The following is a 115,343-nucleotide window of genomic DNA, read 5'->3' on the forward strand; positions in this document are numbered from 1 at the left end:
AGGTTGTCGCCCACGCATTTGTCGCGCGGTACGCCACCAGTGCCGCAGCGGTCAGCAGAGCGGGACGCAGCCATTCCGGAATCCGCTGCACCAGACTGCGTCGTTCAGAAAACTCATTCACGTCGGCATCGGATGCCAGCAGCACTGTCGCCGCCACGGTCAGGAAGACGGGAACGACCGGGGCCGGCGTCGGGCGAGTGATCCAGTCGATGATCAGCATCACGCCGCCGATCAGCAGTCCCGACGAACTTCGAAACCACAACATGCCGGCAACAACGGCCGGGAAGAAGATCGACCCGGCCGGCAACACGTCCGGTCGAGCACGTTCCGCCACCAGCGTGGCCCACAGCAACAGTACCGTCAGAAGATTTCGTTTCAGCATGGCGGAAGTTCAGAACGCGGCGGGTTTAATGCGACAGTACGGTGCCTGGCAGCAGGATTGGATCGGTCGGGTTTCGGCAGGATCCGATGCGTGATGCGGGAAAGATCGTTACGGCGACCGTGCGAGCTGTTCTTCGCTGAGTTCCGCCTGCAGCACCGAGACACGATCCACCTGAGAAACATCGGTGGCCGGTTTGACGGTGATCGACCATTCGCCGCCGGACAGGAAGTCGGCTCGCGTCACAGTGCCGAAAAAGAGCCGGGGGCCCTTGACGCCTTCAATGTCCGCGGAGAACACGCTGTCACCGGCGGTTACGGATTCGGTGTAGGGAATTCCGGTCACCACGCAGCCCCCGTTGTCGTCACCGGTCAACAGTCCGATGGCACCGAAGTAGACTCCCTGTTCCGACTGGCGAACAACCTGAATTCTCGCTGTGAACTGCGACGACGTGACCGGCTGAATCAGACTGACCCAGCGACCCGTTTTTTCGATGCGGCCCACTACGGTCCGGCCGGACAGCGCCTGATCTCCAGGCCGCAGAGCATCAGATCGCCCTTTGTCGATCAGAATTCCGGAACCATCCAGCACCAGTTCCGATCGTCGCAGTCCCGCGGACTTGCCGACATCGATGAACAGGCCGTTCAGACGATCGGGCATTCCGTTTCCGCTCAGCACTCCCGCGTCAACGGCCCTGTACTGCAGCAGCGACGGGCCCGCAATCACGGCCGCTTCGGCGTTCCTGGAAGATGTCTGCAACTGGTTCCGCAGCCGGGCGTTTTCGATCAGCAGGTGGCGGCGCTGAATTTCGTTTTGCCGAAGTTCGTCCTGCAGCGCTGCGAGTTCTTCATGGGGAACATCGCTGCGGCCGGGCACGGAGGAAATGGCCAGCACGGCGAATCGGCCGGGGCTGATGGCGTCGTGCAGCGTTGTACGGACGCCGGTCAGGTTATTGGTTCGATCCGCAGCGGCGGTCAGCAGCGCCAGCAGGATGACACCGCTGCAGTTCAGCCACAGATTGCGAACGGAGGATTGCATGGGAAACGATCGAGTGCTGGCGAAAGGGTGCCTTCCAAAGCGAATTCGAAATGCGAACGCCGGTCACACCTTCCTTTGTCCGTTGTCCAGACGGTCCCGCCATTGTTCCAGGTGGTCCAGGCAGATCATTGCGCCGCGAGTGACGGTGTTCCGCGGGGATTCGGCGATGCGAACCGGAATGCCCAGGTGCTGATTCAGGTAGCGATCGATTCCTCTTAGCAGGGCGACTCCGCCGGCGAGCACCATGCCGGTGTCGGCCAGATCGGCGACGAGTTCCGGCTGGCATTGTTCAATGGTGCCGCGGATGGCGTCGACGATCTGTTCCAGCGGTTCGTACAGCGCTTCGCGGACTTCTTCGCTGGTGATCATGGCCTTTCGGGGAATGCCGCTGGCGGTGTCCAGTCCGCTGACTTCCTGGCTGAGTTCGTGATCGAGCGGCGCAGCGCTGCCGATGTTCAGTTTCAATTGTTCCGCTGACTGTTCGCCGATGCGCAGGGAGTACCTTCGTCGCAGGTACAGAGCAATCGCGGTGTCCATGGAATCACCGGCAATTCGAATCGAGCGGTTGGCGACGACATCACCCAGACTCATCACGGCAACTTCCGTGGTGCCTCCGCCGATATCACAGATCATGCTGGCCAGCGGTTCCGAAACAGGCAGACCGGCGCCGATTCCGGCGGCTCGCGATTCTTCGATCAGCCAGACCTGACCGGCACCCGCTCGTTCCGCGCTGTTGAAGACTGCTCGCTTTTCCACAGCGGTGATACAGCCGGGAACGGCAATCACCACGCGGGGTTTCATACCGACACTCTGCCGGGCGGCCTTGCGAATGAAGTAGCGAAGCATCGCCTCGGTGAGTTCAAAATCGCTGATGACTCCGTGCCGAACCGGGCGAACAGCGGAGATGCTGTCGGGAGTTCGCCCCAGCATCTGGTGAGCCAGCTTTCCCACAGCGGCACCTTTTCCGGCGACGCGTTTGGTTCCTTTCGGCACCGCGACCACAGACGGTTCGTCCAGACGAATTCCTTCTCCCGGCAGCCCGATGCGGGTCGACGTGGTGCCCAGATCGATGGCAAGATCGGAGCAAAAGGATTGTCGAAGCCAGTTCAGCATCCGTGCCGGGGCCTTCGTGACGGGTTGGAGAAGTGCGAAGGTTTTATCCGGGAAACCGGCAATTGCTGCAAGACGGGGATTGCGGCGCCGGGATTTGAAATCTGAAATCTGAAATCTGAAATCTCGGATGTCGAATCTCAAACGCCAAACGGGCGAGTTCCCTCTTCGAGAACTCGCCCGTTTCGTGGGCCGCGAATCTGGTGTCTCGCGTTTTACGCTGCTCGGCGTTCGGCGGTTTGATGCTGAACGCGGATGTTGGACCCCGGGCCCCCACGCGGCGGGTAGCCGTATTCTCTGAGTTTGCCGGACAGCGTTCGCAGTCCGATCTTCAGGATCTGAGCCGTTCGTTCACGATTGCCGTTGCAGCGGGCAAATGTCGATTCGATCAGCTTGCGTTCCATTTCGCGAAGAGTCATGCCGACGGATTCGACGCCCGCATCTTCGACATCTTCGTTCTTCAGCCACGACCGCAGTGAATCGGCGGTGATGGCTTCGGTGACGGACAGCGTGCAGGCTCGTTCGATCACGTTCTGCAGTTCCCGCACGTTGCCGGGCCACGGGTGCGCTTCGAGCACTCGCAGGGCTTCCGACGTGATTTCCCGCGGCGGGCGTCCTTCCTTCAGCGCAAACTGAGCGATGAAGTGTTCGACCAGCAGGGGAATGTCGTTCTGGCGAACTCGCAGCGGCGGCGACTGCAGCGTGATGCCGCTCAGGTGCTGCAGCAGATCGTCGCGGAACCGTCCTTCCATTGCCAGGCGGTTCAGGTCGCAGTGAGTCGCGGCGATGAAGCGGATATTCGGAGCGTCCTTCGTGTCATTCAGCAGCGCGGTGGCGCGCTGTTCCAGCAGTTGAGCCAGTCGCTTTTGAAACGGCAGAGCCACGGTGTCGACGTTGTCCAGCAGGATGGAACCGCCTTCCGCGAGTTTCAGATAGCCGGGAAAGCCGTCCGGAATTCCGTCACCGAAGAGCTGATGTTCCAGCGTTTCGACCGAATGCAGGCTGCAATCGATTCGCAGGAAGGGCTTGCCGGCCCGGCGGCTGCAGCGGTGCAGTCCTTCGGCAATCAGCGTTGTTCCGCTGCCGGACTCACCTCGCACCAGAACCGTGCGATCATCGGCGGCGGCGATGCGAATGCTTTCCCGCAGCGACTGCATGGCGGGAGTGCTGCCGACCAGATCCATCAGGTTGCGGTTCAGCAACTGGCGTCGCAGCTTTTCATTTTCACGAATCAGTTCGCACTTCTGAATGGCCGTCAGCAGTGCGGCACCGAAGCGAGTTGCGGTGAACGGCCGTTCGATCATTTCGCATTCGAACGTCGGCACCGTTTCGCGTCCCCACCGGGAATCTTCCGAAACCAGGCACAGGATCTGGGCAGCCTTCGAATGGCTTCGAATGGCGGCATTGACTTCCTGCAGCCGCGACACCTGGTCGGCGTCGTCGATGATGCAGATCTGAAATTCCTGCCGGCTGAGGTGAAACAGCATGGCATCCGGACTGTCCGTTTCGCAGACAAACAGGCCGCGTTTGCGAACGTCATCGGCCAGCAACTGCCGTGCTCCTGGGCGAGTGGAAAAGACCAGCACCGATTGTGGTGCCGGAGCCGCTTCAGGCGGAGCTGGCGGAGTCGCTTCTGCAGGCGCTGAGGCGGCCGCGCCGGGGAATTGCAGAATCTGCGGCCCATGATGAGCGCCGGACGGGAACTCGTTCATGACGTCCTCTACTTGTGTCGGGGGCGAAGGGAGAGAGAGGCAGGAATGCGAGTCACGGTGTGATGGCGACACCAGAGACGTGTCAGCACACCGTTCGGCCTCCGGGGAAGGAAGCACGACTTGCAGGGAATTCCGGTTACCGATGCCCGAGAAGACACCGATCAGACGGAACGAAGGGAGAAGGAGAGAGGAATGAGGTGGACTCAGAGTTGAGCCCGGTTTGAGAGACCGAGTGATAATTCCGATTCGGTTTTTGTGTCAACACGGTTTTCGTCGAAATCAACCGAATCGATTCGCAATCGGCAGAAAAACGTCTCGGTACCAGGATGCACCCGGAACCGAACAGGACGCCGCTCCAAAAAATGGAACTCCACCGGCACTTTCTGCTGAACGTTGAGCGGCCGTTCCGGTTGCCGCGCGCCGTGTTCAATGCTCAATTCTGCGGGTTAGCGATCAATGCTGATAGGCGAACGCGCCGGGATCAGAATTGAACTGCTTCATGGTTTCACGCGACGTGAACAGGTACAGACGATCGCGATACCAGAGTGCGTAGTCCAGGCTGCCTTCGTGCTCCTCGCCCTCATTCACCAGCAGCACAGCATCGTTTCCTCCCACGGCCGCCGCGTAACGTGACGGTTCCGCCTGAAATCTGGCGACCGCTTCGGGAGAACTGAAGTAATAGGTCTTCAGCGCGTACATGGCCGTCAGCGTTTCTGAGGCATCCACCAGTTCGCGCTGGTCGCGCAGAGCGACCGGGCAGAATCCCTTGAATCCCGTCAGGTGGCCTCGCCTGGCAAGACGAACTCGCTGAGCTTCGCGGCGTTCCGTCTGCTGACGCTGTTTCAGCAGTTCGGCGTTGACCGTTTTTTGAGTCGGAGCGACAAGCAGCGGATTTCCCGCCGTTCCATCGCCGGATCGTTCCGTATTGCGAATCGCGATCCTGCGGGCCTCCGGCTTCGGTTCCGGCCGCGACGTCGACGCCGGTGCAGCAGAAGGTTGCTTGCTGCCACTGACCGGTGGCAGGGCGATCGATCGAGTCGGTTCGCTGAATTCGTCAGCGTCCGCCGACTTGTCGGCAATCGGATCATCGTCAGATTGCGGATCAGTGTCGGTGGCCGGTGGCAGCGGAGTATTGGACGACGCCGAATTCATGAACGGATTCTGTGAAGCCACACTGTCTGCTGCGAACTCATCCGCTGCGAATCGATCTTCTGCGAACTCATCCGACGCGGGGTCTTCCCGATCAAACTCGTCGGAATCGCTGTCTTCCGCGCCGGAAGTTTTTTCGTCATGGCCACCCGACGGAAACGGCTCGGAGAAATCACTGGCCGTTGCCGACCCTCCGACCGCAGACCTGGCATCGCGGCTGTCAAGGCGCACTCCCGTGAACGGATTCCCCTGAACGGCCGGTTGCGGTTCGCCGTCGTCCGAATCACCGGCCGGTACGTTTCTCGCCGTAGCGAACGAATCGTCGGTGACCTGATCGTCTGACGGCCGGCGATCCTGCTGCAGCTCAGGTGCCGGAAGCCTCGGTTCCTGTTCGATCGTTCGCGAAGCCATGTCCGCCGGGACGTCGTCGATCAGCGAATCGAGATCCAGCAGCATGCCTGCTTCGTCAGCGGTTCCACGATCGGTGAATGGATCGATGAAATCGTCGTCAGCGGACTTGGCAACCGGCTGTGAAACCGATGCGGCACGTGCCTGAGGTCGCTGAGCCGCAGCGGCTGCCGCCCCGCCTGCCGGCTGCCGCACGCCATTCTGCGACTGCGTGTGAGCGACTCCGGCGGCGGCCGGCTGTTGAACCGGGAACTGCTGGCCCTGTTGCCGAGCGCCCTGTTGCTGACCATTCGCGCCGAACTGATCGCCGGGGTACTGATTCGCTGCGGGAGGAACCGGTCGATACTGGTTTCGGGCCTGGTTCTGCTGGGCTCCTGGGTTTCCCGCGGAGTTCTGCGAAAACGAGCCCGTACGTCCGTTCGGCAGAATGCTTCCGTCCGGCATTCGAATTGGCGGCGGTGATCCGGCTTCCAGGCTGGTGTTCATCTCCGGCTGGCTTTTGGATCGGAATCGATTAAAGAACCTGCCCAGCACTCCCGGCTGCTTCGGTGCCTGGGGAGCCTCCGATTTGCGACGGATCAGGTCGGTCCGCGGCGTGGTGGCATAGGGAAGATCCTGCGCCCGCATCGACGGCATCTGCTGGCCGCTTTCCTGAAACAAGCGGTTCAGTTCCTGATTCACCGTCGTTGAAGGTCCGTTCCCCGGCGTCTCCGAGGCCGTTTGGTACTGAGCCTGAGCGACGGCCGAACGGCGATTGCCCGAACGTTCAATAGCGGGCACCGGCTTCAGCGGAACCAGTCCGGTTGCTCGCGATAGCGGAACGTTCGGCTGCTGCTCGGACGCAAACACGCCGCTGGCAAACAGAGAAAGCCCGGGCGCGGCCGAGACGGCAAGTGTCAGCAGACAGCGTTGCAGGATTCGGTGTTTGAGCATGAGTCAGTCCTGAGTGAATGCTGGTGCCAGGTCCATCTGGTGCCTGATTCTGTCAGACGCCTGTCGTTTCCGGGTCAGGTCCCGTCCACCGCGAAATTTGCGGGTGCGGCGACGGGACTGCTCCGGCAGTTCCGGGGTGTCCGCTGTATCGATTGCTGGTTCGATTGTTGAATACGGACGTCTGTTTGTATCGACGGTTCCGAAAAGGCAGGTTGTACCGCACGTGCCGGTTTCGCGTTCGATACGACAGATAACATGCCTGCAACGCGTACAATCAAAACGATCGGCAGACTTGCGGCAAAGTGCCTGTTTTCACACAGTGCCGCGAAACTCCGGGCGGCAAAGGCCGCGGATTCGCCGTTCGCCCGAACGCTTTCCGATCACCACGGTTCGACTCAGGGACAGACTCACAATGACGGAAGAACATCAGCTCACGGCTGGGCAATCAGTGGAAACTCACGCGAATTCCGTCGTCATTCGCGTGGAAACGGCGCAGACTTCGTGGAAATCGGCGGGGAAGAGAATCCTGATTTCCCTGCTGGTCGCGTCGCTGATGCTGAATCTGCTGTTCATCGTGCAGTCCGCTTCGGGCGAGCGTGCCGGGGCAGACGGCGTTCGGGAAACGCATCGGTCGGGCTCAAAGTCCGCGTCGGACAAGCTTGCCATCATCAGCGTCAGCGGCACGATCATGCCGCCCTTCACCGAACGCTGGATCAAACAAATTCGGCACGCCGTCGAAGACGATCGCGTCAAAGGCGTGCTGCTGGAAGTCGACAGCCCGGGCGGACTCGTTGCCGACAGCCATCAGATTTACCACGAACTGCAGAAGCTGGTTGCGAAAAAACCGGTGTATGTGGCGATGAAGCGTCTGGCGGCGTCCGGCGGCTACTACATCTCGATGGGGATCGGCACGCAGGGGCAAATCTTCGTCGAACCCACCACCTGGACCGGTTCCATCGGAGTCATCATTCCGCGATACAACGCCACCAGTCTTGCGGAAAAGATCGGCGTGACGTCAGAACCGCTGGTCACCGGACCGCTGAAGGATTCGCTCAGCCCGTTTCGGGATCTGACGGATCGCGAACAGGCCGTGTGGAAGGACATCATGGACGACGCTTTCCGCCGATTTGTCGGAGTCATTGCGACGAATCGCCCAAAGCTGACCGAAGAACAGGTGCGTGAACTGGCCACCGGACAGATCTACACAGCCGATCAGGCGGTCGCCAACGGGATGGCGGACCATATCGGCTATTCTGACCAGGCTCTCGAATCACTTGCGGAGTCCCTGAACCTGACTTCTTACAATGCGGTGGAATACGAGTCCGGCATTGGTTTCATTGACCTCTTTCTGGGAGCCCGCAGCGAGTCTCCGCCGACCGTAACCGAACAACTGCTGGACGCCGCTGTCCCGCGCCATGTATTACAGCTCATGGAATCCGTGGGTGCCGGTCAGCTCCGGCCGTGATTGACGCGTCCGATCCTGTTCCTCCCCGGCGCAGCATCCGCGCATCTACCTCTCCCAGGCGAAGCCGTCCGGGAAAGGTCGGGCGAGCGGAGCGATGCCCGGGAGAGGGCCGAGTGCGCGTTCAGCGTTTTTCGCACAGACCGCGACCAACGCGCGGTCGTCCCTCCCCCCGACCTTGCTTCGCTCGTTCGACTCCGCCTCTTTGGCATTCGGTCGGGATGGGTACTTGCGCCGGCACTGGCGTTCTTACGCCGCAGTTTGACCGGCGAAGTCTGCCGCTGTTGCCGGGGATCTCGAAAAGTCGGCAGAAACCCGAGCGACTCGCGAATTCCGGGCCTGCGTGGTTTCCTGTACCCGCATTGCTCGTATTGACCCGTTCCGGCGTTCAGCACTAGGGTTCGCCGCAACCGAGCAGCAAAACTGCACGGATCTTGCTGCGCGTGGCGGGACCGCCGCTCGCGGGCGCCCGTGTTTTCGATTTCCTTTCCAGCCCCTGAAATCCGCCGTGACCAGATTGCTTGCCAGCACGATTTCGCTGTCAGCTCTGTTCTTGCTGACAACGGCAAAGGCAGACGACGCTGTCGATTCCGCGCCGCAGACATCGATGCTGGTGCTGATGAACGGTCGTGTCGTCACCGGGCAACTGACGCCGCGAGTCGGCGGGTACGAAGTCACGCAGCCGGGCGGCAGCCTGTTTCTGCCGTCCGATTCCATCCGCTTGTTCGCGACGGACATCGACGACGCCTACGACAAGATGAGAGCGTCGCTGCCGCAATTGACACCGAATGACCACATCGACCTGGCTCGCTGGTGCCTGACCAATCGGCTGCACGCGAAGGCGCAACGCGAACTTCTGGACGCGCTGCACATGGACCCGTATCGCGACGACGCAAAACGAATGCTGCAGGCACTGCGCAGAACTCTGTCGTCGGAATCAAGCGGCGGCAACCTGACCGCTGCGGGCACCTCCGATCCGGGATTTTCGCCGGAAGCGGATACTCGCCCCAGCCGATCTCTGGGCGGGCTGTCCCGTCCCCTGGCACGGGACTTCGTCAGCCGTGTTCAGCCGCTGATGGCAAACAAATGCGGCAACGCCACGTGTCACGGAGGCGGCGTCGAACGTCCCTTCGTGATTCATCCGTTGCGCAATACGTCCAGTCCGCATCAGGCCGAACAGAATCTGGCGGCCGTCCTGAACCAGATCAACTTCGAATCACCACCCGATAGCCCGCTGCTGAAGGATCTTGATGGTCTGCACGGCGGTTTGCGGCAACCGCTGTTCCGCGGACGCCACGGCGCTGTTCAAATTTCACAGCTTCAGGAATGGGTACATGCGGCCGCCGAAGAAATCTCACCCGCATCCGCTTCCATGACCGCGGCTGCATCCGCAAGACACGCCGGCGAAGCGGCTGACACCGATCCGGCGATTCAGCAAACCGCGTTTCAGTTCCCCGACGACTCCGGGAACGGAAACACGCCGTTTTCCGCAACCGCAGATTTCCGAGAGTCTGTTGATGACGGTGACCTGGTGCCGGCGCATGGTGTCGCCGCAGATCCGCACGGACGCTTTCGGTCCATTGCCGAATCAGATTCGCAATTCCTGCTGGAAGCTGAAAACGCAAACCGCTCAGACGCATTCGATCCGAACATCTTCAACCGAAGATTTCATGCGGACCGATTTGAATCGACAACCCGGTCGCGAAAGGACTCGCGATGAAGATCCACCTCTGCCTGATGCTCGTTGTTTCCGTGACTCTTGTCGGCAGCGGATGCTCCCGATGGCGCGGAATGACGCGCCGGGATTACGCCGGAATGCACGATCCGTTTCTGGGATCAGGCGAAGCGCTGGCCGACACCACAGCACCCGGACCGTCGACAGGCGTCGTTAAGCTTGGCGGTCCTGCAGCAACGCAGACTCCGGAAAAGCAGGCCATCATCGCCAGCTACGAAAAACGCCTGGCAGAACGCCAGCGAGCCGAACGTGACGCGACATTCCCCGGCGTCAATCCGCCTTCTGCCGGATCACTGGCTGCGGCGGGTAAAAACGGACCGTCGCTGTCGGACTTCATGAGCAAGCCGGCGAACGAAGAAGGCTTGCCGAAAGTGACGGCGTCACTGCCGTCAGCCGTCGAAGTCGCCAAAGCAACCGCTCCGGAATCTGCTGCGGCCGTTGACCCTGTTGACGAACTGGCGGAGTTCGGAAAGTATCTCGAACAACAGGCCGCAGCCGGCACCGACACCGCAAAGAAGAAGACCGCTGCTTCTGCGGCCAACGTGGCTGCGATCGAAAACGACTTCGCCGAATGGGCGGCGGAGTGGGAAGTCGAACCAAAGAAGACCGCGACTCAGGCCAGTCACATCGATACCGGCGCGCCGTCGCGTGTAACTCAGGCGGCTCGGGAAGTGACACGGGCTATGGAAGAGCTGACTCCCAGACTTCCCGCGCCGAAGATCGCCGACGACGTGGCATCGCCGCTGATCTCCCCATCGTCGCCCGGTTCGTTTCCCGGTTCGTCCGCGAGTTCGTCTGCCTTTCTTTCGGGGCCGACCGGAAACACGGCACCGCCGTTGCCGAAGCCGACAGCGCCCACGCCGTCTCAGCCTGCTCCCGCAGCGACTGCTCAGCCGACACGACCGACGAATCCCGCGTTTGAAAACGAACCAAATCCGTTCGCTGCACTGGATGCCTTCGAACCGAAACCTGCCGGCCTGATTCCTGCTCCCGCCGCTGCCCCGGCGCCGACACCGGCTGCACAACCAAAAACCATCGACGCCACGTTCAACTTCGATTCCGGCTGGCGGCCGTCTCACCTGACTCGACCGTAGGCCGTCGTGCGATGAGATGACTGCGGCGAAGCGGCCACGTCCCGATATCGTTCGCCCGGGCAGCGAGCACGTTGCGTACGCCGGGTCGCCGGACTGCTGCGATCTGTTCTCGCCCGGTACGGTGACGTCATCCCGACAACGGAAATGTCATCCCAGACACCAGCGTTCGATCAGCGTGCTATACAGGTCCGTTCCGCGCTGAAGCTGGTCAAGACTGACCCATTCGTCGTCCGTATGAGCCTGCCGGATGTCGCCGGGACCAAGCACGACCATGCGGCCGATTTCCGTAAAGCGGCCTCCGTCAGTCCCATAGCCCACCGTTCGTGACGAGGAACTTCCTGTGATCGTCAGCAATTCCCGGACGAATTCCGAATCGGGATCCGTGAACAGAGCCTTGCACTGAAACTGAATTTCAAACTCCAGCCCGTGCTGCTTCGCCAGTTGTTCGATCTGCCGGGTCAGGACATCGCCGTCCTGTCGCGGCATCACTCGGAAATACACGGTGCAGACGCTTTGCGGCGCAGTGATGTTCAGCGCGTGAGTGTGGTCGTTGATCCCGATGTTCATGCAGATGTGAGGCGGGTCGAAACGATCGTCGCGCCAGTTTTCATCGCGTTCGGCCGAAAGGCAAAGCTGCCGGAGATCGTTCAGAAACGGGATCATCGCCAGGTTGGCATTCAGGCCTTCACCGGTGCTGGAATGAGCGGCGACGCCCCGCGACACGATCTTCATGCCCTGCCCGCCCTTGTGTCCGTGCACAACTTCCATGCGAGTCGGCTCGCCGATGATTGCCCGCGACCGCGACTCCACGATTTCGCGGAATATGGGACTGCGTTCCGCCACCTGTTCGGCCCCGCCGAGACCGACTTCTTCATCGGCCGTGCTGACGATGTAGAACGGCCGCGTCAACTTCCGGTTCCCGAACTGCGCCGCTGCCGCCAGAGCACATGCCAGTGAGCCCTTCATGTCGCAGGAGCCTCGGCCGTATAAACGATCGTCAGTGACGTGCGGCGTCCACGGACCGGCTTTCGGAAAACTCCACGACCGAACCGGTACGACGTCCGTGTGTGAAAAGTGAGCCCAGCCTTCACCCGCCGGACCCAGCCGTCCGCTGACGCAGGCCTTCTTCACACCAGCCGGGTCCGTGTACTCCAGCCACTCCGTTTCGAACGCCAGAGACTTCAACTGGTCTTCCAGCCAGCGGCTGACTTCGACGTTCGAATCACAACTCACTGTCGGAAACTCGATCAGCGGTTTCAGAAAATCCACAGCAGACATCGCCGAGCACCTTTGAAGGAACGAGGGATCAAAATGCCGGCGAAGTGTAGCGGATTCCCTGCCTCAGTGTCGCAGTCGCGGATCAGGATTGGCGGTCCCCGGATTACTCAGCCTGCGAGTCTGCGGAACCGGAATCGTCCGCCGGGAGTTCCGAAGAACTCTCCCGGCCCGACAACCGGCCCGCGTCCTGCAGTGCCCGGCGAAGCAGGAAGTCGAGCTGCCCGTTTGTGCTGCGCAGTTCGTCCTCCGCCCAGCGACGCAGCGCGTCGAGAACCTTCGGATCAGTTCGCAGCAAAAACGATTCTCGCGCCAAACCTGTCAACCTCCGTTCGGGAACTCACGCCTGACAGACCACTGGTCCGAAACCAGCAAGTCTCCGGAGCGCGATGGTTCCGCATTCCGTTATCTCTTGCGGATTCTTTAGTCCGCAAATCAGGTACCGCATGAGCCGGAACGCGTTAGCGTCCGGTTCCTTGAAAACCGCGGCTAACGCCGTGCGGCTCATTGGGAATTCGGCAACTTATTCATGGCCGCCTCCTTAATAGCCGACCTGCCGAGCGGCTCACTTGTAAACCGCCAATCACATGAACAGAAAAGCGGCGACAAGTCGCCGCACTCCAAAGACATCGCATGATCGAAGATTAGTTGTAAAGAGTTCCGGTGTTGACCACCGGCTGCGTGTGCCGATCGCTGCACAACACAACCAGCAGATTGGAAACCATCGCCGCCTTGCGTTCTTCATCCAGGTCGATCACCCCATCCTTCTTCAGATGCTCCAGAGCCAACTGGACCATCCCGACGGCTCCTTCCACGATTTTCGTTCGAGCCGCGACGATGGCGGATGCCTGCTGGCGCTGCAGCATCGCGGCCGCGATTTCCGGCGAATATGCCAGGTGGCTGATTCTCGCTTCGATGACCTTCACACCCGCTTTGTCCAGCCGTTCCTGAATGTCCGTCTGAAGCTGCTCACAGACTTCAACCGTGTTTCCGCGAAGAGAGATTTCGGTGTCGTGGCTGTCGTAGGGATGCCGGCTGGCCAGCACACGCAGAGCCGCTTCACTCTGAACTTCGACGAAGTTTTCATAGTCGTCGACTTCAAACAGTGCCTCCGCTGTGTCCACAACCTTCCAGACAACCACCGCCGAAATGTCGATCGGATTCCCGTCGCGGTCGTTCACTTTTGACGGCTTGCCCGCCGTTCGTGACTTCGGCTGCACGACCTGCCCTGCCTGGTTCTTGCTCTCCGGAACGGTGCTGGACCCCGTTTCAAAGTTGCGAATTCGCAGCGACAGCTTCTTCTTGGAATAAAACGGGTTCACCCAATAGAACCCGGAATCCGTAACCGAACCGCGGTATTCTCCAAACAGCAGCAGCACCCGCGAATCGTTCGGGGAAACTGCCAGAAATCCGCACAGACCCACGATTGCCGCCGGAATCATGAAAATTCCGGTCAGCAACACCGGAACGGTCGGCGGCCCGCCGCCATCCGGAATCGCGTGAGCAATCACAAACGGTGCTCCAATCACCAGCGCCAGTACCACCAGCAACGGAAACCAGCCAGCCATTGGTTTCACAGGTCTTTCTTTGATCATCGCAGTCACAGCTCCTCAATTGTTAAGCCATTCACGTGATAACGAAATGATATCACATTGATAGTGTCCTGCAACGCAGCAGGGTTTCGGCCGGATCACGGATTTTCGTTCGTTTTCTTTGAAGCCGCCGCGCGGCACTGTCACCGTGCCACCGGCCGGTCGCTGCCGAATCAAGTTGCACAGTCCGATTGCGTCGTCCATACTTTGTTTCCCGCCAGAAATGACTCGCCCGCGCACTCCGGTATTCGCCTTCCTGACCAAACGCCGCAGGCTGCAGGATTCCCGCCATGCCATCACCCCGTTTCCATTTTGATCGACGACGTTTGCTGAAGGTGACGTCGATGGGCGTGATCGGGTCAGCTCTGCCCGCGGCTGCATTGCGGAGTCAGGCAGGAACCACCGCGGAGTCCTCAACGGCGAAGTCGGTGCTGCTGGTGCTGCTCAGCGGCGGACCGAGTCAACTGGATACGCTGGACCCAAAGCCGCAGGCTCCCGAGGAAATCCGGGGCGAATTCCGAGCGATCCATACCACGATCCCCGGAATTTCCGTTTGCGAGCATCTGCCGCGAGTGAGCGCTCAGATGGACAAATGGGCGATCGTCCGAACGCTGGCTCATCGGGAACACAATCATCTGCTGGCGACTCACGTGGCCCTGACGGGGCGGCCCACGCCGATTCCTCGCGGTGGCAGCGATCTTGACCGAGTGGAATCGCGCAACGACTTTCCCAATTTCGCCGCTGCCCTGGATTTTGTGAAGCCACGCGGGGATGGCATTCCCAGCGGCATGTCGCTTCCCAACTATCTGATCGAAGGACCGCTGACGTGGCCGGGGCAGCACGCCGGATTTCTCGGAACCCGACACGATCCGTGGCAGATCAACCATGATCCCAACGACCCGAATTTCCAGGTCGATTCTCTGCACCTGCCGCAGGACATGTCCGGACCGCGACTGCTCTCGCGACGCGGATTGCTGGACCGGCTCAATGAGTGCGACCGACAGCTTTCGGCGGACAGTCGCGCGCGAGCCTTCCTGGAACAGCAGGATGTGGCGTTTTCGCTGCTGACTTCGGCACGGGTGGCTGAGGCGTTTCAGATCCACACCGAAGACGACGCGACACGCGACCGCTATGGCCGCAACAAGTTCGGTCAGTCGCTGCTGCTGTCGCGCCGGCTTGTCGAAGCGGGTGTCCCCATGGTTCAGGCGACAATGGGAATCGTGCAGACGTGGGACACGCACGTCGACAATTGGGGTCGTCTGAAAAATACACTGCTGCCACAGCTCGATCAGGGCCTGGCCGCGCTGATGGACGACCTGTCGTCAAAGGGCCTGCTCGACCAGACCATGGTCATCGTGATGGGAGAATTCGGCCGCACTCCAAAGGTTTCGACATTGCCGGGGCAGACGATTCCCGGTCGCGACCACTGGGCTCACACGTACTCGGGACTATTCGCCGGAGCGGGAATTCGGGGCGGCCAGGTGCTGGGCGAAACGGATTCCATCGCCGCCTATCCGCTCACCCGGTCGTGGACTCCCGCCGACGTCGGCACCACGCTGCTCAGCGCACTCGGCGTGCCGCATGATGCGCAGGTCATCGACCCGCTCGGCCGTCCTCACTATCTGCTGAATGGCGAAGTCATCGCTCCACTGTACACGGCAGCCCCGGTGTAACAGCGCCCTGGTGTTGCAGAGACCTGGCATAGCAGAACCCTGGTCACGGCCGAGCGACCGCTGTCGCGATGGCGCGAATGGGAGCCGGGTGGCCTTCAATCGTGCGAGTCGCGTCGCGGGGGTCAAGAAAATCGGACAGCGACTCGAATGTCATCCAGTCCGTTCGGCGCTGTTCGCGGCTGGACGTTGCTGTCACATCGACGACCTTCACATCGTCGAAGCCGGTTCGCTTCAGCCACAGTTCCAGCATGCGGATTGACGGGATGAACCACACGTTTCTCATCTTTGCATAGCGGCCTTCCGGTACCAGCACCTGCGCGTCCGCGCGGTCAGTGACCAGAGTCTCCAGGACCAGCCTTCCGCCGGGCTTGATTGTTCGGAACAGCGACTGCAGATGGTCGATCGGCGACGTGCGGTGATACAGGACTCCCATTGAAAACGTCACGTCAAAGCAGCGCGGGCACGATTGCAGAGCATCGTCGCTGAGCGGCAGGACATAGTTGGCCACCGGATGATCCGCGTATCGCTTCACGATTTCGTGCTGCATCACATACAACAGAAACGGATCGAAACCGACAACTCGGCGTGCTCCGGCATCCAGCATCCGCCAGCCGTAGTATCCGTTTCCGCAACCGACATCCAGCACACTGCAATTTCGCAGATCGATGTGCCCGGCCAGCCGATCCCACTTTCGGTCGGATCGCCATTCGGAATCGATATGAATCCCGAACAGGTCGAACGGCCCCTTTCGCCACGGACAAAACTGACGCAGAACGGAATGAAGCGTCTCGCGCTGCTCCGCGCTGATGTCGCTGTTGCTGCCGATGGTGACTCGCCCATCGATAACACGCGGGCCGTCGGAAGCAATGTCCGGTAATCCACGAACCGCCGAAGTCCATTCCGCTAAATGTCCGTGAACACCCGGCGACAGGGCTTCCGCGCACCGAGCCCGCAGCAGGTCGCTCCAGCCATCATCACCTTCATCGCGAAGTTCGGCAAACAGCCCATCGAAATCAAACATGCCGGGCAGCGTCCGGATAACTTCTCCGAATGTCCAGTGCCCGCAGCGGAAAATCTCCCGACCCATCCGGCTGGAAGAGAATTGACTCCCGCGAAGCCGCGACGAATCCGTTCGTATCATTCACGTCAGGAAACCGGATGTGTTTCCACGGAAGCGGATGGGAATCGAACCGGTGACCGTAAGTCGCCGCCTGACATCACTTTAGCCAGGTCGGCAGATCGCCGCGACGCCCAATACACCGCGCCGAGCCGGATTCCCCGCCCGAATGCGGACTCGTGGGAACGGTTCGTGGCGACGCTGCGCGACCGGTATCACTTCGGCGCAACCGAACTGCAGTCCGTGGAGGAGGAGGCCCGGATAAGCGGACTGTTCAGCTCTGCAGTCTTGTGACGTCAGGGGCCGTCACAGGACCTGAGACCGCGAGCCCGCCATCGTCAGGGCGATGGCTCGTACCTGTCGGTCGCAACCCGTCAGTTATTTGTCGGCTTTTACGCCCACCGGTAGCATGTCGGGGATCCTGTTCCCGCACCCGGACCTGGGCCGCCCTGCCGTGGATAAGTCGCAACTTTCCGAACGAGACATCTGCAGCAAACTCATCCTGCCGGCGATTCAGGCCGCCGGATGGGATACGCTGACGCAGGTCCGCGAAGAAGTCACCTTCACCAACGGCCGGGTCATGGTGAAGGGAACGATCGTCAGACGCGGTAAAAAGAAACGCGCGGATCTCATCCTGTACTACAGGACGGAAATCCCGGTTGCGATTATTGAGGCGAAAGACAACAACCACTCCGTTGGCGCCGGGATGCCGCAGGCTCTGGGGTATGCCGAGACGCTCGACATCCCTTTCGTCTTCAGCTCCAACGGCGACGCCTTCCTGTTCCACGACCGTACGCCGGGAGCCTCACCAAAGGAGCGCGAGCTGCCGCTCGACCAGTTTCCGAGCCCGGACGAACTGTGGAATTGCTACTGCGTTGCCAAAAACCTGCCAGCCTCAAGCCGACCGGTCGTGCAGCAGGAATTTCATGCCGACGGAAGCGGTAAGTCGCCACGCTATTATCAACTGAATGCCATCAATCGCACGATTGAAGCCGTGGCACGCGGGCAGGATCGCATCCTGCTGGTGATGGCCACCGGCACCGGCAAGACCTACACGGCATTTCAGATCATCTGGCGCCTGTGGAAGTCGCGGGCCAGGAAGCGAATCCTGTTCCTGGCGGACCGCAACATTCTGGTCGACCAGACGAAGACCAACGATTTCAAGCCATTCGGTTCCGCAATGACAAAGATCACGAACCGGACCGCCGACAAGTCGTTCGAAATCTACCTGGCACTGTACCAGGCGATCACCGGGCCGGAGGCTGCACAGAAAGCCTACCGCGAATTCTCACCTGATTTCTTCGACTTGATCGTCATCGATGAATGCCACCGTGGCAGCGCGGCAGCAGATTCGGCGTGGCGCGAGATTCTTGAGTACTTCAGTTCCGCCACTCAGCTCGGTATGACAGCCACCCCAAAGGAAACGAAGTATATTTCCAACATCCACTATTTCGGCGATCCGGTCTACCAGTATTCGCTGAAGCAGGGCATCGAAGACGGGTTTCTGGCACCGTTCAAGGTCGTTCGCATCGACATTGACAAGGATGTCGAAGGCTGGCGACCGACAGCCGGTCAGACGGATCGGCACGGCGAAGTGATCGATGACCGGATCTACAACCAGAAGGATTTTGATCGCACGCTGGTACTGGATGAACGTACGAAACTGGTGGCTCGCAAGGTGACCGAGTTCCTGAAGGGAACGAATCGCTACGCAAAGACGATCGTGTTCTGCGCAGACATCGAGCACGCCGAACGAATGCGGCAGGCGCTGGTCAATGCGAACGCCGATTTGGTGGAGGAGAACTCTCGCTACGTCGTGCGCATCACCGGTGACAGTCCGGAAGGACGGGCGGAACTGGATCACTTCATTGATCCGGAATCCCGGTATCCGGTGATTGCCACCACGTCAAAGCTGATGACAACCGGCGTTGACGCTCAAACCTGCCAGCTCGTTGTGCTGGACCAGCGAATTCAGTCGATGACGGAGTTCAAACAGATCATCGGACGCGGTACCCGTATCAACGAAGAATACGGCAAGCTGTTCTTCACGATCATGGATTTTCGCAAGGCAACGGAACTGTTTGCCGATCCCGCGTTCGACGGCGATCCGGTTCAGATCTACGTGCCGGCCGAAGGGGAGTCGGTCGTTCCGCCTGACGACGATGACGGCGAAGTCGAGGCGGCTTCCGTCGACGAAGACGGGTTTCCGGTGATCGATGGCAACGACGATGGCGAAGCGGGACTCGGCGGCGACACCGTGATAGCTCCCGGTAAGCGCCGGAAGTTCTATGTCGATGACGTCCCGGTTCGGGTTGTCGGCGAGCGAGTGCAGTACATTGGGCCGGACGGCAAGCTGATTGTCGAGTCACTGAAGGACTACAGCCGCAAGGCCGTGCGGAAGGAGTTTGCATCTCTGAATGATTTCCTGACACGATGGACCGAAGCCGACAGAAAGCAGGCGATCGTCGACGAACTGGAACAGCAGGGCGTGTTCGTCGAGGCTCTCGCTGACGAAGTTGGTCGCGACTATGGCCCGTTCGATCTCATCTGCCACGTTGCCTTTGATCAGCCGCCGCTGACGCGGCGTGAGCGGGCCGAGAACGTGAAGAAACGGGACTACTTCACAAAGTACGGCGACGACGCACGCGCCGTCCTGCAGGCCCTGCTGGACAAGTACGCCGACGAGGGCATTGACGACATCGAAAGCATGGAGATTCTCAAAGTGCAGCCTCTATCCAGTTTTGGCACACCGCTGGAGATTGTGAAGCTGTTCGGCAGTAAGCAGGACTATCTGCGAGCACTCAAGGATCTGGAAGCAGCGTTGTACGGGGAAGTCAGTTAACGATGCCCATCTATCGATACACGGCCGAAGGAATTAACCCGGTAGAACCCGCCACATTCTCACAGCTTGGCATCGCAGAACGGGCCGAAACGGGACGTATGCATTCACGTCTGGCTGGGGCACCCGGGGAGAAAGTGTAATGCGACTTCTGCTGGAACATTTCAAACCGTCGAACATTTCATTCGAGCGAGCAATCTGAGCGATTCGGAGCCAAATGTCCCTTTCCACCACGATCAAATCCATTCAGGACATCATGCGCAAGGACGTGGGCGTCGACGGCGACGCTCAGCGGATTGGGCAGATTGTCTGGTTGCTGTTTCTCAAGATCTTTGACGATCGTGAGCACGAATACGAACTGCTTGAAGACAACTACCGATCGCCAATTCCGAAGGAACTCCGCTGGCGGAACTGGGCGGCCGATCCGGAAGGCATGACGGGCGATGAACTGCTCGACTTCTGCAACAACCGGCTGTTCCCCGAACTGAAAGAACTCAAGGTTGCCGCCAACGGGAAGTCGCGCGGTCAGGTTATTCGCAACGTGTTCGAAGACGCCTACCAGTACATGAAATCGGGCACGCTGCTCCGGCAGGTCGTCAACCGAATCAATGACGACATCGACTTCAACGACTCGAAAAAGCGGCACCTGTTCGGCGACATCTACGAGCAGATCCTCAAGGACCTGCAGTCGGCCGGCAACGCCGGCGAATACTACACGCCGCGAGCCGTGACCCAGTTCATGGTGGATATGGTCGACACGCAACTTGGTGAAACGGTCCTTGATCCGGCCTGCGGCACCGGTGGGTTTCTGACCTGCACGATTGAGCACATTCGCAGCCGATACGTCAAATCCGTCGAGGACGAGCAGACGCTCCAGCAGTCCGTGCGGGGCGTCGAAAAGAAGCCGCTGCCGCATCTGCTGTGTACGACCAACATGCTGCTGCACGGCATCGACATTCCGTCCAACATTCTGCACGACAACACGCTGGCCCGCCCGCTCCGCGACTACGGCCCGAAAGATCGAGTCGACGTGATCGTCACCAATCCGCCGTTCGGCGGCATGGAAGAGGACGGGATCGAACAGAACTTCCCGCAGACGTTCCGCACGCGAGAAACGGCCGACCTGTTTCTGGTGCTGATCATGCATCTGCTGAAGGACGGCGGACGCGGGGCCATCGTCCTTCCCGACGGCACGCTCTTCGGCGAAGGCGTCAAGACACGCATCAAGGAAAAGCTGCTGACCGAGTGCGACCTGCACACCGTCGTGCGTCTGCCCAACGGCGTGTTCAATCCGTACACGGGCATCAAAACGAATCTGCTGTTCTTCACCAAAGGCCGACCGACGAAGGACGTGTGGTTCTACGAGCACCCCTATCCGCCGGGCTACAAAAGCTATTCAAAGACCAAACCGATCCGCATCGACGAATTCGAGACGGAAAAGGCCTGGTGGGGAGTCCACAAACCGGGAGGGCGAGGCTCCCGCCGAGCCGGAGACCCCGACCTCTCAAAACGTGAGGAAAACGAATTCGCCTGGAAAGTCTCCGCTGCCGACATCGCCGCCAACGGCTACAACCTCGACATCAAAAACCCGCACAGCTCTGACGACGGTCCCGGCGATCCGGACGAACTGCTGAAGGAATTCCACAATGTCAACGCCGAAGCCGCCAGCGTTCTGGATGCCCTGAAGCAGGAACTCGCATCGGCACTGATTAGTGTTGGGGAGCCCGTGTCGTGAACGAGCAACGACTCCGACAACTGATCGCGCTTCCGGCGGAAACCGAGTGGCTGGAGTTCAAAGCGGCCCGGCAGCAGGAGAACTTCGAGGACGTCGGAAAGTACTTCTCCGCACTCAGCAACGAAGCCAACTTTGCCAGGCAGAAATGTGGCTGGCTGATCTTCGGCGTCACCGACAAACCGCCTCGACAGATTTGCGGAACCCATTACCGGAACGAAGCCCCCGGTCTGGAGCGTCTGAAAGCCGAGATCGCTCAGCACACCAACCATCGGCTGACGTTCTCCGCCCTCCACGAACTGACTGTAGATGGCGAGCGGGTTCTGGCCTTCGAGATTCCCCCGGCGCTGCGTGGTGCTCCGACAACGTGGAAGCAGGTGTCGTACGGTCGCATTCACGAATCGCTCGGCTATCTGGCTGCGAACAAGTTTGACGCGATCCGCCGGCAGGCTGTTGAGGCCGACTGGTCTGCTCAGATCTGCGAAGCCGCGACACTCGACGACCTGCATCCTGCTGCCCTGCTCAGTGCCCGCGAAAAGTTCGAACAGAAGAACCCACAGCTTGCAGACGAGATCGGCGCCGCAGATGACGTGACGTTCCTCAACAAGGCGAAGCTGGCAGTCAGTGGCCGCCTCACCCGCGCCGCACTTGTCCTGCTGGGCAGACCGGAAGCCACGCATCACCTGTCACCGTCCGTCGCGAAGATGACGTGGCTGCTGCGTGACGAGAACGGCAACACGAAAGACTACGCCCACTTCGAGCCGCCGTTCCTGCTGTCCGGCGAGCGTCTGTTCGGAAAAATTCGGAACCTCACGGTGCGCTACCTCCCGCCGGGCACGCTGATTCCCACTGAGATTTCTCAGTACGACCCGTGGGTTATGCGCGAAGCTCTGCACAACTGCATAGCTCACCAGAATTACGAGACCGGCGGTCAGATCTCTGTCATCGAAGACACCGACGCACTGCTGTTCACGAACCCCGGTGAATTTATCCCCGGTTCCGTGGACGACGTTCTACGGCACAACGCTCCGTCTGAGTTTTATCGCAACGCGTGCCTGGCTCAGGCGATGGTGCAGTTCAAGATGATCGATACCGTTGGCAGTGGCATTCGTCGGATGTTCACGGTCCAGAAACAGCGATTCTTCCCGCTGCCGGACTACGACCTCTCCCACCCCAACCGGGTTGAGATGCGGCTGCACGGTCGGATTCTCGACGAGAAATACACGCACGCCCTGATCGCGCGCACGGACCTCGATCTGCTGGACGTCGTGGCTCTGGACCGCGTCCAGAAGAACATCGCGCTGGGCGATTCCGAGTTCAAATCGCTGAAGCGTCAGAAGCTGATCGAAGGCCGCCGTCCGAACATTCACGTCTCCGCTGACGTGGCCGCTGCCACCGACACAGCCGTGGACTACCTGCGGAAACGCGGCATGGATAAGCGGTACTGCCAGGATCGCATCGTCGAGTTGCTGACGATGCAGGACACAGCCACGAAAGACGATTTCCGGAAGCTGCTGCTCGACAAGCTGTCAGATGCCCGTTCGGCACAGCAGAAGGAAGACTTCCTCACGAACCTGCTTCAGGAAATGCGGCGAAACGGCCTTATCGAGCGGGTCGGCCAGAGCACCGCGTCTGCCTGGCGTCTGTGTAAACCGGAGGCTGTTGATGGCGACTGAGACACGTTTTACACGCTCTCGACGCTGCAATGTTGAGACAATGATGGCGCAACATTGCTGCAAGACACAGGTTACGGCTCTTGTAAAACAGGGGCGATCGGCAGAATTTACAGGAGCCGGACGAGACGGAACCGCTTCGGTGAGCAGTCCCCGGCCAGCCAGCCCGGCCGAATGTCTAAAACGGAGTCGATTTGTGGCGAGTAGACTGGGACTTAGACAATTCCGCCATTCGCCGATTGCTGCAACATGTTCTGACACCGACGTTTGCGTCTCGTGTAAATCCGGTCGATTCGCCGCCAGTACACGCCCTGCAGGACGGAGCCCTTGGGAGCTGGAACGCCCGCAGGAGTTCCTCCGGTGCTGGCCTTCGTGCCGCATGACACCGCAGGAGTTCCCCGACGAATTCGGCACGCTGGCCGAGTTGGCGGAGGGAGTGCCGAAGCTGCGTGAGTTGATTCTGAACTCGCCGTGCGCGGAAGCTGAAGCGGGCGGTCGAGCAGGATTTTCAGTGATGCCCCCGTCGCGATGCCGAAACGCAGGCACGACTGATCAAGGAGAAACGTCTGACGAAACGTCTTGGATTTCAGCAAACAGGAGTTGGTCGAGAATCCAGACCGTTCAGAATTGCCAGAAGATCATTCGATTCCAAGCTCGTGGGAAATCGCCGCACTCGGGAACGTAGTACAGATCATTCGCGGCGCACGTTCCCTGCGTCCGCAAAGGGAACGATCAAAGGGGGTACCGTTGCCTGCCTGCGAACTGCGAGTGTTCAGGACGAGATTGAACTGGGATGATCTCATCCTCACATTCCGGAAGACAGAGAAACCTTTGCGAGTCGACCAGTGGGATTACAGGTCGATCGACGACCTGATCATCTCGATGGCACTTGAAGCTATGAGTTGGTCGGGAAACTCGCGGGCGACGTTGACCGTATCCCTGAAAGAGCGTCATTCGGCGGATTCATTGCGGCGATCCGACCGTTCGGACTCGGATCCAAAGTTCCTGCTATGGGCGTTGAGATCGCCAGAGATGCAGGCCGCGTTCCGCTCTCAAGGCAACCCGAGTCAGACCACGAATATCGCCAACATCTCACTGGGCGGAATCTGCGGCCTTTCCGATTGGAATTGTCCGCCATTGTTCCTGTCCCCCCGCTCGGAACAGCATCGGATCGTGGCGAAGGTGGACGAGTTGATGGGTTTGTGCGACCGGCTGGAGGCGGTTCAGCGTGAGCGTCGTGGTGTGCGAGTTCGTCTGAACCGGGCGTCGCTGGAGCGGTTGACGAGTGCGAGCGGTGCGGGAGCCCGCCAGCGAGGCTCCGAACTGTCCGCCGCCTGGCAGCGCGTCTGCGACCACTTCGAGGTGCTCTACGACACCCCCGAAACCCTCCCCGACTTCCGCCAAACCATCCTCCAACTCGCCGTCCAGGGCAAACTCGTCCCACAGAACCCCAACGATGAACCAGCGGAGTCTCAGCTTTCGCGGATCATCGAACATAAGGCACGACTGGTCGCCGACGGGTTGATGAAAGTCGAGAAACCGCTTACGGAAATCGACGAAACCGAAAAGTCGACACGAACGCCGCCGGGATGGTGTTGGGCACGGCTGGGTAATGTCGCAGAACGCATTAACGATGGGAATTACGGGGAGTCGTATCCGAAGAAAGATGAGTTCGTCTCATCCGGCATTCCATTTCACATCCGCGTCCATATCATCCTGACGGCTCCCAGTCGACTTCCGGCAACATGACGATGGTCGCATCCGCCCAGAGAAGCACTCCGAACTGACCAAGGCACAGATCAATTGCAGCCGAGTTCGTCATCTTCCCAAACCGCGGAGCACGTGTTCCGGCAACTCTCGACGGTCCGGCATACCCCCCAAAGAAGGTGTCAATTCTTGTTCCGGACACAATCTCGGACGGCAACATCAACCCGCAAGTGACCCGAATCAGGGTTGTCCACGATCTACTCGACTGCGACGCTGACCCGCCGCGAAGCATTGCAGACGAACTCCTCATTCCGGTCGCAGTTCGGTGAATCGACGGTGATGACAAATGATTCACGCGAAGACGCGACGTCGCGAAGATTCTGTCCCCTTTGCGACTTCGCGCCTTCGCGTGAGCCACAAAACCGAATCGTCTGGAAGGTGGATTCAAAACCTTCTGTCGCGGGTCACCCGTCTGGCATCGACCCTGACCCGCCGCGAATCCACCCGCACCCAACTCCTCACCGCCGCCGTTCACGCGCTGCTCAAAGGTGAAGAAGAATGACTCACACAAAGACACAAAGGCACAAAGTAAGAGCCGAACCCGCTGATCCCTTTGTGTCTTCGTGTCTTCGTGTGAGACTACAAAAGCGAATCGTGTCGAAGGTGACGCATCTTCTGTCGCGGGTCACCCGCCTGGAATCGACCCTGACCCGCCAATCACGGTGCGTCGGGCCTGTTCGGCGGGCAGCAGGGTGAACCCACGGAAGCGGATGGGAATCGAACCCACCAGACGCCATTGCTGACATCTCAACGGTTTTGAAGACCGCGGCGGTCACCAGACTCGCAAACGCTTCCAGGTATGGACAACGGGTATCGGAAACATCTCCGCGTTCCTGCTGGTGTTTTGTCGCTGAAGGTGTGAAGCAATAGACGTCGAGTCCGGAAGCGGTACTTCATCGGGTTGTGGCCGTGTTGAGCGGCGCTTCGTGGATTGTTGGCTTCACAACGGCAGTGCCACCGTGGAGTCTACGTTGAAAGCGAGGTTTCGTAAAAGCAGTCTCTCAAGACCGCCGTCGCCGTGCCGTCCAGGAATCCAGTCTGATGTGGCGGAAGTCGCATTTGGCTGCGGCAACATCTGTTCGCCGTGGCGCGTGATCACTGCCCTGAGAGTGATTTTCGCCAGGTGATCGGTTGCACGGTGCTCTTCCGCATGGATCGCGTCCAGGTGCCGGAGAGTCTGGCGGAGACGCTGCGGCTGAATCGCTGTGCGAATTCTTCCGTTCCGACCAGCGGAATGTTGTGAGCCTGCAGCGGGTTGTGCTGGCCGCGAATTCTGGCGATGAATGAACATGCGCCGAGCGTGATGATGTCGCCGTCGCACAGCTTTCTGCGGTTTGTCGCGATGCCGTTGACCTTCAGGCCGGACACTTTCGACCGGCCTTCGACCCAGCACCCAAGCCGGGTGCATTCAATGGAAAACTGTGCTTCGCTGTCTGACGCGTCTTCAAGAACCCAGTCGCAGGTTGCCGACGCTCCGATCGTCGCCTTCTGGCCCAGATTCACGACACGGCACGTTCCTGTGCCCGGTCCGGTCGTGATCCTGATGACGATATTCATGTGTTGGTCCTGTTCTGATGGCTTCCATGCGTCGTGCGGCCCGCAGTTGTGTTGAAGTGTAGTTCCGCGCTCAGAAAATTGCCGCGCTGCGAATTCGTCGTCGTCGCCACACCGGCCAAACGAGCCGTCAGCGGCTGATTTGTCAGTTCACTGGGCAGCGTTGCCTCGGTTGGTTCATGATCGCCGGCTGCGGTGAAGTGGCAAGCACAAACGACGGCGTTTTCGTCGAACAGGGACGACGGGATCAGCCGCCCGATGGCTGCGGCGGCAACAGCAGTTCCGGAGGGTAGTCCACATGCACCAGATACAACCCTTCGGCGGCGGCGGTGGAGCCGGCCAGTCCGCGATCCTGTGACGCGATGACATCGCGCAGATATTCGACGGGGCGCTGTCCGGTGCCGATTCGCAGGAGCGTTCCCACAATCGCCCGGACCATGTTGTACAAAAAACCGTCCGCCATGATTTCAAAGCTGAGCAGTGGAGCGCCCGGATCGGGATGAACCCGCGCGTCGGCCGGTTGCCAGCGATGTGGCGGGTTCCACACATCGGCCAGCGGCAGTCTTGAGATCGATGCTTCCATGACGGTTCGCACGCTGGTGGCTTTGTTCGGAAAGTGGCTTTCGAAGCAGCGAAAATCGTGAGTTCCCAGCAGGTCAGGCAGCGCGGCTCGCATGGCGTCCACGTCAACACTGCTGCGCGGCCGGTACACCAGGTTCTTCAGAAACGGCGGCAGGACGGGCCCGTCAAACAACAAATAGCGATATCGTTTTCGGACAGCGGAATACGTCGCGTGGAACTCCGGAGCGACTTCGCGGGAACTGACGATGGCGATGTCATCCGGGACAAACCGCTGAATACCCCGTCGAAACTGAGCGGCCGGAATACTTGAGTCCGTCCGAAAGCTGGCAACCTGCCCAAGAGCATGAACGCCGGAATCCGTTCGTCCTGCGCACAGGACGTTTGGGCGATTCCCGGTCAGCTTTCCGATTGCCGATTCGACGCATTCCTGAATGGTCAGTCCGTTGGGTTGAATCTGCCAGCCGCAGTACGCCGTTCCCTGGTAGGCGATGACCAGCATGATGTTGCGAGTGCGCGGCATCGCTTAATGATTGAACAGAAACTCGCGGCTGCTGAGTATGCCCCAGACGATGTCTTCCAGCAGGATGCGGCGATCTTCCGGCGACGCTGATTCCAGGGCAGCCAGCAACTCCGTACGTTCGCGTTCGGTCGGGAATCGTGACAGCGACGTCAGAAAGACTTCATTCAGCATGGCGGTGTCGTCGTCCGGGAACTGCTTCAGCCAGGCCGCCAGCCGGTTGTCCTTCGCACTGAGTTTTTCGTTGACCGTATCGCCGTTGGAAATATGCAGCACCTGAACCATGCTGGGTTCGTCACTGCGTTCGCATTCGCAGGTGATGCGTCGCTGGTTGCGCCCGAAGGTCTGCAGGAAGTACGACTGCACCGCCGAATCATAAAGTGCGATGGCTCGCGTGCCGACGGGATAGAAATCCGTGTCGCGAATATCGGCGCCGGGGAACGCGATCTTGTTAAACGTTGTGGGAACATCGGTCGTCTGCGAGATCGCGTCCAGCAGGACCTCCGCCATCAGCCGTCGCGGATAATAGCGTGAGAACTGCCGCTGTTCGTGCTGATTCTGCGGAAGTGGTTCGCTGCCCCGCTGATACGTTTCGGACTGCAGAATCTGCCTCATCAGCGCTTTCAGATCGTAGTTCTGATCGACCAGATAATCGGCCGCGGCCTGCAGCAGTTCTTCATTGCTGGCGGGATTGGATGAACGCATGTCGTCGACCTGTTCCACCAGCCCTGCGGCAAAGAAGTTTTTCCAGACGCGATTGGTGATGGATCTGGCGAACAGAGAATTTTCCGGCGACGTCAGCCAGTCCGCCAGGTATTCGCGACGGTCGATATCCGCATCGAAGGTAATCGGATCGGCGTCCAGCGGTGTCGGCTGCTGAGGTTTCCCGGTGCGCGGCTGGATCAGTTCGCCGCTGTCGACGGTGACCAGAATTCGGTTTCCGTCGCCGTTGCGGGGATCTCCGCCCCAGCCCTTGGCTCGGACGCGCGAGAACAGATTTGCAAACGCGTAGTATTGATCGTTGGTCCATTTTTCCAGCGGATGGTTGTGGCACTTCGCGCAGCCGATGGACAGGCCAAGGAACGCCTGGCTGACGTTTTCGGCCATGTCTTCCGGCGACTGGTGCAGCGCGAAGAAGTTGGTGGCTCCGTTTTCGAAGCTGGATCCTCTGGCGGTAATAACTTCACGAGCAACTTCGTTCCAGGGAGTGTTGGACGCAACCCGTTCGTGAATCCACGTGTAATAGGCCTTCACCGCTTCCGGCCGCAGCAGCGTCCCGTTAATCATGAACAGGTCGGACCACTTGTATGCCCAATAGTCGGCAAACTCACTTCGCTGCAGCAGCGCTTCGATGACGTCGTCACGTTTTGCGGGAGACCCGCTGGCCAGAAATTCGCGCACTTCCAGCGCCGTGGGCAGAGTTCCGATGGTGTCCAGATAAACGCGGCGAATGAACGTCTCATCCGAACACCGCGGCGACGGCTTCAGATTCAGCCGGCGAAGCTGCTTCAGCACGAGGTCGTCAATAAAGTTGCGGCGACCGGCCAGCAGAAAGTCTTCCGGAGAAACCTGATTCGCAAACGGTACCGTGATGCGAGCGATGACGATCCGGCTTCCAAACCATGCCGTGACGGCTCCTTCGCCGGGCCCGATAACGCTGGCCAGACCGGTTTCGTCGACTGTCGCCACTGCTTCGTTTGCCGATGTGAATTTCGCCCAGTGAGTCACGTCTTCGGCGCGGCCGTCCGAATAATGCGCCAGAACCAGCAGCGGCTGTTTTTCCTCGGCGTCCAGCGTGACGCGATCCGGAAGGATTTCCAGTCGCGTCAGTCGGGCGTCGCTGTCCGACGGCGCTGGTGCTCCGTCGGCGATCCATTCGGAGATGACACGATAGTTGAGCGAATCTGTGTCGATCCGCAGGCCCCCCTTGTGAGCCACCGCGGTTGTGGGTTTGGTCAGCAGCAGGCTCATCGCCGGATCAGCCAGATTGACTCGCCGCCCGCGCTGTTGCGTGGTGATGTTGAAGTGATCGCGATCCGGGTCGTAGCCTCGCAGCGAAAGTTTGAAGCCGCCTTTCCCGGCCAGGGCTCCGTGACATGCACCGCTGTTGCAGCCCTGCCGGGCGAGCACCGACTGAACATGGTTCCGAAACGTCCAGTGAAAGGGCTGGTCCATGTTGCTGACGGTCACCTTTGCGGCCGCAACCGTTTCTTTGTTGCGAACTGCCGCCAGCGTGGTGGTGCCATTGCCGACGGGAATGACAACGCCGTTCGCGATGCGCGCGACGTTCTCATTTGAGGCGAACATCACGATGTCACCGGTTGCCGGACCGCGCGCGACGTCGGCATCGAAGAACTCCAGCAGCAGTCGCTGCCGCGCCTCGCTGCCGTCCAGACGAAAGTCTTCGGGCAGCAGGCGGAGTTCATCAGCCACCGCGGACCGTTGAGCGGTGGCGACGACAGCACACAGGAAGAGGATACGCAATTGCATGATTGTCAATCCGGCGCAGGTTCGGCGGGTGAATCTTCGGTCAGTTTACCAGGACGCGGCGCCAGATTCACGCTGGCTGCACGGCGACTGTGTCACTTGTGCTTTCGAAGCAGAAACGCTTTCATCGCCTTGACGCCGTCCCTGCACTGTGGCCACGACGAACGAAAGCCCGGCTATTCGTAATCCCACTTCATGATCCACGGATCGTTGAGACTTCGCTGCATGTCCTTCAGTTTTTCCTGGTACTGCTGAAGTGTGGCGGCGAATTCCGGTTCGTAGGCCAGATTCCGTGTTTCGGTCGGGTCGGCGGCGATGTCGTACAGTTCGAACTGCGGACGGTGGATGTATTCGCCGACGGTTTTCTGTCCGTACGGCGCGTTCAGGCTTTTTTGATACTGAGCCTGCCAGCTTGACGCCGCCCATAAGTCTGACGCGAACGGATACGGCAGCGGGTGGGCGATGTTCCAGATCAGCTTGTACTTCCTGTCGCGGACGACTCGCATGGGATAGTACATCTGAATTTCGTGAAAGGTGTGCGACGCGAAAATCGTGTCGCGATGTTCCGCTTCGGGCCGGGCGAGAATCGGGATCCATGATTTGCCGTGATAGCTGCGGTAACTTCCCGAGCCGCGGTTTTCCCGATTGGCGTATTCCCTGGACTTCCAGAATGCGTCGGGATCGACCCAATCCTGCGGGCCATTGATTTCCTGATCGAGACCTCCGGCAAAGTCCAGCAGCGAAGGTGCGATATCGACGTGACTTATCATCGCATCAGATTCGACGCCGCGCTTCGGCTGGTACGGATCGCGGACGATGAAGGGAACCCGCAGACCTCCTTCGTAAACAGTCGTCTTGCCTCCGGAAAATGCCATTCCGTGGTCGGATGTGAACACAAACAGAGTTTTGTCGTACAGGTTCGCTTCCTTCAGAATCTGTACCAGTCGAGCGATTCCCTGATCGACGCGGGAACAGGACTGGTAATACTGAGCCAGCTCTTCACGCGTTTCCGGCGTATCGGACAGAAACCAGGGGATGGGGACATCGGCCGGGTCGTAGAAGACTTCGTCGACGCCCCGGTGAGCTTCGTCGTTGGGCCGATTGCCGAACAGATCCGGCTTCAGTTCTCGCGACGACGTTTCGTCGGTTCCGCCTCCGCGATGAGGATCCGCGGTGGCGAAGTACAGGAAGAATGGTCGCTGGTCCGACGTGTCGCTGATGAAGGCTCGGCAGTTTTCCGCCATCTGCACCGCGTTGCGTCCGTTGCCGGTCAGATATGATTCGAAGTGATAGACCTCTTCGGGAGCCACATGGTATTTTCCGATCTGTGCCGTGCGATACCCGGCGTTCGCCATGACTCGCGGAAGCGCCAGGCTGACGACGTTGTGAAACGACGCAAACTTGTGGTACGCGTGCTGATGGCCGTATTGGCCGTTCGCGTGATTGTGCATGCCCGACAGAATGACCGACCGGCTGGCGCTGCAGCTTGCGGTGGTGGCAAAAGCGTTCCGGAACAGCATTCCGTCGCGGGCAATGGCATCGATCGCCGGGGTCACGGCGATCGGGTCGCCATAACATCCCAGCGTCGGGCTTTCGTCATCGGTGATGAAGAAAATGACGTTCCGTTCCGCGGCGATCGCTGCGGCCGACATCACGCCGGCGGCAACAAACAACAGGATGCGATGAAGCATGCACGGTACCCTTCTGAGAGACAGAGGTTTGCTGTGACTCGCGAGTTTATGGCTGGCGCTGAGACCAGACAACCCGCGCGGCGACCGCAGCGCTGCGTTATTCTCGCGTGGTCAACCCGGGTACCACATCTTCGGAGAAGTTGTGCGGCGTAGCCGTCGGAAAGCGTATTGAGACATGCTGACTCGGACGTGCGTCGAATACCAAAAAGGTCGTCTGTCAGCGTTTCCGATCGCTGCGCGACACGCCTTCTGCGAAGACATGCTACCCGCCGTGGAGCCTGGCCTCTCCGGTCTCGTGCGTCCTCCGGCACACGCGGCTCGGCAGGAGCCTCGCCCTCCCCGATGGTGACTTCAAAGCTGTTGCGATTTTGTGGTCGCGTGCAGCGTCAGTTCAGGAACAGAAATTCCTTGGAATTCAGCAGCACATGGCAGACGTCAGCCAGTGCGTTCCTCAGGCCGTCGCTGTCATCGATGGAGGTGCTCTGTTGCGATGCCTGCGTGTCCATGAATTCGCGAAGTTTCCCGATGACTGCGGGATTGGCGGGTCGGGAATAGGCCTGTTGCCATGCCAGATTCAGCATCGCATCGACATCGTCACCCGTTTCCAGCAGCCGCGCCGCCCAGCGGTCGCACTGTTGAGCAATGAAGTCGTTGTTCAGCAGGATCAGCGCCTGAGCGGGGACGTTTGACGTGCCACGGTCACCGATGGTTGTCATGGGAGCCGGCACATCAAAGGCCAGCATGAACGGTGACAGAAAATTGCGATTGATGGAGATGTAGATACTGCGGCGGCCGTTGCCGTCCAGCGGACCGTTGACAGCGGGACGACCGCGTCCCTGCATGAAGGCTGTCAGGTGGACGGGCACGGGTTCACCGAAGAGCGTCGGATCCAGACTTCCGGACATCTGCAGAATCGCATCGCGAATGGTTTCTCCTTCCAGACGCCGGATATTCGCCCGATGCAGCAAGTGATTTGTGGGGTCAGCCTGTTCATCGGCTGATGAACGCTGGCTGCTGAGCCGGTACGTGCGGGATGTCACCAGACTTCGAATCAGCCGCTTCACGGACCAGCCGTCGCTGCGAAACCGGTGGGCCAGATAGTCCAGCAGTTCCGGATTCGTCGGAGCCTGACCCAGGACACCAAAGTTGTCCGTGGACGGAACGATGCCGACGCCGAACAGGTGATGCCAGACACGATTCACGGCGACTCGCGCGGGAAACGGATTGTCTCGCGACAGCATACGTTGACAGAGTTCCAGCCGTCCGCTGTGAGCCTCAATGCGCGGCTGTTCGGTGCCGCTGATCGCATCAAGAAAGCTGCGTTCGACGGGCTGGCCGAGATTCAGATGACTGCCGCGAATGAACAGCGATTCGTTTTCCGGCGTGCCTTCGGTCATGGACATCACCGGCACCGGCTGCGGGACATCGCGCGCCGCTGCGGTCCATTGTTCGGCCTTCTGCGCCCAGTTGTCGTCAGCAACCGGAACGAGTCCCTCGTTGAACACGGTTGCCTGAACGGCTGGCTGACTCGCGCAGGTCGCTGCCCACTGTTTGATGACGTCACCGCCCGCCGCGTTGTCGGCAAGTGATGCGGCAAGACGCAGGTTCGCGTCGCTGACGGTTTCGGCCGGCGGTTCGGCACCGGCCTGATTCGCGAAGCGGATTTCCCGGACCGTGAACCAGCCGCCGCCTTCGTCAAGGAACTCCAGATAAGCGCGATGTCCCTGATATCGATGAACGTCCTGAGCCAGTCGGATCCACTGGAATGCGCCGCCGGTGTCGATTGGCTTGCGAGCCCCCGCAAACAGCAGCTCGCTGAATTCGTTCATCACGTAGCCGTCAATGACCAGTCGCACGCGCGTTGCTTCACCCGCGACGCGGATCAGGATTTCCGGAGCTGTCAGTTCGAATGTGGGGCTGGTCAGCGAACCCGTGAGCCCCGGTGACAGTTCCGCGGACGTGACGCCCTGGCCGGCCGACAGCTTTGGCCCGGCCGGCGTCCACTTGACGATTGGCCCGCGTCCTTCACGCGAGGAAAACGCAGGGCCTGTGACGAACCAGCCATCGGGTCGTCCGTTGCTCAGATCGGCCAGCAGAGTTGTGTGATCGGATGCCGATGTCTGTTCGCTGGTTGCACGGTTCCTCCAGTCGGCGACGGGGGCCGCTTCTGCACTGCCGTCTGCCTGAGCCACCGTCGCCAGGCACGACAGCGGGTGGCTGAGCGCGCGAGTTTCCGGCTGCTTCAACAGTGTCACCCAGCGTTGCAGAAGTTCCGCGTCGCAGTTGTGTTCCGCGGCAGTTGATGCAGGATCGGCGCCACGGACGACGTCGATTGCGGCGGACGCGAGATTCTGCAGTGTTGCGGCGCTGGCGTGAGTTTCCAGCAACTGAGCCGTCAGCCGTTCCGTGTCGTCCTGAATCGCCTGCAGTTTCTCCACCCTGCGACCGATCGCTCCATCGGGATCCAGCCACGCCGTCGTGCGCCGGGAACTCTGCAGGAACCCGGACAGCGCGTAATAGTCCTTTGAGGAGATTGGGTCGAACTTGTGGTCGTGGCAGCGGGCACAGGCAACAGTCAGGCCCAGAAACGCCTTGGAGAACACGTCCAGTTGATTGTCGATGCGAGCGGCTTCTTCACCCTTCACGTCCACCGGCGCGTGTTTATCTTCGCCCAGAAACCAGAAACCCGTGCCGATCACGGATTCGTCAAAGCCCTGGTCAGGATTTCGTCGTGGATTGGGCAGCAGGTCGCCGGCGATGTGTTCTCGAATGAGCTGGTCGTAGGGAACGTCTGCGTTGAACGCCCGAATCACGTAATCGCGGTACCGCCACGCGTACGGCAACGGATAATCAAATTCGTGGCCCAGCGTTTCGGCATATCGCACCAGGTCCAGCCAGTGCCGTCCCCAGCGTTCTCCGAAATGCGGTGAGGCAAGAAGTTCATCGACGAGCTTTGCAATCGCGTCATCGTCGCTTGCCGGGTCATTGACGAAGGCAGCCACCTGAGCAACCGTGGGCGGCAGTCCGATCAGATCGAAGTACAGCCTGCGAACCAGAGCGGGCCGGTCGGCATCCATGGTCGGCTGCAGTCCGGCGGCTTCCATTTGAGCCAGAACGAATCGATCAACATCGCTTTTCGGCCAGTCGGCATGTTCCACGGCGGGAGTTTCTGCACGCTGAATGGGTTGCCATGCCCAGTGAGCCCGCTTCCGTTCTTCCAGCGGAATTTCCGTGGCTGGCGGCGGAGCAGCGGTATCCAGGTCCTTCGGCCAGGGCGCTCCGTCGCGAATCCATCGGGACAGCAGATCAATTTCTTCCTCCGGCAGCCGTGTACGAGGCGGCATTTCGAAGGCTTCATATCTCACGGCCTGAATGATCAGGCTGTCATCCGGTTTGCCGGGCTGAACGGCCGGACCGCTGTCGCCTCCGTGAAGCATTGCAGTGCGGCTGGTCAGCAGCAGCGACCCGCCAGGTTCTTCCGCCATGTCGCTATGGCATTCGAAACAGCGTGCCTTGAGAAGCGGCAGGATCTTTGTCTCGACAAACGCACGTTGTTCACGGGAGATCTCCGGCGCTGTTTCAGTGGACTGTTCGGCGGACTGTTCGCCCGCGTCTTCGGCGGCGGTGACTTCGAAGCGATGGTTTCCAGCGATCAGCAGGACACCGGCTGTCAGCAGCGCTGCTGGCACGAGTCGACTCGTCGGATGGCCGGAATTTGGAAGCCGTTGCGTCATGGGAGTGACTTTGAAGGCGGGAAGCGGGCAGGCCCTGCATTGTGGCCGGTCAGCACGGCGAAATCCAATGCCGGCGGCGAATCCGGCGTACCTGCTACGACCGGAACCGCATTGCCGCTCAAGACGTGACGATTCTGCGAATTGAACGCCCGACAGCCGGATTCCGGGGCCGAACGCTTTTTGACGTCGGTATCCGGAGGCAGTATGATAGTGGCTGGCCAGAGATTGCTGTCAGGTCGTTCGCAGGCGAAGCTTCTGAACCGATCCGCCTGAAGCGAATTCCTGCCTGACACAGCCCTCTGCGGTGACTTCCTGCCGGACTTTGTCAGGCGACCCTGGTGCTGAGAAATTCGCGACTTTTCCGCGTCAATGGCCGTTTGCCGAAACAGGTTCCATGACTCAGCCATCCAGCCAGCTTGAACTTTCGGATCGGCCGGGACCGGGTGTTCCTTTGTCCGAGCGGCCTTTGGTGGCTGACGATCAGCAGACCGTGGTTCGGTCGCCGGATGGTGACAGCAGCCCGCCGGTTTCCGGTGTCTATACACCTGCGGGACAGGAACTTCTGAACCGACTGTTTCCGAACAACGGCCAGGAAGGTCTTCCGGAACGGGGACTGCGCCTGGCTCATTTTGAGGTGCGGGAACGCATCGCTTCCGGGGGAATGGGGGCCGTGTTTCTGGCCACCGACCTGGAACTGTCTCGCGACGTCGCATTGAAGATCCTGCATCCCGGAACGTCGCGCGACGCGTCACTGGTCGCCCGTTTTCGCAACGAAGCGCGTGCCTGTGCCCGACTGAACCATGACAACATCGCTCGCGTGTATTACACCGGACAGCAGGACGGCATCTATTTCATCGCTTACGAATTCGCCGACGGCCGAACCATCAAGGATCTCATTCAGCAGCGCGGCGTGCTGACGTCTTCCGAAACCGTTAATTACGCGATTCAGACAACGCTGGCCCTGAACCATATTTTTGCCGCGGGAATCGTCCACCGCGACATCAAGCCGTCAAACATCATTCTGACCGAAACGGGTCGAGTGAAAGTTGTCGACCTGGGCCTGGCTCGTCGCGAATCACAGGATTCCATCGGCGAAATCACTGTCGCCGGCACGACACTGGGAACCTTCGATTACATTTCTCCCGAACAGGCCCGCGATCCGAGAACAGCCGACATTCGCAGCGACATCTATTCGCTGGGCTGCACGATGTATCACATGCTGACCGGTCAGCCTCCCTATCCGGAAGGCACCGCGTTGCAAAAGCTGCTGGATCACCAGGGCAAGACGCCTCCGGATCCGGCCCGGATCAATCGCGGCATCGAACCGGAACTGGCCGCGACCGTCCAGAAGATGATGAGCACGAATCCGGATCACAGGTACCAGGATCCGGGACAGTTGCTGGCAGATCTGATGCAGCTGGCAGCGTTCATGGGACTGCGCAGCGTGCCGGCCGAAGGCATCGTCTGGCAGCGAATTGAATCACCTTCCATTCGGCAGGTTTCCGGTGCCGTGTTTCTGTTCGGTTCCGTGGCGCTGATCTGTCTGGCGGCGCTGATCATGCATTTTGCTCCGCAGTCGCCTGTTGTCATCAGCGACGACGTGCCGACGCAGACATTTCCAATTCGGACGCCGACGGGACCGAATACCGCGATCGCGGCTGACTCCGGCGACGCGGACTCGGCGCGAACCAAACCCGCGAACGATCGGCATTCGGAGCCACTGTCGCCAGGCGGCACGTCGACCGCACCCGGCAGATTCGAACAGGAGTTCAACGAATCCCGCGCGATTGCCGCCGCGAATTCGGACGATGAAAAGAACAATCCCGAGATCGCAGCGGATGACGAAGGCGCATCAACACGCTGGCAGCCTCCCGATGAATCCCCGGCGGCGACAACCAGCCGATCCGACTCACCGGTCGGCATCGGCCGTCGGGGAGCGTTTGGTCTGGCCTCGATCAGCAAGAACAAAGTCGGGGACTACGACAGTCTTCGCCTGGCGATGGCCGAAGCAAAGGACGGCGACACGATTCTGCTGCGGTTCAATGGAATCCGCCGCATTCCGCGGGACGGTCTGGACCGGATCATGGGCAGAATCCTGACCCTGAAAGCGGACGAAGGATTCCATCCGGTTCTGGAATTTCAGTCTCCTTCCGGCGCGGAAACGCGTGTCGGCGTCTTTCGGCTGATCAACAACTCCACGCTGACGATTGAAGGTGTGGGGATTCGTCTTTCCGCGGATGACAGCTTCGCCGGTGGTCAGTGGGCGGTGTTCGACTGCAACGGCCCGAACAAGGTCGTACTGCGAAACGTCAGCCTGGATGTTTCCGCGGGTCTTCAGCCGCGAGCCGCCATTTTTCGAATGAATGATACCAGCGGGTCCGATTCCGGATTTGCGCCGACAGGTGTCGTCCTGACTCGAGTCATCGCGCGGGGAGCCGCGGATCTGCTGTTTGTGGAATCGCAGTCGGACCTGGACGTTCAGATCAGCGATTCCGGCTTCGGCCTTGACGGTTCGCTGCTGAACAGCACGGGCAGCGCGTCGATGAATTACGCGCAGGGCGAACTGAAGCTCGATCTGACTCACGTGACCTGCCTGCTGACTCAGCCGCTGATCCGAATGCAGGACAGCGACGCGGTCACCGGCAGCGGTCCTCAGAGACTTTTGCCGGCCGTTTCCATCAACAGCGGCGGATGCGTGTTCGCATCGGTCACAGGCGGCGGCACGCTGGTGCAGTCGCGGGGACACGCGTCGATCGATCGGCTGGAGGAACTGCTGACGTGGACAGGATCCACCAATCTGTTTCACGGAATCGAATGGTTCTGGAATCTCGAAAGCAGTGAGGCAGAACTGACCTTCAGTTCATTCGACTTCGATGAATGGCGTGCCTACTGGCTTCAGCGGTCTGACGGTCACGAAGAGTCATCCATTCAGTTCGTCTGGAATGAAGCGACCTGGCACCACCAGGACGGCAATGTCGATCTTTCCGAAATGACCACCGAATGGCTAAAACTCGACGAAAAGCAGTTCTTCGGGCCGCAGCAGACTCGCCCGAGATTCCAGGGTTACGAAATCCCGGGAGTCAGTCCCGATGAACTTCCGGAGTTTGCCGGACCAGCCGAAGCCGCAGCGCGGCGACAGAGCGAACCGGTGGCTGATTCTCAATAACTGACGACTGACTTCACGCCATAAGGATCCGTGATGAAGTTCATTGCCACTTGCCTTCTCTGCACGGTCGCGGGAACGGTGGCCGGGCGTGGATTGCCGGTCATTCCGGAGCGACGTAACTGGCCGCTCAGCAGTTGCCGACGCTGCCGCCACCGGCACCGCTTCGCCAAAACAGCGGATCCCTGACGCTTCCCGCCGCGGCCGACCGGGATGATGCCACCGACGAATTTTCCGAACCGAAGGCGTACAACTTTGACGGACTGACGCCGGACGAAGCCGCAGCCGCCTACGTTTACGAATCCAACAACCGCAGCGTCGCCAACATCGCCACGCGGGTCGGCGGGGAACGAATTCTGTTTCGTGAAAATCCCACTGAAGACGCTGGTTCCGGATTCGTCCTGGATCGTGACGGCCACATTCTGACGAACTTTCACGTCGTCAATGACGCGGCGCGCATTCAGGTCACGCTGTTCAACGGCCAAGCTTATGAAGCCGAACCGGTCGGAGTCGATCCGATCAACGACATGGCCGTCATTCGCATCGACGCGCCGAAACAACTTCTGCACCCGGTTCGAATCGGTGATTCCAGCCTGCTGAAGGTCGGCATGAAAGCGTTTGCCATCGGGAATCCGTTCGGTCTGGAACGCACGATGACGACCGGCATCATCTCCAGCCTGAACCGAACACTGCCGGTGACGCGAGCCCGATCGATCAAGTCCGTGATTCAGATCGATGCCGCCATCAATCCCGGAAACTCCGGCGGACCGCTGCTGGATTCGCACGGACGACTGATCGGAATGAACACCGCCATCGCCAGCAGCACCGGTCAGAATTCGGGCATTGGTTTCGCGATCCCGTCGAACCTGATTGCCCGAGTCGTGCCGGAACTGATCCAGCACGGTCGCGTCATCCGGCCGGAAATCGGAATCCTGGAAGTGCTGCGCACCGAAGAAGGGCTGCGAGTCCTGCGACTGGATCCGTCGGGGCCTGCCGCGGCGGCCGGCATCCGTGGCCCGTCCGTCCGCCGCCAGAAACGAGGATTCGTCGTTTTCGAGTACGAAGATCGAGCCGCCGCTGACCTGATCGTCGGCGTCAACGACCGAAAAACGCTGAAGGTCGACGAATTCCTTTCGGAAGTCGAAAGCTACCGGCCCGGCGACACGATCACCGTCAGAGTGCTGCGCGACGGTGAACCTGTCAGCATCTCCGTCAAGCTGAGCGATTGAGTTTCCGGTATTGCTCAAAGATTGACAGCCGCACGGCGAAGCAGCGTCTGACACGACATTGTCAGCCGTCGACGGATGGCGCCGTTGTCTATCCGGAGTTCGAGCGGCAGCAGACCACCACCGTGACCGCGCGAGCAGACGGTTTGCACCCACCCCACTCGAATCGAAAGGAGATCCGACGTGATGGCTCCACCAATCGCAATCACCGGCCTGGTCCTGGCGACGCTGTTTTCCTTCCCATCCATCGCCGCCGCCGACGCGCCGGCTGTGGAATCGTTTCTGCTGAAAGGCCGACTGGCTGACGGAGCAGAATCGTTGCAGGAAGCGATCCGCCTGAATCCCGACGACCAGCAGGCTCGCTTCAGCCTGGGTGTCGTGCAGTTCCTGCAGGCAGTCGAAGGACTCGGCCGGGACCAGTATCGCTACGGTCTGCTGGCCGGACGCGGGCGAGCTCTGCCGTTCATGCGGCTGCCCATCGGGGAGAATGAAGACCCGGAACAGGTCTCGTACCAAAAGGCCCGGCAGATTCTGATCGATCTGCAGCAGCGACTGCGTCAGGCGGAACAGACTCTGGCAGCGATCAAAGCTTCCGGCGTCAAACTGCCGCTGAAAATTGCTGACGCGAAACTGGACTTCAACGGCGATGGCATCGGTACCGATTCCGAATCGGTCTGGGCCGTGATGCAGACGCTGCAGCAAACCGCCCGCAACCAGGAACTTCCGCCGACTCCCGACATGACAATCACCTTCGACGATGCGGACGCCGTCTGGCTGCGGGGTTACTGCCACGTCCTGCTGGCGCTGTCCGACATGGTGCTCGCCTACGACTGGCAGGATCAGTTCGAACGCACGGCGCACCTGTTCTATCCGAACGTCGATTCGCCGTACGAGTTCCTGGCCGAAGAAGGAACCGGACAGTTCTGGGGCTTCAACGGGCAGAACATCCTGGACCTGATCGCATGGCTGCATACGGTCAACTACGAAGTCACAGAACCGGACCGCATGCGTTCCGCGCTGGATCATATGGAAACCGTCATCCGGCTAAGCCGCCGAAGCTGGGAACTGATCCAGACAGAAACGGACGACGAAAACGAATGGATCCCGAATGAAAAGCAGACCGCCGCGATCCCCGGCCTGCAGGTCGCTCAGCAGGTCATCACCGGCTGGCATGAGTTTCTGGATGAGCTGGAAGCGATCCTCGCGGGAAAAAAACTGGTCCCCTTCTGGCGAGGCATCAGGGGCGGCTTCGGTCCGTGGGACCAGAATTTTCCCCGCAATCCAAAGCTCGGCCTGAACGTGCGCCGGATGTTTACCGAACCGACGCGATTCGACCTGGCACTCTGGGCGCAGGGCACCGCGCTGGTTCCGTACCTGGAAGAAGGTGACATCATTGAACCGAAGGAATGGCAGACGATGATGGAACAATTCCGCGGCAACTTCTTCCAATTTGCACTGTGGTTCAATTGACCGGGAAGCCTCACGACGACGCAGCTCCGGCAGTACCCCTCGTTCCCGACCCCTCGTTCCAGGGCGGGAGCTCGGGGACGAGAGCATGAGTGAAGCCGGACGTGCATCGAACGGCTCCGGAATGCGTCAGTGCCGCGGGTTTCCCGAGTCCGGCGGAAAGAAGAACCACGGGTACGTACGGCCGTTGACGGCGTCGCGGTGAAACTGAGTCACCTGAGCGAGCCCTGCCAGTTGCGGTTCGAAGTAATCGGTGACCGCAGCCTTGATCCGGTCCGACAGCCGCTGGATCTCGCGGCCAATCTCCCGTGCCGATCGTCCGTCGGCGTGAGCGTTCCGCATTTGTTCGACAGCGGACTGCTTTTGTCGGACAAGCGACTGCAGTTCGGTCTCCACACTTTGTGAGAACACGCCGGTGCCGAATGATCGCTGCGGATTGTGTTGAAGATCGCGAAGACTGCCGGCCAGCAGGTCCTGCTTTTCCAGCGCCGTTCGTTGTTCGGCAAACAGATAGCGAGACGCGCTGGCCATCACAAATGCGGTCGGTTCGACCTTCCACCACAACCGGATGAATTCGTCCGTGAAGCGGTCGTAACGCGCGCCTCCGGTTCCGTGAACAAACAGGTCGCTGAACAGCAACCTCAGGAATGCCGTAATCAGAGCTCCCCGCGGCGCGATCTGGACGTTTCGCAGCAGCAGCGATTCCAGAGCCTGCGATGTGATTCCGCCCGTGGTCGTTTCCGTCAATTCGCCATCCGCCAGCAATGTCGTTGTACCGCCGGAGCCGGAGATCTGCAGCACGCGTCGAGTCTGCCGGGTGTGGTCCAGAACCCAGAACGGCAGTTCGCAAACGGAATCCGTGATCGTGAGATTCGGGAATGGATTTGCCGCGTTGCTGATGTTGTGCCGGGTTCGAAAGTCGCCCAGTGCCCGGTTATAGCCGTCAGCGAAGTTGCGAGCGTCTTGAATGATGCCGGCCGTCAGTTCCAGAGTTTCCGGGAAGGCAGCGATCGCCGACAACGGCAGTTCCAGCATTCGACCGCCGATGCCGTGCCGCCAGCGCATGATCAGATTCGACTCCAGCGCCGCAGCACTGGCTTCCGACAGCCTTGCGTAGTTCTGCAGCACACCGTGCGCGAAATCGCCTGACGTCCGCCGATCGACGGAAGCCAGTGCTGCCCGCACTTTGTCAGCGATCGCCGGGATTTCAGACGATGGCTTGAGTGCCGCGGCGGCCATTGTGCCGGAAGGCTGGCTCAGCGAACCGGACACAACGTGAAGCGGCGGGACGTGCGTGTTTGCGGTCCCGGCGGTCGTTGCATCGGCAGGTTCCGGATATTCGAACCGGCCGACGTCACCTTCGTCGGTATCGATCACGACCGCGACCGCGATGGCATTCTGATCAGCGGCAAATCGTTCCGCTGTCTCATACTTGAATGTCAGTCCCGAATGAAAAATGACGGGCTGGTGTCCCGTCATCACCAGCGGCTGCTGAGTCGGGTCACCCGTCAGGACCGGACACGCAATCTCGGGAAGACCGGCCTGTTGAGCGATACCATTCAGTCGCAGTACGAACTGTTCCGCGGAATCCACCAGTCGCCGGCGCGCGGCGATTCTGAGTCCGCTCAGCGATTCGCCCGGTGCAAATCGGTTCCGCGCAGCCAGCAGATCGGACCACTCTGACAGCGGCGGTTCAATTCGAGGCTGTTGGTAGTGATTCACGCCGAATTCAGGGCAGACGGAAGTGCAGGATCAGACGACGAGTGCCGGCAGTGGCTGCGGCACCGGTGGTGTTGGGCGCAGGCGAAAGTCAGCCACTATTCCTCCACCGGTCCCTGTTCGCGTGACTTCTGGTAGAGACTGCGCCACCGCTCCGAACCGTCGTTTGGAACAAGTTTCGAATCGGCACCGTCCAGAAAATAGCCGTACCGGCCTTCGTTGCCGGCCGTCAGCATGAAATTCACCTTGCCGGTGTTGGCGGTGTACAGAGTTCGGCCGTCGGCGAATGTTGTGGCCACCATGCGTTCCGGATCCGGCCGTTCCGACGGCTTGTTGATCTTCAGTTTCTCGACCACATCGCGGTTCACTTCGTAGCCGATGCCCGGCCGATCGGGGACTGCCGCGAAACCGTCCTTCAGAAGTATGGGTTCCGTCAGCAGATCATTCTCGTAAAGCTGGTGACAGTTCACGGCGGGCCAGCGAGCCTGCTTCAACACGCCGCCGAACTGCAGGCTGAACGCGGCCGTCAGACCAGCTCCCACAAGCTGCAGCCAGAACGGCATATCGACTTGTTCGCAGAAGCGCCCCGCGTCCGTCGTGCGAGTCGCTCCGCCGCCGACCACGAATCCGTGACAGCAGCCGGACTGCACGACAACCGCCGGCTTGGGATTGCCGTAGTGCATGGCGATGTTGACGCGAGTCGCGTCGACGATTTTTCGATTGCCTTCGACGTCGCCCTGCGGAATCGGCGATTCGTAGATATCGACCTGTGGGTACTTTTCCAGCTTCTGCAGGATGGGAATCCCCTGTTCGGCGGTTCGCAGCGTGTCGTTGAAGTCCATGTCGATCTTGAATTCCTGCGGGACAGCTTTCGTCGAAAGTTCCAGTTGGCGAAAGATGTCAAACCACGGTCGCCCTTTGGTCTTGTACGACATATAGCCCAGCCGGTGAGCCTCCGCACATTCGCTGGCCATGTCTTCGGCCGACGTGTCGATGTTCCACCACGAAAGCGGCGTTGTGTCGTGAACCTTGTGGCCCAGCAGAGAATGCACGGGAACATCCGCCGTACGGCCCACGGCGTCAAACATCGCCATCTGCAAACCGGCACCCAGCGAATCGTCCCACATCAGGTCTACGGCGTTTTTTCCAATCACGCGCTGGACGTCTTCGTCACCCGGAACGCCCCAGGTGTAGTACAGCATCGTTTCACCGGTGCCTGTGATTCCCGACTTGAGTTTGACGTCGCACAGTTCCGCATACCGCCAATGCGGAAGTTCGCGATCCATGCTTCGGCGGGGCGTCGGACGGAACTCCAGCCTGACCGTTGTGCGTTTGACATCCACCACCTCGAAATGCCGGTCATTGACGACGGATCCGAGGGCCTTCAGATTCAGACGGCTGATTCCCGACATTGCCAGCACGGCGCTGGTGCCGGCGGTGTACTGCAGAAAACGGCGACGGCTTGCGATCATGACGTAGTTCCCCTCATGCCAGTGTGCGGGTTTCGGTACGGTTCACCGGAGACCTCAGCACAGCATTGTGGTGAGGTACTCCGGCGGTCATCGTACAGTCTGACGCATTCGACGCCACCGCACGGCTCCGCCAATCGTCTGCGCCGTGCCGCATCGAAGCGGAGGAGTTGGCAATCATCGCCGAGAAGTCGCGAACCAGCGATTATCGCCGGGAGTCGCGTTCCGATTTTCCGACGCCCCGGATGCTGCCGTCTTCCAGTTCTTCGGCGGTGACTCCCAGCACGATGTCGAAATTCGCTGACAGTTCGCCGATCTTTGAGCCCGGAATCGCGTTGAACTCAGCAAGGACCGTTTCGCGCTGTTTCGCGTCCGTCAACTGCCGGAACACGCCGTCGCGTTCATTCTGTGGCTCACCTTTGATCAGCAGCTGCGTCGTAAAGATGCGATGACCGTTGCGGCTGATTCCATAGTGAATGTGCGGTGTCCGGCCCGGATATGGCACCGGCTTGATTGTCCGGAAGTAGTACTGACCCTTCGAATCCGTCAGAAACCGGCCATACCCCTGAAAGTTCCGGTCCCGCTTGTCGGCATTGTCGGTTCCCGTATGCAGGTACGCTCCGTGATTGTCCACCTGCCAGATTTCCACGAAGGCATTTCGAATCGGCTCGCCCGCCCTTGTCAAAACTCGCCCGGTCAGATGCGTGACTTCACCGACTGCGGGTGTGATGCCGTCATTGATGACCAGCAGGTCGTTGTCGGTGTCGAGCGGCAGGTGATCGGGATAAAACGGGCCTTCCGTCAGCGGCGCTGTCTGAGCGAGTTGCTCGGCGAACAATCCGGCCGTGGAAAACGCCGCGGCTCCGGCGGCCAGATGACGAATGATGTCGCGACGATTGGGTGTCCAGAGGCGGCTCATGAGATGTCCTTCAGGGAAAGAAGTGTGCGGACGGGAGACAATTCGGTGAGTACAGGAACCCGTCATGTTATCGAAAGTGTCGCGGCAATTTGCCAGCGAGGCGGTTGCAGCCCAGCACTGCGCCGTGGCGCACCTTGGTGAGCAGCGAGACGTCAGTCCGCTTACGTCCTGGACGGCCCCGTCGCCGCGATGGCGGACTGACGTCGCGCCGCTCGCCGAAGCGAACGCACTTGCTGATTTGCGGCTTCCTGCCGAATCTCGGAAAACTTTCCCCGCTACGCGTGAGATTTCTCGTTTCACAGGGACTGAACAGGGCAGGAAGTGAAAATCATGCCGCATCCGGAAACCCGACTCAGCCTGATCGTCCGGCTGAAGGACCAGCACAACGAACTGGCCTGGCGGGATTTCATGGATGCCTACGAACCATTCCTCAACCGCCTGGCCGCTCGGCAGGGAGTTCCCGAACGGCACGTCCCCGACGTTGTCCAGCAGGTGTTGCTGGCCATCGCAAAATCGGTTGACGGCTGGAACGATGACGGCAGGCCCGAATCATTTCGACGCTGGCTGGCAACCGTCTCCCGCAACGTCGTCATCAAATTCATGACAAGAGAACGTCGTCAGGCCGGAGGCCGCGGCGGAACGGAACTTGTCGACCTGTTGCGAAATGTTCCGGCCGAACCGGACGAACAACAGGTTCAGCGTTACGAACATGAACTGATTGTCTGGGCCGCCGAACAGGTCCGCAGTGAATTCCTCGAATCAAGCTGGAAAGCATTCTGGGCCACCGTCATCGAAGGCCGCAGCGTCAGCGAAGTCGCCGCGGAACTCAACCTCAGCCCCGGCAGCATCTACATGTCCCGCAGCCGAATCATGGCGAAGATCAGAACGAAGGTGGATGAGGTGATGAGGTGAAGAGGGAGGACATCAGAAGCCACAAACAACAAATCACAAAATGTAAACCACGAAATTGAAGATGACCGGATTGCGTCCCCTCGCCCGCGAAGCGGGAGAGGGAGATTTTTCTGCGTCCAGCAGAAAAATCGGGGTGAGGGCCGCCCGCGCAACCTTCGCGCGACTCACCCAAACGCAGTCCGCAATCGCATGTCCCTTTAACTTTTTAACTTTGAACTCTTCTCCACACCCATGCCCGCCCCCACAACACACTGCGATCACAACCTGCTGAGACGGTCGCTTGACGATGTGCTCACCGAACAGCAGGAAGAAACGCTGGCCGTTCATCTGGCGGAATGCGAGGGCTGCCGAGATCGGCTGGAAGAACTTGCCGGACGCAGCGGCGAATGGTCTCGCATCGAAAGCGTGCTGCAACGAAACAACCGGCGTCGTCGATCCGGCCAGGCAAATTGTCTCCACGCTGATTCCTCGCGATGAGTCAGCCCTGTCTCGCGCGCCAGTGAATTCTTCGACGCGGACGTCAGGCCGCACGACTTTGCCGTCGACTTTCTGGAACCCAGCGACAGCGCCGAAGCACTCGGCCGCATCGACAACATCGAAGTGCGGTCAATCATCGGTCACGGCGGAAATGGCATTGTGCTGAAGGGCTTTCAGGAAGAACTCAACCGACTGGTGGCTGTGAAAGTCATGGCCCCGCAACTGGCGACAAGCGCCGCGGCTCGCAAGCGGTTTGCCCGGGAAGCTCAGGCCACGGCGGCGATCGTTCATCCGAATGTGATGCCGATTCTGACGGTGAATTCCTCCGGGCAGTTGCCGTTCATCGTGATGCCGTATGTCGATTGCGAATCGCTGCAGGATCGGCTGGACCGCATGGGTTCGCTTCCTGTCGTCGACATTCTGCGGATCGGTCTGCAGGTGGCGAAGGGTCTGGCGGCGGCTCACGCTCAGGGACTGGTTCATCGCGACGTCAAGCCGGCCAACATTCTGCTGGAACGCGGAGTCGACCGAGTCATGCTGACCGACTTCGGACTCGCGCGAGCTGTCGACGACGCCACGCTGACTCGCACGGGTCTGATCGCCGGCACGCCGCAATACATGTCTCCCGAACAGGCTCGCGGAGAAGCTGTCGACACGCGGAGCGATCTGTTCAGTCTCGGCAGCGTGCTGTACGCGCTGGCGACGGGCCGGCCTCCTTTTCGAGCGGAAACCAGTTACGGCATTCTTCGCCGAGTCACCGATCACGAAGCGCGGTCGATTCGCGAACTGAACAGTGAGATTCCCGACTGGCTGGAAGGCATCGTCAACAAGCTGCTGGCGAAGTCTCCCGATGATCGGTTTTCGTCGTCCGAAAGCGTGGCCGAGCTGCTGGAAGACTGTGTGGCTCACGTTCAGCAACCGAACGCGAACGCGCTGCCGGACGGAGTCAGATCGCTGGTGCCGGCGAGCAGGAGAATGCTGCACCGCTGGCCGTGGCTGATGGCGGTGCTGGTCGTCATCGCCGCAGCTGTGGGAATTCAATGGTTGGAGGGCGTTGGGGCGAAGAACGAGCAGAACTCCGGCGCTGCGGCTTCGGTCGCTTCGACACAACCTGCGTCCGAAGATGGCGAATCCAAAGATGACTCATCGAAGGTCGTTGCAGCTTCCGACGGAACCGACGACTGGAACCCCGCCATCGAAGCCGAATTGAACGAGCTGGACAGCGAACTTGACGCTGTGATGCAGTCGCTGGAGAACATGGAATGAGTCATCGCAAACCGAACAGGAACAGCACTGTCGTTCAAGCCTGCGGCTGTTAGAAAGTGGATATTGACGCATTGATTCGCTTGAGCACGTTTTAGTCGGAAGGGGTGCGGAACAATCGCTGCGTTTGTGAGTCCCGGAGGGACGACAGATGGTAGCCTCGGGCGTCAGCCCGAGGTTGCTGATGCGACGGCCCCAAAGCCCCGGAGGGGCGGCAGTGCAGCGGCGAACGGCAATGCACTGTCGCCCCTCCGGGGCTTTCTCGCCTTTCTTGACCGATCCCTTGGGCTGCCGCCCAAGGCTACCATCTGCCGTCCCTCCGGGACTAATCGCAGAACGAACACACATTCAACGACCCAAAGAAAAGCATGCGTCAGCCCTGAAACGTCGAACAACCCACGGTACCGCCCGGTGGCTTGCGCCACCGGCTAACAATGTTTCGGGCCTCCGGCCCTGTGCCTAACAAATATCAATCACGACAAACCCATTGACAGGAGTCACAACATGACAGGCATTCGAATTTCCTTCATCCTGCCGGCGCTGCTGATCGCAGCAACGACGGCCAACACGGCACATGGTCAATTTGGCGGCTTCGGCTTCGGCGGTGGTCTGGCCGGGCCGTTCGACAACGAGCGACTCGTCGACAGCGGTCAGGGAGTCATGGTGGCCTGGTCAGAGAACAAGGACGAACTGCGCGGCTTCAGCGACACCAAAGGCGAATGGACGTTGCTGAAGATTGAGCCGCAGGAACAGGTGGTACCGGTGGTCGAAGGTGCTGTCGCCGCAGTGAAGCTCAGCGATGGCATGGCCGCGTACAGCGGCGAAACCGGCACTTGGGACGTTGTCAGACTTCCGGCTGATTCGGACGCTCAGCCGTTCCTAAGCGAAAATCGAGTTCAGTTTCTCGACAGCGATCATCTCTACACATTCGCGGCGTCAACCGGTCGCTGGACGTCGCCGACGGATGAACGGCTGCAGCGGGTGAACGAGCAGATTCGGCTGCCTGAGATGATTCGAGGAAATCAGGCCGACGCATTGCGGAAAGCGTTTGAACAGGCGCCGGTTGTTGTCGATCGATTCATGCTCAGCGGCAGTCCTGAGGGTCCGCTGCTGCTGGTTGACACTCGTAAGAGCGATGTGGAGCGTGTGCGCGAGATCGTGGCACAGTTCATCGCAGACGACCCGGCACACGGCGGTCAGCCGCAGAATGCTCCTGTTCCGGCGGATGCTGTCACTCGCGAATTGAAGTTCAAGCATGTGAAACCGCTGCAGATGCTGCCTCGCGTTGAAGAACTGCTCAACGCGCGAGGCATGTGGGCACACGACATCAACGAGAATTCGTTCAACGTCACCGGGACTCCGGAAGCTCTGGACCGACTTGAACAGAAAACAAGGGAACTCGACACCGCCGAAAACGCGGAAGAATGGGCGAAGCTGCCGGCTCAGGGACGCGAAGTGCTGAACGTCCGCCCTTTTGGTCCGATGGTCGGCGGTCCTTCAGCAGGAACGGTCGTCGCAGGTTCCGCTGATCTGGCGGGTTTCGGCCAGCCGCGTCTCGATCCCCTGGAACAGCGAGCTTTGGAACTGGCTCGCAAAGTACGGGAAGCAGGTGAACCGACGGGTGAGCAACAGGCGGAACTCAGGAACCTCGTTACTCAGTCGCTCGAAGCACGGCTGCAGCAACAGGCAGCTCAGGTTCAGCAACTGACCGAGAAGCTGGAAAAAGTCCGCTCGGCACTTGACCAGCGGCAGCAGAACAAAGACCGGATCATTCAGCGGCGAGTCGAAGAACTGCTCGATCCCAGCGTCAACTGGGAATCGCTCACGTCTCGGTCAGCCCCGGTTACGATTGCAACGACCGGAGCACCGATTGGGTTGGCCGGCCCGGCTCATATTCCGTTGGGAATGCCGGCCGGGGTCGCATCCGATTTGTTCGGAAACGCAACATCTGTAGATCCCATTTCCGTTGCAGGTTCTCCGTCCGGCGGTATTCGCCCACGAGACGAACTGTTCACTGAACTGAAAAAGCAGTATCGCCAGGCCTCAACAAGTCGGGATTCCATCCTGGACAACCTCAAACGGATTGAAACGGACGAAAGCGAATACAACGTCGAAGCCGCTCGCAGGGAAGTCGCACGGCTGCGAACTCTTCTGCAGAACCAACTGACGGAATGGAAGCAGGTCTGGCGAGACTACGAATCCGGCAGCCGCCTACTGGAACTGAATGTCGAAGAGGCTAACACCAGCGCCAGCGCCGATCTGAAGCAGGCCGAGCGAATGCGGCAGTTGGCGGAGAAGGATGCGGTCGCCGCAAATGAAGTTCGGAAGGTGGAAGCGACGCTTTCGCTCAGCCAGGTCCGCCTGCGTCGCGCCGAAGAGCACCTGCGTGCCTACAAGTCGCTCGCCGAAGATGCGCCGTATCTGAATCCGAGCACGTTCGATGTGTCACAGGTTCTGGAACCGGATTCCGGCCGGAACGAAGATGCCGCGGCATTCTCCGACAACGCGCTAAGACCATTCCCCGACGCCGACAATTCCGACACTGCGACGCGAGCCGCGGGCAGTGTCACGTACGAGCGCCGCAACGCGGTGACCAGTGCGGATGCCGCTCCCGCTGACCGGTTGCCCGGCATCGATCCCGAACTGATTGCCGACATGCGGTCACGGCTGGAGGGTGCTCACAGCGAAGTCGCACGGTACGCGAAATCGTTTCCGGCCGGAGCGAAGCTGGTGCGGCTGCTGGAAAAGCCCGTCGCCGAATGGACCGCCGATGAGAAAGCCGGTCTGCAGGAACTGGCCCGGGCCAGCTTCGTCCGCGTGGAGATTCCGGAAGGCAATGAAGTCACCGAAGAATGGCGGAAGAAGCAGTTCGAGTTCAACATGCCCGTTTCGGTGATCCGCGAGAATGCCCTCCGGCTGAAGGAAAACAAGACCGCATGGGACCGAGCCTGGACGGATTATCAGTCGCGGGTCAGGTTGTTGAATCTGGATGTCCAGGAAGCGGAGCTTGTGCTGAAACAACGCCTGGAGGAATGGGGAGTCGCGGAAATGGCAAATGAAAAAAGCAGCAGCCGCGCATTCACTCCGACGGAAATGTCGGCGCGGGAACGGGCCCACGCCCATGCCCAGATCGCCGTTCAGCGAGCGACCGAACGCCTGCAACAACTGACCGACATCGTCGAGATGCAGCCGGAGTTGAATCCGGATCATTTCACGATGCCGGAAGGCGTCGAGGACGTACTTCCGGCACCGGGCGACAATTGACGGAGAGCGTGCATTCGAGGCCATTCGAACTGCCGTCGCGTTGGGACTTCGCGTGTTGTGGGGGTCGATTCCTGGGGCGATGCCCCAGGCTGGATGAACTGCTGGCCCGTTGGGCCGAAAACGAATTCCTGGGACGATGCCCCAAGCTGGACGCACTGGTGGCTCGTCGGGCCAAGAACAATTTCCAGGGGCGATGGGCGAGGCTGGATGAACTGGTGGCTCGTTGGACCGGAATCGCATCGGATCGGAATCGCAATCAATGAATCGTGTTCGGCTACACGATGCGATTCAGCAACGGTCCACCGATTCAGTCCCAACGGGACGACAATTCATCCAGCCTGGCACAGCGTGCCAGGTAACGGCCCACCGTACGATTCAGTCCCAACGGGACGGCAGTTCATTCGTGATTCTGCAATCGGATTTCGAAATCCGATCGAAGGAATCACGTACGCATCGCCCTTTGCAGCCGCGCGGACGGTTCGCGTCATAGTTCGACGCTGGAGCGAACTTTCGTCGCGTTGAGACTTCGGGGATTGCGGCAATCGATTCCTGGGGCGATGCCGCAGGCTGGACGCACGGCCGGCCCGTTGGACCGGAACAACGGACGGCGAGCCTCGCGGCGACGCGCTTCGTGATGGTCGTGGCAGTCGGTAGAGTACGCTCAACCGTGGCCAGCCGTATCTCTGAACTGACCGACCGTCACCGTGCCCGAGACAACTTCCACCGATCGGATTTCCGAACTGCGGCGAGCCGTGTGGCGCGCGGATGCCGGAGCGTATCTGGTCGAACCGCGAGTCGTCCGCCGAGTCATTCGGGAACTCTACGGGTTCGCTCGACTGTCGTCGAAAATTCCCCACACCGAACTGCAGCTTGTTTCTTCGTACGATGTCAAAGCTCTGACTCATCCGGACGAGCTGGGTCTGGAATCCTTCGGCGGGCTGCCGCAATACGCTCTGCTGATTGCCCTGCCGGAGGAACAGGATCTGAACGGCAGGCCGCTGCAGGACCTGATGCAGGCGATGTGGCGACGCCTGTTTCACGGCATGATCGACCGCTCACTTGCCGATCAGCACCGCGCGGAGCGACTTTCGCGAGCGGACGTGCAGGCTCGCATCGCAGACATCGGTCAGGTCGAATTTGATGAAGCTCACGCCGTGCTGCGCGCGGAACTGCGGCTGGTCGAACCGGAATCGCGAGTCGAAGCGTACACGGAGTTTGCGGCCGTGTTTCTGGAACTGTCCCGGTTCGCTCCGGACATGGTGCCGATCTGGTTTCCTTCGCTGGAAGGCCGGCGTCACATTGAGGACGTTCTGATACAGGACGTTTCGGCGCAGGCGGTCTACGACGCCAGCCGCCTGTACGGAGCTCCGGAACCCGATCTGACGCCGGAGGTTCAGCGGGACGAAGTGCAGTTGTCGAGCGAACGGGAAGTCTGGTCCCGGGGCCAGTCTGTGCATCCGTCGCGGGGACGATTTCAGCGACTGATCAGAAAGCGCGAACGTTCGAACCAGCACGGCAACACGGTCGCAGCCGGCATTGCCGCCGTTCGCGCGGCGGAGTTCGCGCCGAGCGAAGTTGAAAAACGTGAAGCCCGCGTCGCCGCTGATGCCGACATGCAGCAACTGGTGGAACGGCTGCGTCAGGCTCTGCAGTTCGATGCCGGTGAAAGCGATGACTGGCAGAAATCTCTGATGGAACTGCTGCGGAATTCGACTCACGGATTCTGGAATTCGGACAAGAAGCTGCTGTACGACCTGCAGAAAGTCTGCCTGGATCACGAACGCATCACCTACCGAGTCGATCTGATTAAGTGGATTGTGTCGCGCGGCAGGCGTCTGCTGCGGCGACCGCTGTCGAATATTCGCGAAGTCATGATGGCCAAACATCTGGCCAGTTCCGCGTCGCGGCTTGTTTACGTGCGGTTGTCCGGCAACGAACGTTCGCGACTGGCGGCCTTGCTGCACGAAGCGGCCGATCTGGCGGAAGAACAGATGCGGCAGCGAATGCGTCCGGCGCTGCGGCAGGCGCTGATCGATGTGGGATTCTACACGCCTCCCGGTTGCAAATTCGCTGCAGTCGACGGCGATGACGGAGGCGACACCGGTGCAACGTCAGCGGGCAGGCTGCATTCCGCCAGTGTTCCGGAACAGGTCGCGTTCGACAAACTAACGGAAGAGGCTCTCGACACGATCGCCGAACGCGGCTACCTGACGATGGGCTATCTGCGAGACGCCATCAGCCGCAACGATCTGAAGCTGCCGGACCTGACCGATCCGCGCGATCTGATTCGCGGTGACCATCTGCTGCGAGCCGACGACAGACTGGATGTCGCCCTGGACGGCGTCTACCGGCGCGGAGAGTTCTACCTGCGCTGGCTGCAGGTCGTCAGTTCTCTGGCGTTCGGAACGCGGACGGGACGTTTCGCGACGCAGTTCCTGTTCATTCCCTTCGGTGGAGCGGTCGTGCTGGTCAAGGGCGTTGAACATCTGATCGACGTTGTGACGGGTAAGGGACACGATTCGTCGAAGTCAGCAGCGCTACCGGGTTCGACGCCGTCTGACGGCGAATCGGTTTCCGACGAAGCGACCGCCGGCGTCGAAGAATCCGAACGCGCGGCCGACGGCGATCGGTCGACAGCCGCGGCGGCATCCGATTCCAGCGACGCGTCTTCGACGAGGGACGGTGCTTCGTCCGCCGGCACAGACGTCGCGGACAGAGAGGATTCATCGGATACCACAAACGCCGCCGACGGAAGCTCCGAGGTGAATTCCGGCCCGGAGACTGTTGTCAGCGAAAGGGAACCGACGACAACCGAATTTGCGGCTGTTCCCGCCAGCGTTCCGCAGTCGCTGGAAGAAATCATCAGCCACCAACTGCCGTCGATTGCATCAATCGTTCTGGTGGGTTTTCTGTTGATGGCCGTGATTCATCTGCCGGGCTTTCGCGGCATTCTGTTCAATCTGCTGCAGATCGTCTGGCGCGGAATACGAAAGCTGGTTTACGACCTGCCGGTTGCTGTGCTGCATTTTCCGCCCGTGCAGTGGGTCTGGAAGAGTCGCTGGTTTGTTCGGGCTCGGAGATATTTTTTCACGCCGTTTCTTCTGTCGTGGCTGTTTTGCCGTCTGATTCCGTGGCTGGCGGGTCGCGCTGACGATAGCTTGCTGAGCTGGTGGTGGGTGCTGTCGATCGGCGGACTGTTCAGCGCAGCGGTGAATTCCCGACTGGGCCGTGATGCTCAGGAACTGACGGCCGAATGGCTGGGTAACGCGTGGTATGACCTGCGAGCCCGCGTCTTTCTGGCGCTTTACGAATGGGTGATCGACGGCTTCAAGTGGATGCTGAACGTCGTGGAACGCTTCATCTACGCGGTGGATGAATGGCTGAGATTCCACAGCGGCGAAACCTGGGTGACTCTTGTGGTCAAGGCGTGTGCCGGTGTTGTGTGGTCACTGCTGGTGTTTCTGATCCGGATTTACGTCAACCTGCTGATTGAACCGACGCTGCATCCGGTGAAGCATTTTCCCGTGGTGACGGTGGCTCACAAGATTTTTCTGCCATTCATCCTGGTGCTGGAGCGGGCTCTGACGCAGGTGCTGACTCCGTACCTTGGCGTGGCTCTGGCGACGGCGATCACCTGGTTCACCATTCTGTTTCTGCCGGGCATCTTCGGGTTCATTGTCTGGGAACTGAAGGAAAACTGGCGGCTGTACGACTCGAACCGTGTGCCGCGACTGCGCCCCGTGGCTGTGGGGTCACACGGCGAAACGGTGTTGCGGCTGATGAAGCCAGGGTTTCATTCCGGAACGCTTCCGAAGCTGTTCAATCGCATGCGGCGGCTGGAACGCAAGGTCGTTTCGTTTCAACGTTTCAGCACACGCCGCGCATTGCGGGAACGGCTGCATCATGTTGAACGCGACATCCGGCGATTCGTCGATCGCGATCTGCTGCAATTGCTGCGCTACTGTTCGGTGTGGAACAACTGTGACATCACCTGCGGCGAAGTTCACACCGCGTCCAACAGTATTCACCTGCGGCTCGACTGTCCGACGCTGCACGGTCTGCCGCTGCGACTTCTGTTTCAGGAACAGAGCGGCTGGGTGGTGGCGACGATCGAAGACAGCGGCTGGCTGAATCATCTGTCGTCGGAGCAACTGCACAGCTTTGAAACGGCGCTGCTGGGGTTTTATCGCAAGGCCGGTGTCGAACTGGTGCGGGAACAGATGGAACGGCACCTGCTGGGACTTCATCCGTACGATATCTGCGACGAAGGACTGCAGATCTGGCCGGAAGGACAGTTTCAGAAGGTGGTGACGGTTGATCTGCATCGTCGCCATCAGGTGCGTCCGATGCCCGTCAGTCTGGCGGCATCCTGCGGACTGCAGCCCGTCGCGCGGGAATCGGTCGTGTTCGCTCAGACCGAAATCTTATGGTCCGAGTGGCAGCACGTCTGGGCGACTCCCGAAAGTGACAACGGATCAGCAACTGCAGCTCCGCCGCTGGCGTGCATGCAGTCGGCGCGTCTGTCACTGCTGCCCATTGGTTCCGGCAGCGCCGCTGGCTATGTTCGGCGAGCGTAGGACCGCTTGCGTTCGCGGAGTCGGCTTCACGCTCGCCCGGTCCGTCTGATGGCGTCTGCGCATTACGGCGCCCGTCTCGCCTGCATCCGCAACTGAGGCTCCAGCGCATTCCCCTGAGTCGGACGCCCCAGAAAGTCGGCGTCCAGAGCACTGAACTGCGAACCGTCGTACTGCTGCAGAAACCTGACTGTGATGGTCGCAATCTTGTCGGCTGACGCGGCGGCATTTTCCCGGTTGACGTCGCGCAGCCTTCGGCCAAGATCGTCGACGACAGTGACGGCTTCGTTCAGCAGGTCAACCGTGATCGCTTCCACAGTTTCGCCTTCCGGGGATTCCAGAATCTCGGCAAACTCTTCCAACTGGTCCTTCGCCGTGTCGATGGCGTCCTTCCATGCATCCACTGCGTCGCCCTCAAGGTCTTTGGTTCCGCTGGTGGCTGCCAGGTTTCTCAGGCAGACCTCCGCTACAACCAGTGGAGACACAATCAGCAGCAGTCGCCGACGGTTGGCGGTCGGCAGATTCGTCTGTCGCTGTAACAGAGACGCCGTGTCGGCGTTGTGCCGGGAATCCTGAAAGAAGTTGTGCCGCACCTCGCCCTGCATCCACGGAAGGATCTCGAACAGCTCGCTCTTCGCTTTGTGCCCGACATCTTCGGCGACCAGTTCTTCATCACCAATGATGTGGCAACTGTGGCAGTTCTTCACCAATTCGTACAAATGCACCGGGCGAATCATGCCGGCCCGGTTGATGACATCGTGTCGGGCCTGCCGATGTTCGGGCGTTTCCTGCTGCCGAGTCGCCGCGGCACGGTCGTCGTACTGCGCGTGCGTCACCAGCCATCCGTCATCTCCGCCAGCAGCGCCGTGGCAGGATTCGCAGGACGTGCCGGCTTCCACCGCCATCTGTCCGGAAGTGGAGCCTTCGGTCGGCGAGTGACATGCCAGGCAGCTATCCAGACTCTGGTGCTTTTCCAGATACTTTTGGGCGATAGGGGAGTCCTGAAGATTCCTGCCGCGCGCGTGTTTGGAGCGGCTCCATGCGACGTATTCCGATCGGTGGCAGTCGATACAGGCGTGAGAACCGACGAAGTGGGTTCTGTTGGCAGTCGGCACCACAGGACCGGAACTCACCGGCGGAACGACCGCCGTGGTTCCGTCCGCTGCCGTGGTTCCGTCCGTCAGAGTGTCTCCGTCGGCCACGGTGACTTCCGGCGTTACGATTCCCGTTTCCGATCCAGTGCCGCCGTCGGCAGGTTTGTCAACGGCAGACGTTTCGCCGGCGGTCGTGTCAACGGCTGCGACGTCGGTGGATGTGCTGCCTTCAGACGCGTCGCCGCCGGATCCGGTCGTGCCGGTCACGGACGGTGATTCATCGGGAGTTGTTCCCGCAGCCGACGAGTTGTCATCAGGCTTATCGGAACCGTCAACAACCTGCGGCGGAGAATCCGGACGGGAGTTGTCGTCCTGTCCCAGCATAGCCCAGCCAACCGCTGCCAGGATTCCCAGCACGATCGTGGACATCACGATCACAGGTGCGTTGTTGCGCAGCGTGTGCAGGCCCCGCCGGACAGTTGACAGCGAGCCTGCTCGAACGGGACGGCACTGCAGCCAGTCGTGCAGGTCCGCGGCGAGATCGGCACACGTCAGATATCGCTGATCGGGATCGCGGTGCATGGCTTTCCGGCAGATCGCGTCCAGGTCGGCGGACAGTGTCGGATCGACGGCACGAATCGGCTGCGGCGTGTTGCTGGCGACCTGAGCGATCACCATATGCTGCGGTCCGTTGAACGGCTTGCTGCCGGTCAGCAACTGGTACAGAACGACCCCCAGACTGTATTGATCGCTGGCCGGACCGATGCGGCCGACGTCACCGCGAGCCTGTTCCGGCGACATATAGGCGGGAGTGCCCAGCAGGGCGCCATCGGTGGTGATTCCCGCTTCGTCCTCCAGATCCTTTGCCAGCCCGAAGTCCATCAGCTTCGGTTCACCGGCGGAATCCAGCATGATGTTCTGAGGCTTGATGTCGCGATGAATTACTCCCTGGCTGTGAGCGTACGCGAGTGCGTCGGCCAGCCGCCAGGCACATCGCACCGCGTCCTGAACGGACATCTTTTCGCGTTTGATGCGTTCCGACAGCAGTTCCCCGTCGATGAACTCCGACGCCAGAAAGTAGCAGTCTTCCGTTTCACCGGATTCAAACGTGGCGACGATATTGCGGTGACGCAGACGGGACGTCGACGCGGCCTCGCGAAGGAACCGCTTCACGCGGACATCCTGGTTGGGGCCGACGGTCGGAATCTTCAGCGCCACGAACCGATCGTGATCCGGATCATAGGCTCGGTAAACACGACCGAAGCCGCCCTGGCCGACGGCTTCCCTGACTTCATAGCGTCCCACAGTCTGGCCGGTGCGGCCCTCAATGCTGATATCAGGATCACAGGTGTTCTCGGATCGCCTGTCCGAATCCGAGTCATCGTCCCGGGCGGCGACGGTGCGGGACACGGTCTGTTCGGGTGGCGCCGGAGTTGCCGGAGCAGCCGGAGTCGCCGCGCGAACGTCCATCACTTCGAAGGTGTGGCCGCAGGACGGACAGCGAACAAGCTGCCCCAGAGCATTCTCCGGGACTCGCAGGCGCCTGCTGCAGTTGGAACACGTCGTTCGATAGTTGGATGCCATCGCGAACTCGCTTCAGGCGACCGGGCGGACGCAATCGACCGTCCCGGACCTGCGGGAAGAAGAAGTTGCTTCGCAGCTCCTGTGGTATTTCTGCATTCGCTGAGCGGCGTCCGCTCATGTTAACGCAGTTGGCGCATCAGGCCAGTGACGGCTGCTTCAGTGGACCGTGTCGGCGTGCAGCACTTTCAAAGCGCCATGATCTCAGGTGCCGATGCGCTATCGAAGCGGCAGTCGCGCGAACGCGGTCTGGATTTCCAGTGGCGAATAACCGGTCTCACCCAGTTCGAACGCTTTCTTCACCGATCGGTCCAGCAGCACAATCAGTCCATAGATAAACAACGCCAGAGCTGTGGGGAAACAGTAGCATGTCAGAATCGTTCCCAGGCCAAGACTCAGAGTCACAATCCCCAGGACTCGGCCGCGATGGCGGTGAATCCGAAATCCGCTGAACAGAGTCAGCAGGCCCAGCAGCAGCAGTGCTCCGCCGCCGACACCGTAAACGGCCATCATGATTTGTCCGAGTTGTTCCGGGGGCAGTTGGTTGGGATTATTCTGCAGCGCGGGATTGTTCATCATCTGTTCCTGCAGGATCCTGGGAAACACGAATGCCATGACGACGCCCCCGATGCCACACAGAATCCAGAGTGCTCCCTGCACGATCATCAGGATACCGACCGTTGAAATCTGACTGACCTTGCCGCGCTGCTGGCCGTCCGGCAGTTCGATGTCGGTCGGAGTCCGCAGTGACGGGTCTTCGCTGGCATAGGGATTCGCGGGGTACTCGGGAAACGGATTGTCATGCGACATGGCACGCAGACCTTCATTCGAAGTTGAGGCTGATCAAACAAACGACGCGCAAAAAAACAAAGCCGGCAACACTCGTTAGACGCGTGTCACCGACTCTGGGAAGGAGGATCCGGGCTCGCCGTCCGAGAAACGGATGCGGCGGGCCGATTTTCCATTCAGCCGAACGAAGCGGACGGCTGCACTGATAAAAAAAACTTCTGCTATTCGGCGGACTTGTCGGTATCGCTGCCAGAGGCGGCACCTGCGGCTGCGTCTGTCTTGGGTGTTTCTTTCTTGGCTTCATCACCACATCCGACACAAACGCCCAACAGCAGAGCGGCTGCGATGAACGCCGATGGCGCGCCGGTCAGCAGATTCTTCAGCATCGTCATTTCATTTACTCCACAGAATTTGATTTCAGCGGCAATTGGGAACCCGTCACCCCCCATCAACAGCCGTTGCCGTGATTGAAGCGACGCCAAGACTTTGGCCGATCGCTATTCACTTTGCAAGCAGGTGGGTGAAATCCCGGTTGGAAAATCGCAACACCGCGCCCCAAACCGTTGTATCGAAACAGGATGGGCGCATGGGTGTACACGTCGTCACAATCGGACGCCAGCAGTCATCGACTCTGCAAAGCTTTGTCAGAATTCGTCTTACGTCAATGATTGGCCCGCCGGCGCGCCCGCGGATCACCGCGAATCCCGTTTTTTGATCCTCAACCTGCCTGCCAGCCCCGACTTATGTTGTTCACCTGTTTTTCCGCTCCCGCGACCGTAGCATGTCGGCATCGACGGGACTCGACAGCGTGATGTCGGTCCCCGGCAATCCAGGGAAGGTGACCGTTTCAGCGACTGTCATGTTCTGCGACTGTCACGTTGTCGGCAGTCGCCTGGCCAGACAGCGACAAGCCTCCCCCGGCAGGTACTTCCATGAGTCGAGATCGGCGCCGAATTACGAGCAGCAGCAGGCGGGACACGCGTCGAGCGATCTCCGGGCGGCGCTCGTCCGCGCGGCCCGGGTCCGCTCACAAGCGCCGCGGACTGGGACTTGCGGAAGGGCGCCCGTTCGACGCTCCGGAAGTCTGGCACGAACCTCGCGGCGACGGTCAGCTTCGTTTCACCGTGCAGCCCGCCGGCAAGGGGTACGTCCATCCGGTGACGATTGAAGAAGTCGCCGAACGAATCTCAAAGCTGCCCGAAGAATTTCAAGCGGGCGTTGAGTCCGTGCAGTTCAGCCGCATCACGCGAAAGCGAAAGCTGTTTCCGTGCTATGGATTGCAGTGGGGAACCGCCGTCTATCTGTATCCCATCGAAGACAGCCTGGAAGAACTGTACGGTCGGGCTCCCAGTCCCGAGCAGCGGATCGAAACAGAAATGTTTGGCGGGCGATGGGTGAAGGATGGCAAGTGCTGGTGGCTGATCTGGAACGAACATACAATTCGTGATTACTACCTGAACAACGTCCTGATCCACGAGATCGGACACATCAACGATTCCCGCAACACTCGCTTCGTAGACCGCGAGCGATACGCAAACTGGTTTGCGATCGAATACGGCTATCGAGCTTCGCGGGGTCTGCTTTGATGACTGGAAATGACGTGCTTCGGGCAGTTCGGATCAATGCTGGAGAGTTGCCGGTTGCTGAGCCAGGATCGGCTGGACCACTGATCATCCCGTGCCGATCGCGTCAGATGCCATGCCGATACTGATTCCCTGCAAACAGTGTTCAAAGACGTTGCAGGTTCCGGATTCCGTCGCGGGCCGGAAGATTCGCTGTCCGGTGTGCAGCAGCGTACTGCAGGTTCCGGCCGGTGATTCGCAGTCCGCGGCTGCGACGACGAGGGATTCCGGTCAGAAAAGTCCGCCGCGAAAGCCGCAACCCGAACCGCCGGCGGCGCGGCAGAGGAGCACGCCTGAACGTCCGGCTGCGAGAGCACGACGATCACCGCCCCCAGCGTCAACCGGTCGGGGACGATCGCGGCCCGTGGAACGAACGCGACGGCCCTCACGTCGGCCCCCGGTTCCCGAGATCGATGACTTCGACGATGATTTTGCAGCGGAAGACGAAGCGGATTCCCCCTACGAAAACTACGAAGATCTGAACCCCTACGCGGCTCCGGTCGAGCGAACCGTCCCGCGCCGCCGCTCGCGCAGCAGGTCGGGCGACGCGGCAGGGTTGAGAATCGCGGGCACGGGAATGCTGATCCAGGTCTGGTCAGTTGCCGCAATCATCATTGCTGTGGGAATGCTGGCACTGTTTTCCATGGTTGCCGCCGGAGCCGGAATGCGCGGCAGTGGTGCGGCCGCAACAATCGGTGTCACGGTCATCGGAGTCGGAGTTGTGATTCTCGCCGCCGCAGTTGCGATGTTTGCGGGGGAAGTCATGTGTCTGTGGACTCCGGAGTCCACGGGGGCGAAGCCGCTGATCATCGCATCGGTTTCGCTGGGAGTCGTGAACCTGCTGGGCGGCCTTGGACGGTTTATGGGCGAAGCGGGCCTCGTTCTGGTCATCATCGGCGCCTTGGCCGGATTCGCGCGATTTTTCTGCTTCGAGCTGTTCCTGCGAAAAGTAGCGCAGCACGTGCGACGCGACGACCTGGCGTCGCAGGCGATGATCATTCTGGTGGGGCTGCCGTCATCCGGCGTCCTGATTGTGCTCACAAGCCTGATCATGCCGGGATTGCGCGGCGCCGGAAGCGCCGGCGGCGTGATCGCAATTCTGTTCGCGCTGGTGGGTTTCGCCTGCGTGATCGCCATGCTGGTGTTTTCCGTGATGCACATCTTTCTGCTGGCTCGGCTTGGCAGCGAATTGCGCAAGTAGTCGTGCTTTCGGCACGGGTACGCACGGCTGCAGCAGACACTTGTCGCGCGCGGCACGATTTGTCAGCCCCCGTCTGTGTTTTCGCACCGGGAATATGAAAAGCCGGCAATTTGTGAGATCGTGCCACGTACGATGAAGGCCGAGTCGCGTTTATCAGGGCAGATACACGCAAAATCGTCACTCGCGAAGGCATGCGGCGGTGACCGGGATCCGCCGCGAGATTCACGAACGCACCGAAAAGTCGGCACGGTTCGGTGGGCGACTCCCGACACGGCTCATCGCTGGATGTTTCCGGAATCCCGCCCCGCGATCCTTTCCCGAAAGCTCAGTCATGACTCAGGCCATCGTTGATCCCGCCGAACTGCGACGCTTCGCTCAGACCTTGCGGCGCTTCAATGAAGAAATCAATGAACGATCAGCGGTGATCGCCGGGCAGTTGAATTCGCTCGGCCAGACGTGGCGCGATCAGGAGCACATCAAGTTTTCCGAAGACTTCGCCGGCAACATGAAAGCTCTGGGACGATTCGTCGAAAGCAACGAAACCTACATTCCGTACCTGCTGCGAAAGGCTCAGTTGATCGAAGAGTACCTGCAACAGGGATGACCTGCCCGGATGAGAACTGAACACTAAACGCTGAAAACTGCCCTCCATGTCCCAATCCGCGCACGTTCGATCACTTGATTCCGTCCGGCAGTTCACGGCCGCCGTGGCCATGTTTCAGGAAGAAGCCCGGCTGTGCGTGTCGTCTCTGGAAATGCAGTTGCAGCGGATCCTGGGCTGGCTGGAACGGGATCGTCCTGCATTCTGGAAGCGCGAAATCGAAGTCTGTTATCGCAACATTTCGGAAGCTCGCGTGCGACTGCACCAGTGCCAGATGAGGCGGCATGGAGACTTCAAGCCGACCTGTTACGAAGAGAAGAAGGATCTGGAGCGGGTGAAGAAGGAAATGGAGTTCGCTCAGAAGCAGATCCCGGTCGTTAAGCACTGGAACATGGCGGCTTTGCACGAAGCGAACGAATATCGCGGCCGGTCGTCCCAGATGACTCAACTGATCGAACGCGACCTGCCGCGGCTGCTGGGGCTGCTGCATCACGCAATCGATCGTCTGGAAGCCTACGGCGACGTCGCGGCACCGGTCGTCGAACGGCGGTCCGCCAGCGACCCGGTTCCGCAGCCGGAATCGCCTGATCCACCTGAAAAGACCGATGAGGCAGATCCATGAGACGTGCAGATTTTCTATCGCCGGCCGCTCGGCTGCAGGATGCCATGAAACGGCTGGAACAGCAGTGGCTGGAAACTCGTGAGGAATGGAACGACCCGGTCAGCCAGCGCGTGGAAGACGAATTTCTGGTGCCGCTGCACGGACAGGTGCAGGCCATGCTGGATACGGTCAACAAACTATCCGGAGTCATGGCGAAGGCCGAACGTGAGTGTTCCCATCCCAGGGAACTGAGCCAGTATCTGTGACGCCGGCAGCGCTGCCTGTGGACTTTTGACGATCCATCGCCAGAGGGATTCCCATGTCATCCGACATCACGATCAACAACCAGATCGCTCAACTGACGAATCTCAGCCAGCACTGCCAGGCGCTGAAGGATCGGCTGGCAGAGCTGCGGAATCAGATGGAGGATGTTGCTCAGCAGCGCGACGAAGAACTGGCGATGCTGAACCGTCAGAATGAGTCGTTTCTGGAAACCGAACTGCACCGCATCTACACCCACGCGCGGGAACAGCAGGACAATCTGGACGTCGATCTCAAGTCGCGGCGAAGTGCGATCGTGGAACAGAAGGATCGCAGGATTGCGGAACTGCAGCAGGATCTTGCCACTCAGGTCGGACAACTTGAAGAACGCCGCAACAGCGAAACGTGGGTTCTGCAGACCGTTCTCGACGAAAACACCGACGACAGTCCGGTGTCCGAATATGAGCGTGAGGTGGACGCTTATGCGACACAGACCGCGTTTCTGGACGACCGGTTTGAAAGCCTGCGACTGCAGATTCAGCAGACGTCGGAGTATCTGGCCGAATGTCACAGCTCCGTCGATCTGCAGTCGCCGCCTCCACAAGTCGAAGAGGTTCGTTCGCGCGCGAAGCTGCAGGAGATGGTAATTACAGCCAGCGATCAGGCGCTGGCCGAAGCCGGACTGCTGGAAAAGCTGAAACTTCCGCACTGGATTCGCGGAGGTCGTCTTTGGGGCGGCTGTGCTCTGACGTTCATCCTGGTGCTGGTTCCGGTGCTGGCGTCGCGGGCCGATCTGCGAGCGTTCATCAATCCGGAACTGACGAGTCCTGACTGGCAGTGGCTGGGCGTTTCCTCATTGATTGCGGCAACTGCGGCGGCGCTTTCAGCCACGGTGCTGGTGGTCATGGTGCAGAGCCGATTGCGCAGCGGGTTCGATGCCATGCAGCAGCACGTCAGCAACGCGGAAGCCGCGCGTCTGAAATGGCAGCAGCGCAGCGAAAAGGAAATCGACCGCATGGAACGCGTCGCCGAAGAGTGGCGGCAGCAGGTGGAAGCCAGCCGTCTGAAACATACCGAACGAGTCCAGCAGCAGACGGACCTGCAGATCTCCGGCGTGCGTTCCGAAACGGCTCACACCATCGCTGGTATTCGTGACGAATGCGACCGGCTGCAGCAGCAACTGGATGAAGAACAACGTTCAATGTCGCAGGCCACACAAACCTGGCTGGAACGCGAAGATGCTCGAGTCCGCGCCGTCGCGGCCGAACAGACTCGCTCGACTATAGCCGCGTGCGAACAGCGGTTTAACCGCGCGGTCGCCGAGTTGCGGAACAAGTCGAGAGAAACCGTGGACCGCTGGAAAGAGTGTCTGTCGCAAATGCGCGGGATTGCTCGCGATTCCGCTGCCAGCGCGGCGGAAACACGCCGCTGGCCGGATCTGCAGCACGTGTGGGATGCTCCGACAAGAATGCCGTCGTACCTGTCCGTCGCCGATCTGCTGGTGACTGTTCCCAAGCCTCCCGACGACAGTCAGCAGGACTCCGCGGCCAACCTTTGCGTCGAACTGCCGGCGGTGCTGCGGTTTCCCGCGGACACATCGATCCTGGTGGAACACGATTCCGTCGGCCGCGAAACAGCGATCAGCTTCATTCGCGCTCAGATTCTGAAGCTGCTGACGGTGATTCCTCCCGGACGCATTCGCCTGACACTGATCGATCCCGTGGGACTCGGCCAGAGCTTTTCCGCGATGATGCACCTGGCGGACTTCGACGAACTGCTGATTCACAGCCGCATCTGGACCGACGGCACTCAGATTCGCGAGCAGTTGCAGAAAGTCACGGAACACATGGAGAACGTGTTTCAGACGTATCTTCGCAGTGAATTCCAGACGATCGAGGAGTACAACGCATCCGCCGGCGAAGTAGCCGAACCTTACCACTTCGTTGTCATCGCCGGTTTCCCGACTGCGTTTGCGGAAGAGTCGGCGCGGCATCTGTCATCGATTCTGACCAGCGGGCCTCGCTGCGGAGTTCACGCGCTGATCGCGTCAAATCCCGCAATGGCAACTCCGCCTTCCTTTGACCCTGACGATCTGAAGAACCACTGCGTTCGGTTCCGGGTGACTGACGGAACGGTGCAGCCCCATGCTGCTCTTCCCGAATCGATCCTGTTTGAAGCCTATCCGGAGCCTGCCGCCGAGAAATATGTGAAGCTGGTTCGAATGGTGGGCGAAGCGTCAAAGGACGCCCGGCGCGTCGAAGTGTCATTCACTCGCATCGCGCCTCGAAACGACGAGATCTGGTCTCACTCAACCGCGGACGGCATCGACCTGCCGATCGGTCGCGCGGGAGCCGCCCGGCTGCAGTTCATGCGACTCGGCCGCGGTACGTCCCAGCACGCTCTGGTGGCCGGAAAAACGGGGTCCGGCAAATCGACGCTGCTGCACATTCTGATCACCAATCTGGCGCTGCATTACAGTCCGGACGAAATTCAGTTCTACCTGATCGACTTCAAGAAGGGTGTCGAATTCCGCAGCTACGCGGCCCATCGACTACCGCACGCGCGCGTTGTCGCGATTGAAAGCGACCGCGAATTCGGACTCAGCGTGCTGGAGCGGCTGGACGAAGTCCTGCAGGAACGCGGCGATCTGTTTCGGTCGCGCGGCGTGCAGGATGTGCCCGCGTTTCGCGAACAGTTTCCGTCCGAATCGATGCCGCGGCTGTTGCTGCTGATCGATGAGTTTCAGGAATTCTTTGTCGCCGAAGACCGCGTGTCGTCGCGGGCATCGCTGCTGCTGGACCGGCTGATTCGCCAGGGACGCGCGTTCGGAATTCACGTGCTGCTGGGTTCGCAGACGCTGGGCGGTGCGTACTCGCTGGCGCGCAGCACGCTGGGGCAGGTGGCTGTTCGCATCGCGCTGCAGTGCAGCGAAAGCGACGCTCATCTGATTCTGAGCGAAGATAACAGCGCGGCCAGGCTGCTGACTCGGCCGGGCGAAGCGATTTACAACGATGCCAACGGTCTGTTGGAAGGCAACCACCCGTTTCAGATCGCCTGGCTGGACGAAGCCCGGCGCGAAGAAGCCATTCGCACGATGCTGGCCCTGCATCCGGAGCAACACGGCGACTACTCGATGGTGGTCTTCGAAGGCAACGTTCCGCCGACGGTGGAACTGTGCGGACCACTGAATGCTCAACTGTCCGGCGGTGATGACGCAACGCGACATCCCTCCGACGAAGTTCGCATCTGGCTGGGCGAACCCGTGGCCATTGCGGCTCCGACTCGAATCGACCTGCGGCGAGCCAGCGGGCAGAACGTGCTGATTGTCGGTCAGGACGAAAGCATGGCCGACAGCATTCTGGGCCTCGCGGCGCTAAGCGTCTGTGTGCCGCCGCGTCCGAAGGGTTCCGATCCAACCAGCGAACCCAAGGTCGTGTTGCTGCGGTCGGACAGAGATACCGAGGCTCGCCGGCGGTTTGACGATGTCGCCGGGTATCTGCCATCGACTCGTTTCGAAGCGCACTCCGCGGCGGATTGCAAAACGGTGGTGGAAGCGGTTCTGGCGGAAGTCACTCGGCGGGAAAGTGATTCTGAACTCGCCAGCGGAGCCGAATTGCTGCTGGTCATTCGAGATATCGGGCAGTTCCGCGACCTTCGCCGCGACGAAGATGACTTCGGCATGAGCGGGTTTGGCGAAGCGAAGCCGGCAACCGTTTCCGGCATGTTCGGCGACATCATCAAACGCGGTCCGCTGGTGGGAGTCCACGTCATCGTTTGGACGGACACGTTCAGCAACGCCATGCGCTGGCTGTCGAATTCCCTGCTTCGGGAATTTGAGGACCGCATCGCGTTCCGCATGAATCAGACGGATTCGGCCAGTCTGGTGGATACTCCCGTGGCGTCGACTCTGGGACCGGGGCGAGCCGTGCTGTACCGCGATCAAACTGGAACGATCGAAAAGTTCCGGCCGTTCGCGTGGCCGACTGCAAACTGGCTGACGTCGCTGAACCGGAATTCATCGGCCGGACAAACAGAACTGGGCGGATTTGATATCGATTCGCTGAAGATCGAATAGCATTCCTGGACGCTGGCTGTCGACGTCGGCACACGGCGACACACGTCCTGATATGTCCCGAATCGCGGACTGCCTCGCGCGAAACTGGTCCCCGGTCGGCGTTGCGGAATTCCGAAACTTCCGACTTCAGCCGCGAAATGCATCGCATTTCTGATTTCGCCGGGTATTCTTCTCGCCAACAGACCTGAACTCGGTCCTTCGCCCGGTCTTCCTCAGCCGCTTCAGACCACAGGGGTCAGAACTCGTTCCTGACCTGTCTGCAATGCTGAACATTCCCGACACAACCGTCTTTCCCTGGCATTTTTGAACCTTTCAAACGGCATCGTCGCGATGCCGGCCGGGACGCAGACGGGGCAGTTTTGCCTGCAGGGAACCTCGAAAAACGGTTTTGGCACGGAAAACATCCGCGGCAACTCAGACAGTTGCGGCGATCCATACGGTGCCCGTGACGTTTGCAGAGGCGCTCTGAATACCGTCGGAATTCTGAAGCGAGCGGTCCGCTGGCGAGTCTGTTGAACCTGTTGTGCGCTGCCCGCTTCGTTCGTTCAACCTCGATGGCCGATCGTCGCAGCATCGCCGGTGCGTTGACCCACGACGATTCCACCGCCGCGGGCCGCACGTCAAGCGGTTGACCGGCGTCGTCTGACACCGTTCATCACTGAGACTTTTCTTCCTTTTCTCGCGGCTGGCCGCGATCGTTCGGACGACGTCATGAATGTCATGAATACTGAGTTGGAAGTTGAAACTCCGGAGACTGAAGTTGAGATTCCGGTCGACGACGAAACGCTGGAAGTGTCGTCGGACACGAATCCGGTGACCGCCGTCGAACAGGCAGCTCCGCAGAACGACACGGCTGACGAATTCCATGCCGGGACGACGGAAGAGCGCGCAACAGCGGCATGTTCAGGTTCGTTGCCGGAATCCGACGGAAGCGCGCCGCCAGCCGTTAAGTCGTCGCCTGGAAAACATGAGGCAGTGGACGGAAAGGCAGCGTTCTTCGACCTGGACCTGTCTCCGCCGATTCAGGAAGCTGTCCGTGCGGGCGGTTACGTCAGTCCCACGCCCATTCAGGCGCAAGCGATTCCGGTATTGCTGGAAGGTCGCGACGTCCTTGGACAGGCGTCGACCGGAACGGGCAAGACGGCCGCGTTCGCTCTGCCGCTGCTGTCACGCCTGGACCCGGCGGACCGTTCGACTCAGGTGCTGGTGCTGACTCCCACGCGTGAACTGGCACTGCAGGTCGCGAAGTCGTTTCGAACCTACGGCCACAATCTGCCGGATCTGACGATTCAGCCGATCTATGGCGGCGCGTCCTATTTTCATCAGATCAAGGCACTGGAACGAGGAGTTCAGATTGTTGTCGGCACGCCCGGCCGGCTGATGGATCACATGCGTCGAGGCACGCTGAAGCTCGACCGCTTGCGGTGTATCGTACTCGATGAAGCCGACGAAATGCTTCGGATGGGATTCGTCGACGACGTCACCTGGATTCTGGAACAGACGCCGTCGGAACGGCAGACCGCTTTGTTTTCCGCAACGATGCCGCCGCCGATTCAGCGGATTGCCGAACAACATCTCAGAAATCCGGCGAAGATCACGATTCGAGAAGCCACGACCACGGCCACAACAGTGCAGGCTCGCTACGTCGTCTGTGCCCATCGCGACAAGCCGGACGTGCTGCACCGGATTCTGGAAACCGAAAACACGGACGGCGTGCTGATCTTCGTGCGTACAAAGGAAGCCACGCTGCGCATCGCGGAGACTCTGGCCAGCCACGGTTTCAATGCGGAGGCATTGAACGGCGACATGCCGCAGGCTCAGCGCGAACGAACCGTCCAGCAGTTGAAAAATGGCCGCCTGAACGTCGTCGTCGCCACGGATGTCGCCGCACGCGGGCTGGACGTGCAGCGGATCAGCCATGTCATCAACTTCGACGTCCCGCACGACACGGAATCCTACGTCCACCGCATCGGGCGAACGGGGCGGGCCGGTCGGTCGGGTGACACAATATTGTTCGTCACCAGAGGCGAGATTCGCCGCGTCCGGCAGCTCGAACGTGAGACTCGCCAGCGCATGGACGAAATGGAAATCCCCGCCGCCGCGATGGTGAACCGCAAGCGTCGCGCCGATTTTCTGCACCGGATGCTCAGCACGCTCGAAAACCGCAATCTGACGGCGTATCAACAGCTCGTGGCGGAACTGCAGCAAAAGTCCGCGCGAAGTTCGGAAGACATCGCCGTCGCGCTGCTGGCGATGCTGCAGGGCGACCGGCCGTTCCTGATGGACGAACGACACGACTTCGCGAATCACCAGCGTCCGTCAAACCGCAGTCGCAATCGTCGCGATGATCGCAGGCCGGAGCCTCGACCGCAGCACGCGGATCGCTCCGAACAGACGCGAAGGAGCCCGCCTGTAACCACGGTCCACCAGGAACCCGGCCGGCGCGAGACCGTCGCCGACCAGCCCCGCGCTGTTGACCGAAAGATTTCCGCTCCGGCAGCCAATTCGCGGCATTCGGCGTCAAATCATGCGGCGTCCGCCGAAACGGAAGGCCGCAGCCGTTCGTCGGACGCCGATCGACGCCCGCCGACTCGCACGACGCGTCGGTCAGAACAACGGCATGAACCCGGCATGGAACGATTCCGCATCGAAGTGGGACGCGAACACGGCGTTGAACCGGGCAACATCGTGGGAGCCATCGCGAACGAAGCGGGGCTTGCCGCGAAAGACATCGGCCGGATCACGATCGAAGACGATCACAGTTTCGTCGATCTTCCGGAAGGAATGCCGCGACAGATTTTTCGCCAGTTGAAAGACGTAATCGTGTCCGGCCGGCATCTGCGGATCACGCGAACGCAGCCATACAAGCCTCCGTTTCAGAAGAAGCGTACGACCGGCAGCGGGACCCCGAAACCACGGCGTCAGACCGGAAAACGCACCAAAGGCCACAAGCCGGCGCGACACCGCAGCAGTTGATTCAAACTGTGTGGAAGCTGCCGCGCAGGCTTCCACCGACGGCTCCCGAACCAGTCCCGCTCCGGTTCGCGCAGGGCTCTGTTCGCGCTGAATTCCTGCAGGCCGTCAAACCCTTCCGGGCGATGGCGGCACGATTTCCCATTCGTGTTCCAAACCTGCTCGGGCTACCAGTTCGGTCAGAGTTGACTGCACCACGCTGAAAACATCCGGAGCGATTTCGCCAGCCAGTATCGTCAGTGCTCCTTCCGGTAACGAAGTTGTCAGGCAATAGGCTGTCGGAGGATTGACCATCCATTGGCAGAAGTGGTCGGCAATTCGCTGGGCCAGCGTCGCCGGTGCGTCCTGAAACGCGCCGATCTGTACAAACACGAACTGCGACGGCTTCAGACTTCTTCCCCACATTCGGTCACAGCCGCGCTGGACAGCTCCGGCCAGCCGATGGCGCAGGTAGCTTGTCTGTTCGTCGAAGCTGAGCCCGACGTAACCGGCCAGATCGCCCGACTGTGACTGCACGAGCGGTACGACTTCACCGGCGCTGGTGATTGCTGCCACGGACCAGCGCAGTTTCTTTGCTTCAAGCACAACTGCCAGCACCGCCGGAGTCTTCGTGTTCATGTTCTTCATATTCGAACGCAGACTTCGCCGAAGTTACAGATCCGCGCGAACCGCGTGTTCGTCAGGGTTTGCCAGTTCGCTGCACAACTGTCTGGCCTGTTGCAGCAAATCGTGATGGGTCGGCGTCACTTCGGTGCTGCCAGTCGATTCCAGATAGGCCGTAACGGCCTGAGCGAAGCTCAGCATCTTTTGCCGGGACTGGCGGTGCTGTTGGCGCAGAGCATGCCGGCCGGCGGCTTCATGCAGCGTTTTCAGAAGGTCATCCGGGTCCCAGGGCTTGGCGATGTAGCGGTAAAGACCTGCTCCGTTGACACCGTCGATCACCGCCTTGATGTCAGCGTAGCCGGTGAACACGATGCGAACTGTTTCCGGAAAGCGATTCCTGACCTGAATCATCAGCTCCGCCCCGGTCATTCCCGGCATGCGCTGGTCCGACATGACGATGTCAATCGGATGGTTTTCCAGGATGCGCAGTGCTTCGTCACCGCTTTCGGCCGTATGCAGTTCGAACTCGCGCCTGAGTAAGCCCTTCAGGGACAAAAGCACGTCCGGTTCATCATCAACAAGCAGCAGAGATTTCTTACGCGTTTCCGTCATCGGGATCCCGGGACACTTGATGCAGGGGCAGTCGAATTCGAAACGTTGTACCGATTCCGGCTTCTGATTCAAACTCGATGTGGCCTCCATGATCGCGAAGAATGCCATAGCTGATGGCGAGTCCCAGACCCCTGCCTTCGCCGACACTGCGAGTCGTATAGAACGGTTCGAAAATATGAGCCTGCACGGATTCATCGATCCCGGAGCCCTGATCGGAAACCTCCACCACGACAAAGCCACGGTCCGTTCGTGTTCGGACCGTAATCACGTCACCCGGCCTGCTGGCCTGGACGGCGTTCATCAAAACTCCGTGGATGACCTGATGGATTCGTGCGGGTCGGCACGACACCAGCGGCACATCTTCGAAGTCTTTGCGGATCTCAACCTGCGCCGTCGCCAGGGTTAACGACAGGACTTCGACCGTCATGTCGACCGCTGCCCGCAGATCGATATTGTCGAACGCCGCTTCGTCCAGCCTGGCGAAGTCACGCAGGTTCTGCACGATATCGCGGACTCGCTTCAGTCCGTTCTGTGTAGAGTTCATCAGTTCGGGCAGATAGGCTCGCAGCCAGTCGATGTCCACTTCTTCTTCCAGCACACTGAGTCGACGCCCCAGCTCCGGCTGGTGTTCGGCAATTGTGCCCCGAGCCGATTCGTACGCGGCGATCAGGTCCAGCAGAGCGGCAATTTCCCGCTGCAGCACCGCGACGTTATTTGAAACAAACGCGATCGGATTATTGATCTCGTGAGACATGCCGGCGGCAAGCTGGCCCAGCCCGGCCAGTTTCTCCGTTTCGACCAGTGCAGCCTGAGTTTCCCGCAGCTCGCGATTCTGTTCGGCCAGCCGTTCTTCCAACTGAATGATCCGCTGTCCTTCGCGGACTCGGACACGAAGTTCTTCCTTGTCGGCTGGCTTGACCAGAAAGTCATCCGCTCCCGCGTCCATCGCCGTCACCAGGTCAGCCTTGTCAGCGCGCGCAGTCAGCAGAATCACATAGACGTAGCCGGTGCGTTTCTCAGACCGGATGCGACGGATCAGTTGCAGGCCGTCCATGTTTGGCATCTGCCAGTCCGTCAGCACGAGCGAGATTTCGTGCTTGAGAAACTGTTCCCACGCCGCCGCGCCGTCTTCTGATTCCAGAACCTCAAAGCCCCATTTCTGAAGCTGCCCGGCCAGCAGACGCCGAGTTGTCAGACTGTCTTCAGCCAGAAGTATTTTCACACCAGCCTCTCAGCCAGGTTGGGTCACGGGGACGAAGATTTCGAGTGTAGCCGGAATTGTGTCAGGCCGCACACTCCGTCAGGCCGCACACTCCGCCCGTTGGCAACCGCACGGTGTTTCGCTCGCAATTCGACAAGACGTTCTGTGATGGATGAGTCCCGGGGGACGCCCCCTGGACAGTAGGTTTGTGTCGGCCAATTCTTCGGGAACACACAACGACCGGCCCTTGTCGACGTTCCGCGCGGTGGCGTCGCAGCAACGATTTTCCGATGCCGGAACAGCAGCCGAAAGCATCGACTGCCGATGACGTCGCACGTGCCTGAACGCATTGCTATCCTGCCGCACGATTTCACACGGCGACCCTGAAACGGTCGAGCATAGAAAGAACAACCTGATGGCGAAATGCCTGGTCACCGGCGGGGCCGGATTCATTGGAAGTCATCTGACCGAGTTTCTGCTGAACAACGGGCACGAAGTCGTTGTGCTGGACAATCTCAGCACCGGTCGAGCCGCCAATCTGAGCGACGTGCGCGACCATCCCCGGCTGCAGGTCCGAAATGGTTCCATCACGGACCCGGTTGCTCTCGCTGAAGCGGTCCACGGCGTCGAAACCATCTATCACCTGGCGGCCGCCGTCGGCGTGAAACTGGTCGCCGACGACCCGGTTCGGACCATCGAAACTAACATCTATCCCACTGACCAGTTGCTGCGACTGGCGGCTCAGGGCACCGTCCGGCGGTTCTTCCTGGCGTCCACCAGTGAAGTTTACGGCAAGAATCCCGGCGACTCGTTCTTTGAAGATGACGACCTGCATCTTGGTCCGACGATTCGTCCGCGATGGGCGTACGGCTGTTCCAAGGCGATTGATGAGTTCCTGGCGCTCGCCTATCACCGCAAGTACGACGTCGGAATCACGGTGGGGCGATTCTTCAATGTGGTTGGTCCGCGCCAGATCGGCAATTACGGAATGGTCGTTCCGCGTTTTGTGGAAGCCGCTCTGAAAGGCGGACCGGTCATCGTGTACGACGACGGATCTCAGGTCCGTTGCTTTGGTCACGTCCGGGAAGTTGTGCGCTGCGTCGCCGCGCTGACGGAATGCGATGCGGCTGCGGGCGGTGTCTACAATATCGGCAGCGATCAGCCGGTCTCGATTCTCGAACTGGCCCGGAAGGTTGTCGCGAAGGTCAATCCGAACGCCGCCATCGAATTCGTCCCCTATCGCGAAGCCTATGGCGACGATTTCGAAGACGTCCAGCGTCGAGTACCCAACGTCGATCGGCTGCGGAACACAATCGGTATGAAGCCGACCATGGCACTGGACGAGATTCTGGACGACGTAATTCGATGGAAACGCCAGGCGTGACAAGTGAGCTGACGTTTCACAGCCACAGCGAACAGGACACCGAACTGTTCGGCAAAACGCTTGCCGATGCTCTGCAGCCGGGACTGACGGTGGCTTTGAACGGTGACCTCGGTTCCGGCAAGACGCGACTGGTGCGAGCCGTCTGCGAAGCTCTTGGCGCTGACCCGGCGCGAGTCAACAGCCCCACGTTTGTCCTGCTGCAATCCTATACCGACGGGCGCCTGCCCGTGTCACACTTCGACACATACCGGCTTGCTGATACCGACGAATTCCTGGCGATCGGCGCCGATGAATTCCTTAGTGAGCCGAATGTAATCTGCTTCGTCGAATGGGCTGACCGCGTTGCCGAAGTGCTGCCGACCGATCGCCTGACAATCCGCATCCGGCAAACCGGGGCGACCAGCCGGACAATTCACATGTCGTCAGCAGGACCCGCCAGCGATGCTGTCGTGGCGGATGTGCAGAGCTCAGTTGTCGGCAACCGGCAGCGGGCCAGCGACCACGAAGCCAGCCACCGCGATCAGGCGATGGGACCGGGGCAGGCATAGCGCCTGGTCGATCGTTTCTGGATTTGTGCCACTGGCTGTGCCGGTGTGTTCGAGGTTGCAGGTCACTGGCACGGCCAGTGGCACACGACCCATCGATTTATTCCTGACGCAGCACTAGAAACTCACGCCGTTGCCGGACGTCGGCTGAACTCGCAGCACGCGAGCCGTCGGACGCTTCTGGTCGATCAGCACCGCCTGAGAAGTCTGAGCCGATGCGACATTGCCCGCCGCGTCCCGCGCCAGCACTCGGAAGTGAACCGACGGCGGTGTTCCCGGCTGGATCGGCCATTCAAAGTGACCCGGATTCTGCTGCCAGTCGAACACCGGTGTCCACGGGCCGCCGACCATGCTGCTGACTTCCAGTCGCACCGCTTCAACTAAGCCGCTCTGATCGGCAACTCGCCAGTTCAGATGCACACTTCCGTGATTGTCAGCCAGGACCTGCGGCTGATCGAAGTCAATCACCGGGACGGTCTGATCGACCGCGATCAGCACGTCCGGCGCTTCGCCCGGCTGCGGCGGAGGATCGCCAAAGCCCAGGCCGTTACGAACGCGGATCGCGAAGCCGAATGTACCTTCGCCCATCACGTCCACCTGAAACGGGCTCTGACGGTCCGCGTCTTCGCCATATCGAAACCATTTCTGGCCGTTGTCTTCGGTCACAAACAGTTCCACACGGCCGACGCCGGATGGTCCGACATCATCGACTTCGTAGGCAATCTCAAATGTCTGGCTGTTGACGAGTTCCGCGGACGACGGAATCGCACTCGTCGGCTGAGACACTGGTCTCACGCGCGCGGGTTTCGTCGGTACGATCTGCGGGACGCTGACGGAATTGACTTCGTGCATCGCATCCGGTGCCGCCGCGTGACCGCTTCCAATGCCGACCGGCAGGTTCGTTTCGGAGCTTTGTCCCCAGGGATTCAGGTTCAGAGGCGCTCCGCCGACGGGCAGTGGTCCGGTCATCGGCTGCACGCCGGAGCCCGCGGACGGCGAATGCATTCCCGCACCGGAATGGCTCAGCACCAGTTGATTGGAACCTTCGCCGCGATTGCCGGCCAGGTCCGTCACGGAACCTCGCACCGAAACCACGGTTCCCGGCTGTGACGCGATTTCCGACTGACCGGCCGTCGCGGAATTCACGTGCAGCGGAAGCCAGCGGCCGTCATTGCCCTCCGCGTATTCGATTCTCAGCGAACCGGGGCTGATCTGTGTCTCGCTGCAATTCCAGCGAACCAGCGCTTTGCCGGGACCCGCTTCGAACAATTCCAACTGCAGGTTCGGCGCTGTGGAATCCACAATCACTTCCAATTCAGGAACGAGTGGTCCAGCGGCTGCCGCCAGATTTCCCGCCGCGTCCGTCATGCGAACGGCAAAGGCATAACGACCATCTCGCGGCGCCGTGAACTGGAAACCCTGAGCCGTCGCCGGTACTCGCTGAGCCTGCTCCAGCGGGCCGCCATCAACCGAACTGAAAAGAATCGCGTGGCCGGCGACCGGAGTTCCCCGTGCGGCATCAACCGTGAAGGGAATACGGAAGCTGGTCGATTGCGTCAGCAGCGCATCGGAAGCAAAGCCGCTGCCGGAAATCGCCAGCACCGCCAGTCCGCCACCGACCGCTCGCAACACCGCTCGGCGCACTCCGGCAAGACGACCGCCGTCCGCAGACATCCTGCGACTCCGTTCCCTGAATCCGCGGCAAATACAAGCTGTGAATCTCATCCCGGCGATCCTTCTTCGGCTGCAAAATGCGCAACGGGAGACGGTGGAAACCCCCGTTTCCTTCGATATCGGAGGTGCAAATTCCGCAACTTGATCCGAAAGGGAGGATCGGACCGGTGCGCACGTTTGCACGGGGTACACGTTACCCAGCTTCACTGAACCGACAGCGGAGCGGCAGTTGGTGCCGAATTCGGCTGGCGTTGATTGAACAGCGTTTCAGGCCCGGCGGGCCGACACAACCTCAGCCAGTGGCGTCAGCCACCGGTCAGTTGCCTGATCTCCGGCCAAAGCCCCGGAGCGGCGATACAGCTTTATCCGCAGCGGATGTGTCGGCCCTTCAGGCCTGCGGCTGCGGAGTCGCCGGCTTCCGAAGCCTGCCGGCTCCGGCTGACGCTGCGCCTGCCCTCCGGGCATCAACAACCGGAAACGCACGTTGGTCGGATCGCAACGCCAGATCCGGTCGAGGAATCGTTCGCCTTGACGGCGAACGTCGTCGAGCCTTCACCAACCGATCCCCCAGCATCATCCCGATTTCCCGGAAGAGCCCGGTCACTTCCGTCCGTTCGTTTGCTGACGCGAACGGCACGCATCGATTCGATACAGACTTCGAAAGTCCGGACACGGTGCCCGCGCGTTCAGGGCATCGCTGTCACTCATGCGGGACCACAGTTGCGCAATCGCATCGGCGTGTCAATGCTGGCAAGTACCGCCGCCGGACAGGAGCATGGCTGCGTCATCGTTCGGTCCGCGCCGTTCCAGCACTTCCTGGCGATACACGGGGACGGATCGGGGAGCATCGATTGACAGGCGAACCCGACCACCTCTGACATCAGCGATGGTCACCACAATGTTCTCGGCGATCTGAATCGCTTCACCTTTTTTGCGGCTAAGTACAAGCATCGTGCGTCTCCTGCATCTCACGAATCATCCTGGGGAGCATCCTTGACGGATGAGTTTTGGTCCGGCCGGCCGCTGACGGTCAATTATCGAGTAACGACGGCAAGCGGTTGCGCGAAATCCCGCAAAATCTGCCGATGGAACTCCGATGACGCGTATCTGACACGAATCCTTTCGTCCTGCGCCAGAATTCATTGGAGAATACGCAAGATTTTCGAGAAATGCGGGAAAATCCTATGGGGAATTTCCTATCAGCGGGTGCCCCCGCCTGACTTCGGGCAGTTCGGGCTGAAACAGTGGCAGGGCACTTTTGTGACTCGCCGAGTCTGCAACGACGGCACGTCGCAAACGTGCGGCGAACGAAACGTGAGGGCAACACTCCCGCGCCGAGCCGCGTGTGCCAAAGAACAGCCGACGCGGCTACGGCCTGGCAGGAGCCTTGCCTTCCGGAACCAGCACCTCTCCGCGTCTTCGCATGAGCGATTCGGGTCGCCTCTTTGTCGCCGCCTGCGACAAGCCCGGAAATCCAGGCCCGTTTTGACACCGACACACAGCGTCTGCTATTCGACGATCAACAGCGAACCACGGGACTGCGGACCACGGCGGTTCGCGCGACCGCCCACGTTCTTCTCAACGATACCGCTGCCACCGGCCAACCGTGCAAAGCGTCGCACGGGGAGCCTATTCCATGCTCGGCAGCACCCGCCGCCGGAATCAGAACGCTGTGAATGATCGATTCGCAAACAGAAACGGTTCCTGCCAACGTTTTCCGCGTTTTCCGTTTTCCGTCTGACACCGTTTTCCGTCCCCGGCCGGCTTCGGCGACAAGGCTCACACGAAGGCACAAAGACACGGACAGTTTCCTGACACACCGCCTTCGGGATGTTCCATCCCTCTGTGCCTTCGTGCCTTTGTGTGAGAAATCAGAACTCCTCGCTGTCCATGAGCCGGCGGATCTGGGCGGCTTCGGGGATCCCCATCTTCTCAGCGGCGGCGTGAGCCTGACGCAGCAGTTCCGCCGCCTCGTCGCGGTCGCCGGCGGCGTTTCGCCTGAGCAGGTGCTATCCAGGGTTCATCCAGACCAGTGCGCACGTCATCCAGCCGGAATGCGGCGAGCGGCGGAGTAGCTCGCCCCGACTCCTGCAAGCGTCAGCGCCCCTGCGTGACCGAGCGGACGTCGCGTAGACGGGCAGTTGTTCCTCGCGGCGGATGCGGAGGGCCTCGTCCAGCTCGCCCCGAGCCTGCAGCACGTCCGCGATCTTCCCTTGCGTGACCGCCTTCGCGGGACGTCGCCGAGCCGCTCGTAGACGGGCAGTTGTTCCTCGCGGCGGATGCGGAGGGCCTCGTCCAGCTCGCCCCGAGCACTCCGCAGCACGTCCGCGATCCGGCCCACGAATCGACCTTCTTCGCGCCGAAGTGCTTCGTTGCGTCCGCGAGCCGCGAGACGGGAGCAGTTGTTCTTCTCGCGGCGGATGCGGAGCTCGCCCCGCCTCGTCCAGCTCGCCCACGATTGTAGACGTCCGCCGATCTTCCAGCTCGCGAGCCTGACCGTCCTTCTCGCGGACGTCGCCGACGTCGCCGCTCGTACACGGGCAGTTGTTCCTCGCGGCGGATGCGGAGGGCCTCGTCCAGCTCGCCCCGAGCCTGCAGCACGTCCGCGATCTGCCCCTGCGTGACCGCCTTCGCGGACGTCGCCGAGCCGCTCGTAGACGGGCAGTTCTTCCTCGCGGCGGATGCGGAGGGCCTCGTCCAGCTCGCCCCGAGCCTGCAGCACGTCCGCGATCTTCCCCTGCACCGCCTTCGAGCGGACGTCGCCGAGCCGCTCGAACGGGCAGCAGTTCGCGGCGGATGCGGAGGGCCTCACTCGCCCCGTTCCTGTCCGATCCTCGGCCACGCTTTCGTCACGCTCAGTCGACGTTTGTTGCGGCGGACTGTTCGGCGAGGTGCGGATCGCCGCCGCTCAACGCAGCGGCGAGGTCCACAGGAAGTTCGAGCGGTCGTCGAGGTCGTCGGTCAGGTTCAGGCCGTGCTGGCACAGGCTCACCCACGACCGGTACGGGCCGTTGACCCAGCCGAACCACGAACCGGCACGTTCGACGCGGACAGGGTGCTCACACGAAGGCACAAAGGCACGAAGGAGTAATGCATCGACCGCACCCGTCCAACGCGAAAGCACGAAATCGTGCCAGACCTTTGTGCCTTCGTGCCTTTGTGTGAGCCCTCCTGACTACTTCCTGACAACCACCCCAGCCAGCTCACCAGCGTGTCAAATTCCGCGTGAATCTCGTGCCAGGCCGTGTTGTGAACGGTCTGATCGGCCGGTGCCGGCAGGCGTTCGCAGAACCAGTCGGTGACGGCTTCGTCGGCGGGTTCCCGGTCGATGTCGGCGGTTAACCGGTCGGCGATCAGCGGGTGCAGACGGAAGCGGTCGGTGCCAGGCTCCCGTTCGATCAGATGCAGCGAGTCGGCTTCCGTCAGCAGATCGTCCAGATCGGCCGACGACAGTCCCGAAACCGCCGCCGCCAGGCTCGATCCAATCCCGCCCGGATGGGCGAAACCCAGTCGATGAAAGCCGTGCAACAGCCCGTCCACATCTGCCAGCCAGGGTTGATTCCGTAGCGTGCGTTCCAGCGACGTCAGCAATTCGTCGACCATCACCGTCAGGACGCTCTGCCCGAACCGCGGATCGTCCACATCCTGCAGCGTCAGTGACGTCAGCCGCTCCAGCAGCCATTCGACCGACTTTCCCTTGCGCAGAAACGCGGATGCCAGATGAATCGCCAGCGGCAACCGCGCCGTACGCGTGACGACGGCTTCCTGCTGCTCCTGAGTCAATTCGTCCCAGGAAGATTGGCCGATTTCCTCGATGAACTGCTCTGCCGCCTGATCGGGACTCAGCAGTCCAACCGGGCGTTCCCGCCACCGCGCCGGCACGGCTCCGCGATCGAACCACCGCCCGCTGACAATCACCCGGCAGCCGTTCAGCCGCTGAATCAGTCCGGCAACGGCATGAGCAGCGTCGAGCGAATCCACGTTTTCAATCCGCAGAAACCCGCCGCTCAGTCGAGCCCGCAGCGCCGCATCGGGATCGATCCCGGTGATCCGCAGCTTCGCCGCCAGTTCGTCCCGCAACGCCTCGGCCGCGTATTTTCGCGACCGGTCCAGCAACAGTTCGACCACGAAGAATGCGGAATCCGACACTCCGGCTTCCTTCGTCCGCTGCTGCCGCAGATACAGCCAGCGATCGATGAGGTACGTCTTTCCCGACCCCGGCATCGCATGCAGAAACGCCACCAGTGCCGCCGTGCTGCCATCCAAAGTCGGTCCGCTGGACGAGTGGTTTCGCCAAAGATGCCATCCAGCCAGGCGAGCAGATCGTCACGCCCGACAAACAGCTCGGCTGCCCGTTGGTCGAAGCCGGGGGCCGACCGCCCGGAGCCGTGGCGGAAGTCGATGCATCGTCGTCAGAGTGGCCGTGATCAGAACGGAAAGGCGGTTGGCCGCCGTGTCCGGCTCCACCGAGATCGAGGTCGAAGTTTGCTCCAACCGTACGGCGATGGCCTGGCACGGTGACACGGAAGTTCCCCTTGAGCCGCAGGACGAAGTCGTCACCCGTAGCCGGGCGGTTGTCGGGGTCAACGGCGAGGCAGGCGTCGACCAGTTCGATCAATCCGCTGCCGACTCCGGCCTGGGACAGGACAACCCGGCTGCGGTCACCGCGTGCGATCCGGTCGAGCAGTGTGTTCCGGGCCGCTTGATCATCGCCGGTTCGTTCATATGGAAACTGCCCGGTGAGAAAGAGGAAAACATCACGCCGATAGCGTAGACATCGTCCTGCCTGCGTGGCGTGTAAGGTTTCCGCATGAGCCATGCTTCGGCAATTTGCGGCGAGAGTACGCAGCGGTCCCGGCCGGATCGGCCAGCGAATGGACGCCGGCTGTGCGGGTCCATGCGGCCCGAAGTCCGTCACTCGCAGATGGCCGTCGGAATCCAGCAGCACATTGGCTGGTTTCAGATCCCGGTGAATGACGCCCTTGCGATGCAGAAAGCCGGTTGCTTCGCCGATCCGAGTCGTCCATCTGACCGCAGTGTTGTGGCGATCCGATGCCGGAAGGTGCATTAGCGCGGGCCGGTTCTCCTCCAGACTCTCACCCTCGATGAACTGCATCACGAGCGCGTGTCGTCGAGGGACGCCGTCGGTTGGGCCGTTGCCGTTCGCGTCGACGACCAAATGGTCGAGCAGCGTGATAATGCCGTGATGTCCTTCGGCCCTGATCAGCGACTGCGCTTCTTCATCAAGCATGTGTTCACCAAATCCGTCGCTGTCGGGCCGCGAAAGTTTGATGGCGACACGCCTGCCGGGATTCTGTCGATCGAAATAGCATCCGACTTCCCCGAAACCGCCTGCGCCCAATTACGTGATCGAGGTCATAGCGGTCGGCGATGCGGGCCGGCAGGGTTCGTTGATCCGTACGGGTGACAGTCGCTGCTGGAGGTATCGCCGGCGACGCATCCCGCTGCGCTGAGTGGCTGCGTAGGCGACAACTTCCACGTTGCACCCGAGTCCAGCGGCAATTTGCTCTGCGACGACAGTTTCGTCACGCGCAATGATCCTGCCGATGTACACAATGAGCAGTTCCGCCAGCAGCTCGTCGCGACAGGCTCGGTCGAATCCATCAGCGACGCACAGCGCGTCGGCCAGACTGGCGTTCTCGTCGGCTTCGAAACCGTCTGCCAGGCGCACAATTTCTCGACGTTGATCTTTGGGGAGATCCCGAGGTTTCCAGGTCATGGACTGGCAGCCCTTCCTTCAGATTCGTCGCCCGAAATGAATCGAACGACGACAGGTGTGATCAGACCGCGAATATACCGGCCGACCTTGTGACGAGACAGGTTCAGCCGGTCGGCGATTTCCTGCTGAGTCAGTCCTTCCAGCAACAGCAACACGATCTGACGTTCGTGCGACCCTTCAGGCCAGCACTCCAGAATCGCCTGGATCTGGCTGTCGAATTCCTGAACTGCCAGGCGATGGTCGGGAATCTGCAGCGGGCAGTCGTTCTCGCCGTGAAGCTGGCTGAACGGGGTTGGATTTTGGCCTCCTCGTTTCTGAGCCGTTTGTCTGCGGCACTGCTGAATCCAGCGCTGCAGCAACAGCCGATGCAGCCGGCCCGCCAGTTCGTCCGATGTCGTGAGACTGGCCAGCGTGCCCGCCGGATTGGCGGCGATGTGCATCCAGACGCTGTTCAGCAGGTCGCTTTCTTCCATTCGTTGAGCCGGGTTCCTGCCGGCCAGAATCGCCTTCATCATTCCGCGAGCGCGCGTGGCCATCTGTTCGTACACAGCCGGAAACGCGGTCATGTCGCCGGCCTGCAGAGCAGGGATCAGTTTTTCGGTCAGGTCAGACATGGGGGTACGTCTCGGGAGAGCGGAAGCTCGCTTCCTACGTCACGCCGGCCATCATACCGTCGTCGTCTCGCAGATTGTTGTGACACCAGCGGAACGCGGCTGCCCGGTTTGGAAACAACGGGCAGACTTCATTCAGCCGAGTCACCCGCAGCATTCCGCCGAGGTCGCCCACAAGCACCAGCCGCCGATTGTGAACTCGCAACGCACCGGCCGCCGAATGCAGGACACCCACCAGGCAGACTCCCAGACGCTCGACTCGCTGAGTGTCCACAATGACGAACTGCGTGGCCGCTTCGGGCGGGTAGCCTGTCAACCGTTCGCGCAGCGCGTCGATGCGCTCACGAAACTGAACGGAATATTCGCGATACGGCAGCACGATCAGATCAATCAGCCCGCGCGAACTCGCCGGATCGGGCGCGTCGTGACGCGGGGTGGATGGCGGTCCGGAGGTTTCGGGATGGCGAGGCGGAGGTGCGGGGCCGCCGTCGTCTTCCCAGCGTCGGATGGCCTGACTGCTTTCATCGATCATGGGGATGTCCTTGCTCAAACCGGAAGGGAAGTGGACGAGCTGTCATTTCGACGACTCACACTCCGAGGTGTGCACAGGACACGCGGCGTGTGCGCGAATTTCGCGGGAATCCTGAGAATTGAAAATTGGGCTTCTGCGTCATGGCGTTCCATCGCCAACCGCCAGGCGACCACGGTTCGGGCGACCGTCGTTCGGGCTGTTTTTTTTTGTGGCGGCAACAGGCGCGACAGGGCAGCCCTTTGAAGGTGAGCGATCAGTTGTTTCTTCTGGCGAGCAGCTTTGCGGTGGCGACGTGTTGTCCGTTGCCGGAGTACGTGCGTTTGGGTTGCGGACGTTTGGGACCGCGCTTGCTCTTTTGAAACTTTCTCAGGTCCACTTTGGCCGTGAGTTGCTTTAACACGGAAGCCAGCTTCGCCGTGGTGAGGTTCTGACAGATCTCCCACTCGGCGAGCGGGATGGCGATCATCATGCCGTTGTACACCTGAGCGATTTCCAGCGCCACGTAATAGTTCGACAGATTCTGTTCCACGGTGTCCTCGCCATGCACGTTTCGCAGAGCCGCATGAATCACGGAGATTCCGTTCCGCGCCATCAGAGCAAGGCAGAAGGCGAACACGGCGGCTCGCGGATAACCCAGCGTCCGGATTTCGCACGTCAGGTTTTCGGTCATCTCCTGAAACATGGTTTCCACACTCCACCGTTTGCGGTACAGCTCGGCGACCTTCAGTGCGTCGGCCGCGGTCTTCGACAGGTTGCTGAGCAGGCAAAGTTCCCGTTCGCCGTCCCGAGTCGCCGCGTTCAGGCGAACCGTGATGCAGCGGATTGTCATCGTGTCACCGGTTTCCGGATCTGTGATGACCGCGGGCTGCTCGAACACTTTGCCGGTGTCCGATTGTCCGATCAACTTGCGGCGACCGGTGAACCGCAGCGGCATGTTGGCGTGGTGCCGAATCAGAAAGCGACCTTTGCGTCGCGCGATGCCGAACAGAAATCCCAGGGTGCAGAAGTTTCTGTCCGCGATCCACAGATCCTTCAGCCGCACGGACGGCAGCACCTGATCCAGCAGCGAACGTTCCTGAGCATGACCGTCCTTACACGGAATCACATCGATCGCCAGGCGCACGTCCGGGTCCAGCACGACGAGCGCCTGACCTGGCAGGGGAGCGGCTGTTTCCCGACGCGTTTCCGGCAGTCGATGTTCGGTGGCCGCGAAATGGTTGCCGTCCAGAATGCGAATGTTGTAGCCCCGCAGCAAAGGTGTCCTCGCACCCGGTTTGCGAATCACGGGTGCCAGTTGCCCGACCGAATCCCGGACCATCACGGCGGAAACGTGCGGCTCGATCCCGTTGAGCTTCTGATATACCGCTCACGGGTAGGAATGAGGCGTTCGGGCTCGTGGGTTAAAACGTGCAGAAAGCATCAGTGTTCGCCGCGGCCAGCATAAAAGGCACTGACCGAAACCGGTAAAGTCTCAGCGCGATCTTTCAGCGCCGCATTCACCGAGGGATTCATGTTGAACACGACCTCGCCCATCACTTCCGCAACCGTGGCGAACGGAAGAGTTCTCGTGTACTGCGTGACGGCGTGTTCTTCGAACAGCCGTTCGAGCCGTTCGGGATGAAACCCAATTACTGGCACTTGGTTCTGTGGCCGCAGGAAGACGGCGAACTGTCGCGATTCACCTGCCGGCTGACACGGTTTTCCCGGCGGTTCCGTATTGCGTCGACCTGATTGGCAGGCCGTTTCTGCAGACGAATCCGGAACGGCCGGTCGCGTTTCGACCAAAGAAGAAGTGAGCGTCCTTTTGGCAGATCCGCCGCGCGATGTCAGCCGGCGTTTCGTTCACCGCGGATGTTTTCAGACCGTGGCGTTTCCTGGTTGACCGCCGTCCATCTCGTCCAGGGAGATCCCGTCTTCGCGATGGCGCAGCACCAGGTAGGTGATCGTTGTGCCGCAGTAGAAGATCGCAAGGCGGTATGCTTCGGGAATCCGTTCCCAGATTCTGCGCCAGAAATCGGTGACCTGTTCAGCGATTTTTGATTGCCAGGAAATGCCGGTGAAGATCCCGTTCAGCACCGCGTCCGCAGCGTGAAAGACAAATTCGGCGGCGAGACCGAAGGCCGCCATCAGACATGCGGTCGCCAACGCGCAGCACAGCGCAGCGATCGGATGAGACACCACGTAGCTGATACCGCGGCTCAGGGCATCTGAACCGTCGCACTGATCCGTTCCGATTGCCGCGAGTGCCAGGAACCAGCCTGTGAGACACAGCATCGCGGTGATCTCCAGGCACAGCACCGCCAGAAGAACCAGCGGCAACGCGATAGAAACAATCAATTCTCCGACGGCGGCAACATCCCGTGTCCAGCGCGCGATGTGGCAAATGAGCAAGAGGCCAGCGACGAATGCGGCGGCGATTGTGGTCGAAGTCAGCAGCGTTCCGCAGTTCTTTGCGGAAAACTGCACGGACGGAATGACGCCCAGCCTGTTTTGGCGACAGACCGAAGCCGCCGTGGATCTGGCAACAGCAACTCCCGTGAGGCCGACAACCGCAGCGTGCCAAACCAGCGCAAGTGCATTGCGGACCGGATCTGACGTCGGTCGCACCAGCAGGCTCCAGGCGGAATCAAGAATCGTCTGCAGCGGCGCGGGCAACCATTGTCTGATCGAATTGGTCCAGTCTCCGACGCGGTCCGGGGATGAGATGGCGTCGGGATTCGCGGGTTCGCCGAGCAGGTGGGCCAGCACCATCCGTCCGGCACTGCAAATCAGCAAACAGCACAGCGCCGGAATCAGAGCCTGAACGGAAAGCGCTGCAGCGGGAGCTTTCAGCAGCAAGAGGCCGGGACACACGCGGTTCCACTGAATTCGCTGAACACTGACGGGATCGCGGTTCATGCTCCTGTCGTTCCTTCCGAATGCAGCAGCCCGAGTATTCCCAGCCCGTAGAACGTGTATTCGACATCGGCCTGCTGGTCCCAGCTCGCGCCGCGAAATCCGCCGTCGGGAAATTCGAGCGACTCCGTCAGCCATGCCAGCAGCCGGTCCGGCCGAAGCAGATCGCGTCGGCCGAGATCCTGTGCCGTCAACAGGCCGGTAAACGTTGACAGGCCATCGGCGAAGGGGATCCGTGTGTTCGCCTGAAATCCGCCTTCTGAGCTGGCGACGTCCGTGAGAAATCCCAGCACGTCGTCGGCGATATCGTCGTCCATACCGTTCAGCTTGTTCAGCAGTGCGACGGCCGCTGCCGTGGGGTTTGTGCCGCTGCGCCGCATGGGAGCAATTTCGACAAAACCACCGTCGTCGCGCTGCCGGTCGTAGAGAAACTGAATAACAGCGTTTGGCCGCGGCTGAACACGGCCGATGAGTTCATACGTCAGCGATACCATGAACGATTGATACGTGCTGCCGGCGGCTCCGGTTGTATTTTTGGCGTAGCCGCCGTCTTCTGTGCGTGTCGCTTCAAGCATTGCGGCCACGGAGTTCGCGAACGACGTTTCCTGACCCTCCAGCAGATTGCCGCCACCCGCTGTTTGAACGACAAGAGCACTATACAGCCAGCTCAGCAGGTCGATGGCTCCCAGAGAAAGCGGTTCGATCGTGCTCAGGTATCGCTCGATGGCGTCACGTGCCGCGTCACCGATTCCGCCGGTGACCGCAAGACCTCGCACGGCAAATCCGGTGTAGTACAAGTCGGATTCGCCTTCGCGGCCTCGAAAGCCGCCGTCAGGCATCTGGTGTGCAAGGATGAATCGCCGGTGGCTCTGCAACCTTGCGGGTTCCAACTGACTCAGGCCCTTTGCCAGGCGATCAGCAAGCTGGAAAAGATACATCCCGCACCGTGGTTCACGTGAATTGTCCGTTTGGTCTCGTGCAAGCGACCTGCCTGCGATCAGCCGCGGAGCGTACCGTGTCGCGCGTGCGTTTGTCACGCTGAAGACGACGACTGTCGTCCGCGACAAATTGTCGCCAGGCTGCGGCTCGCTCCTGTCACGTTGAAGATGTCAGCGGCTACGAGCTCCAGCCGAAACCTCCGGGATTCGACGTCGCCGGGAATCCGTAACAGCGGTTTCGGGAGACTCCGCCGTTCCACAGCACCAATGGTCCGCGACGAAAAGGCTCTGCGTTTTTTGCCAGACGGGGGATCACTGTTCGATGCGTCGGGTTCCTCGCCAGGACTTGATTCAGGCGGTGTTTGTCCTCAGACTGGTCCGCGTCGTGACGCTTGCCGCCCGCCTGCATTCCGCCTACCTGAACGAGACCTGTTCCATGAGACTGCTGTTGCTGATTGTGTGTTCGCTGTGTGTTTGCGCCGCAACGCAAGCTGACGAATTTGCCCGCTGGGAATTTGAGACTCCCGAATCCGGCTGGTCCGCCAACGATCAGGCCGCGCTGAGTGTCAGCGACGGACACCTGACAATCGATGCCACGGGAAATGACCCGTTCCTGACCGCCAGCGTCGCGAAGTCCGCGGCCGGCTGGCACGCTCTGACCATCACCGCAAAGTATCGGGGTCGAACCAGCGCTCAGGTCTTCTGGACGACGGAAAAGGACGGTGAAACGTCAGAAGCACGCTCCGTCAAATCCGAAATCCGCGGCAACGGAAATCAGTTCCGCGAATATCAGATCTGGTTCAAAACGGACGGCTCGGTCACGTCAATTCGTCTCGATCCGATGTCACGGCCGGGACAGATGCAGTTGGCTTCCATCGTGCTGACCGACGACGCCCCGCCCGAACCGAAGGCGACTCCCGTCGAAAGCATCAAGACGCTTCAGGACTTCAAAGTCGAACTCCTGTACGCGGTGCGCAGTGAGCAGTTTGGTTCATGGGTCAGCATGGCTTCCGACCCCAAAGGCCGGCTGATCGTTTCGGACCAATATGGAAAACTGTACCGCGTGACTCCGCCGCCGATCGGATCGGATTCGGAAACGCAGGTGGAACTGATCGACGTGGAACTGGGAATGGCGCAGGGGTTGTTGTACGCATTCGACGCTCTGTACGTCATGGTCAACGGTAACGACGAATTCAAGAGCGGTCTGTATCGCGTCACCGATTCGGACAACGACGACCATTTTGACACCGTCGAAGTGCTGAGGCATCTGGACGGGGCCAGCGAACACGGCCCGCACGCGATTGTGCTGGCTCCCGACGGCAAGTCGCTCTATGTCTGTGCCGGAAATCACACCAACATTCCGGAATTTGACCGGTCGCGAGTTCCCCGTAACTGGGACGAAGATCAATTGCTGCCTCGCATGTGGGACGCCGGCGGTCATGCCGTGGGCCGCATGGCTCCCGGCGGGTGGATCGCCAACGTCAGTCGGGACGGCAAACAATGGGAACTGCACGCCAGCGGTTTTCGCAACGAATACGACATCGCCTTCAACAGCGACGGCGAGCTGTTTACATACGACGCCGACATGGAATGGGATGTTGGGTCTCCCTGGTACCGGCCGACTCGCGTGAATCACGCGACCAGCGGCGCCGAGTTCGGCTGGCGTTCCGGCACCGGCAAGTGGCCGACGTGGTACCCCGACAGCCTGCCGTCCGTCGTTGACATCGGTCCCGGTTCGCCCACGGGGATCGCGTTCGGCACGGGAGCAAAGTTTCCCGCCAAATACCAGAAGTCGCTGTTCATCGCGGACTGGAGCTACGGCATGATCTACGCCGTCCATCTGACTCCGACAGGTTCGACATTCAGCGGAGAAGCCGAGCGGTTCGTTTCCGCTGCCCCGCTTCCGGTGACGGACATGGTCATCAATCCCGTGGACCGCGCGATGTACTTCACGATCGGCGGCCGGCGAACTCAGTCGGCTCTTTACCGCGTGACGTACACCGGCAGCGAATCCACCGCAGCCGTGACGGATGGCACCGCCGAAGGAGCCGAATTGCGCGATGTTCGCCATCGGCTGGAAGCCCTGCATCGCGACGATGCCGAGAACGCCGTTGACGAAGCGTGGCGGTATCTTGGTCACTCCGACCGCAACATTCGGTTCGCCGCTCGCATTGCCATTGAGCATCGACCGGTGTCCGAATGGGAAGACCGGGCTCTGGCGGAGAATTCCAGCGTCGACGCGAAGATCACCGCGCTGCTGGCGCTGGCACGGAACGGTAAGCCGCAACTGGCGGACGCCGTCATCACGTCGATGGCCACGCTTGGCGGTGACACACTGACAGAAGAACAGAGTCTGGCGGCGCTGCGGGTTCTGGAACTGACCTTCATCCGGATGGGTCGCCCGTCCGGAGATCTCGCCACGCAGATTGCGGCCCACCTTTCGCAGCGCTTTCCGTCCGGCAGTTCCAGGATCAATCGGGAACTCTGTGCGTTGCTGGTTTATCTGGGTGACAGCAGCGTGGCCGCCAAAGCTGTCCCGCTGATGGAAGACGCGCCGACGCAGGAAGAGCAGATGCATTACGCGCTTTGTCTGCGAACTCTGAAGAACGGCTGGACGCCGGCTCTTCGCGAGCGCTATTTCCGGTGGTTCGTCACGTCCGCCAACATGCGCGGCGGGCATTCATTCAGCGGATTTCTGAAGAACATCCGCAGCGAAGCCATCGAAACACTGAGTGAATCCGAGAAGGAGTCGCTCAAGGATGTGCTCGCCCTGACTCCGGAACCGGCCGAACCTTCGATTGACGCGGCCAGCCGACCCTTCGTCAGGGACTGGACAATCAGCGATCTGCTGGCCGATGTGGAGGCCGGACTGAGCGGTCGCAGCTTTGACAACGGCCGAAAAATGTTTGAAGCGACGGGGTGTTTCAAGTGCCATCGCTTCGCCGCGGAAGGAGGCATCGTCGGACCTGATCTGACCGGAGTAGGCCGCCGTTTTGACGCTCGCACTCTGCTGGAATCGCTCGTGGATCCCAGCAAGGTCATCAGCGATCAGTATGAAGCGACCGTGTTTGTCCTTGAAGACGGAAGACAGGTCGTCGGCCGCGTCGTCAACCTGAACGGCGACATGCTGATGGTCAGCGAAAACATGCTCGACCCGGGCCGGCTGACAAATGTCCGGCGTGAAGAGATCGACGAGATGTTCACGTCAAAGACGTCGATGATGCCGAAGGGATTGCTAAACAATCTGTCTCGTGAGGAAATCCTGGATCTGGTGGCATACCTGCAGTCCGGCGGCGATGCGTCCGCCGCTGTGTTCGCCGCCGCCGCCCGGCCGGTCGTTCCCGTCGCGACATTCACGGAAAGCGGCCACACGACGGATACCGTTCAGGACGTCATGAAACGAGTCGTTGCGAAGCAGGCACTGCTGCTGGATGTCCGCGAACCGGACGAATGGAACGCCGGACATCTCAGGCTGGCACAACTGCTTCCGCTGAGTGTCATTCGCACGGGTGAGTTTTCCGCCGAACAACAGAAGCTGCTTCCAAAGGACATGCCGATCTATGTTCACTGCCGCAGCGGAGGCCGCGTCCTGGTCGCTTCAAAGCTGCTGCGCGAAAAAGGGTACGACATCCGTCCTCTGAAATCAGGGTACGAAGCGCTGCGGGCCGCTGACTTTGAGAAGGCGGAATAGCGGACTGACGCGACACGGAGTTCACAAGTCGGATTCCGTGTCGCGGGCCGACTGTTCGCGACTGTTTCGACGGCCTACCGAACCTACAGCGACGTGCTTCATTCATGTCCAGGCAAACGGTTGTCCTGCTGGGAGCCAGCAATGTCACTTTCGGCTGGCGGCACCTGATCAGCGCCCTGCGAATCGGGTTGTCGGCGCCTCTGGACATTTTTGCCGCCGGTGGGCTGGGGCGTTCGTATCTCGGCCCCAGCCGGTTCGCCCACCGGTCGCTGCCGGGCATCCTGGACTCACAAATCTGGAATGCTCTGAAGGCAAATTCAGAAACGCAGACACGGCCTGTCGCTCTGGTCACAGACCTGGGAAACGACCTGGTCTACGGTTGCAGCAGTGATGACGTTGTCCAGGCTGCGAACCAGTCGATTGAGCGATTGCGGGAGTTCCGCGCCGACATCGACATCGTCCTGACACGTCCGCCGCGGGAATCGGTGGACAGTCTTTCGCCGAGACGATTTCGATTCTTCGCAAGTGTGCTGTTTCCGTTCCGAAGGATGGAACTGCCGGATATTCAAAACGCGACCGCGGAACTTGACGACCGCGTTGTCGAACTGGCCCGCAGATTGAACGTTGCTGTCGTGAAGCCGGAACTCGACTGGTACGGACTGGACCCGATTCATATCCGCCGGGCGTGCCGCGTGGAGGCGTTCTGCCGCATGGCGGAACAATGGGACGCCTGGAATGCCTCACAAAGCGAGCAGCGTCGCGTCGCGGCTTCCGTCGCACTTCCGATTCCACACCAGCGCACAGCCTTCGGCCGCAGCATCACAACGCCGCAGCCGTCGCGGCAGTACCGCAACGCGGACATCCACGCCTATTAGCGGGAATCAAAGTTCCGCGAAGATTCTGAAGTCAGAATCCGTCGCCGGACCGGAATTTGATTCCGGCAACGTCTCTGCCGCTGTCTCGCGTGCCGAGATTGCTGAACGTCGCCGCGTCGATCTTCTCGCTGAGAAATGTGACCGATCCGTCAGCGAACAGGAACATCGCCCCCGGACCATGCTGGCTGCCGAAGCCTCCCGTGCCGTCACCGTCTTCGCCGAACGTGTCCATTCCCGCCGACGAGTTCATGGGGACTCCCGTGTTGCGCAATGACGCCGCTGTTCCCGATGACCAGCCCAGATCGATACCGTTCGGCACGCTGTTCTGTTGCCGTTCACCCAGCATAATCGTGTTGGAGGCCCCGTCGCGGATCTGTTTCATACTGGTGCTGCTGTTCAAAAAAAACAGTCCGTCATTGGTCATCGAAATCGGCACGTCACTGCCTCCGGTCACTGCCGCATAGCTGGTTGACCAGAATCCGCCAATGGAACTCCGGTTGCTGATCGGACAATGCATCGAGGCGATCGAGGCACCGGCAAGCGCCGCGTTTTCCGCCTCGTAGACTCCAAAGCGCGGATCCATGCCGTTGTACAGGGATCCCTGTTCCAGCGCTGGCAGAAGCTGAACCAGCCAGCCCATGTGATAGCCCTGCGGTTCGTTGAAGATCGGTCCAGGAGGATTCACCGTCCCCGGAGGATACACGCCCGTCGCGGCTTCATAGTTGTAGATCGCGATTCCCAGTTGAGAAAGGTTGTTGCGGCACTGCACCATCCGAGCTGCGTTGCGGGCCGAATGCAGCGCAGGCAGCAGCAGCGACACCAGAACTGCGATGACGGTACCCGCCATGACCATCTCAATCAGCGTGAAGCCGCGCCGGCGCCCTGGGAAAAACCGCCTGCTCAAAACGGATGAAATTGACTCGTCAACCGGCATCGGTACTGCCCTCACTTTTCGCCTGTTCGCCAACACAACCATACATGGCATCGGTGTCCGCTAACGATTTGAGATTCTTGACGTTCACAATCAGTGAGACAAGCGGCCCGCGATTTTGTCTGGAAAAAAGGGTTCTTCCGGGCAACAGGTGTCCGTACTCCACATCGCTTCAGGCCCCGCACGACGAGCACGTTCACGCAATTGCGCAAGCGATGGTGTTTCGAGTTAACCAAACTGCCACGACCTGCCATTGAGACGAGAACGCAGAATTCGACCGTCAATCTCGAACTGGTCCCACACTCGTTCCGGCGATTCTTCGACGCATCCTGTGAGAGTTTCAAACCATGTCATGTCAGGTCTTATCCGAGTGAGAGTACACCCTGTGGTCGCTTGAACTCCCGGACGACTGCTGCGAAACGGCGATTCCATGCCAAGGGGATCGTTCGTGAAGGTGATACCCCGTCGCGAATTCTTGCCGACGGATGTGCGGCGTGATTCCGGAAATCGCCGCCGTCTGCTGTCCATCCGCGGCACGGGCTACCGTTTCGTTCGCAAAACCGACGACGGCGAACCGGGCTCGTCCCTCAGCCGGTAGATGTGAATCGAATACCCGATCCGGACTTCCGGTTCGCGGTTGTAAAGCGTCCGGTGCCACAAAAGACTCTGGCCGTCGTAACCTTCCGGCAGCGATGCTGCGACGGACGCCTTGTTCGTCAGGTGAGTCACACTGACGGCGTACCAGTCAGCATCATCAGCCGTGATTGGCCGATCGAAATCGGCACTCGATCGGTCACCGGCTATTCGACAGTTGATACCGACTCGCGGAGGATCCACGGGACCGAAATACCGCAGAACAACTCCTTTCGCCGACGGGTTGTCTTCGATCCATTCCCGCAGGTAAATCAGATCCTGGCCCCAGTCCAGATTCGCATCGTTCATCACCCGAAAACCATTCTCAGGCCCGCCGACCAGTTCATTGAAATACGAAAGCGAATGCGGGTACACCGACAGACTGCTGAATGTCATCCAGCCGCAGGCCGCCAGCGCCAGCCAGCGGCACCACGCGCGGCCGCGTGTGATGAGGTCAGCCGTCTGACTGATCCACACGAACACGAAACCAAACGCCGGCAGCAGATACCGAAAGTAAAACATCCCCGTCTGCGAACTGACCAGCACCAGCAGCGCCAGGCCGGGCACCCGCAGCGGCAACTGTTTAGCGAACTCGGTCCCAGGCTCCTGCCTGGGACCGCATGTCCTCGAAGCCCGCTTCGCGCGGGTGGTGCTGGCAGCGGCCGCCGTGACATCGTGGAAGCAGAGCTTCCGGGATAGGCGTTCCAAAGCTGGAGCTTCGGAACGAGAGGTTAAACGAGAGGTCGAACGAGAGGTCAATGGCAATGGCGTTAAGGATATTGAATCGTTTACCCCGTGGCCGACAGGCCAGGCCGTCGCCGGTTTCGCACCACCTGGCCTGTCGGCCACGGGTTAAACGAGCTGCGTCTTCCCGCCTGAGAAATCCTGAAAGGCGCTGCGCCGCGTTTTTGCCGCATCAGGCATCCTTCGATCACACACCGCACAGCAGGTATTCCGCCCTCCCGAAGTGTCCCGCCTCCGGCTGGCGGTCAGCAGGCAGACAAACTTCAGATCGGAACGAATCCACAGAATACAAGCATCACAGCAATTTTGCGAAATCGGAGACTTTTATCGTCACGGGTGATTGACGACGACAACCCACCATGGTACCATCAGCAAGTCGCCTTGCAAGTCGCCTTGCAAGTCGCCTTGCAGGTCGCCTTGCAGTCGCCTTGCAAGTCGCCTTGCAAGTCGCCTTGCAAGTCGCCTTGCAGGTCGCCAAAGGCGGCGTGTGTCGTGCGCCGCTCGTGCCAACACACTTTTTGTGAAGGAGAGTTGCGATGGTCAATCGATCTGCGTTTTCGACGGCTGCGATGGACGCATGAATCATGGGGCGGCTTCTTGAAGGGCTTTCGCTTGTGCTGCTGCTGCTGATCGTAGCCGTTGGTGGCTGGTCGATGGCGGCACGGCGTGGTACCGCCGTCCTCAGCGCGGCTCCTGTGCAAGTCAGCGGATTGGATTTCGGGCGGGTTGCCGAGCAACGTGAGTTTCAGCACAGAATCTGGATTCAAAATGTCGGCACAGCACCGGTGACCCTGTCAAACATCCGTGGCTCCTGTCGATGCACGCGGTTAGAGCCGTCGCAGGTTACCGTCCTCCCGGGCGATACGGCGTCTGTTGATCTGGTGATCGATTTGCTGCCGTCGGACGCAGTTGAGGCAACGCGATCGATTCGCGAGTTCTCGGCACAACTGATTGCCGAAGTGGATGACGGCATTCGGAATATCCGCTCGTGGCGCTTAACGGGCACCGTTGAACGCCGCGTGGTTGTTGAACCACCGGCAATCATCTTTGGCGGGTCGAATCCGTTGGTGGTAGGCGGCGGTTGGCCGACGCTCAGCGCTCGAATTACCGCCCATGACCAGAATGCCGAGCTTGAACTAGTCGCGACCCCACTTCGATACGACTGGCTGAGTTGCACGCTGGACAAGCAGTCGCAGGGTGAATGGCTGCTGAGTGTCACTCCCGCGCCGACGGATCAAATCGGAAGTTTCAATGCAATGCTGCGGGCGAGACTGATCCTGCCGGGCCAGCAGCCCGTTCCGGTAGTCGTTCCGGTCTCGGGCGAAGTCACCTCTGAAATACAGCCGCACCCGCGCGCATGATCTCGTGTGCCCCCGCGGAGATCGGGGTGCAACATGAAGTTCCGGTCACTATCCGGTCGATGCTCGACCGGGAATTCCGGCTCACTGGTATCGGCTCCGACTCAGACGATATTGAAGTGGTCGACGCAGGTCGCGATGAATTATCCTGTGAGCATTCGCTTATTGTCCGAACACAGGTGACGAAGACGGGACTTGTCTCGCCCGGAAATGTCGTCATCCAGGTCGCGGTGGACGGTGAGGACCACAATCTGAAGATTCCCGTGCGCTACTACGGTGTCTCATTGAGGTGACGACATGAAATGCGTCATGCAGTTAATTCTTGGTGCAACGCTGGGGTTGTCGGGCGGTTCACTTGTCTCTGGCGACCAGCGCGTGATGCGGGAAGTTTTTGACGCGTGGAACCAGCGACAGCAGATTGCCAATCGGGTCTACTACGAACTGGACTGCCGGACGGTCATTCCGAAGGGAGCCTATAGTGAGGCGATGGGACTTGACCCGGAAACCGATCCGGACCCCGTCGAGGACACGGTCCTTAAATTCACCCGTCGTCTTTATCTGGATTTTGACAATGGCAAGTCCAGAAGTGAAAAAGAAGGGGATGACCTGATCGAAGGGATGCGTCGCACTGCCTGCGAAATCGCTCTCTGCGATGGCGAGCACATTCAGGCGTATCAGCCGCGGGAGAAGTACGAAAATCCCGCAGCCCCCGGCATCCCGGCTGTTGAATTGATGAATCACACCCCCGACGGGCAGTTTCGTGCATTCTTCTTCGATCCGGTGCTTTATCCGATATTTTGCGCGCATGGCATCGTTCAGGATGACAAGCATCAGATTGCACCGCTCCCCTCGCTGCGGCACGCGATCCAGGAGTCGTACTTTCACTACGATCGAGCAGTGAGTGTCAACGGTCAGGAACTGGTCGTTGTGCGATCCGTGGATCACCCGTCCCAGCTCACGAGCGAGTACTGGGTCGACATGGCGCGGGATGCCGCGATTGTTCGAATGCTGCATCTTGACAGCAGCGGCGACATCTACAAGGAGGTCGATATCGACTACGAGGATAGCGATCGTGGGTGGTTTCCGTCCGGCTGGACAGACAGCCGCGGTGCTCAGGGTTCCGTGGAGACTGTGAAAGTCGCCAACCTGGAATTCAACCCCGATTTCAGTGGCATTGAGTTCCATATCGAACCAACGCCGGGAATGATCTACAGGAATGAGGGCAGCCCGGAGGCAATGGTCGCCGCTGCCACAGGTTCTCCGGACATGAGATTTGAATACTCAGAGGTTCTGAATCAGCAGCGGCGCACACGGCAGTTCTGGATGGTGCTTGTTGGTGTCGGTGCTGCCGCCTTCGTCGGACTGCTTTATTGGCGCAGGTCACGCAACTGATTCGCGGACCACGTCATGCCGGCTCTTTCTCTCTCTCTTGTTTATGAAAGGTGCATTTCATGAATCAACTGCGCATTGCTGTAGGGCTCAGCATCGTTGTGTTTGCGACGTCCTGGGTAGCCGGAGGTCTGGTGAACTGCGTAGATGGCTGCAATAGCAACTGGCAGGCCTATGTGATCAATGACAAGTGCTACGTTTGGACTCCTGAAAGCTGCAGGGAAGGCAGTGACATGTTCGCTGAAGGAGATGAAGGAGGAGAGTGTGAACTTATCGTGCCGATCGAAGAAGTAACAGCGTATTCCTGCGACGCCGGATCCTGTTCACGCATCTGCGCGAATCCGGAAATTCCGCCAAATCTCTACCAGTACCAGGGCGCTCCCGTCATGGGGTGTCACGCAATACCTAAGAAATTCAACAGGAAGCAATGTTCCGGGATGTAGTCGCATGCGCGTCAGCTTTCGTACGGACGTCGTAACCGCTTCCCGTCGGTGCGCTTGCATTCTGATCTTGATTGTTCATGCCGGGTTGCTGATGTATGCGGCGACCCGGCTAAGCCCGACGGTTGATGAGCCAGCGCACCTCGCGGCCGGAGCGTCCATCTGGCAATCCGGGAGCTTCCGCTCGTATTCGGTGAATCCGCCGTTGGTCAGAACGGTTGCCGCCGTGCCGGCTCAGCTGACCGGCATTGGCCTCGACGAGACGATTTATCTGCGTTCGGAGCGTTCGATAAGAAGCGAGTTCTCTGCCGGAGATCGGTTTCTTGAGCTGAACGGACCTCGCGCACTTTGGCAACTGAAACTTGCGCGGTGGATGTGTGTCCCGTTCAGTCTGCTTGGTGCGTGGACATGCTACCGCTGGAGTCGGGATCTGTTCGGCGAAGCAGCCGGTTTCGCGGCTCTGCTTTTGTGGTGCTTTTCGCCCGCTGTACTGGGACACGGGACACTGATTACCGCGGACGTTGCGAGTGCGTCGTTCTTCGTGGCGACGTGTTACGCATTTCGCAACTGGCTGCTTCGTCCTTCGTGGCGTTCATGCGCAACTCTGGGAGTGTTTCTCGGAACCGCCCTCCTGGTGAAGTTTACCTGCCTCCTGCTGTTCGCGATTCTTGGGCTGTTGTCCGTGTGTTCGGTGCTGTTTCCATTCGCAGTGCCACCTGGCAGCGGAACCGGCACATCGGCAGGCAGTGAAGTCGATTCACATTTGGCAAACTCGCCCGGCAGACGGCTGCGTACCGGCCAATTGGCGCTGGCGTTCGCACTGGCCATGTTTCTCGTCAATCTGGGTTTCGGCTTCGAAGGCACGGGAACCCGACTGAGAGACTACAACTTTGTCAGCCAGGCACTCGCGGGCCCGCACGATACCGTTCCCCCCGACGCCCCGGAACGAAGGACATCACTGTGGATGTATGGCAACCGGTTTCGAGACCAGTGGGTCGGGAGACTTCCGGTTCCGATTCCCGTCTATTACCTGCGTGGCATCGATATCCAGAAGAAAGACTTTGAGGCACCGCGCCCATCCTATCTGTTTGGGAAATGGAAATCGGGAGGATGGTGGTACTACTATCTGGCCGGGGCATTGGTAAAGCTCCCCGTCGGCACGCTGCTGTTGATTTTCGTCGGCCTGCTTCAGGCGGCCCGCGGAGTGTCGCGATGCCATCCGGTTGACGAGTTTCTGCTGATTGTCCCGATGCTGGCCGTGCTGGGGGTATGCAGCGCGCAGACGAACATGAGTCACCATCTTCGCTATTGCCTGCCGGCGCTGCCGTTTCTGTTCATTTCGATTAGTCGTGGGGTGAGCGTTCCGGGGGCTTTTCGCAACGTAGCCGCGGCTGCGGTTGTTGGAATGCTTCTCAGCAGTCTCTGGGTCTTTCCGAATTCTCTGTCGTTTTTCAATCTCGCGGCGGGCGGACCGGAAAACGGTAAGCGATACCTGTTGCACAGCAACCTCGACTGGGGACAGAACTTCCTGTTCCTGAAGGACTGGATGGCCGGGCACCCCGAGGCCCGCCCTCTGATTCTGCATGATCACGCGATCTACGAGCCTCGGCATCTTGGCCTCGACGTCCTCAAGCCAACACGGCGGCCGACACCGGGATGGCATGCTGTCACGTCCGATGTTTTGTGCGGCGGGGCAAACGACTCCGGATGGCCCGTTTGGCTGCTGGACGAAGAACCGGTTGCGGTCGTCGGATACTCAGTTCACATCTTCCATGTCACTCAGGAACAGGCCGATGCTGCCACGAGAGAGTACTTCAGATGAAGGTTGCAACACAGAGATTCCGCGCGGAAGCTGAACTCGAACGGATCAATGACGACGTTTCATGTTGGCTCATGACAAGCTTGGGGCGCTACTGCAAACGAGTGACGAACATCGGTCACCAATCTCGGCAACAGTTTCGCCGTGGATTTTCACTGATCGAGCTGCTGGTTGTCATTGCCATCATTGGAATTTTGATGGCGTTGCTGTTGCCGGCGGTGCAGGTCACTCGGGAGGCGGCTCGGCGGACTCAGTGTAAGAACAACCTGCGGCAACTGGGCCTTGCCGTTCACAACTTCGAAGCCACGTACCAGCACTATCCGTCGAACGGCTGGGGCTTCCTGTGGATGGGTGATCCGGATCGTGGAACCGGGCCAAAACAGCCAGGCGGCTGGGTCTATCAATTGCTGCCCTTTATTGAACAGGACAACCTGGCCGAACTGGGATCCGGACTGGATGACGCGGCGAAAGCCGACGCTCTGGGTGAACTCTGCCGGACGCCGCTGGCATTGTTCAAATGCCCCAGCCGGCCGGGAAAACAGGTTTCGAAATTGAATCCTGATCTGAGCTTCCACAATGCGAACCTGCCCCAGAACGTTGCCAAAACGGACTATGCCATCAACGAAGGCGACTTCATCACGGGCACGCTCGGCGGACCATCGTCGCTGGCAGAAGGCGACGATCCTCGCTACGCCTGGAGGGACGTGTCTCAGGCGACGGGCGTTTCCTTTCTGCGCAGCACGATTCGTCCGCGCGACGTGACGGACGGGGCATCGAACACGTATCTGATCGGCGAAAAGCGAGTGAGTCAGAGCGGCTGGAGTGACGGCAGTGATCCGGGACACGATCAGCCGATGTACAGCGGCGTCGATCTGGACCTGAACCGCTGGACGATCAGCGGTCCGTTGCCAGACGGCCTGTCTGCTCAGCCGCGTCTGTTCGGAAGTTCTCATCCCGGCGGCTGCCACTTCGTGCTGTGCGACGGTTCGGTGAAGCAGGTGTCGTACGTTGTCGATCAGAAAGTCCATCAGTACTTCGGAAACCGCCGCGACGGCCAGGTGACGGAGTGACGCGGGACCAGCGGTCGCATCGTCGACGGAGCGGTTGGCAGGGGACCTCGGCCGTGCGATCACTTTGTGCAAGAGCCGTCAGCCGGAGTTTCCGTTTCCCGGATCGGTGGGGCGTTTCAGCAGGGGGAGGTCGCGGGTTGTCTGTTCGCTGGCGTTCGTCGGCGACGCAATCACCTCCACGACGATTTCCGTTTCGCCAATGTAGATGCGGTCACCGGTACACAGCACCTTGACGGTCACGTCGTGGCCGTTCACGATCGTCAGGTTTGTGGAATCGAGATCGACGATTTCGAACTGTCCGGGTTCGCCTTCCCGAATTTCCGAATGCAGGCGGCTTAACAGAGCATCGGCGATCGTGATGTTCGCTCGCCTGCTGCGCCCGAGCGACACGGGGAGATCGCCGGCAGTCAGTTCCACGCGGCCATGCGGCAGGCGGGGTGAAATCAGAATCAGTTTGTTCACCAGTCGTTCCGGGCGAAGTTGCCATCGACTCCGTTGGATGTCGATTCGTCGTCAGCTTACGAAATCGCGATGGATTTTCGAAGGGACGAATAACCGGCAAGGCCGGAGTCCCGGCGCTGATGAATGATCCCGCAGTGCAGTTTCGTGAAGCCGGATCGCGACTTTCCAGGCTACGTTTTATTCGGTTCCATACTGTTCAACGATGCGCTGCGGGTTTTCCTGCAGCTCAATTACCGGCAATGGATGCAGACATGACGACAACCGAAATGGAATGTGACAGCGTTCAGCAGTGCGACGAGTCGACGGCTCCGGAGTTTCGCGACGGGCCGCGCGAGCATCTGTTGACGCAATTGCTTCGGGAAGGATTCGTTCATCAGATCGCGAGCCTGGAGGACAGTCTTGAAGCCACCGCTTCCGCTGCGACGGACGACTTTCGCACGATCCTGGAGACTCGGCTGAGTTCTCTGGAAGAGCGCCTGCTGGCGGCCATCGCGCAGAGGCCGGTGTCCGCGGATGCGACTCCCGCGGCGCCCTCAGCCACGGGGCCGGAGCCGGAACGAACGCCAGCCGCCGATGATCCGCTGGCGGAACTGAGACTGGCTTTTCTGAGTGACGATGAACCGGAAACGCAGGAGTCAGCCGGAACAGGCGCGGCGGCCGCGCCGGTGACTGTGGAGACGCCGGCAACGACGATCACGGCGAACACTGTGGTTCCTCCGGCGGAGACCGAACCGCTGCCGTTTGAAGTGCCGGATTGCGTCGATCCGCACCAGCTGGAGGAATCAGAACTGCGCAAAGTGTTTCTGGAGCGAGAAGCACTGCTGAAGATGGTCGCGGAATACGCTCGGCGAAAATCGCAGCAGCCGCAGTTGATGACGCTGGATGATCTCAAGGCGCTGGCCGCGTCGCTGCCCGAACAGCTTGCGGCACGAGTTGAGCACACGCTGGCGCGACTGAACCAACAGCAGCGGCTTGGGGAACTTGAGCTGTCGCTGGAACGGGCACGCGTCGCTCGTCAGGTGGCCCAGTTGCAGGCCACACGTGAACTGCTGGAATCCAACGCGCGGAAGCTGGGACTGACGATTGGTGCAAACGGAGCCATCGAAGGTTGCGTCACCGACGACGAAGTCCAGACGCGAAAAAAGCGGCGCTGGCTGTCCGCACTCGGCTTCGGGCACTAACCGGGAATTGGCGGGATCAGACTCCCGGCGTTCGAAGAATGATGAATAATCCGGGCTGGTGTGTCGGCCCGCCGGGCCTGAAACGCATTTGGATCGACACCCCAGTTGCCCGGATGAACTTGTTTTGGAGTGCGATGGTTCAGCATCGCTTTGGATTTCGAGGAAAGGTGAACTTCTGAGCTGCCGTTCGATTCACGTGAAATCTCCGATGCGGTGAACATGAAAGCGGCGACACGTTGCGGCACTCCAAAGACGTCGTCTGCACGAGGTGTGGTTCAGATGGACCATCCGGATTGAGAGTTCGATATCCTCCCGCACCGTAGCCGGGGGTGCATTTCGTCCGGCAGTTTGCGTCAGGAGGAACTCGCACGGCGCGTCAACAGATTTCGATGACGCTCGTTCGCCACATCCACCGGATTCGCGGATGATTCCGGACAAATCCCGCCGTGCGTCGCGGCTCTCATACAGGCCGCGGCGGACACTGGTGCTTTTCGCAACTCTTACTGCCGCGAGCCTGACAGTCTCATTTCTTCCCGGCTCGCGGAATTCTGGATAGTCGGGGCACGTTGTTTCATGGAACCACTTTTCTTCGAACCGATCCTGAAGCAGGCTCGCTGGGGCGGTCGCAAGCTGGGCGAAATTCTGGGTAAGCCGATCGGTACGGCGGCGGACTATGCGGAAAGCTGGGAAATCGCCGATCAGAAATCCGGTGACAGCGTGGTTGCCCGTGGAAGCCGGAAAGGCCGGCGATTGTCCGAACTCGTGCGACACGAAGGTGCTGCCCTGCTGGGCCGGCACCGGCACGTGACTCAGTTCCCGCTGCTGATCAAGTTTCTGGATGCCAACGACTGGCTCTCGCTGCAGGTGCATCCCGACGACCTGCAGGCCAGGAGCTGCGACTCCGCGGAAAACGGCAAGACGGAAGCGTGGGTGATTCTGCAGGCAGATCCCGATAGCAGGATTTGTTCCGGACTCAAGGCCGGTGTGACCAGAGAACAGCTTTCGTCGGCGCTGTTGAACGAACGGAGTCTGGAAGATTGTCTGCACATCATTCCCGTCAAAACGGGTGACTGCATTTTCGTGCCGGCACAGACGGTGCATGCACTGGGACCGGGAATTGTGATGGCCGAAGTGCAGCAACAGAGCAATCTGACGTTTCGGCTTTCCGACTGGGGCCGGCTGGGCACGGACGGAAAGCCTCGCGAATTGCATGTGGAACAATCGCTGAACTGCACGGACTTTGGACGCGGCCCGGTCGATCCCGTGGTGCCGCGCAGTTGCCGCGAGGGCGATCATCTTTGCGAGGAACTGGTGGCGTGCGAACACTTCGTCATTCGGCGGCATTCGACCGGAGACGCGTTTTCTCTGCGTTCGATCGACAGTTTCCGAATTCTGATGCTGTTGACGGGAGAAGTGGTGCTGTCCTGGTCGGGAGGCGAATCGCCGTTTGTGCGAGGTCAGACGACTCTTCTTCCGGCTGCGCTGGGCGACGCAACAGTTCGACCCGGTGGCGAAATTGAGCTGTTGGACATTACGTTGCCCACTTCGCATGCGGGATGAACAACCGGGCTCGACACGTCACGCTGCGACTTTGCAAACTGATGTCGCGAACGGAAAGGCGCGGATTTGTTCGCAGATCTGACCGACCTGGCTGGTTGTCAGTTGATGTGACAGCGGCAGGTTGATGATCTCGCTGCACAACCGCGATGTGTGCGGAAACCAGGCAGGGTGACAATCGGCGGGGAACGGAAACAGCGTCGCCGTATCGATCCCGGCGGACCACAAATGCTGTCTGAGTGAATCGCGATTCAGCGACGACGTGCGAATGCTGTAGTGGCTCAGGCCGTGACTTTCCGTGGCCGGCAGTCGCAGCACGCTTCCGTCCAGCCGCGAGAGTTCTCGACTGTAGATACCGGCCAGTTCACATCTCCTGCGTTCAAACTCAGCCGCGCGTCGAATGTTCGCGGCGGTGAGTCGCAGCGACAGCTTCGTGGGACGATGCCACCATTCCGGCGACAAATCGTCCGTCAGCGGCGCGCGGCTGGTGGCAGGCTGATGACCGGCACGTGCCGCCGATGCCTGGCGTCGCTGACTCAGCGTTCGCAGCATTCCGTAGACCGCGGATTGGTGAGCGGCTGTCCTGATGCCAAGTGCAGTTTCCTGCAGGAAGCTTCGTGCAAATTGCTGGCGTGTCATCGAGCGATCTCGCGACCGCCGCAGATATCCGGCCACAATGTCGTCATGAGTAAACGCCATTCCGCCCCAGCCGGAATACAGAGACTTCCCGAGCCCGAAACTGATCACTGCCACGTCCTGATCGCGCAGGCGTCGCAGGTCGCGGCGATCGGGGATCGCCATCGCCATATCGATGATTCTCAACCGTGCGTTTTGAATCAGTGCAGAATCGAGTTCGCGCTGGAACCGATGGCCGAACACTTCGCTGAGCACCACGCCGTAATCCGCTGAATCAACCGGCGCGGAGTTCACGTTCATCAAGAAGCCGTCCGGGCGACAGTCCAGCAGTTGCAGACTTCGTCCTGACCGTCGGATTGCTTCGTGAACCACCTGGCACGTAAACGCCGGGCAATACACATCCGCGCTGTCGTTCAGCACGTGTTCGATCGTACGGCAAATTCCGTATCGGGCGGACGGCAGCCAGACGGCGTTCCTGATCGCCAGTGAATCGGCGCAGAGCTGTTCGAGCTGCGTCAGGCTGCCGGACAGAGGACTCAGCAGCTTTTGCTTCAGCAGTGAAGTCAGCCCGAATGGTGGACGATGACGAGGAATCATGCGGCGCGTTTCCGGGCGACAACGAGGGCTCCCGGGGCAATCGCGAATCGCAGTAAATGCCACGACAGAATTCCGGCGGCGAACAGTGCCCGCACGGCCGCGGACGATTCCGCACTGTGCGCCGCTCCGCGCGGGGACGCTGACTCGATGTAAAAACCGCAGCCTTCAATCGTCGCCAGCAGACTTCTCAGCGGCATGCAGAATCGGTGATCCGTGACGGCCCTGCGAATCAGTCTGTCTGAAAGTCCCGGCAGCACTGGTCGGACAAGGTTGCCTGCGGTGACAAACGGGCTCTTGGTGATTGCCCGCATGACCAGCAGGCCGCCCGGTTTCAGAAGTTTCCACGCGGCTCGCAACTCGCGCTGCTGGTTCGGCCAGTAGATGTGGGCGTCCAGAACCGACAAGACGTCGACGGGGTGGTCGGCCGAAAACAGGCTGCAGGCTTCCAGTGAATCGCACTGTTCGGCGTCGAACCCCTGCGACCGGACATACGCTACAGCTTCCGGCACGATATCAATGCCGAAACCGTCAAACCCGCGTTCGCGAGCCTGCAGCAGAAAGCCGCCGAACGAACAGCCGACATCCAGCAGAGACTGGCCGGGCCGTCCGCCGAAGTCGCTGATCCGGCTCAGGACGGCCTGAAACATGTCCGACTTGAAGTCATTCAGCCGAGTCCCCGCGTCGTGCTGTCCCCAGGCCATTTGGCGAGTGTGCTCAGTCTCGGCGTCCGGCGTGTAGCTGCCAAGCATGAAATACGACCGGCAGTGACTGCACCGGGACCAGGTACTGATGCCGCGGGCGGTCGAGAATTGGTACCGGCGGGCCGGGCCGTTTTCGCCTTCAGCGCAGCACCCGCAGGCCGGGCAAACGCCGCAAACCGGTGACTTCTTTGTCCGCGTTTCGAGCGACAGCGGTGTGTCCGCGTGGCCGTTCGACGGCAGGCAGGCGGTGTGCGTCAACATTCGGCGGGAATCCTTCCAGACGACGTTTTGGCTCAGAACTGGCAGCGCAGACTGCCAGAGTGACGGCGAAATGATAGCATTCACGATTCGCGTAAAAGTTGCGATCCGGTCGCCCGTCGTGAAATCGACGGCGATTCCTGTCATGATGGTGCCGACTTCGGCAAAAACTGCCGGTGATCGAAATCCATTCCCAATGAAACATCCAGCGAGGCTGAAACTCAGACCACGCAGGCCGCTGCCGGGTCGTCGCCCTTTTGTCCCGGAACTCCGCCCGCGCGTCCAGCGATGGTTACTGTGAAAGCTCGACTCAACGTGAACAAGTTGGCAAGGAATCAGACGTCAAAAGCAGTGATCGGCTTCCGCCGAAACGCCCTTTCGCGCGGTAGGCGAACGCCCTGCTGTCAGTCAAAACAAGATTTCGCGGCTTCGGAGACACCGAAATCGCGTTCCATCGAAATTCTGAACAGGTGAGTTTCCATGTCGAATGACCCGTATTCGCCGTGTCTCTGCGGCAGCGGCAAGAAGCTAAAATTCTGCTGCCAGGACATCCTGCCGGACCTGCAGCGCGTCGTGAAGCTGATGGAGAATCAGCCGGACGCTGCGGAAAAACTTCTGAGATCGCTGTGCCAGAAACATCCGGACAAGGAAGTTTTGTTTGCACAGCTCGGTTCGCTGCTGATGCGTCAGAATCGGGCGAATGAAGCCAAAACCGTGCTGGTGGAATTTCTGCGCCGGCATCCCGATGAACCGCGCGTCCTGCTAAGTCTGGCCGACATCTGCCTGGCAACGGATGGATTTTTCGCGACAAGGCGGCTTGTCCATCGCGCGTTCCAACTGGGAACTCGCCACTTCAGTGAGATGGTGGCGATGCTGGCCTCCCGGATCGCAATGCAGATGGCAAACGTCGGACTGGCAATGGGAGTCCGCGAACATCTGGCGTTGGCCGTTCGCATGACGACCGGAGAAAGGCGTCAGTCACTGCTCATGCAACTGGCGACGTTTGAGTCGCAGCGTTCGGTGCCGTATCCGTTCCGAGGCCGGTTCGCTCTCATGGACGTCTCGCTGGAGGACGATGAAGCTCGCAAGGAAGAACTGCGAGCCCGCAGGGTCAGCCAGATCGGGTGCTGGGAACCGGCTTCCATTCTGTACAGTCGACTTTGCGAGAAGTATCCGGACAACGGTGCCCTGCTGCACAATCTGGGACTGTTTCAGGCCTGGGATGGGCGCATTCGTGAAGCCGCCGTGTCTCTGCACAGGGCCGCGGAACTGCTGGAAGACTTCGATACCGCCGCGGAAACCGAAGCTCTGGCGCAATTGCTGGACCTGGAAACGACCGAGGAGTTCTATGCGATCGTGCAGAGTGGTATTCCGGTCAATTCCGTTTCTCAACTGCTGACGTTGCTGGATGACGACAGCCGTTTCAGCAGAACGGTATCGTCGGAAGTCAATGAAGCAGCGGAAGCCGGCCTGGCAGTCGTCGCCGAATACGAACTGCTGGAACCGACGCCGAAAAGTTCCCGTGACGATCGCCCGCCGGAAGTTCTGGCCGATATCACCGTCGTCGATGTTGTCGACCCGGATGTTGCCGAGCTGGATTCGCCGACCGTGTGGGTTGTGTCCCAGGACGATGACAACGCGCGAGCCGTGGAAATCGTTCGCGAAGTGGCCGGGAATCTGGCGAAGCCCGTTCCTGAAGACACAAAACCGCTGACGTTGTCGCGGCTGCCCGAAGTCTGTCGATTGTTCGACTGGAAGAACTTTCAGTCCGACGCCGTTCCCAGCAGTCAGTACCGGTCCATTGATCAGCAGCGACTGCAGCAGGCACTGGACCAGTGGCTGGAAACGGAGCAGTCCGCGCTGAACAACATGTCTCCGCTGAAGGCCGCGGAAGATGCCGGTAATCTTCGAAAGGTGGCCGGCAGCGTGCTGGTCCTGGACGTCACCTGCAATCGCATGGGCTACGATCCGGACCTGGCCGAGATTCGTCAGCGGCTGGGCGTCCCCGCTCCGACGGTGCTGCGTCCGGAGGAAGATCAGGTCGTCACCGCGTTGCCGCTGTTTCAACTATCGCGAGTCGACCCGCAATCTCTGAACGATCGCCAGATCAGCGAGTTCGTTCACCGAATCTCTCTCGTCCGCCACCTGCGCCTGCTGGAAACTGCGCTGGATGCGCTTGTGCAGCGGCCCGCGGCACTGGAAGCGTTTCCTCCCATGCGTGCCCACCTGATGCGGGCATCGGTGGCCCGCGAACGCAACGATCTGAAGTTGGCGTCAGAATGCTTCGCCGCCGCGCGGGAAGCCGTGACGGACGACGGCGACGCGTTCCGCACGAAACTGGAACTCGATATCCGCGAATTCAGTTGTCGTCTGGACGATCCGCACGATCCCGATCTCGGCGAAATTCTGCGGCGGCTGCGTGACCGCTACTTCGTCAAGATTCCGGAAATTGAAGGAGTGATCCTTGAAGAGCTGATGCGCGCGGATCGCACGGATCTGATTTCCGAGTTATCGACGGTCGCAAGTTCATCCGGTGCGGAAAGCGGTCTGTGGACCCCCGGCTCGGAAAAACGCGAAACGTCCGGAAGCAAGCTTTGGGTTCCCGGCCGGGATTGATCCGGCGACGCTGTTCCTCGGCTGTTCTTCAGACGACACCATTTCGATTCAGATCAGGGAATTTGCGATGCCACGATTCTGCCGTTTCAGTCTGTTCGTGATATTTGCCGTTTGTTCGACAACCGCCAGCGCGCAGCCGTTCGTCGACCTGTTGAGCGATTCGTCGCTGTCACACTGGATGAAGCCGAATGGCGACGCCGTCGATGGCGGCTGGATTCTGGAACCCGACGGAACACTGCATCTGAACGGAAAGGGCGGCAACGTCATTACGCGTCAGCAATATGGCGACTTCGAGTTATGGTTCGAGTTTCGAATCGCTCAGAAGGGCAACAGCGGCATCAAGTATCGCGTGACCGACTACAGCGGATCACTGCTCGGCTGTGAATACCAGATCCTGGACGATGCCGCGTTTCCGGAACTTGATCGCGGACATCTGACGGCGTCCCTGTACGACGTGTTTCCCACGATACCGCTGCAAACGCGGCAGAATCCCGCCGGGCAGTTCAATATCGGAAAAGTCGTCGTCCACAACAATCGCGTTCAGCACTGGGTCAACGGCCAGTTAACGATCGACGAATGCATCGGATCGCCGCGATGGCACGAACACGTGTCGAACAGCAAGTTCGCCGACAAACAGAACTTCGGGCAGAACCAGTTCGGGCACGTGATGCTGACCGATCACGGCAGCGAAGTGTGGTATCGCAACGTCTTTATCCGCTCGCTGAGTTCGCCATCGTGTCCGACACCGCAGCTCGTACAAGCTGCTCAAGTGAACTCGCTGTCCGCAGCGAATCCATGACCGCCGGCGACGCGAACACGCGGACGCGCTTGACGCAGTCGTCGAACTGAGTCCGTGACATGGCATCAACGATCGGCGACACATCCTTCAGCGGCCGATAAATGCGTTCCGCGGCGAAGTAGACGTCCACCTGAAACTCGACTTCTCGATGCACGGGAGGCGCGTCAATCAGAACATCCAGCGGTCGCAGGTTCAGCGACGCGGAATTGTTCAGAAGTTCCACCAGTCGGTTGGAACACTTCACCAGCGATGAATACGGCAGCCGTCTCAGGTCACGGTACAGGTCGGCCTGCTGATAGATGCTGTATTCGGCCAGCCGCTTGTAAAGACAGCGACGGGAACCGAACAGTCCGTCGATCAGCGTCGCGGCATCAGTTCCGGCGGCCGCTCGGCAAAGCGTCCGGATGAGTTCCGGTTCGGTCATGCGGAACAGTTTCGCCAGGTCCACTGATCGATGTGATTCATAGAACGCTCGGGCAAACATCGTTGTCGCCGACCGAACGGTGTGGTGCCAGTAGACTTCGCTGAACATCACGTACCGGGCGAAGACCATCATTTCGGCGGCCGTTTTTCCCTTGGACGTGATCGCCAGCCCGTCGCCGGATTCGTTGACCACCAGCGAACCGATCAACCGGCCGCGATCAAAGTTTCTGCCATAGGGAACACCGCAGTGCTGGCTGTCGCGATTCAGGTAGTCCATCTTGTCGATGTCGACCGGGCCCGACAGGATGGAGCGTCGCAGCCGGTTACTGGGGGTGTCGGATTTCGGCACCAGCAGTTCCAGAATCTCGTCCGGCTCGATGTGCCAGTGATTCCTAAGCGCGGCAGTCAGTTCGCTGTGCGGCCCCAGAAACTCGACGGCGAATGCTTCGTGGGGAGGCATGTCGGCCAGCGACATATCTTCGATCGGGTGGCAGAACGGCCAGTGTCCGACATCGTGCAGCAGCGCAGCCGCGATCAGCACTTCCGCGTCGTGTGTCGACACGGTGTCGGCAAACCGATCGTCCTTGCCAAGCTGCCACAGATATTGCAGCGCGTTGTGATAGACACCCAGAGCGTGTTCGAAACGCGTATGCGTGGCGCCGGGATAGACCCGCGACGTCAGGGCAAGCTGCGTCACGCTGGCCAGCCGCTGGAATTCACGGGAATCCACGATGGCGCGAACGCGATCGGTAAAGGGAACATCCTGTTCGACGGGAATCCGAATCACTCCCGACTGATGCTCGGCTCGCGACACTTCCGGGATATCAGCATAGGGATGACTCATCGCGACTCGCGGCTCAGATTTTCGATCAAAAACGGCGGGCGTCCGCGAGTTCGCAGCAGCGCGGGCGCCCCGTCCGCAGCAATTTCCGGGGCTCAGTCGATGTAAGCATACTTACCGCTTGAGTTTCTGACATCCGACTGCGACGATGTGCCCGGCGACGTCGCGCGGGCTTCCGGCAGCGCGAGTTCATTTTGTTGGAATCAGGGAATTTCACAGGGTATGGCGAAGGAAGAAGCGATTCAGGTCGAAGGCAGCGTGATTGAAGCGCTGGCCAACACTCAGTTCCGAGTGGAACTCGAAAACGGTCATCAGGTGATGGCTCACGTTGCGGGAAAAATGCGCAAGCACTTTATTCGAATTGTGCCCGGTGACCGTGTGGTGGTGGAAGTGTCACCGTACGATCTAAACCGCGGTCGCATTGTCTATCGGGAACGATGAGCAGAACCGAAGGCCAACTGCCGTTCGTGAAGATCTTCACGGACGGAGCCTGCCGGGGAAATCCCGGTCCCGGAGGCTGGGCGTGCATCATGCGCCATCCCGCCAGCGATACCGAAAAGGAATTCAGCGGCGGTGATCCCAGCACAACCAACAACCGCATGGAACTGCAGGCCGTCATCGAAGGCCTGAAGCGGCTGACCCGGCGCACGCAGGTCGAAATCGTCACCGACAGCAAATATGTCGCGGATGGCTGCAAATCCTGGATGCCCGGCTGGAAGCGAAACGGCTGGCGCCGCAAACAAGGCAGTGCTTACAAGCCCGTGCTGAATGTCGAATACTGGAAGCAGTTGGATGAATTGCTGAGCCGGCACGACGTGAGGTTCACTGTTGTGCGAGGCCACACCGGTCACGCCGAAAACGAACGCTGCGACGAACTTGCCGTTGCCGCCGCCGAAGCGGTCCGCGGGCAGCAGTGATCGCCGATGCTGTGCCAGTACTCTGTCTGCACTCAGTTGATGAGGTGTGTGGCATTGGCTGTGGCACAGGTTTCCGCAGCGCAGTCGCGCCGGCACAGCCGGTGCCACACATCAAGACACGTTGGCCACGGCACTCGCGTTCTGCTACTTCACCGGCGGTTGCTCTTCCGCCATTCGTTTCCAAACCGCTTCGATCGGAATGGCGAGCGTGGCTTCCCGCGAACGGCGAGCGATGTTGATGCCGATCAGGTGACCGTCAGAATCCACCAGTGGACCGCCGCAGTCATCGGGCAGCAGCGGCAGGTCGTGCTGGATCACTCCGCGGAACCCGCTGCGGCGCAGGCTGAGTTCTCCGGATCGCCCGTCCAGGTACTCCTGCCTGGCAAGCTGTTCCGCCGGATCGTGCCGCAACTGTACGCTGCGCGAAACGACGTCACCGGCACGGCTGTACGTCAGGCGGACCCAGTCGCCGGGTTGAAACTGACTCAGTTGCGATTCCAGTTCGCCGAAATCGCGGACGGAATCAACACCGATACGTTCCAGAATGTCGCTGCGCCGCATTTGCGCGTCCGACGCGGCGCTGTTCGGCAGAATCTCATTCACGCACAATCCGTGGCCAGCGGGCGCATCAAAGACGCACCCCAGTTGCAGCGGCAGAGCAGGTTCTGCGTGTCTGATACGGCCAACAATGCCGGGCTGAACGCTTCGCCCTCCAAACACCAGCGTGAACAGCGGCGCCGGCGACTCGTCCCGCGCCGCCGCCGGCGTGAATGCGGCGTCCGGTTCTTCCAGACGCCAGACAGCCAGATCGAGTTCGCGGTCTGAAAACAGCAGGCTCGCCGCGCGCGTCGGTGGAATATCGTGACCATCGGCCGCAAAGGTGACGTCTGTTTTCTGTAGATCCGCGGTCAGGCTGGCCTTGGCGGCAAGCAGGTCGTGGGTGAGTCGCGTGGCGGCGACCCGGCGGTCCTGATGCGCCTCACCGGACCACGTGTCACGAAATACCAACGTCGCCGAATACCGTTCCAGCGATTGTTCCGCGGCGGCAGATCGCTGGAATCCGTCGTCGGCGAAATCCGGCGATGGAGTTCCCGCCGTTGCGGTCAGAGGCAGCTCAGACCCGGCCGCAGCAAGACAGACCGCAACCGGAATGTGCAGGTTCTGACTTGAGGCCGCGCCGATACGACGATGCAGTCCAATCAGTTCGCCGGCAAGGTTTACCAGTGGACCACCGGAATCCCCGGCCGTCAGCGTACATGTGGACCTAAGCGATGCGCTGGTCACAGCGTCGATTCCGCCGATGCGAACGACGCCGGCAGTCGCATCGGCTTCTCTGCCGGGAAAGCCGCAGCCAAGAACCGTGGCACCGATCTCGACGGTACGATTCCGCATGATCAGGACAGGATCCGAAATGGTCTTGCCAGCAAGCTTCAACTGCAGAATGGCGACGTCACGTTCCGCGTCGGTCAGCACGATGGCTGCGTTGATCGTCGTTCCGTCGTGAAGGAGTACGCGCACCGGACGATCAGCCTTCGGTACGGCGTGAGCCACCGTCATCACTCTTCCGCTGGCGGACACGATCACGCCGGAAGAACGGGTTGCTCCCGAGACAACGCGAACCGTCGACTGTCGCAGCGCTGTTGCGATGCCTTCCAGTGAAGCGGCACGATCCGACGCATGGCAAGACGCGGCAAGGAGGCTGAGTGACACGATCGTCACGACAGCGAGCGAACTTCCGCCTGCGTTCCCCTTCCATCGGCAGACCAGCGATTGGTTCGAGCGCGCCGCCGGATTCCGCGGCGCTCGCCACTTTCGCCCGGACTTCTTCCACTTCGCGAGGGCGAGTCGAAAGCGCCGTGCGCGAGGCGCGGTCTTAATCTTCCAGCTCAAATTTGGGAGCTTTGAATTCGTCGTCTTCGGTTGTCGACGTCTCGGTGTCGGGTTTCGGGCGATTCGCAGACGATGACGACGTTGAACTGCTGGAAGGCGAATAGTCAACCGACCGAGTCGCCGACGACGACGCGGTTCGCACTTCGTCCTGAAACCCTGCCATGCCCTTTTTGAATTCCGAAAACCCCTTGCCGAGATTGCGAGCGACTTCCGGCAGTCGCTTGCCGAACAGCAGCAGAGCCACAATCCCGACGATCATCATTTCCTGAGGACTTGGGCTGAAGAACGCAAGAACCTGAATATGCGAGAAAGCGTCAAGTGTGAACATGGGAGGACGCCAGTGTGATAAATTTTGGAGGTTTGGAACTGGTTGGAGAGTGCTTGAATTGTCTCGAATCTTAGTGCATCAACACTCGCAGGATTTTCAGCCCCGCCAGCAGCAGCCCGAGATTCGTCATAAATTCGACAGGTGGCCACCGCACATAGGCTTGCCGAGTCTTCTCCCGCCATGTCTGCCGCAGGCCATCCAGGAATTCCCGCGGTATGGGCAGTCGATCTGCGTACAACAGCAGAGCAACAATCCCGACGATCATCATTTCCTGAGGAGAGCTTCCGAAGAATGCCAGGGTCGGGGCAACGGACAGCAATTCAAGTGTGTCAGCGATCAGCATGGACGTCACTCGTGCGATACCGTTGTGATGCCGCAGAGCCGAAAGCTATGAGTGGCTTTCGACTTTTTCGTTCGTGTTGCTGCTGCCGGCGTTGAGTTCATCTTCGCCTTCCTTGATACCTTTTTTGAAGGCAGAGAAGCTCTGGCCGAGTGACTTTGCGGCACCTGGCAGGCGATTGCCAAACAGCAATAGAACCACGCCCGCCAGAATCGCCATTTCCCATGGAGAGCTTCCGAAGAATGCCAGGGTCGGGGCAGTTGTCAGATTTGTCAGCAGACCAGCCATGTTTCAAAGCTCCAGACAAAGGTGGGTTCCGCAGGCCTAACGCGCGGACAGCTCAATTATACCGGCGGAAAAACCGCAATTCGCGGTGGAATGTCGATTCTCGGCAGGGATTCGCACGAGGAAGAAGCTCGCACGGATCATTCTATCGAGCGAGTTTGGGGAATCAACGGGGAGGCAATGACGGCGAGTCTGCTGGCACGGACCAGGCGAGCAGCCGTCATACAGAACGGGCGTTTTCTGCACATTCGCACGGCTGGTTACAACGGACGACGGAGTTACGCCCACGCGAGCTGCAGCAATCGACCGGATTGCGTCGTCAGGAAAAGTCTGTCGGCAAGCGGACCGGCCAGAATGTGTTGCGGCGGATCCTGAGACAGATCAGCCGCCCAGATCAGTTCGCCTTCGAAGTTCAGCCAGTAGACCCGCGATTCCAGGGTCGTGGCCGCCAGGCGGTTCTTGATTGTCGCGGCCGAAACACTGCCTGGAATCCCGTCGATCATGAACGCTCCGCGCTGTTTGCCATAGCTGTTCAGGACCTGAATTCCGTGATTAAACGCGGCCAGCAGAATTCGTCGTCCGCAGCCGGACACTGACATTCCGCCGACGTTGTTCATGATGCGTTCTTCCCAGACCTCGTTGCCATCCAGTTCGTGGCAGCACAGATGTCCGAATTCCGCCGCGCCGAGAAGCTGCGGCTTTTCGTGAAGGAAGTGCAGAAAATCCAGCGGCCGCGGACTTTCGAACCGAGCGACTTCTTTGCGTTCGGTGGTCACGATGTGCGTGCGCGACGAGTCGGAGCTGACGGCCAGGTGGCTGCCGTACGGCGAAACGGCCAGGCCGACGATGTTCCCTGTGAACTGCACATCCCACACAGGCTTCAGGTCGTTTCCGAAACACACCAGCGAGTTGTCGCCCTGAACGGCAGCTCCGAACTGTCCGGTACCGCTCCACGCCAGTTTGCGCAGGCCGGAATAATTGCGAGCCGTGCGGATTAACTCACCCGAAGAATTCAGCAGCGTCAGGTGGCCGGCATTCGTGCCGACCAGCAGCGTGCCGGCTTCCGCCGCAAAGTCGATGGCGGCAATTCCTTCCGGAAAGATGTCGTCCTGAACAATCCGCGGGCGATTGCCATGACTGTTTTGAAGCAGGCCGTCAGACAATGTGCATCCTCGCCGTTTGCATGCGGCTGATTCCCGGAGGGCTCACAGGTTGTGACCGGACCGGGCTGTCATCGGCTGCCGCGGCCGGTCATTCGCCCAGTCCCTGTCGCACGGGAGACCTCACTCGTTCGGCCACAGGATTGCCGGTGATCTGAGCCGT

The 115,343-nt window shown here is 60.2% G+C and carries 87 protein-coding genes, 1 tRNA gene and 1 pseudogene (2 of these 89 cut by a window edge); 41 read left to right on the forward strand and 48 right to left on the reverse strand.

What is annotated here, in order from left to right; translation table 11 throughout:
* The 5 genes from R3C19_00300 to R3C19_00320 form a co-directional block, all read right to left on the reverse strand.
* Positions 1–382: the 5' portion of a hypothetical protein gene (locus R3C19_00300; protein MEZ6058782.1), read on the reverse strand. 125 nt of this gene lie to the left of the window's left edge; 382 of the gene's 507 nt are visible here — the first part of the coding sequence; its start codon is at positions 380–382; its stop codon lies off the left edge, out of view.
* A 108-nt stretch (positions 383–490) separates the two neighbouring features.
* A complete protein-coding gene (locus tag R3C19_00305; protein ID MEZ6058783.1) occupies positions 491–1,417 on the reverse strand; it encodes a rod shape-determining protein MreC in 927 nt (308 codons plus the stop codon).
* Positions 1,418–1,480: 63 nt separating this feature from the next.
* Complete coding sequence (locus R3C19_00310) at positions 1,481–2,530, reverse strand: rod shape-determining protein (protein MEZ6058784.1); 1,050 nt, start codon at positions 2,528–2,530, stop codon at positions 1,481–1,483.
* Between the two features lie 212 nt (positions 2,531–2,742).
* Positions 2,743–4,239, reverse strand: coding sequence for a sigma 54-interacting transcriptional regulator (locus R3C19_00315; protein MEZ6058785.1), 1,497 nt, complete (start codon positions 4,237–4,239; stop codon positions 2,743–2,745).
* A 453-nt stretch (positions 4,240–4,692) separates the two neighbouring features.
* The gene (locus R3C19_00320) at positions 4,693–6,729 is read right to left on the reverse strand and encodes a hypothetical protein (protein MEZ6058786.1); all 2,037 of its coding nucleotides are present in this window, start codon (positions 6,727–6,729) and stop codon (positions 4,693–4,695) included.
* Positions 6,730–7,141: 412 nt separating this feature from the next.
* Here R3C19_00320 and sppA point away from each other — a divergent pair, with 412 nt between their 5' ends.
* The 3 genes from sppA (at position 7,142) to R3C19_00335 (ending at position 11,020) form a co-directional block, all read left to right on the forward strand.
* Positions 7,142–8,194 carry a signal peptide peptidase SppA gene (gene sppA, locus R3C19_00325; GenBank protein MEZ6058787.1) on the forward strand — a complete coding sequence of 351 codons (1,053 nt, stop codon included), beginning with the start codon at positions 7,142–7,144 and terminating at the stop codon, positions 8,192–8,194.
* Positions 8,195–8,699: 505 nt separating this feature from the next.
* Positions 8,700–9,911, forward strand: a complete 1,212-nt coding sequence (locus tag R3C19_00330; GenBank protein MEZ6058788.1) for a hypothetical protein — start codon at positions 8,700–8,702, stop codon at positions 9,909–9,911.
* Positions 9,908–11,020 carry a hypothetical protein gene (locus R3C19_00335; protein ID MEZ6058789.1) on the forward strand — a complete coding sequence of 371 codons (1,113 nt, stop codon included), beginning with the start codon at positions 9,908–9,910 and terminating at the stop codon, positions 11,018–11,020. The genes R3C19_00330 and R3C19_00335 overlap by 4 nt, the downstream gene beginning before the upstream one ends.
* 147 nt (positions 11,021–11,167) lie before the next feature.
* Here R3C19_00335 and R3C19_00340 read toward each other — a convergent pair whose 3' ends face one another.
* From R3C19_00340 to R3C19_00350, 3 genes are all read right to left on the reverse strand, one after another.
* A complete protein-coding gene (locus R3C19_00340) occupies positions 11,168–12,298 on the reverse strand; it encodes a M20 family metallopeptidase (GenBank protein ID MEZ6058790.1) in 1,131 nt (376 codons plus the stop codon).
* A 103-nt stretch (positions 12,299–12,401) separates the two neighbouring features.
* Positions 12,402–12,611 carry a DNA-binding protein gene (locus R3C19_00345; GenBank protein ID MEZ6058791.1) on the reverse strand — a complete coding sequence of 70 codons (210 nt, stop codon included), beginning with the start codon at positions 12,609–12,611 and terminating at the stop codon, positions 12,402–12,404.
* A gap of 328 nt (positions 12,612–12,939) precedes the next feature.
* The gene (locus R3C19_00350; protein ID MEZ6058792.1) at positions 12,940–13,863 is read right to left on the reverse strand and encodes an SPFH domain-containing protein; all 924 of its coding nucleotides are present in this window, start codon (positions 13,861–13,863) and stop codon (positions 12,940–12,942) included.
* A 314-nt stretch (positions 13,864–14,177) separates the two neighbouring features.
* Between R3C19_00350 and R3C19_00355 the strand changes: the two genes are divergently transcribed.
* On the forward strand, positions 14,178–15,560 hold the full coding sequence (locus R3C19_00355) for a DUF1501 domain-containing protein (GenBank protein MEZ6058793.1): 1,383 nt from the start codon (positions 14,178–14,180) through the stop codon (positions 15,558–15,560).
* Positions 15,561–15,603: 43 nt separating this feature from the next.
* Here the strand turns inward: R3C19_00355 and cmoB are convergent, their stop codons facing one another.
* Entirely contained in the window at positions 15,604–16,581 is a 978-nt protein-coding gene (cmoB, locus tag R3C19_00360; protein MEZ6058794.1) for a tRNA 5-methoxyuridine(34)/uridine 5-oxyacetic acid(34) synthase CmoB, read from the reverse strand.
* Between the two features lie 505 nt (positions 16,582–17,086).
* On the opposite strand from cmoB, the gene R3C19_00365 reads away from it, so the two are divergent.
* The 5 genes from R3C19_00365 (at position 17,087) to R3C19_00385 (ending at position 25,190) form a co-directional block, all read left to right on the forward strand.
* The gene (locus R3C19_00365; GenBank protein MEZ6058795.1) at positions 17,087–19,519 is read left to right on the forward strand and encodes a DEAD/DEAH box helicase family protein; all 2,433 of its coding nucleotides are present in this window, start codon (positions 17,087–17,089) and stop codon (positions 19,517–19,519) included.
* A 214-nt stretch (positions 19,520–19,733) separates the two neighbouring features.
* The gene (locus R3C19_00370) at positions 19,734–21,251 is read left to right on the forward strand and encodes a class I SAM-dependent DNA methyltransferase (GenBank protein ID MEZ6058796.1); all 1,518 of its coding nucleotides are present in this window, start codon (positions 19,734–19,736) and stop codon (positions 21,249–21,251) included.
* A complete protein-coding gene (locus R3C19_00375; protein MEZ6058797.1) occupies positions 21,248–22,924 on the forward strand; it encodes a putative DNA binding domain-containing protein in 1,677 nt (558 codons plus the stop codon). The genes R3C19_00370 and R3C19_00375 overlap by 4 nt, the downstream gene beginning before the upstream one ends.
* A gap of 576 nt (positions 22,925–23,500) precedes the next feature.
* The gene (locus tag R3C19_00380; GenBank protein ID MEZ6058798.1) at positions 23,501–24,670 is read left to right on the forward strand and encodes a hypothetical protein; all 1,170 of its coding nucleotides are present in this window, start codon (positions 23,501–23,503) and stop codon (positions 24,668–24,670) included.
* A 304-nt stretch (positions 24,671–24,974) separates the two neighbouring features.
* On the forward strand, positions 24,975–25,190 hold the full coding sequence (locus tag R3C19_00385; GenBank protein ID MEZ6058799.1) for a hypothetical protein: 216 nt from the start codon (positions 24,975–24,977) through the stop codon (positions 25,188–25,190).
* 199 nt (positions 25,191–25,389) lie between these two features.
* Here R3C19_00385 and R3C19_00390 read toward each other — a convergent pair.
* The 6 genes from R3C19_00390 to R3C19_00415 form a co-directional block, all read right to left on the reverse strand.
* A tRNA-Sec gene (locus R3C19_00390) sits at positions 25,390–25,483 on the reverse strand.
* A 300-nt stretch (positions 25,484–25,783) separates the two neighbouring features.
* Positions 25,784–26,245, reverse strand: coding sequence for an FHA domain-containing protein (locus tag R3C19_00395; protein MEZ6058800.1), 462 nt, complete (start codon positions 26,243–26,245; stop codon positions 25,784–25,786).
* A gap of 244 nt (positions 26,246–26,489) precedes the next feature.
* Complete coding sequence (gene truA, locus R3C19_00400) at positions 26,490–27,344, reverse strand: tRNA pseudouridine(38-40) synthase TruA (protein ID MEZ6058801.1); 855 nt, start codon at positions 27,342–27,344, stop codon at positions 26,490–26,492.
* A 3-nt stretch (positions 27,345–27,347) separates the two neighbouring features.
* Positions 27,348–29,831 (reverse strand): DUF1553 domain-containing protein, encoded by a 2,484-nt coding sequence (locus R3C19_00405; GenBank protein MEZ6058802.1) that lies wholly within the window; start codon positions 29,829–29,831, stop codon positions 27,348–27,350.
* 173 nt (positions 29,832–30,004) lie between these two features.
* Positions 30,005–31,519, reverse strand: coding sequence for a sulfatase (locus R3C19_00410; GenBank protein ID MEZ6058803.1), 1,515 nt, complete (start codon positions 31,517–31,519; stop codon positions 30,005–30,007).
* Positions 31,520–31,905: 386 nt separating this feature from the next.
* Positions 31,906–35,208, reverse strand: coding sequence for a PSD1 and planctomycete cytochrome C domain-containing protein (locus tag R3C19_00415; GenBank protein MEZ6058804.1), 3,303 nt, complete (start codon positions 35,206–35,208; stop codon positions 31,906–31,908).
* Positions 35,209–35,647: 439 nt separating this feature from the next.
* Here R3C19_00415 and R3C19_00420 point away from each other — a divergent pair, with 439 nt between their 5' ends.
* From R3C19_00420 to R3C19_00430, 3 genes are all read left to right on the forward strand, one after another.
* A complete protein-coding gene (locus R3C19_00420; GenBank protein MEZ6058805.1) occupies positions 35,648–38,419 on the forward strand; it encodes a serine/threonine-protein kinase in 2,772 nt (923 codons plus the stop codon).
* Between the two features lie 134 nt (positions 38,420–38,553).
* Positions 38,554–39,645 carry a trypsin-like peptidase domain-containing protein gene (locus tag R3C19_00425; protein ID MEZ6058806.1) on the forward strand — a complete coding sequence of 364 codons (1,092 nt, stop codon included), beginning with the start codon at positions 38,554–38,556 and terminating at the stop codon, positions 39,643–39,645.
* 183 nt (positions 39,646–39,828) lie between these two features.
* The gene (locus R3C19_00430) at positions 39,829–41,112 is read left to right on the forward strand and encodes a hypothetical protein (protein ID MEZ6058807.1); all 1,284 of its coding nucleotides are present in this window, start codon (positions 39,829–39,831) and stop codon (positions 41,110–41,112) included.
* Positions 41,113–41,238: 126 nt separating this feature from the next.
* Here R3C19_00430 and R3C19_00435 read toward each other — a convergent pair whose 3' ends face one another.
* The 3 genes from R3C19_00435 to R3C19_00445 form a co-directional block, all read right to left on the reverse strand.
* Positions 41,239–42,831, reverse strand: coding sequence for a hypothetical protein (locus tag R3C19_00435; GenBank protein MEZ6058808.1), 1,593 nt, complete (start codon positions 42,829–42,831; stop codon positions 41,239–41,241).
* 95 nt (positions 42,832–42,926) lie between these two features.
* Complete coding sequence (locus R3C19_00440) at positions 42,927–44,300, reverse strand: mandelate racemase/muconate lactonizing enzyme family protein (protein ID MEZ6058809.1); 1,374 nt, start codon at positions 44,298–44,300, stop codon at positions 42,927–42,929.
* A 202-nt stretch (positions 44,301–44,502) separates the two neighbouring features.
* A complete protein-coding gene (locus R3C19_00445) occupies positions 44,503–45,216 on the reverse strand; it encodes a protocatechuate 3,4-dioxygenase (protein ID MEZ6058810.1) in 714 nt (237 codons plus the stop codon).
* A 330-nt stretch (positions 45,217–45,546) separates the two neighbouring features.
* Here R3C19_00445 and R3C19_00450 point away from each other — a divergent pair, with 330 nt between their 5' ends.
* The gene (locus R3C19_00450; protein MEZ6058811.1) at positions 45,547–46,128 is read left to right on the forward strand and encodes a sigma-70 family RNA polymerase sigma factor; all 582 of its coding nucleotides are present in this window, start codon (positions 45,547–45,549) and stop codon (positions 46,126–46,128) included.
* Between the two features lie 33 nt (positions 46,129–46,161).
* Here R3C19_00450 and R3C19_00455 read toward each other — a convergent pair whose 3' ends face one another.
* Positions 46,162–46,587: a hypothetical protein gene (locus R3C19_00455; GenBank protein MEZ6058812.1), complete on the reverse strand. Its 426-nt coding sequence runs from the start codon at positions 46,585–46,587 to the stop codon at positions 46,162–46,164.
* A 141-nt stretch (positions 46,588–46,728) separates the two neighbouring features.
* On the opposite strand from R3C19_00455, the gene R3C19_00460 reads away from it, so the two are divergent.
* The 3 genes from R3C19_00460 to R3C19_00470 all read left to right on the forward strand — a co-directional run bounded on the left by R3C19_00460 (position 46,729) and on the right by R3C19_00470 (position 55,709).
* A complete protein-coding gene (locus R3C19_00460) occupies positions 46,729–47,871 on the forward strand; it encodes a serine/threonine-protein kinase (protein MEZ6058813.1) in 1,143 nt (380 codons plus the stop codon).
* 501 nt (positions 47,872–48,372) lie between these two features.
* Positions 48,373–51,132 (forward strand): hypothetical protein, encoded by a 2,760-nt coding sequence (locus tag R3C19_00465; GenBank protein ID MEZ6058814.1) that lies wholly within the window; start codon positions 48,373–48,375, stop codon positions 51,130–51,132.
* Positions 51,133–51,836: 704 nt separating this feature from the next.
* Positions 51,837–55,709 (forward strand): hypothetical protein, encoded by a 3,873-nt coding sequence (locus R3C19_00470; GenBank protein ID MEZ6058815.1) that lies wholly within the window; start codon positions 51,837–51,839, stop codon positions 55,707–55,709.
* A 62-nt stretch (positions 55,710–55,771) separates the two neighbouring features.
* Here the strand turns inward: R3C19_00470 and R3C19_00475 are convergent, their stop codons facing one another.
* The 3 genes from R3C19_00475 to R3C19_00485 form a co-directional block, all read right to left on the reverse strand.
* Positions 55,772–58,384: a protein kinase gene (locus R3C19_00475; protein ID MEZ6058816.1), complete on the reverse strand. Its 2,613-nt coding sequence runs from the start codon at positions 58,382–58,384 to the stop codon at positions 55,772–55,774.
* Positions 58,385–58,600: 216 nt separating this feature from the next.
* Positions 58,601–59,191 (reverse strand): hypothetical protein, encoded by a 591-nt coding sequence (locus R3C19_00480; GenBank protein ID MEZ6058817.1) that lies wholly within the window; start codon positions 59,189–59,191, stop codon positions 58,601–58,603.
* A 200-nt stretch (positions 59,192–59,391) separates the two neighbouring features.
* Complete coding sequence (locus R3C19_00485; GenBank protein MEZ6058818.1) at positions 59,392–59,652, reverse strand: hypothetical protein; 261 nt, start codon at positions 59,650–59,652, stop codon at positions 59,392–59,394.
* A gap of 450 nt (positions 59,653–60,102) precedes the next feature.
* On the opposite strand from R3C19_00485, the gene R3C19_00490 reads away from it, so the two are divergent.
* From R3C19_00490 to R3C19_00520, 7 genes are all read left to right on the forward strand, one after another.
* Entirely contained in the window at positions 60,103–60,756 is a 654-nt protein-coding gene (locus R3C19_00490) for a hypothetical protein (protein MEZ6058819.1), read from the forward strand.
* Between the two features lie 400 nt (positions 60,757–61,156).
* Positions 61,157–61,993, forward strand: a complete 837-nt coding sequence (locus R3C19_00495) for a hypothetical protein (GenBank protein ID MEZ6058820.1) — start codon at positions 61,157–61,159, stop codon at positions 61,991–61,993.
* A 331-nt stretch (positions 61,994–62,324) separates the two neighbouring features.
* Complete coding sequence (locus tag R3C19_00500; GenBank protein MEZ6058821.1) at positions 62,325–62,597, forward strand: WXG100 family type VII secretion target; 273 nt, start codon at positions 62,325–62,327, stop codon at positions 62,595–62,597.
* 46 nt (positions 62,598–62,643) lie between these two features.
* Positions 62,644–63,216: a hypothetical protein gene (locus tag R3C19_00505; GenBank protein MEZ6058822.1), complete on the forward strand. Its 573-nt coding sequence runs from the start codon at positions 62,644–62,646 to the stop codon at positions 63,214–63,216.
* The gene (locus R3C19_00510; protein MEZ6058823.1) at positions 63,213–63,461 is read left to right on the forward strand and encodes a hypothetical protein; all 249 of its coding nucleotides are present in this window, start codon (positions 63,213–63,215) and stop codon (positions 63,459–63,461) included. The genes R3C19_00505 and R3C19_00510 overlap by 4 nt, the downstream gene beginning before the upstream one ends.
* A 53-nt stretch (positions 63,462–63,514) precedes the next feature.
* Positions 63,515–67,531, forward strand: coding sequence for an FtsK/SpoIIIE domain-containing protein (locus tag R3C19_00515; GenBank protein ID MEZ6058824.1), 4,017 nt, complete (start codon positions 63,515–63,517; stop codon positions 67,529–67,531).
* A gap of 711 nt (positions 67,532–68,242) precedes the next feature.
* The gene (locus tag R3C19_00520) at positions 68,243–70,507 is read left to right on the forward strand and encodes a DEAD/DEAH box helicase (GenBank protein ID MEZ6058825.1); all 2,265 of its coding nucleotides are present in this window, start codon (positions 68,243–68,245) and stop codon (positions 70,505–70,507) included.
* Positions 70,508–70,612: 105 nt separating this feature from the next.
* Here R3C19_00520 and R3C19_00525 read toward each other — a convergent pair whose 3' ends face one another.
* Genes R3C19_00525 through R3C19_00535 form a run of 3 tightly spaced genes read right to left on the reverse strand, consistent with a single transcriptional unit; the run spans position 70,613 to position 72,941 of the window.
* Positions 70,613–71,122 carry a hypothetical protein gene (locus R3C19_00525; GenBank protein ID MEZ6058826.1) on the reverse strand — a complete coding sequence of 170 codons (510 nt, stop codon included), beginning with the start codon at positions 71,120–71,122 and terminating at the stop codon, positions 70,613–70,615.
* 33 nt (positions 71,123–71,155) lie between these two features.
* A complete protein-coding gene (locus R3C19_00530) occupies positions 71,156–71,719 on the reverse strand; it encodes a response regulator (protein ID MEZ6058827.1) in 564 nt (187 codons plus the stop codon).
* Complete coding sequence (locus R3C19_00535; protein MEZ6058828.1) at positions 71,703–72,941, reverse strand: response regulator; 1,239 nt, start codon at positions 72,939–72,941, stop codon at positions 71,703–71,705. The genes R3C19_00530 and R3C19_00535 overlap by 17 nt, the downstream gene beginning before the upstream one ends.
* Before the next feature lie 394 nt (positions 72,942–73,335).
* Here R3C19_00535 and R3C19_00540 point away from each other — a divergent pair, with 394 nt between their 5' ends.
* A complete protein-coding gene (locus tag R3C19_00540) occupies positions 73,336–74,304 on the forward strand; it encodes a GDP-mannose 4,6-dehydratase (protein ID MEZ6058829.1) in 969 nt (322 codons plus the stop codon).
* Complete coding sequence (gene tsaE / locus R3C19_00545; protein ID MEZ6058830.1) at positions 74,301–74,852, forward strand: tRNA (adenosine(37)-N6)-threonylcarbamoyltransferase complex ATPase subunit type 1 TsaE; 552 nt, start codon at positions 74,301–74,303, stop codon at positions 74,850–74,852. Before R3C19_00540 ends, tsaE begins: the two co-directional genes overlap by 4 nt.
* Positions 74,853–74,966: 114 nt before the next feature.
* On the opposite strand, the gene R3C19_00550 is transcribed toward tsaE, so the two are convergent.
* From R3C19_00550 to R3C19_00560, 3 genes are all read right to left on the reverse strand, one after another.
* The gene (locus tag R3C19_00550) at positions 74,967–76,523 is read right to left on the reverse strand and encodes a hypothetical protein (GenBank protein MEZ6058831.1); all 1,557 of its coding nucleotides are present in this window, start codon (positions 76,521–76,523) and stop codon (positions 74,967–74,969) included.
* 741 nt (positions 76,524–77,264) lie between these two features.
* Positions 77,265–77,474: a carbon storage regulator gene (locus tag R3C19_00555; GenBank protein MEZ6058832.1), complete on the reverse strand. Its 210-nt coding sequence runs from the start codon at positions 77,472–77,474 to the stop codon at positions 77,265–77,267.
* A 2,037-nt stretch (positions 77,475–79,511) separates the two neighbouring features.
* Positions 79,512–80,789: a hypothetical protein gene (locus R3C19_00560; GenBank protein MEZ6058833.1), complete on the reverse strand. Its 1,278-nt coding sequence runs from the start codon at positions 80,787–80,789 to the stop codon at positions 79,512–79,514.
* Between the two features lie 178 nt (positions 80,790–80,967).
* Here R3C19_00560 and R3C19_00565 point away from each other — a divergent pair, with 178 nt between their 5' ends.
* Entirely contained in the window at positions 80,968–81,297 is a 330-nt protein-coding gene (locus R3C19_00565) for a hypothetical protein (protein MEZ6058834.1), read from the forward strand.
* Positions 81,298–81,438: 141 nt separating this feature from the next.
* Here the strand turns inward: R3C19_00565 and R3C19_00570 are convergent.
* The 8 genes and pseudogenes from R3C19_00570 to R3C19_00605 all read right to left on the reverse strand — a co-directional run bounded on the left by R3C19_00570 (position 81,439) and on the right by R3C19_00605 (position 87,239).
* Positions 81,439–81,885 (reverse strand): annotated as a pseudogene (locus R3C19_00570) (protein kinase).
* Positions 81,886–82,263: a hypothetical protein gene (locus R3C19_00575; protein MEZ6058835.1), complete on the reverse strand. Its 378-nt coding sequence runs from the start codon at positions 82,261–82,263 to the stop codon at positions 81,886–81,888. It abuts the pseudogene before it with no gap.
* Positions 82,260–82,877, reverse strand: coding sequence for an ECF-type sigma factor (locus tag R3C19_00580; GenBank protein MEZ6058836.1), 618 nt, complete (start codon positions 82,875–82,877; stop codon positions 82,260–82,262). The genes R3C19_00575 and R3C19_00580 overlap by 4 nt, the downstream gene beginning before the upstream one ends.
* A 34-nt stretch (positions 82,878–82,911) precedes the next feature.
* Positions 82,912–83,406, reverse strand: a complete 495-nt coding sequence (locus R3C19_00585; GenBank protein MEZ6058837.1) for a hypothetical protein — start codon at positions 83,404–83,406, stop codon at positions 82,912–82,914.
* Positions 83,407–83,659: 253 nt separating this feature from the next.
* The gene (locus tag R3C19_00590) at positions 83,660–84,724 is read right to left on the reverse strand and encodes a transposase (GenBank protein MEZ6058838.1); all 1,065 of its coding nucleotides are present in this window, start codon (positions 84,722–84,724) and stop codon (positions 83,660–83,662) included.
* Positions 84,725–84,825: 101 nt separating this feature from the next.
* Positions 84,826–85,044, reverse strand: a complete 219-nt coding sequence (locus R3C19_00595; GenBank protein ID MEZ6058839.1) for a hypothetical protein — start codon at positions 85,042–85,044, stop codon at positions 84,826–84,828.
* Positions 85,045–85,263: 219 nt separating this feature from the next.
* A complete protein-coding gene (locus R3C19_00600) occupies positions 85,264–86,304 on the reverse strand; it encodes a hypothetical protein (GenBank protein ID MEZ6058840.1) in 1,041 nt (346 codons plus the stop codon).
* Positions 86,301–87,239, reverse strand: coding sequence for a prenyltransferase/squalene oxidase repeat-containing protein (locus R3C19_00605; GenBank protein MEZ6058841.1), 939 nt, complete (start codon positions 87,237–87,239; stop codon positions 86,301–86,303). The genes R3C19_00600 and R3C19_00605 overlap by 4 nt, the downstream gene beginning before the upstream one ends.
* A 322-nt stretch (positions 87,240–87,561) precedes the next feature.
* On the opposite strand from R3C19_00605, the gene R3C19_00610 reads away from it, so the two are divergent.
* Together R3C19_00610 and R3C19_00615 are read left to right on the forward strand one after the other, a co-directional pair.
* Positions 87,562–90,930 (forward strand): rhodanese-like domain-containing protein, encoded by a 3,369-nt coding sequence (locus R3C19_00610; protein MEZ6058842.1) that lies wholly within the window; start codon positions 87,562–87,564, stop codon positions 90,928–90,930.
* A gap of 104 nt (positions 90,931–91,034) precedes the next feature.
* On the forward strand, positions 91,035–91,805 hold the full coding sequence (locus tag R3C19_00615) for a hypothetical protein (protein MEZ6058843.1): 771 nt from the start codon (positions 91,035–91,037) through the stop codon (positions 91,803–91,805).
* A gap of 31 nt (positions 91,806–91,836) precedes the next feature.
* Here the strand turns inward: R3C19_00615 and R3C19_00620 are convergent, their stop codons facing one another.
* Positions 91,837–92,652 carry a DUF1559 domain-containing protein gene (locus R3C19_00620; protein ID MEZ6058844.1) on the reverse strand — a complete coding sequence of 272 codons (816 nt, stop codon included), beginning with the start codon at positions 92,650–92,652 and terminating at the stop codon, positions 91,837–91,839.
* Here R3C19_00620 and R3C19_00625 point away from each other — a divergent pair.
* Positions 92,651–92,803: a hypothetical protein gene (locus R3C19_00625; GenBank protein MEZ6058845.1), complete on the forward strand. Its 153-nt coding sequence runs from the start codon at positions 92,651–92,653 to the stop codon at positions 92,801–92,803. The genes R3C19_00620 and R3C19_00625 overlap by 2 nt on opposite strands.
* Before the next feature lie 473 nt (positions 92,804–93,276).
* Here R3C19_00625 and R3C19_00630 read toward each other — a convergent pair whose 3' ends face one another.
* Entirely contained in the window at positions 93,277–93,948 is a 672-nt protein-coding gene (locus R3C19_00630; protein MEZ6058846.1) for a hypothetical protein, read from the reverse strand.
* Positions 93,949–94,697: 749 nt separating this feature from the next.
* Between R3C19_00630 and R3C19_00635 the strand changes: the two genes are divergently transcribed.
* The 6 genes from R3C19_00635 (at position 94,698) to R3C19_00660 (ending at position 100,189) form a co-directional block, all read left to right on the forward strand.
* The gene (locus R3C19_00635; protein ID MEZ6058847.1) at positions 94,698–95,474 is read left to right on the forward strand and encodes a DUF1573 domain-containing protein; all 777 of its coding nucleotides are present in this window, start codon (positions 94,698–94,700) and stop codon (positions 95,472–95,474) included.
* 26 nt (positions 95,475–95,500) lie between these two features.
* Positions 95,501–95,764: a hypothetical protein gene (locus R3C19_00640; protein ID MEZ6058848.1), complete on the forward strand. Its 264-nt coding sequence runs from the start codon at positions 95,501–95,503 to the stop codon at positions 95,762–95,764.
* A 4-nt stretch (positions 95,765–95,768) separates the two neighbouring features.
* Positions 95,769–96,863 (forward strand): hypothetical protein, encoded by a 1,095-nt coding sequence (locus R3C19_00645; GenBank protein ID MEZ6058849.1) that lies wholly within the window; start codon positions 95,769–95,771, stop codon positions 96,861–96,863.
* 59 nt (positions 96,864–96,922) lie between these two features.
* Positions 96,923–97,303 (forward strand): hypothetical protein, encoded by a 381-nt coding sequence (locus R3C19_00650; protein ID MEZ6058850.1) that lies wholly within the window; start codon positions 96,923–96,925, stop codon positions 97,301–97,303.
* 223 nt (positions 97,304–97,526) lie between these two features.
* On the forward strand, positions 97,527–99,122 hold the full coding sequence (locus tag R3C19_00655; protein ID MEZ6058851.1) for a glycosyltransferase family 39 protein: 1,596 nt from the start codon (positions 97,527–97,529) through the stop codon (positions 99,120–99,122).
* Between the two features lie 71 nt (positions 99,123–99,193).
* Positions 99,194–100,189: a DUF1559 domain-containing protein gene (locus tag R3C19_00660; protein MEZ6058852.1), complete on the forward strand. Its 996-nt coding sequence runs from the start codon at positions 99,194–99,196 to the stop codon at positions 100,187–100,189.
* A 78-nt stretch (positions 100,190–100,267) separates the two neighbouring features.
* Here the strand turns inward: R3C19_00660 and R3C19_00665 are convergent, their stop codons facing one another.
* The gene (locus R3C19_00665; GenBank protein MEZ6058853.1) at positions 100,268–100,651 is read right to left on the reverse strand and encodes an FHA domain-containing protein; all 384 of its coding nucleotides are present in this window, start codon (positions 100,649–100,651) and stop codon (positions 100,268–100,270) included.
* Positions 100,652–100,902: 251 nt separating this feature from the next.
* Here R3C19_00665 and R3C19_00670 point away from each other — a divergent pair, with 251 nt between their 5' ends.
* Positions 100,903–101,832, forward strand: coding sequence for a hypothetical protein (locus tag R3C19_00670; protein MEZ6058854.1), 930 nt, complete (start codon positions 100,903–100,905; stop codon positions 101,830–101,832).
* A gap of 573 nt (positions 101,833–102,405) precedes the next feature.
* Complete coding sequence (locus R3C19_00675; protein ID MEZ6058855.1) at positions 102,406–103,392, forward strand: type I phosphomannose isomerase catalytic subunit; 987 nt, start codon at positions 102,406–102,408, stop codon at positions 103,390–103,392.
* 18 nt (positions 103,393–103,410) lie between these two features.
* Here the strand turns inward: R3C19_00675 and R3C19_00680 are convergent, their stop codons facing one another.
* Positions 103,411–104,622, reverse strand: coding sequence for a DegT/DnrJ/EryC1/StrS family aminotransferase (locus R3C19_00680; GenBank protein ID MEZ6058856.1), 1,212 nt, complete (start codon positions 104,620–104,622; stop codon positions 103,411–103,413).
* The gene (locus R3C19_00685; GenBank protein ID MEZ6058857.1) at positions 104,619–105,584 is read right to left on the reverse strand and encodes a methyltransferase domain-containing protein; all 966 of its coding nucleotides are present in this window, start codon (positions 105,582–105,584) and stop codon (positions 104,619–104,621) included. The genes R3C19_00680 and R3C19_00685 overlap by 4 nt, the downstream gene beginning before the upstream one ends.
* Before the next feature lie 477 nt (positions 105,585–106,061).
* Between R3C19_00685 and R3C19_00690 the strand changes: the two genes are divergently transcribed.
* Positions 106,062–108,197 (forward strand): tetratricopeptide repeat protein, encoded by a 2,136-nt coding sequence (locus tag R3C19_00690; GenBank protein MEZ6058858.1) that lies wholly within the window; start codon positions 106,062–106,064, stop codon positions 108,195–108,197.
* A 67-nt stretch (positions 108,198–108,264) separates the two neighbouring features.
* Positions 108,265–108,996 carry a DUF1080 domain-containing protein gene (locus R3C19_00695; protein ID MEZ6058859.1) on the forward strand — a complete coding sequence of 244 codons (732 nt, stop codon included), beginning with the start codon at positions 108,265–108,267 and terminating at the stop codon, positions 108,994–108,996.
* On the opposite strand, the gene R3C19_00700 is transcribed toward R3C19_00695, so the two are convergent.
* Positions 108,908–110,263, reverse strand: coding sequence for an HD domain-containing protein (locus tag R3C19_00700; GenBank protein ID MEZ6058860.1), 1,356 nt, complete (start codon positions 110,261–110,263; stop codon positions 108,908–108,910). The two genes, R3C19_00695 and R3C19_00700, sit on opposite strands and share 89 nt — an antisense overlap.
* A gap of 219 nt (positions 110,264–110,482) precedes the next feature.
* Here R3C19_00700 and infA point away from each other — a divergent pair, with 219 nt between their 5' ends.
* Both infA and rnhA read left to right on the forward strand, forming a co-directional pair.
* Positions 110,483–110,701: a translation initiation factor IF-1 gene (infA, locus tag R3C19_00705; protein MEZ6058861.1), complete on the forward strand. Its 219-nt coding sequence runs from the start codon at positions 110,483–110,485 to the stop codon at positions 110,699–110,701.
* Entirely contained in the window at positions 110,698–111,177 is a 480-nt protein-coding gene (rnhA, locus tag R3C19_00710; GenBank protein MEZ6058862.1) for a ribonuclease HI, read from the forward strand. The genes infA and rnhA overlap by 4 nt, the downstream gene beginning before the upstream one ends.
* A gap of 144 nt (positions 111,178–111,321) precedes the next feature.
* Here the strand turns inward: rnhA and R3C19_00715 are convergent, their stop codons facing one another.
* The 6 genes from R3C19_00715 to R3C19_00740 all read right to left on the reverse strand — a co-directional run.
* Entirely contained in the window at positions 111,322–112,887 is a 1,566-nt protein-coding gene (locus R3C19_00715; protein MEZ6058863.1) for a trypsin-like peptidase domain-containing protein, read from the reverse strand.
* A gap of 163 nt (positions 112,888–113,050) precedes the next feature.
* A complete protein-coding gene (locus R3C19_00720; GenBank protein ID MEZ6058864.1) occupies positions 113,051–113,395 on the reverse strand; it encodes a twin-arginine translocase TatA/TatE family subunit in 345 nt (114 codons plus the stop codon).
* 70 nt (positions 113,396–113,465) lie between these two features.
* The gene (locus R3C19_00725; protein MEZ6058865.1) at positions 113,466–113,738 is read right to left on the reverse strand and encodes a hypothetical protein; all 273 of its coding nucleotides are present in this window, start codon (positions 113,736–113,738) and stop codon (positions 113,466–113,468) included.
* A 45-nt stretch (positions 113,739–113,783) separates the two neighbouring features.
* On the reverse strand, positions 113,784–114,023 hold the full coding sequence (locus R3C19_00730; GenBank protein ID MEZ6058866.1) for a twin-arginine translocase TatA/TatE family subunit: 240 nt from the start codon (positions 114,021–114,023) through the stop codon (positions 113,784–113,786).
* A gap of 275 nt (positions 114,024–114,298) precedes the next feature.
* Complete coding sequence (locus R3C19_00735; protein ID MEZ6058867.1) at positions 114,299–115,183, reverse strand: hypothetical protein; 885 nt, start codon at positions 115,181–115,183, stop codon at positions 114,299–114,301.
* Between the two features lie 88 nt (positions 115,184–115,271).
* Positions 115,272–115,343, reverse strand: partial view of a S41 family peptidase gene (locus R3C19_00740; GenBank protein ID MEZ6058868.1) — the final stretch only. The gene runs 1,611 nt beyond the window's last position; the window shows 72 of its 1,683 coding nt (coding positions 1,612–1,683); the start codon falls outside the window, past its right edge — the gene reads right to left on this strand; the stop codon is at positions 115,272–115,274.

The organism is Planctomycetaceae bacterium (genome assembly GCA_041398785.1).
Lineage (GTDB): Bacteria > Planctomycetota > Planctomycetia > Planctomycetales > Planctomycetaceae > JAWKUA01.

Excerpts from the sequence above, each read along its gene's own strand:
- R3C19_00305 (MEZ6058783.1), bottom strand. The coding sequence starts at position 1,417 with ATGCAATCCTCCGTTCGCAATCTGTGGCTGAACTGCAGCGGTGTCATC.
- R3C19_00310 (MEZ6058784.1), bottom strand. The coding sequence starts at position 2,530 with ATGCTGAACTGGCTTCGACAATCCTTTTGCTCCGATCTTGCCATCGAT.
- R3C19_00315 (MEZ6058785.1), bottom strand. The coding sequence starts at position 4,239 with ATGAACGAGTTCCCGTCCGGCGCTCATCATGGGCCGCAGATTCTGCAA.
- R3C19_00320 (MEZ6058786.1), bottom strand. The coding sequence starts at position 6,729 with ATGCTCAAACACCGAATCCTGCAACGCTGTCTGCTGACACTTGCCGTC.
- sppA (MEZ6058787.1), top strand. The coding sequence starts at position 7,142 with ATGACGGAAGAACATCAGCTCACGGCTGGGCAATCAGTGGAAACTCAC.
- R3C19_00335 (MEZ6058789.1), top strand. The coding sequence starts at position 9,908 with ATGAAGATCCACCTCTGCCTGATGCTCGTTGTTTCCGTGACTCTTGTC.
- R3C19_00340 (MEZ6058790.1), bottom strand. The coding sequence starts at position 12,298 with ATGTCTGCTGTGGATTTTCTGAAACCGCTGATCGAGTTTCCGACAGTG.
- R3C19_00350 (MEZ6058792.1), bottom strand. The coding sequence starts at position 13,863 with ATGGCTGGCTGGTTTCCGTTGCTGGTGGTACTGGCGCTGGTGATTGGA.
- R3C19_00355 (MEZ6058793.1), top strand. The coding sequence starts at position 14,178 with ATGCCATCACCCCGTTTCCATTTTGATCGACGACGTTTGCTGAAGGTG.
- cmoB (MEZ6058794.1), bottom strand. The coding sequence starts at position 16,581 with ATGTTTGATTTCGATGGGCTGTTTGCCGAACTTCGCGATGAAGGTGAT.
- R3C19_00365 (MEZ6058795.1), top strand. The coding sequence starts at position 17,087 with ATGTCGGGGATCCTGTTCCCGCACCCGGACCTGGGCCGCCCTGCCGTG.
- R3C19_00370 (MEZ6058796.1), top strand. The coding sequence starts at position 19,734 with ATGTCCCTTTCCACCACGATCAAATCCATTCAGGACATCATGCGCAAG.
- R3C19_00385 (MEZ6058799.1), top strand. The coding sequence starts at position 24,975 with ATGATTCACGCGAAGACGCGACGTCGCGAAGATTCTGTCCCCTTTGCG.
- R3C19_00395 (MEZ6058800.1), bottom strand. The coding sequence starts at position 26,245 with ATGAATATCGTCATCAGGATCACGACCGGACCGGGCACAGGAACGTGC.
- truA (MEZ6058801.1), bottom strand. The coding sequence starts at position 27,344 with ATGCCGCGCACTCGCAACATCATGCTGGTCATCGCCTACCAGGGAACG.
- R3C19_00405 (MEZ6058802.1), bottom strand. The coding sequence starts at position 29,831 with ATGCAATTGCGTATCCTCTTCCTGTGTGCTGTCGTCGCCACCGCTCAA.
- R3C19_00410 (MEZ6058803.1), bottom strand. The coding sequence starts at position 31,519 with ATGCTTCATCGCATCCTGTTGTTTGTTGCCGCCGGCGTGATGTCGGCC.
- R3C19_00420 (MEZ6058805.1), top strand. The coding sequence starts at position 35,648 with ATGACTCAGCCATCCAGCCAGCTTGAACTTTCGGATCGGCCGGGACCG.
- R3C19_00430 (MEZ6058807.1), top strand. The coding sequence starts at position 39,829 with ATGGCTCCACCAATCGCAATCACCGGCCTGGTCCTGGCGACGCTGTTT.
- R3C19_00440 (MEZ6058809.1), bottom strand. The coding sequence starts at position 44,300 with ATGATCGCAAGCCGTCGCCGTTTTCTGCAGTACACCGCCGGCACCAGC.
- R3C19_00445 (MEZ6058810.1), bottom strand. The coding sequence starts at position 45,216 with ATGAGCCGCCTCTGGACACCCAATCGTCGCGACATCATTCGTCATCTG.
- R3C19_00450 (MEZ6058811.1), top strand. The coding sequence starts at position 45,547 with ATGCCGCATCCGGAAACCCGACTCAGCCTGATCGTCCGGCTGAAGGAC.
- R3C19_00465 (MEZ6058814.1), top strand. The coding sequence starts at position 48,373 with ATGACAGGCATTCGAATTTCCTTCATCCTGCCGGCGCTGCTGATCGCA.
- R3C19_00475 (MEZ6058816.1), bottom strand. The coding sequence starts at position 58,384 with ATGGCATCCAACTATCGAACGACGTGTTCCAACTGCAGCAGGCGCCTG.
- R3C19_00480 (MEZ6058817.1), bottom strand. The coding sequence starts at position 59,191 with ATGTCGCATGACAATCCGTTTCCCGAGTACCCCGCGAATCCCTATGCC.
- R3C19_00490 (MEZ6058819.1), top strand. The coding sequence starts at position 60,103 with ATGAGTCGAGATCGGCGCCGAATTACGAGCAGCAGCAGGCGGGACACG.
- R3C19_00500 (MEZ6058821.1), top strand. The coding sequence starts at position 62,325 with ATGACTCAGGCCATCGTTGATCCCGCCGAACTGCGACGCTTCGCTCAG.
- R3C19_00505 (MEZ6058822.1), top strand. The coding sequence starts at position 62,644 with ATGTCCCAATCCGCGCACGTTCGATCACTTGATTCCGTCCGGCAGTTC.
- R3C19_00510 (MEZ6058823.1), top strand. The coding sequence starts at position 63,213 with ATGAGACGTGCAGATTTTCTATCGCCGGCCGCTCGGCTGCAGGATGCC.
- R3C19_00515 (MEZ6058824.1), top strand. The coding sequence starts at position 63,515 with ATGTCATCCGACATCACGATCAACAACCAGATCGCTCAACTGACGAAT.
- R3C19_00520 (MEZ6058825.1), top strand. The coding sequence starts at position 68,243 with ATGAATGTCATGAATACTGAGTTGGAAGTTGAAACTCCGGAGACTGAA.
- R3C19_00525 (MEZ6058826.1), bottom strand. The coding sequence starts at position 71,122 with ATGAACACGAAGACTCCGGCGGTGCTGGCAGTTGTGCTTGAAGCAAAG.
- R3C19_00530 (MEZ6058827.1), bottom strand. The coding sequence starts at position 71,719 with ATGACGGAAACGCGTAAGAAATCTCTGCTGCTTGTTGATGATGAACCG.
- R3C19_00540 (MEZ6058829.1), top strand. The coding sequence starts at position 73,336 with ATGGCGAAATGCCTGGTCACCGGCGGGGCCGGATTCATTGGAAGTCAT.
- R3C19_00550 (MEZ6058831.1), bottom strand. The coding sequence starts at position 76,523 with ATGTCTGCGGACGGCGGTCGTCTTGCCGGAGTGCGCCGAGCGGTGTTG.
- R3C19_00555 (MEZ6058832.1), bottom strand. The coding sequence starts at position 77,474 with ATGCTTGTACTTAGCCGCAAAAAAGGTGAAGCGATTCAGATCGCCGAG.
- R3C19_00575 (MEZ6058835.1), bottom strand. The coding sequence starts at position 82,263 with ATGACCTGGAAACCTCGGGATCTCCCCAAAGATCAACGTCGAGAAATT.
- R3C19_00580 (MEZ6058836.1), bottom strand. The coding sequence starts at position 82,877 with ATGTCTGACCTGACCGAAAAACTGATCCCTGCTCTGCAGGCCGGCGAC.
- R3C19_00585 (MEZ6058837.1), bottom strand. The coding sequence starts at position 83,406 with ATGATCGATGAAAGCAGTCAGGCCATCCGACGCTGGGAAGACGACGGC.
- R3C19_00590 (MEZ6058838.1), bottom strand. The coding sequence starts at position 84,724 with ATGGTCCGGGATTCGGTCGGGCAACTGGCACCCGTGATTCGCAAACCG.
- R3C19_00600 (MEZ6058840.1), bottom strand. The coding sequence starts at position 86,304 with ATGAACCGCGATCCCGTCAGTGTTCAGCGAATTCAGTGGAACCGCGTG.
- R3C19_00605 (MEZ6058841.1), bottom strand. The coding sequence starts at position 87,239 with ATGTATCTTTTCCAGCTTGCTGATCGCCTGGCAAAGGGCCTGAGTCAG.
- R3C19_00610 (MEZ6058842.1), top strand. The coding sequence starts at position 87,562 with ATGCGTCGGGTTCCTCGCCAGGACTTGATTCAGGCGGTGTTTGTCCTC.
- R3C19_00615 (MEZ6058843.1), top strand. The coding sequence starts at position 91,035 with ATGTCCAGGCAAACGGTTGTCCTGCTGGGAGCCAGCAATGTCACTTTC.
- R3C19_00625 (MEZ6058845.1), top strand. The coding sequence starts at position 92,651 with ATGACCATCTCAATCAGCGTGAAGCCGCGCCGGCGCCCTGGGAAAAAC.
- R3C19_00620 (MEZ6058844.1), bottom strand. The coding sequence starts at position 92,652 with ATGGCGGGTACCGTCATCGCAGTTCTGGTGTCGCTGCTGCTGCCTGCG.
- R3C19_00635 (MEZ6058847.1), top strand. The coding sequence starts at position 94,698 with ATGGGGCGGCTTCTTGAAGGGCTTTCGCTTGTGCTGCTGCTGCTGATC.
- R3C19_00645 (MEZ6058849.1), top strand. The coding sequence starts at position 95,769 with ATGAAATGCGTCATGCAGTTAATTCTTGGTGCAACGCTGGGGTTGTCG.
- R3C19_00650 (MEZ6058850.1), top strand. The coding sequence starts at position 96,923 with ATGAATCAACTGCGCATTGCTGTAGGGCTCAGCATCGTTGTGTTTGCG.
- R3C19_00660 (MEZ6058852.1), top strand. The coding sequence starts at position 99,194 with ATGACAAGCTTGGGGCGCTACTGCAAACGAGTGACGAACATCGGTCAC.
- R3C19_00670 (MEZ6058854.1), top strand. The coding sequence starts at position 100,903 with ATGACGACAACCGAAATGGAATGTGACAGCGTTCAGCAGTGCGACGAG.
- R3C19_00675 (MEZ6058855.1), top strand. The coding sequence starts at position 102,406 with ATGGAACCACTTTTCTTCGAACCGATCCTGAAGCAGGCTCGCTGGGGC.
- R3C19_00680 (MEZ6058856.1), bottom strand. The coding sequence starts at position 104,622 with ATGATTCCTCGTCATCGTCCACCATTCGGGCTGACTTCACTGCTGAAG.
- R3C19_00685 (MEZ6058857.1), bottom strand. The coding sequence starts at position 105,584 with ATGTTGACGCACACCGCCTGCCTGCCGTCGAACGGCCACGCGGACACA.
- R3C19_00690 (MEZ6058858.1), top strand. The coding sequence starts at position 106,062 with ATGTCGAATGACCCGTATTCGCCGTGTCTCTGCGGCAGCGGCAAGAAG.
- R3C19_00695 (MEZ6058859.1), top strand. The coding sequence starts at position 108,265 with ATGCCACGATTCTGCCGTTTCAGTCTGTTCGTGATATTTGCCGTTTGT.
- R3C19_00700 (MEZ6058860.1), bottom strand. The coding sequence starts at position 110,263 with ATGAGTCATCCCTATGCTGATATCCCGGAAGTGTCGCGAGCCGAGCAT.
- infA (MEZ6058861.1), top strand. The coding sequence starts at position 110,483 with ATGGCGAAGGAAGAAGCGATTCAGGTCGAAGGCAGCGTGATTGAAGCG.
- rnhA (MEZ6058862.1), top strand. The coding sequence starts at position 110,698 with ATGAGCAGAACCGAAGGCCAACTGCCGTTCGTGAAGATCTTCACGGAC.
- R3C19_00720 (MEZ6058864.1), bottom strand. The coding sequence starts at position 113,395 with ATGTTCACACTTGACGCTTTCTCGCATATTCAGGTTCTTGCGTTCTTC.
- R3C19_00725 (MEZ6058865.1), bottom strand. The coding sequence starts at position 113,738 with ATGCTGATCGCTGACACACTTGAATTGCTGTCCGTTGCCCCGACCCTG.
- R3C19_00730 (MEZ6058866.1), bottom strand. The coding sequence starts at position 114,023 with ATGGCTGGTCTGCTGACAAATCTGACAACTGCCCCGACCCTGGCATTC.